Annotated in this window: 113 protein-coding genes and 2 tRNA genes (2 of these 115 only partly in view); 64 read left to right on the plus strand and 51 right to left on the minus strand. The window is 67.4% G+C overall.

Annotation, left to right across the window (positions count from 1 at the left end):
* The 8 genes from xylB to NEF64_RS01115 all read left to right on the plus strand — a co-directional run.
* A protein-coding gene (xylB, locus tag NEF64_RS01080; RefSeq protein WP_056406590.1) for a xylulokinase crosses the window boundary here: on the plus strand, positions 1–563 show its 3' portion. Its footprint begins 883 nt before the window's first position; 563 of the gene's 1,446 nt are visible here — the last part of the coding sequence; its start codon lies beyond the left edge, outside the window; the stop codon is at positions 561–563.
* Positions 564–572: 9 nt separating this feature from the next.
* Complete coding sequence (gene xylA, locus NEF64_RS01085) at positions 573–1,880, plus strand: xylose isomerase (protein ID WP_056406591.1); 1,308 nt, start codon at positions 573–575, stop codon at positions 1,878–1,880.
* Between the two features lie 377 nt (positions 1,881–2,257).
* Positions 2,258–3,526: an arsenic transporter gene (locus tag NEF64_RS01090; protein WP_056406593.1), complete on the plus strand. Its 1,269-nt coding sequence runs from the start codon at positions 2,258–2,260 to the stop codon at positions 3,524–3,526.
* 52 nt (positions 3,527–3,578) lie between these two features.
* Positions 3,579–4,859: an MFS transporter gene (locus NEF64_RS01095; protein WP_056406596.1), complete on the plus strand. Its 1,281-nt coding sequence runs from the start codon at positions 3,579–3,581 to the stop codon at positions 4,857–4,859.
* 100 nt (positions 4,860–4,959) lie between these two features.
* Complete coding sequence (gene nadB, locus NEF64_RS01100; protein ID WP_031440868.1) at positions 4,960–6,537, plus strand: L-aspartate oxidase; 1,578 nt, start codon at positions 4,960–4,962, stop codon at positions 6,535–6,537.
* A 116-nt stretch (positions 6,538–6,653) separates the two neighbouring features.
* Positions 6,654–7,763 carry a serine hydrolase gene (locus NEF64_RS01105; protein WP_200912181.1) on the plus strand — a complete coding sequence of 370 codons (1,110 nt, stop codon included), beginning with the start codon at positions 6,654–6,656 and terminating at the stop codon, positions 7,761–7,763.
* 78 nt (positions 7,764–7,841) lie between these two features.
* Positions 7,842–10,616 carry a DNA polymerase I gene (gene polA / locus NEF64_RS01110; RefSeq protein ID WP_056406598.1) on the plus strand — a complete coding sequence of 925 codons (2,775 nt, stop codon included), beginning with the start codon at positions 7,842–7,844 and terminating at the stop codon, positions 10,614–10,616.
* Between the two features lie 118 nt (positions 10,617–10,734).
* Positions 10,735–12,252 (plus strand): lipopolysaccharide biosynthesis protein, encoded by a 1,518-nt coding sequence (locus tag NEF64_RS01115; RefSeq protein WP_056406599.1) that lies wholly within the window; start codon positions 10,735–10,737, stop codon positions 12,250–12,252.
* Between the two features lie 33 nt (positions 12,253–12,285).
* On the opposite strand, the gene purH is transcribed toward NEF64_RS01115, so the two are convergent.
* The 4 genes from purH to NEF64_RS01135 all read right to left on the minus strand — a co-directional run bounded on the left by purH (position 12,286) and on the right by NEF64_RS01135 (position 17,843).
* Positions 12,286–13,848, minus strand: coding sequence for a bifunctional phosphoribosylaminoimidazolecarboxamide formyltransferase/IMP cyclohydrolase (gene purH, locus NEF64_RS01120; protein WP_031396297.1), 1,563 nt, complete (start codon positions 13,846–13,848; stop codon positions 12,286–12,288).
* A gap of 253 nt (positions 13,849–14,101) precedes the next feature.
* Positions 14,102–15,805 carry a heparinase II/III family protein gene (locus tag NEF64_RS01125; RefSeq protein ID WP_056407367.1) on the minus strand — a complete coding sequence of 568 codons (1,704 nt, stop codon included), beginning with the start codon at positions 15,803–15,805 and terminating at the stop codon, positions 14,102–14,104.
* A 29-nt stretch (positions 15,806–15,834) separates the two neighbouring features.
* Complete coding sequence (gene rpe, locus NEF64_RS01130) at positions 15,835–16,494, minus strand: ribulose-phosphate 3-epimerase (protein ID WP_031396295.1); 660 nt, start codon at positions 16,492–16,494, stop codon at positions 15,835–15,837.
* A gap of 71 nt (positions 16,495–16,565) precedes the next feature.
* A complete protein-coding gene (locus tag NEF64_RS01135; RefSeq protein ID WP_056406601.1) occupies positions 16,566–17,843 on the minus strand; it encodes an RsmB/NOP family class I SAM-dependent RNA methyltransferase in 1,278 nt (425 codons plus the stop codon).
* Positions 17,844–17,945: 102 nt separating this feature from the next.
* On the opposite strand from NEF64_RS01135, the gene NEF64_RS01140 reads away from it, so the two are divergent.
* Together NEF64_RS01140 and NEF64_RS01145 are read left to right on the plus strand one after the other, a co-directional pair.
* Positions 17,946–18,104 (plus strand): DUF1674 domain-containing protein, encoded by a 159-nt coding sequence (locus NEF64_RS01140; protein ID WP_081874308.1) that lies wholly within the window; start codon positions 17,946–17,948, stop codon positions 18,102–18,104.
* 232 nt (positions 18,105–18,336) lie between these two features.
* The gene (locus NEF64_RS01145; protein ID WP_235516389.1) at positions 18,337–20,166 is read left to right on the plus strand and encodes an AsmA family protein; all 1,830 of its coding nucleotides are present in this window, start codon (positions 18,337–18,339) and stop codon (positions 20,164–20,166) included.
* A gap of 45 nt (positions 20,167–20,211) precedes the next feature.
* Here the strand turns inward: NEF64_RS01145 and NEF64_RS01150 are convergent, their stop codons facing one another.
* Both NEF64_RS01150 and tsaD read right to left on the minus strand, forming a co-directional pair.
* Positions 20,212–21,189 carry an NAD(P)H-dependent glycerol-3-phosphate dehydrogenase gene (locus NEF64_RS01150; RefSeq protein WP_056406605.1) on the minus strand — a complete coding sequence of 326 codons (978 nt, stop codon included), beginning with the start codon at positions 21,187–21,189 and terminating at the stop codon, positions 20,212–20,214.
* Positions 21,186–22,214, minus strand: coding sequence for a tRNA (adenosine(37)-N6)-threonylcarbamoyltransferase complex transferase subunit TsaD (gene tsaD, locus NEF64_RS01155; protein WP_056406606.1), 1,029 nt, complete (start codon positions 22,212–22,214; stop codon positions 21,186–21,188). The genes NEF64_RS01150 and tsaD overlap by 4 nt, the downstream gene beginning before the upstream one ends.
* A 75-nt stretch (positions 22,215–22,289) precedes the next feature.
* Between tsaD and hemC the strand changes: the two genes are divergently transcribed.
* Together hemC and NEF64_RS01165 are read left to right on the plus strand one after the other, a co-directional pair.
* The gene (gene hemC / locus NEF64_RS01160; RefSeq protein WP_056406608.1) at positions 22,290–23,198 is read left to right on the plus strand and encodes a hydroxymethylbilane synthase; all 909 of its coding nucleotides are present in this window, start codon (positions 22,290–22,292) and stop codon (positions 23,196–23,198) included.
* The gene (locus NEF64_RS01165; RefSeq protein ID WP_056406610.1) at positions 23,195–24,841 is read left to right on the plus strand and encodes a uroporphyrinogen-III synthase; all 1,647 of its coding nucleotides are present in this window, start codon (positions 23,195–23,197) and stop codon (positions 24,839–24,841) included. The genes hemC and NEF64_RS01165 overlap by 4 nt, the downstream gene beginning before the upstream one ends.
* 50 nt (positions 24,842–24,891) lie before the next feature.
* Here NEF64_RS01165 and NEF64_RS01170 read toward each other — a convergent pair whose 3' ends face one another.
* Positions 24,892–26,403, minus strand: a complete 1,512-nt coding sequence (locus NEF64_RS01170) for a globin-coupled sensor protein (RefSeq protein ID WP_252574905.1) — start codon at positions 26,401–26,403, stop codon at positions 24,892–24,894.
* A 238-nt stretch (positions 26,404–26,641) separates the two neighbouring features.
* Positions 26,642–26,716: transfer RNA gene (locus NEF64_RS01175), tRNA-Gly, on the minus strand.
* Positions 26,717–26,879: 163 nt separating this feature from the next.
* Here NEF64_RS01175 and NEF64_RS01180 point away from each other — a divergent pair.
* The 7 genes from NEF64_RS01180 to NEF64_RS01210 all read left to right on the plus strand — a co-directional run bounded on the left by NEF64_RS01180 (position 26,880) and on the right by NEF64_RS01210 (position 34,928).
* Positions 26,880–27,677, plus strand: coding sequence for an ImuA family protein (locus tag NEF64_RS01180; RefSeq protein WP_056406614.1), 798 nt, complete (start codon positions 26,880–26,882; stop codon positions 27,675–27,677).
* Entirely contained in the window at positions 27,646–29,151 is a 1,506-nt protein-coding gene (locus tag NEF64_RS01185; protein WP_234387603.1) for a Y-family DNA polymerase, read from the plus strand. Before NEF64_RS01180 ends, NEF64_RS01185 begins: the two co-directional genes overlap by 32 nt.
* Positions 29,152–29,158: 7 nt before the next feature.
* A complete protein-coding gene (locus NEF64_RS01190; RefSeq protein WP_056406616.1) occupies positions 29,159–32,527 on the plus strand; it encodes an error-prone DNA polymerase in 3,369 nt (1,122 codons plus the stop codon).
* Between the two features lie 88 nt (positions 32,528–32,615).
* Positions 32,616–33,512, plus strand: a complete 897-nt coding sequence (locus NEF64_RS01195) for a tetratricopeptide repeat protein (RefSeq protein ID WP_252574907.1) — start codon at positions 32,616–32,618, stop codon at positions 33,510–33,512.
* Positions 33,509–34,111: an LON peptidase substrate-binding domain-containing protein gene (locus NEF64_RS01200; RefSeq protein ID WP_031395355.1), complete on the plus strand. Its 603-nt coding sequence runs from the start codon at positions 33,509–33,511 to the stop codon at positions 34,109–34,111. The genes NEF64_RS01195 and NEF64_RS01200 overlap by 4 nt, the downstream gene beginning before the upstream one ends.
* Positions 34,108–34,296, plus strand: coding sequence for a Trm112 family protein (locus NEF64_RS01205; RefSeq protein ID WP_056406620.1), 189 nt, complete (start codon positions 34,108–34,110; stop codon positions 34,294–34,296). Before NEF64_RS01200 ends, NEF64_RS01205 begins: the two co-directional genes overlap by 4 nt.
* Positions 34,296–34,928, plus strand: coding sequence for a DUF2238 domain-containing protein (locus NEF64_RS01210; protein WP_056406621.1), 633 nt, complete (start codon positions 34,296–34,298; stop codon positions 34,926–34,928). Before NEF64_RS01205 ends, NEF64_RS01210 begins: the two co-directional genes overlap by 1 nt.
* On the opposite strand, the gene NEF64_RS01215 is transcribed toward NEF64_RS01210, so the two are convergent.
* On the minus strand, positions 34,910–36,124 hold the full coding sequence (locus NEF64_RS01215) for a UbiH/UbiF/VisC/COQ6 family ubiquinone biosynthesis hydroxylase (RefSeq protein WP_031440888.1): 1,215 nt from the start codon (positions 36,122–36,124) through the stop codon (positions 34,910–34,912). The two genes, NEF64_RS01210 and NEF64_RS01215, sit on opposite strands and share 19 nt — an antisense overlap.
* Positions 36,125–36,267: 143 nt before the next feature.
* Between NEF64_RS01215 and NEF64_RS01220 the strand changes: the two genes are divergently transcribed.
* From NEF64_RS01220 to NEF64_RS01240, 5 genes are all read left to right on the plus strand, one after another.
* Complete coding sequence (locus tag NEF64_RS01220) at positions 36,268–38,583, plus strand: DNA translocase FtsK (protein WP_056406624.1); 2,316 nt, start codon at positions 36,268–36,270, stop codon at positions 38,581–38,583.
* A 209-nt stretch (positions 38,584–38,792) separates the two neighbouring features.
* Positions 38,793–39,413 carry a LolA family protein gene (locus NEF64_RS01225; protein WP_031395416.1) on the plus strand — a complete coding sequence of 207 codons (621 nt, stop codon included), beginning with the start codon at positions 38,793–38,795 and terminating at the stop codon, positions 39,411–39,413.
* Positions 39,414–39,674: 261 nt separating this feature from the next.
* Positions 39,675–40,457 (plus strand): exodeoxyribonuclease III, encoded by a 783-nt coding sequence (locus tag NEF64_RS01230; protein ID WP_056406626.1) that lies wholly within the window; start codon positions 39,675–39,677, stop codon positions 40,455–40,457.
* On the plus strand, positions 40,454–41,509 hold the full coding sequence (gene ribA / locus NEF64_RS01235; protein WP_056406628.1) for a GTP cyclohydrolase II: 1,056 nt from the start codon (positions 40,454–40,456) through the stop codon (positions 41,507–41,509). Before NEF64_RS01230 ends, ribA begins: the two co-directional genes overlap by 4 nt.
* Positions 41,506–42,018: a YdcF family protein gene (locus tag NEF64_RS01240; protein WP_051916637.1), complete on the plus strand. Its 513-nt coding sequence runs from the start codon at positions 41,506–41,508 to the stop codon at positions 42,016–42,018. The genes ribA and NEF64_RS01240 overlap by 4 nt, the downstream gene beginning before the upstream one ends.
* Here NEF64_RS01240 and NEF64_RS01245 read toward each other — a convergent pair.
* Entirely contained in the window at positions 42,015–42,698 is a 684-nt protein-coding gene (locus NEF64_RS01245; RefSeq protein WP_252574543.1) for an HAD family hydrolase, read from the minus strand. The genes NEF64_RS01240 and NEF64_RS01245 overlap by 4 nt on opposite strands.
* On the minus strand, positions 42,695–43,393 hold the full coding sequence (locus tag NEF64_RS01250; RefSeq protein ID WP_235516390.1) for a YggS family pyridoxal phosphate-dependent enzyme: 699 nt from the start codon (positions 43,391–43,393) through the stop codon (positions 42,695–42,697). The genes NEF64_RS01245 and NEF64_RS01250 overlap by 4 nt, the downstream gene beginning before the upstream one ends.
* 22 nt (positions 43,394–43,415) lie before the next feature.
* On the opposite strand from NEF64_RS01250, the gene NEF64_RS01255 reads away from it, so the two are divergent.
* Entirely contained in the window at positions 43,416–43,928 is a 513-nt protein-coding gene (locus tag NEF64_RS01255; RefSeq protein ID WP_056406629.1) for a thiamine phosphate synthase, read from the plus strand.
* Positions 43,929–43,971: 43 nt separating this feature from the next.
* Here the strand turns inward: NEF64_RS01255 and NEF64_RS01260 are convergent, their stop codons facing one another.
* Positions 43,972–44,682 carry a hypothetical protein gene (locus NEF64_RS01260; RefSeq protein ID WP_234387526.1) on the minus strand — a complete coding sequence of 237 codons (711 nt, stop codon included), beginning with the start codon at positions 44,680–44,682 and terminating at the stop codon, positions 43,972–43,974.
* Positions 44,683–44,929: 247 nt separating this feature from the next.
* Here NEF64_RS01260 and NEF64_RS01265 point away from each other — a divergent pair, with 247 nt between their 5' ends.
* From NEF64_RS01265 to holA, 4 genes are read left to right on the plus strand one after another with little or no spacing between them, the layout of a single operon-like run.
* Complete coding sequence (locus tag NEF64_RS01265) at positions 44,930–45,361, plus strand: DUF3576 domain-containing protein (protein WP_031396163.1); 432 nt, start codon at positions 44,930–44,932, stop codon at positions 45,359–45,361.
* A 10-nt stretch (positions 45,362–45,371) separates the two neighbouring features.
* Positions 45,372–47,885 (plus strand): leucine--tRNA ligase, encoded by a 2,514-nt coding sequence (gene leuS / locus NEF64_RS01270; RefSeq protein WP_056406631.1) that lies wholly within the window; start codon positions 45,372–45,374, stop codon positions 47,883–47,885.
* Positions 47,882–48,400 carry an LPS assembly lipoprotein LptE gene (gene lptE / locus NEF64_RS01275; protein ID WP_056406634.1) on the plus strand — a complete coding sequence of 173 codons (519 nt, stop codon included), beginning with the start codon at positions 47,882–47,884 and terminating at the stop codon, positions 48,398–48,400. Before leuS ends, lptE begins: the two co-directional genes overlap by 4 nt.
* Positions 48,397–49,416 (plus strand): DNA polymerase III subunit delta, encoded by a 1,020-nt coding sequence (gene holA / locus NEF64_RS01280; RefSeq protein ID WP_252574545.1) that lies wholly within the window; start codon positions 48,397–48,399, stop codon positions 49,414–49,416. Before lptE ends, holA begins: the two co-directional genes overlap by 4 nt.
* A 71-nt stretch (positions 49,417–49,487) precedes the next feature.
* Here the strand turns inward: holA and NEF64_RS01285 are convergent, their stop codons facing one another.
* From NEF64_RS01285 to NEF64_RS01310, 6 genes are read right to left on the minus strand one after another with little or no spacing between them, the layout of a single operon-like run.
* On the minus strand, positions 49,488–50,399 hold the full coding sequence (locus NEF64_RS01285; protein WP_056406636.1) for a ParB/RepB/Spo0J family partition protein: 912 nt from the start codon (positions 50,397–50,399) through the stop codon (positions 49,488–49,490).
* Positions 50,400–50,409: 10 nt separating this feature from the next.
* Complete coding sequence (locus NEF64_RS01290; protein WP_031396158.1) at positions 50,410–51,192, minus strand: ParA family protein; 783 nt, start codon at positions 51,190–51,192, stop codon at positions 50,410–50,412.
* Positions 51,189–51,809 (minus strand): 16S rRNA (guanine(527)-N(7))-methyltransferase RsmG, encoded by a 621-nt coding sequence (locus tag NEF64_RS01295; protein WP_056406638.1) that lies wholly within the window; start codon positions 51,807–51,809, stop codon positions 51,189–51,191. Before NEF64_RS01295 ends, NEF64_RS01290 begins: the two co-directional genes overlap by 4 nt.
* Positions 51,806–53,641, minus strand: a complete 1,836-nt coding sequence (gene mnmG / locus NEF64_RS01300; RefSeq protein WP_252574547.1) for a tRNA uridine-5-carboxymethylaminomethyl(34) synthesis enzyme MnmG — start codon at positions 53,639–53,641, stop codon at positions 51,806–51,808. Before mnmG ends, NEF64_RS01295 begins: the two co-directional genes overlap by 4 nt.
* 54 nt (positions 53,642–53,695) lie before the next feature.
* Positions 53,696–54,976, minus strand: a complete 1,281-nt coding sequence (mnmE, locus tag NEF64_RS01305; RefSeq protein WP_056406643.1) for a tRNA uridine-5-carboxymethylaminomethyl(34) synthesis GTPase MnmE — start codon at positions 54,974–54,976, stop codon at positions 53,696–53,698.
* Positions 54,977–54,984: 8 nt separating this feature from the next.
* The gene (locus NEF64_RS01310; RefSeq protein WP_031440901.1) at positions 54,985–55,239 is read right to left on the minus strand and encodes a DUF6489 family protein; all 255 of its coding nucleotides are present in this window, start codon (positions 55,237–55,239) and stop codon (positions 54,985–54,987) included.
* Between the two features lie 56 nt (positions 55,240–55,295).
* Here NEF64_RS01310 and NEF64_RS01315 point away from each other — a divergent pair, with 56 nt between their 5' ends.
* Positions 55,296–55,769, plus strand: a complete 474-nt coding sequence (locus NEF64_RS01315) for a methylated-DNA--[protein]-cysteine S-methyltransferase (protein WP_056406645.1) — start codon at positions 55,296–55,298, stop codon at positions 55,767–55,769.
* Positions 55,766–56,467 (plus strand): dienelactone hydrolase family protein, encoded by a 702-nt coding sequence (locus tag NEF64_RS01320; protein ID WP_056406646.1) that lies wholly within the window; start codon positions 55,766–55,768, stop codon positions 56,465–56,467. Before NEF64_RS01315 ends, NEF64_RS01320 begins: the two co-directional genes overlap by 4 nt.
* 236 nt (positions 56,468–56,703) lie before the next feature.
* Here the strand turns inward: NEF64_RS01320 and NEF64_RS01325 are convergent, their stop codons facing one another.
* From NEF64_RS01325 to hemE, 4 genes are all read right to left on the minus strand, one after another.
* Entirely contained in the window at positions 56,704–57,423 is a 720-nt protein-coding gene (locus NEF64_RS01325) for a TerC family protein (RefSeq protein ID WP_037528574.1), read from the minus strand.
* 237 nt (positions 57,424–57,660) lie between these two features.
* Entirely contained in the window at positions 57,661–58,917 is a 1,257-nt protein-coding gene (gene rho, locus NEF64_RS01330) for a transcription termination factor Rho (protein ID WP_031395107.1), read from the minus strand.
* 294 nt (positions 58,918–59,211) lie between these two features.
* Positions 59,212–59,673, minus strand: a complete 462-nt coding sequence (locus tag NEF64_RS01335) for a CopD family protein (protein ID WP_031440904.1) — start codon at positions 59,671–59,673, stop codon at positions 59,212–59,214.
* A complete protein-coding gene (hemE, locus tag NEF64_RS01340; protein WP_051916478.1) occupies positions 59,670–60,698 on the minus strand; it encodes a uroporphyrinogen decarboxylase in 1,029 nt (342 codons plus the stop codon). The genes NEF64_RS01335 and hemE overlap by 4 nt, the downstream gene beginning before the upstream one ends.
* Positions 60,699–61,047: 349 nt before the next feature.
* Between hemE and NEF64_RS01345 the strand changes: the two genes are divergently transcribed.
* From NEF64_RS01345 to NEF64_RS01395, 11 genes are all read left to right on the plus strand, one after another.
* On the plus strand, positions 61,048–61,863 hold the full coding sequence (locus NEF64_RS01345; RefSeq protein WP_031395104.1) for a pyruvate, water dikinase regulatory protein: 816 nt from the start codon (positions 61,048–61,050) through the stop codon (positions 61,861–61,863).
* Complete coding sequence (locus NEF64_RS01350) at positions 61,860–62,453, plus strand: Maf family protein (protein WP_082446876.1); 594 nt, start codon at positions 61,860–61,862, stop codon at positions 62,451–62,453. The genes NEF64_RS01345 and NEF64_RS01350 overlap by 4 nt, the downstream gene beginning before the upstream one ends.
* 119 nt (positions 62,454–62,572) lie before the next feature.
* The gene (locus NEF64_RS01355; protein ID WP_031395102.1) at positions 62,573–63,388 is read left to right on the plus strand and encodes a shikimate dehydrogenase family protein; all 816 of its coding nucleotides are present in this window, start codon (positions 62,573–62,575) and stop codon (positions 63,386–63,388) included.
* Positions 63,385–63,972: a dephospho-CoA kinase gene (gene coaE, locus NEF64_RS01360; RefSeq protein ID WP_031395101.1), complete on the plus strand. Its 588-nt coding sequence runs from the start codon at positions 63,385–63,387 to the stop codon at positions 63,970–63,972. The genes NEF64_RS01355 and coaE overlap by 4 nt, the downstream gene beginning before the upstream one ends.
* 7 nt (positions 63,973–63,979) lie before the next feature.
* Entirely contained in the window at positions 63,980–64,672 is a 693-nt protein-coding gene (gene dnaQ, locus NEF64_RS01365) for a DNA polymerase III subunit epsilon (protein WP_031395100.1), read from the plus strand.
* Positions 64,673–64,721: 49 nt separating this feature from the next.
* Positions 64,722–65,318: a ribosome hibernation-promoting factor, HPF/YfiA family gene (gene hpf, locus NEF64_RS01370; protein WP_031395099.1), complete on the plus strand. Its 597-nt coding sequence runs from the start codon at positions 64,722–64,724 to the stop codon at positions 65,316–65,318.
* 102 nt (positions 65,319–65,420) lie between these two features.
* Positions 65,421–65,888, plus strand: a complete 468-nt coding sequence (locus NEF64_RS01375; protein WP_031395098.1) for a PTS sugar transporter subunit IIA — start codon at positions 65,421–65,423, stop codon at positions 65,886–65,888.
* Positions 65,878–66,357 (plus strand): PaaI family thioesterase, encoded by a 480-nt coding sequence (locus NEF64_RS01380; protein ID WP_031395097.1) that lies wholly within the window; start codon positions 65,878–65,880, stop codon positions 66,355–66,357. The genes NEF64_RS01375 and NEF64_RS01380 overlap by 11 nt, the downstream gene beginning before the upstream one ends.
* A gap of 10 nt (positions 66,358–66,367) precedes the next feature.
* A complete protein-coding gene (locus NEF64_RS01385; protein WP_056406650.1) occupies positions 66,368–66,694 on the plus strand; it encodes a DUF1491 family protein in 327 nt (108 codons plus the stop codon).
* A 189-nt stretch (positions 66,695–66,883) separates the two neighbouring features.
* The gene (locus tag NEF64_RS01390; RefSeq protein WP_235516391.1) at positions 66,884–67,507 is read left to right on the plus strand and encodes a cell wall hydrolase; all 624 of its coding nucleotides are present in this window, start codon (positions 66,884–66,886) and stop codon (positions 67,505–67,507) included.
* A gap of 116 nt (positions 67,508–67,623) precedes the next feature.
* Positions 67,624–68,121, plus strand: coding sequence for an MmcB family DNA repair protein (locus tag NEF64_RS01395; RefSeq protein WP_056407374.1), 498 nt, complete (start codon positions 67,624–67,626; stop codon positions 68,119–68,121).
* Between the two features lie 60 nt (positions 68,122–68,181).
* Here NEF64_RS01395 and NEF64_RS01400 read toward each other — a convergent pair whose 3' ends face one another.
* The gene (locus NEF64_RS01400) at positions 68,182–68,838 is read right to left on the minus strand and encodes an ankyrin repeat domain-containing protein (RefSeq protein ID WP_235516392.1); all 657 of its coding nucleotides are present in this window, start codon (positions 68,836–68,838) and stop codon (positions 68,182–68,184) included.
* Positions 68,839–68,912: 74 nt separating this feature from the next.
* Here NEF64_RS01400 and NEF64_RS01405 point away from each other — a divergent pair, with 74 nt between their 5' ends.
* Genes NEF64_RS01405 through NEF64_RS01415 form a run of 3 tightly spaced genes read left to right on the plus strand, consistent with a single transcriptional unit; the run spans position 68,913 to position 70,622 of the window.
* Complete coding sequence (locus tag NEF64_RS01405) at positions 68,913–69,512, plus strand: SCO family protein (protein WP_056406654.1); 600 nt, start codon at positions 68,913–68,915, stop codon at positions 69,510–69,512.
* On the plus strand, positions 69,509–69,943 hold the full coding sequence (locus tag NEF64_RS01410) for a YcgN family cysteine cluster protein (RefSeq protein ID WP_031395091.1): 435 nt from the start codon (positions 69,509–69,511) through the stop codon (positions 69,941–69,943). Before NEF64_RS01405 ends, NEF64_RS01410 begins: the two co-directional genes overlap by 4 nt.
* 4 nt (positions 69,944–69,947) lie before the next feature.
* Positions 69,948–70,622, plus strand: coding sequence for a M48 family metallopeptidase (locus NEF64_RS01415; protein ID WP_056406656.1), 675 nt, complete (start codon positions 69,948–69,950; stop codon positions 70,620–70,622).
* Here NEF64_RS01415 and NEF64_RS01420 read toward each other — a convergent pair.
* The 5 genes from NEF64_RS01420 to NEF64_RS01440 all read right to left on the minus strand — a co-directional run bounded on the left by NEF64_RS01420 (position 70,598) and on the right by NEF64_RS01440 (position 76,043).
* The gene (locus NEF64_RS01420) at positions 70,598–72,757 is read right to left on the minus strand and encodes a transglycosylase domain-containing protein (protein ID WP_082446877.1); all 2,160 of its coding nucleotides are present in this window, start codon (positions 72,755–72,757) and stop codon (positions 70,598–70,600) included. The genes NEF64_RS01415 and NEF64_RS01420 overlap by 25 nt on opposite strands.
* A gap of 119 nt (positions 72,758–72,876) precedes the next feature.
* The gene (locus NEF64_RS01425; protein ID WP_156360388.1) at positions 72,877–73,953 is read right to left on the minus strand and encodes an NAD(P)/FAD-dependent oxidoreductase; all 1,077 of its coding nucleotides are present in this window, start codon (positions 73,951–73,953) and stop codon (positions 72,877–72,879) included.
* A gap of 5 nt (positions 73,954–73,958) precedes the next feature.
* Positions 73,959–74,657, minus strand: a complete 699-nt coding sequence (locus NEF64_RS01430; protein ID WP_056406659.1) for a methyltransferase domain-containing protein — start codon at positions 74,655–74,657, stop codon at positions 73,959–73,961.
* Entirely contained in the window at positions 74,651–75,781 is a 1,131-nt protein-coding gene (locus NEF64_RS01435; RefSeq protein WP_235516393.1) for a type III polyketide synthase, read from the minus strand. The genes NEF64_RS01430 and NEF64_RS01435 overlap by 7 nt, the downstream gene beginning before the upstream one ends.
* Positions 75,782–75,881: 100 nt before the next feature.
* Positions 75,882–76,043, minus strand: coding sequence for a hypothetical protein (locus NEF64_RS01440; RefSeq protein ID WP_156360361.1), 162 nt, complete (start codon positions 76,041–76,043; stop codon positions 75,882–75,884).
* 325 nt (positions 76,044–76,368) lie between these two features.
* On the opposite strand from NEF64_RS01440, the gene NEF64_RS01445 reads away from it, so the two are divergent.
* Both NEF64_RS01445 and NEF64_RS01450 read left to right on the plus strand, forming a co-directional pair.
* Positions 76,369–76,836: a hypothetical protein gene (locus tag NEF64_RS01445; protein ID WP_031395526.1), complete on the plus strand. Its 468-nt coding sequence runs from the start codon at positions 76,369–76,371 to the stop codon at positions 76,834–76,836.
* Between the two features lie 212 nt (positions 76,837–77,048).
* The gene (locus tag NEF64_RS01450; RefSeq protein ID WP_162235395.1) at positions 77,049–77,756 is read left to right on the plus strand and encodes a PilZ domain-containing protein; all 708 of its coding nucleotides are present in this window, start codon (positions 77,049–77,051) and stop codon (positions 77,754–77,756) included.
* Here NEF64_RS01450 and NEF64_RS01455 read toward each other — a convergent pair.
* From NEF64_RS01455 to NEF64_RS01465, 3 genes are all read right to left on the minus strand, one after another.
* Positions 77,753–77,908: a hypothetical protein gene (locus NEF64_RS01455; RefSeq protein WP_166746558.1), complete on the minus strand. Its 156-nt coding sequence runs from the start codon at positions 77,906–77,908 to the stop codon at positions 77,753–77,755. The two genes, NEF64_RS01450 and NEF64_RS01455, sit on opposite strands and share 4 nt — an antisense overlap.
* Positions 77,909–78,000: 92 nt before the next feature.
* Positions 78,001–78,087: transfer RNA gene (locus NEF64_RS01460), tRNA-Leu, on the minus strand.
* A gap of 162 nt (positions 78,088–78,249) precedes the next feature.
* Positions 78,250–79,236, minus strand: coding sequence for an MJ0042-type zinc finger domain-containing protein (locus NEF64_RS01465; RefSeq protein WP_056406663.1), 987 nt, complete (start codon positions 79,234–79,236; stop codon positions 78,250–78,252).
* Between the two features lie 198 nt (positions 79,237–79,434).
* On the opposite strand from NEF64_RS01465, the gene ftsE reads away from it, so the two are divergent.
* From ftsE to NEF64_RS01485, 4 genes are read left to right on the plus strand one after another with little or no spacing between them, the layout of a single operon-like run.
* The gene (ftsE, locus tag NEF64_RS01470; protein WP_056406665.1) at positions 79,435–80,145 is read left to right on the plus strand and encodes a cell division ATP-binding protein FtsE; all 711 of its coding nucleotides are present in this window, start codon (positions 79,435–79,437) and stop codon (positions 80,143–80,145) included.
* Entirely contained in the window at positions 80,142–81,020 is an 879-nt protein-coding gene (locus tag NEF64_RS01475; protein ID WP_082446879.1) for a cell division protein FtsX, read from the plus strand. The genes ftsE and NEF64_RS01475 overlap by 4 nt, the downstream gene beginning before the upstream one ends.
* A complete protein-coding gene (locus NEF64_RS01480; RefSeq protein WP_056406669.1) occupies positions 81,017–81,553 on the plus strand; it encodes a YdcF family protein in 537 nt (178 codons plus the stop codon). Before NEF64_RS01475 ends, NEF64_RS01480 begins: the two co-directional genes overlap by 4 nt.
* Complete coding sequence (locus tag NEF64_RS01485; protein WP_056406671.1) at positions 81,550–82,236, plus strand: lysophospholipid acyltransferase family protein; 687 nt, start codon at positions 81,550–81,552, stop codon at positions 82,234–82,236. The genes NEF64_RS01480 and NEF64_RS01485 overlap by 4 nt, the downstream gene beginning before the upstream one ends.
* A gap of 25 nt (positions 82,237–82,261) precedes the next feature.
* Here NEF64_RS01485 and NEF64_RS01490 read toward each other — a convergent pair whose 3' ends face one another.
* Both NEF64_RS01490 and hisC read right to left on the minus strand, forming a co-directional pair.
* Complete coding sequence (locus tag NEF64_RS01490) at positions 82,262–83,170, minus strand: prephenate/arogenate dehydrogenase family protein (RefSeq protein WP_031393673.1); 909 nt, start codon at positions 83,168–83,170, stop codon at positions 82,262–82,264.
* Positions 83,170–84,267, minus strand: coding sequence for a histidinol-phosphate transaminase (hisC, locus tag NEF64_RS01495; protein ID WP_056407381.1), 1,098 nt, complete (start codon positions 84,265–84,267; stop codon positions 83,170–83,172). Before hisC ends, NEF64_RS01490 begins: the two co-directional genes overlap by 1 nt.
* A 73-nt stretch (positions 84,268–84,340) precedes the next feature.
* Here hisC and metX point away from each other — a divergent pair, with 73 nt between their 5' ends.
* The 3 genes from metX to NEF64_RS01510 all read left to right on the plus strand — a co-directional run bounded on the left by metX (position 84,341) and on the right by NEF64_RS01510 (position 86,603).
* Entirely contained in the window at positions 84,341–85,480 is a 1,140-nt protein-coding gene (gene metX, locus NEF64_RS01500; protein ID WP_031393675.1) for a homoserine O-acetyltransferase MetX, read from the plus strand.
* The gene (metW, locus tag NEF64_RS01505; RefSeq protein ID WP_056406672.1) at positions 85,477–86,097 is read left to right on the plus strand and encodes a methionine biosynthesis protein MetW; all 621 of its coding nucleotides are present in this window, start codon (positions 85,477–85,479) and stop codon (positions 86,095–86,097) included. Before metX ends, metW begins: the two co-directional genes overlap by 4 nt.
* A gap of 110 nt (positions 86,098–86,207) precedes the next feature.
* Positions 86,208–86,603, plus strand: coding sequence for a response regulator (locus NEF64_RS01510; RefSeq protein ID WP_031439515.1), 396 nt, complete (start codon positions 86,208–86,210; stop codon positions 86,601–86,603).
* Between the two features lie 16 nt (positions 86,604–86,619).
* Here NEF64_RS01510 and NEF64_RS01515 read toward each other — a convergent pair whose 3' ends face one another.
* The 6 genes from NEF64_RS01515 to NEF64_RS01540 all read right to left on the minus strand — a co-directional run bounded on the left by NEF64_RS01515 (position 86,620) and on the right by NEF64_RS01540 (position 92,651).
* Positions 86,620–88,167: a sensor histidine kinase gene (locus NEF64_RS01515; protein WP_252574549.1), complete on the minus strand. Its 1,548-nt coding sequence runs from the start codon at positions 88,165–88,167 to the stop codon at positions 86,620–86,622.
* 5 nt (positions 88,168–88,172) lie between these two features.
* Positions 88,173–88,757 (minus strand): single-stranded DNA-binding protein, encoded by a 585-nt coding sequence (ssb, locus tag NEF64_RS01520; RefSeq protein WP_056406676.1) that lies wholly within the window; start codon positions 88,755–88,757, stop codon positions 88,173–88,175.
* Between the two features lie 8 nt (positions 88,758–88,765).
* Positions 88,766–90,628, minus strand: a complete 1,863-nt coding sequence (gene feoB, locus NEF64_RS01525; RefSeq protein ID WP_031394932.1) for a ferrous iron transporter B — start codon at positions 90,626–90,628, stop codon at positions 88,766–88,768.
* A gap of 13 nt (positions 90,629–90,641) precedes the next feature.
* Positions 90,642–90,917 carry a FeoA family protein gene (locus tag NEF64_RS01530; RefSeq protein WP_031394931.1) on the minus strand — a complete coding sequence of 92 codons (276 nt, stop codon included), beginning with the start codon at positions 90,915–90,917 and terminating at the stop codon, positions 90,642–90,644.
* A 106-nt stretch (positions 90,918–91,023) separates the two neighbouring features.
* Positions 91,024–91,677, minus strand: coding sequence for a COQ9 family protein (locus NEF64_RS01535; protein WP_056406680.1), 654 nt, complete (start codon positions 91,675–91,677; stop codon positions 91,024–91,026).
* Positions 91,674–92,651, minus strand: a complete 978-nt coding sequence (locus NEF64_RS01540) for a DMT family transporter (protein WP_082446880.1) — start codon at positions 92,649–92,651, stop codon at positions 91,674–91,676. The genes NEF64_RS01535 and NEF64_RS01540 overlap by 4 nt, the downstream gene beginning before the upstream one ends.
* 50 nt (positions 92,652–92,701) lie before the next feature.
* Between NEF64_RS01540 and NEF64_RS01545 the strand changes: the two genes are divergently transcribed.
* On the plus strand, positions 92,702–93,790 hold the full coding sequence (locus NEF64_RS01545) for an alkene reductase (RefSeq protein ID WP_056406682.1): 1,089 nt from the start codon (positions 92,702–92,704) through the stop codon (positions 93,788–93,790).
* 90 nt (positions 93,791–93,880) lie between these two features.
* The gene (locus NEF64_RS01550) at positions 93,881–94,417 is read left to right on the plus strand and encodes a hypothetical protein (protein WP_234387490.1); all 537 of its coding nucleotides are present in this window, start codon (positions 93,881–93,883) and stop codon (positions 94,415–94,417) included.
* A gap of 50 nt (positions 94,418–94,467) precedes the next feature.
* Here the strand turns inward: NEF64_RS01550 and ribH are convergent, their stop codons facing one another.
* From ribH to gltX, 7 genes are all read right to left on the minus strand, one after another.
* Positions 94,468–94,890: a 6,7-dimethyl-8-ribityllumazine synthase gene (ribH, locus tag NEF64_RS01555; RefSeq protein WP_031440486.1), complete on the minus strand. Its 423-nt coding sequence runs from the start codon at positions 94,888–94,890 to the stop codon at positions 94,468–94,470.
* Positions 94,890–96,053, minus strand: a complete 1,164-nt coding sequence (gene ribB, locus NEF64_RS01560) for a 3,4-dihydroxy-2-butanone-4-phosphate synthase (protein WP_031440487.1) — start codon at positions 96,051–96,053, stop codon at positions 94,890–94,892. The genes ribH and ribB overlap by 1 nt, the downstream gene beginning before the upstream one ends.
* The gene (locus NEF64_RS01565) at positions 96,043–96,684 is read right to left on the minus strand and encodes a riboflavin synthase (protein WP_031394605.1); all 642 of its coding nucleotides are present in this window, start codon (positions 96,682–96,684) and stop codon (positions 96,043–96,045) included. The genes ribB and NEF64_RS01565 overlap by 11 nt, the downstream gene beginning before the upstream one ends.
* Positions 96,684–97,661 (minus strand): bifunctional diaminohydroxyphosphoribosylaminopyrimidine deaminase/5-amino-6-(5-phosphoribosylamino)uracil reductase RibD, encoded by a 978-nt coding sequence (gene ribD / locus NEF64_RS01570; RefSeq protein ID WP_156360362.1) that lies wholly within the window; start codon positions 97,659–97,661, stop codon positions 96,684–96,686. The genes NEF64_RS01565 and ribD overlap by 1 nt, the downstream gene beginning before the upstream one ends.
* Before the next feature lie 2 nt (positions 97,662–97,663).
* Positions 97,664–98,011, minus strand: a complete 348-nt coding sequence (locus NEF64_RS01575; RefSeq protein WP_031396092.1) for a hypothetical protein — start codon at positions 98,009–98,011, stop codon at positions 97,664–97,666.
* Between the two features lie 102 nt (positions 98,012–98,113).
* Positions 98,114–98,779: an energy transducer TonB gene (locus tag NEF64_RS01580; RefSeq protein ID WP_056406685.1), complete on the minus strand. Its 666-nt coding sequence runs from the start codon at positions 98,777–98,779 to the stop codon at positions 98,114–98,116.
* A gap of 160 nt (positions 98,780–98,939) precedes the next feature.
* Positions 98,940–100,283 carry a glutamate--tRNA ligase gene (gltX, locus tag NEF64_RS01585; RefSeq protein ID WP_056406687.1) on the minus strand — a complete coding sequence of 448 codons (1,344 nt, stop codon included), beginning with the start codon at positions 100,281–100,283 and terminating at the stop codon, positions 98,940–98,942.
* Positions 100,284–100,389: 106 nt separating this feature from the next.
* Here gltX and NEF64_RS01590 point away from each other — a divergent pair, with 106 nt between their 5' ends.
* Positions 100,390–101,328, plus strand: a complete 939-nt coding sequence (locus tag NEF64_RS01590) for a ribose-phosphate pyrophosphokinase (protein ID WP_056406689.1) — start codon at positions 100,390–100,392, stop codon at positions 101,326–101,328.
* A 34-nt stretch (positions 101,329–101,362) separates the two neighbouring features.
* Here the strand turns inward: NEF64_RS01590 and NEF64_RS01595 are convergent, their stop codons facing one another.
* The gene (locus tag NEF64_RS01595) at positions 101,363–101,704 is read right to left on the minus strand and encodes a PilZ domain-containing protein (protein ID WP_042466950.1); all 342 of its coding nucleotides are present in this window, start codon (positions 101,702–101,704) and stop codon (positions 101,363–101,365) included.
* 230 nt (positions 101,705–101,934) lie between these two features.
* Here NEF64_RS01595 and sucC point away from each other — a divergent pair, with 230 nt between their 5' ends.
* From sucC to NEF64_RS01620, 5 genes are all read left to right on the plus strand, one after another.
* A complete protein-coding gene (gene sucC, locus NEF64_RS01600) occupies positions 101,935–103,137 on the plus strand; it encodes an ADP-forming succinate--CoA ligase subunit beta (protein ID WP_031393438.1) in 1,203 nt (400 codons plus the stop codon).
* A gap of 231 nt (positions 103,138–103,368) precedes the next feature.
* Positions 103,369–104,115, plus strand: coding sequence for an electron transfer flavoprotein subunit beta/FixA family protein (locus NEF64_RS01605; protein ID WP_031393439.1), 747 nt, complete (start codon positions 103,369–103,371; stop codon positions 104,113–104,115).
* The gene (locus NEF64_RS01610) at positions 104,112–105,041 is read left to right on the plus strand and encodes an electron transfer flavoprotein subunit alpha/FixB family protein (RefSeq protein WP_031393440.1); all 930 of its coding nucleotides are present in this window, start codon (positions 104,112–104,114) and stop codon (positions 105,039–105,041) included. Before NEF64_RS01605 ends, NEF64_RS01610 begins: the two co-directional genes overlap by 4 nt.
* A gap of 166 nt (positions 105,042–105,207) precedes the next feature.
* On the plus strand, positions 105,208–105,963 hold the full coding sequence (locus NEF64_RS01615) for an energy transducer TonB (RefSeq protein ID WP_056406691.1): 756 nt from the start codon (positions 105,208–105,210) through the stop codon (positions 105,961–105,963).
* Positions 105,964–106,005: 42 nt separating this feature from the next.
* On the plus strand, positions 106,006–107,244 hold the full coding sequence (locus NEF64_RS01620) for a dipeptidase (RefSeq protein ID WP_252574551.1): 1,239 nt from the start codon (positions 106,006–106,008) through the stop codon (positions 107,242–107,244).
* Between the two features lie 3 nt (positions 107,245–107,247).
* On the opposite strand, the gene NEF64_RS01625 is transcribed toward NEF64_RS01620, so the two are convergent.
* The 4 genes from NEF64_RS01625 to NEF64_RS01640 are packed head-to-tail and all read right to left on the minus strand — an operon-like array spanning position 107,248 to position 111,664.
* Positions 107,248–108,522: an MFS transporter gene (locus NEF64_RS01625; protein WP_056407386.1), complete on the minus strand. Its 1,275-nt coding sequence runs from the start codon at positions 108,520–108,522 to the stop codon at positions 107,248–107,250.
* Positions 108,494–109,498, minus strand: coding sequence for a histone deacetylase family protein (locus tag NEF64_RS01630; RefSeq protein WP_031396394.1), 1,005 nt, complete (start codon positions 109,496–109,498; stop codon positions 108,494–108,496). Before NEF64_RS01630 ends, NEF64_RS01625 begins: the two co-directional genes overlap by 29 nt.
* A gap of 24 nt (positions 109,499–109,522) precedes the next feature.
* Positions 109,523–111,097, minus strand: coding sequence for a lysine--tRNA ligase (locus NEF64_RS01635; protein WP_056406695.1), 1,575 nt, complete (start codon positions 111,095–111,097; stop codon positions 109,523–109,525).
* A 57-nt stretch (positions 111,098–111,154) separates the two neighbouring features.
* Positions 111,155–111,664 carry an outer membrane protein assembly factor BamE gene (locus NEF64_RS01640; RefSeq protein WP_031396395.1) on the minus strand — a complete coding sequence of 170 codons (510 nt, stop codon included), beginning with the start codon at positions 111,662–111,664 and terminating at the stop codon, positions 111,155–111,157.
* Between the two features lie 129 nt (positions 111,665–111,793).
* Here NEF64_RS01640 and NEF64_RS01645 point away from each other — a divergent pair, with 129 nt between their 5' ends.
* Entirely contained in the window at positions 111,794–112,300 is a 507-nt protein-coding gene (locus NEF64_RS01645) for a ubiquinol-cytochrome C chaperone family protein (RefSeq protein ID WP_056406698.1), read from the plus strand.
* Positions 112,297–112,542: the start of a YceD family protein gene (locus NEF64_RS01650; protein WP_252574553.1), read on the plus strand. It continues 279 nt past the right edge of the window; only the first 246 of its 525 coding nucleotides appear in the window; the start codon lies at positions 112,297–112,299; its stop codon lies off the right edge, out of view. The genes NEF64_RS01645 and NEF64_RS01650 overlap by 4 nt, the downstream gene beginning before the upstream one ends.

The raw sequence follows: 112,542 nt of genomic DNA on the forward strand, positions 1-112,542 counted from the left end.
CGTGCATCGACTGGGTGGCGAGGATCACCGGCGCGACCGGCCCGGCCGACTTGTTCGCACGGGCGGAAGCCGCCGGTCCCGCCAGCGGCCCCGAGATCTTCCTCCCCTATCTGTCGGGCGAGCGTACGCCGCACAATGATGCCGAGGTTCGCGGCGCGTTCCTCCGGCTCGACAACGACACCGATGCCGGCCGTCTGTCGCAGGCGGTGCTCGAGGGCGTCGCCTTCGCGCTCGCCGACGGGCTCGACGTGCTGCGTGCGGCGGGGACGACGGTCGAACGCCTCGCGGTCATCGGCGGCGGCGCGCGCTCGCGCTACTGGGGCGCGGTGCTCGCCGCGGCGATGGAGGTCGAACTCGTCTATCTCCAGGGCGGCGAGGTCGGCCCCGCGCTTGGTGCCGCACGGCTCGCGCAGCTCGGTGTCGATGGCGGCGATCCCGCGACCGTCTGCGTCGCACCGCCCGTGTCGCACCGCATCGCCCCCGACCCCGCACTCGTCGCCGCGCTCGCCGAGAAAAAGGCGGCGTTCCGCCAGGCCTATCCCCGTATCACCCCCAAGTCATAGGAATCCCCGATGTCCGACTTCTTCGCCGATATCCCCCAGATCAAATATGAGGGCCCCGACAGCAGCAACGAGCTCGCCTATCGCTATTACGACAAGAGCAAGGTCGTGCTCGGCAAGACGATGGAGGAGCATCTGCGCTTCGCCGCGTGCTTCTGGCACACCTTCTGCTGGCCGGGGTCGGACGTGTTCGGCGGGGGCACGTTCAACCGCCCCTGGCATGCCGGCGCCAACGACTCGGCCGCCGCGGCGCACAAGCGCGAGGTCGCGTTCGACTTCTTCAAGAAGCTCGACGTGCCCTATTACTGCTTCCACGACGTCGACGTCATGGCGGATGCCGCCAACGTGACCGAGCATCGCCGCTTTTTCGCCGAAGCCGTCGACCATCTGGAACAGCTCCAGGCCGCGTCGGGCCGCAAGCTGCTCTGGGGCACCGCCAACGCGTTCAGCCATCCGCGCTATGCGGCCGGCGCGTCGACCAACCCCGATCCCGAAGTCTATGCCTTTGCCGCGCTGCAGGTCCGCGACGCGCTCGAGGCGACGCATCGCCTCGGCGGCCAGAACTATGTGCTGTGGGGCGGTCGCGAAGGCTATGAGACGCTGCTCAACACCGACATGAAGCGCGAACTCGACAATTTCGGCCGCTTCCTGAGCCTCGTCGTCGAGCACAAGCACAAGATCGGCTTCACCGGCACGATCCTGATCGAACCCAAGCCGCACGAGCCGACCAAGCACCAGTACGACTTCGACACCGCGACGGTGTACGGGTTCCTCAAGCGCTACGGGCTCGAGAACGAGGTGCGCGTCAACATCGAGGCGAACCACGCCACGCTGTCGGGGCATACCTTCGAACACGAGATCGCGACTGCCAACGCGCTCGGCATCTTCGGGTCGATCGATGCCAATCGCGGCGATCCGCAGAATGGCTGGGATACCGACCAGTTCCCCAATTCGGTCGAGGAACTGACGCTGGCGATGGTCGAGATCCTGCGCGGCGGCGGCTTCACCACCGGCGGCTTCAACTTCGACGCCAAGGTCCGGCGCCAGAGCATGGACGCGGCCGACCTGTTCTACGGCCATGTCGGCGGCATCGACGTCGTCGCGAAGGGCCTACTCGCCGCTGCCGCGATCATCGAGGATGGTCGGGTCGATGCGATCAAGGCCAAGCGCTATGCCGGCTGGGACGGTGATTTCGGCAGCACGATCGGCGGGCTCGATCTGGCCGGTATCGCCGATCTCGCGGTCGAGCGCGACATCGATCCGAAGCCGGTTTCCGGCCAGCAGGAGCGCCTCGAAAACCTGATCAACCGCTTCCTCTGATCGACCCGCGACGCCGGGGCCACGTCCTGACGGACGGGCCCCGGCCTTGCCGCTCGCTGCCCAGCCGCTGCAATCAAGCTGCTGGGAACAGGCGATAAACCCGTCGATCCGGGTCCGATTGCCACATGAACGATTTGTCACGATCGCGGCGGGGCCCTTTGCCCCTGCTGCTGTGTTGTCGCGCCTGACACCAGTTGTCCGCAAGTCATGTCAGGGGCCGGATCGATGCATAACATTACTATTAGGGCAACAACACTTCCCGATCACGCCGCCTAGTCTGAAAAGACCATGGCGAGGACCAGGATGATGACCGGCTATGCTGGTCATCGTGGCGATTATGACTGCCGTGTCGCACCGGATCGGTGCCGCGTCGGAAAATGCGACGGACGCTGCGCGTGACACCTTGGATTGGCCTGACCTGGGCAATTTGCGCGGCGGCGACGGCCGGGGTGATCGCGCGCCCGTTCCGCCTGCCCGAAGCGGTGTGGGCGGTCGCCGGCGCGGTCGCGCTGCTCGCGCTGGGTCTGTTGCCACTCGCTGCCGGGCTGACCGCGGTCGGCAAGGGCATGGACGTCTATCTCTTCCTGATCGGCATGATGCTGCTCAGCGAGACCGCGCGCCAGCAGGGCCTGTTCGACTGGATCGCCGCGACCGCCGCGCGCGGTGCACAGGGGTCGCCCGTCCGCCTGTTCGCGCTCGTCTACGTCACCGGGATCGTCACCACGACCTTCCTGTCGAACGACGCCACCGCGGTCGTGCTCACGCCCGCCGTCTATGCCGCCGCGCGCAAGGCGAAGGCGGATCCGTTGCCGCTGCTGTTCGCCTGCGCACTCATCGCCAACGCGGCAAGCTTCGTGCTGCCCATCTCCAATCCGGCGAACCTCGTGCTCTATGGCGGCACGATGCCCCCGCTCGGCCAGTGGTTCGCCTCGTTCGCGCTGCCATCGGTGGCGGCGATCGTCGTGACCTATGGCGCGCTCCGCTGGACCGAGCGTGCGCGGCTCGTCGGGCAGTGCGAGACGGAGATCGCGCGCACGCCGCTGACCCTCGGCGGCAAGGCGGCGCTGGCAGGGATCGTCGTCACCGCGGTCGTGCTATTGCTGGCCTCGGCATTCGACGTGCAACTGGGGTTGCCGACCTGCATCGCGGGGGTCGCGACGACGCTCGCCATCTGCCTGCTGGTCCGCATGTCACCCCTCGTGGTCGTGCGCGACGTGTCGTGGAGCGTGCTGCCGCTCGTCGCCGGGCTGTTCGTGCTGGTCGAGGCGCTCGATCATAGCGGCGTCATCGGCCACGTCGCTGCGTGGTTGCGAGCAGAGGCCGCCGATCCGGCGCGTGCAGCCCTGACCGCGGGGACCCTGCTCGCCTTCGGGTCGAACCTGGTCAACAATCTTCCCGCCGCGCTGATCGCGAGCACCGCGGTCGCACAGGCGCAGCCACCACGCGTCGTCGTCGATGCGCTGCTGATCGGCGTCGATCTCGGCCCCAACCTCTCGATCACCGGGTCGCTTGCGACGATCCTGTGGCTCCAGGCAATCCGCCGCGAAGGCCTTGATGTCGGGTTCCTGCGCTTCCTGAAGGTCGGCGCGGTAACGATGATTCCCGCGCTCGCCGCCGCGCTCGGCACGCGCCTGCTGATCGGCTGACCCTCGACGCTCCTCTCTGCCGCCCCCTCTTTTCCAGGACCAAGGACCGACCATGGCGACCCTCTCCGCTTCCCTGCCCTCCCGCCACCCCCCCGGCGGCAAGGCCCCGCACCGTCATGCGCCGGCGGGACGTACGCTCGACGCGCTGAACTTCTTCCTCGCCGACGTGCGCGACGGGCTCGGGCCCTATCTCGCCATCTATCTGGTCGCGGTCCGCGGTCCCGCGCATGGCTGGAACGAGGCGACGGTCGGGCTGGTCCTGACGATCGCCGGGATCGTCGGCCTGATCGCGCAGACGCCCGCCGGCAGCCTGATCGACAAGAGCCGCAACAAGCCGCGGATCGTCATGGTGGCAGCGTTGCTGGTAACTTTGGCCAGCGTATCGCTGCCGTTCGTCACGGGCTTCACGGTGGTGACCATCACCCAGTCGGTCGCCGCCGTCGCCGGCGCGATCTTCGCCCCCGCAATCTCGGCGATCACGCTCGGTCTGGTCGGGCCAAAGATGTTCGCCAAGCGGGTCGGCCGTAACGAGGCGTTCAACCATGCCGGTAATGCGGTGTCCGCCGGGCTCGCGGGCGTACTCGCCTGGACGTTCGGACCGGTCGTGGTCTTCTGGCTGATGGGCGCGCTGACCGTCGCCAGCATCGTCACCGCGACGCGGCTCCACAACGACGATATCGACAATGCCGTCGCGCGTGGCCTCGACTGCGAGCCCGATGCGGACTGCGACGAGCCAAGCGGCTGGAAGACGCTGATCGATAACCGCCCGCTGATGACCTTTGCGGTGATAGCGTTCCTCTTCCATCTGGCGAATGCCGCGATGCTGACCTCGGTCAGCCAGCTACTCGCGCGCACCGTCGGCAAGGATCAGGCGACGTCGCTGACCGCCGCGTGCATCGTCGCGGCACAGCTCGTGATGGTGCCCGTCGCGATCTTCGTCGGCCGGCATGCCGAACGGCTCGGCACCAAACCGCTGTTCCTCGTCGCCTTCGGGTTCCTCGCCGCACGCGGCGCGCTCTACACGCTGTCCGACGATCCCTATTGGCTGGTCGGCGTGCAGGCACTGGACGGCGTCGGCGCGGGCATTTTCGGCGCGCTGTTCCCCGTCGTGATCGCCGACCTGACCGAGGGGAGCGGCCGGTTCAACGTCAGCCAGGGCGCGGTCGCGACGACGCAGGGGCTTGGCGCAGCGCTGTCGGCGACGCTGGCGGGATCGATCATTGTCTGGGCAGGCTACAGCGCGAACTTCCTAACGCTCGCGGCGATCGCGGGGGCCGGGTTCCTGCTCTACATGATCGCGATGCCGGAGACGAAGAAGGGCGGCCAAGTGTAAGTCGGGAAATCGATCCGAACACCCCCTGTCCTGTGGTCCCGCTTTCGTGCAACAGCAGGACCCCACATCACCCTGTCCCCTGCCCCGGATCCCGAGCCGCATGACCAGCGACATTCTCATCATCGGCTCCGGCGCGGCCGGGCTGACCGCCGCGCTCACCCTCGCCGACCGTTTCACCGTCACCGTGCTCGCCAAGGGGGCTCTGAACGAAGGGTCGACCGCCTGGGCACAGGGCGGGATCGCGGCGGTGCTCGAACCCGGCGACACGTTCGAGAATCATGTCGAGGACACGATGGTCGCCGGCGCCGGGCTGAACGACCGCGGGATCGTCGAGATGGTGGTCGAGGGCGCGCCAGCCGCGATCGAACGGCTCACGCATCTCGGCGTGCCGTTCGAGACCGAGGGGAACGCGCTGCACCTGACGCGCGAGGGCGGCCACAGCCATCGGCGGATCGTCCATGTCGCCGACGCGACCGGCTGGGCGGTGCAGGAGGCGCTGCAAAGGGCCGCCGAGGCGCATCCCAACATCACGCTGGTCCCCGACCAGGTCGCGATCGACCTTGCCACCGGGCGGCACGAGATGCGCTATTCGGGCGCAGGCCGGGTTTGGGGCGTCTATGCGGTCGACCGCGGCACCGGTCGCGTCGCGCTCTATACGGCGCGCGCGACGATCCTCGCGACCGGGGGTGCGGGCCGCACCTATCTGTTCTCGACCGCGCCACGCGGCGCGACGGGCGACGGCATCGCGATGGCCTGGCGCGCGGGCGCGCGCGTGTCGAACATGGAGATGATGCAGTTCCACCCGACCTGCCTCTACAATCTGGAGGTCAAGAACTTCCTGATCACCGAGGCGGTGCGCGGCGAAGGCGGGCGGCTGATCAACCCGACCACCGGCAAGCGTTTCATGACCTATTATGATCCCGTCCGGATGGAGCTGGCGCCGCGCGATATCGTCGCGCGCGCGATCGACGCCGAGATCAAGCGCTACGGGCTCGATTACGTTCATCTCGACATCAGCCACATGCCCGCCGACTTCATCCGGCATCATTTTCCGAACATTCACGAAAAGCTGCTGACCGTCGGTATCGACATGACGACGCAGCCGATCCCCGTCGTCCCCGCCCAGCATTACACCTGTGGCGGGATCGTCGTCGACGAGCATGGCAAGACCGACCTTCCCGGGCTCTATGCGGCGGGCGAGTGCACCGAATCGGGGTTGCACGGCGCGAACCGGCTGGCGTCGAACTCATTGCTCGAATGCTTCGTGTTCGGCGAGGCCGCGGCGGACAGCATCGCCGCCGATTGGGACAGCCTGCCCCCGCCGCCGCCGATCCGTCCCTGGGATGAGAGCCGCGTCACCGATTCCGACGAGGAAGTGGTCATCAAGCAGACCTGGACCGAGATCCGCCGCTTCATGTGGAATTATGTCGGCATCGTCCGCACCACCAAAAGGCTCGAACGCGCACAGCACCGGATCGCGATGCTGAACGAGGAGGTCGCCGAATATTACCAGCATTTCCGCGTCACGCCCGACCTGATCGAACTGCGCAACCTGCTTCAGACCGCCGAACTGATCGTCCGCTCGGCGCTACATCGTCACGAAAGCCGTGGCCTGCACTACACGCTCGATTATCCGCAGATGTTGCCGGAGGCGGTCGACACGGTCCTGACGCCCTGACGTTCCGCGTCCCGGCGCATCGGACGTGCAGTTCGTCGCAGCCGGCCGCGCGGGGCGTATCGCGGCGATCCGGACCGTATCAGGATCATAGCGCTATCGCAGGATATCCGACACCCATGGCATTTGGCAGGTTCGCGCGTCTTTTCGTGACCGGCGGCATCGCGCTCGCGCTGACCGGCTGTGGCTCGACGTCACGCCCCGGGGCGACCGGCGCCGCGCCGCAGGGCGATGGAACCGCCAGCGTATCGATCCCGGTCCCATTGCCCACCGCACGCGCCACCCGTGCCGCGCCCGCTCCGCTGGTCACCGCGATCGACGCCTTGCACCATGATTTTGCGGGCAAGGCGGGGATCGCGATCCGCGCGGTGGACGAGGGCTGGACGGTCGAGGCCGGCGGGCGCCAGCGCCTCCCGCAGCAATCGGTCAGCAAGCTCTGGGTCGCGATCACGCTGCTCGACCTGCGCGATCAGGGCAAGGCGAAGCTCGAGGATCCGGTCGTCGTCCGCGCGGAGGATCTGACGCTGTTCCATCAGCCGATCGCGATGCTCGTCACCGGCGACGGCTATCACACCACCGTAGGCGAACTGCTCAGGCGCGCGCTGACGCATAGCGACAATACTGCGAACGACCGGCTGCTGAGCTATGTCGGCGGCCCGCGCGCGGTGCGCGGCATGATCCTGCGCAAACAGCTCGGCGAGATCCGCTTCGGTCCGGGCGAGCGGCTGTTGCAAAGCGGGACGGCGGGGCTTGTCTGGCAACCCGCCTATGCGCTCGGCAACGCGTTTGCGGTCGCGCGCGCGCGGCTCGATCCGCAGATCCGCGCCGCCGCACTCGACGCCTATGTCGCCAATCCGCCCGATGGCGCCGCGCCGATCGCGATCGCGGACGCGCTCGCCCGGCTCGCGCGGGGCGAATTGCTCAGCGCCAGCTCGACCCAAGTGCTGCTCGACACGATGGGCGCGTCGGTCACCGGCCGCGCGCGGTTGCGCGCCGCGCTGCCCGCGGGGTGGCGGATCGCGCACAAGACGGGCACCGGCCAGGATCTCGGTCCCCGCAACGCCGGCTTCAACGATGTCGGGCTCCTGACAGCGCCCGACGGCAAGCGCTATGCGATCGCGGTGATGATCGGCGACACGCTGCGACCGATCCGCGAACGCCAGATGCTGATCCAGGCGGTCGCCGCCGCGGTCGCCGCGCATGCCGGTGGCGCCCGCCCGTCAGTCTGAGATTTTCCTCACACCTGATACCCAACAACCACGCTTCGCCCATTGGTCCGCGCGCGCGCATCCGCTAGACCGCGCGCGATGCCCCATCTCTATCTCGTCGACGGCTCCGGCTATATCTTCCGCGCCTATCACCGGCTGCCGCCGCTTACCAACAAGCATGGCGAGCCGGTCGGCGCGGTGTACGGCTATACCACGATGCTGTGGAAGCTCGCGGACGAGGTCCACGCGGCCGACGGCCCGACGCACATGGCGGTCATTCTCGACAAGTCGTCGAAGACGTTCCGCAACGATCTCTACGACAAGTACAAGGCACAGCGTCCGCCCCCGCCCGAGGATCTCGTCCCCCAGTTCCCGATGATCCGCGACGCGACGCGCGCCTTCTCGCTGCCGTGCATCGAGACCGAGGGGCTCGAGGCCGACGACATCATCGCCTGTTATTCGAAGGCGGCGCTGGCGCAGGGCTGGTCGGTCACGATCGTCTCGTCGGACAAGGACCTGATGCAGCTGATCGAGCCCGGGCTCGACATGTATGACACGATGAACAACCGCCGGCTGGGCGCGGAGCATGTCGCGGAAAAGTTCCACGGCGTCACGCCGGCGCAGCTCGGCGACGTGCTCGCGCTGATGGGCGACAGTGTCGACAACGTGCCGGGCGTTCCCGGCGTCGGCCCGAAGACCGCCGCAAAGCTGATCCTCGAACATGGCGATCTCGAATCGGTGCTTGCCGCCGCCGAGGGCATGAAGAAGGGCAAGCTGCGCGACAATCTGATCGAGCATGCCGAGATGGCGCGGCTGTCCAAGGTGCTCGTCACGCTCCGATGCGACGTCGCGCTGCCCGAGCCGCTCGAGGATCTCGAACTCAAGGGCATCCCCGACGCCCCCTTGCGCGCGTTCCTCGATCATCACGGCTTCAGGTCGCTGATCGCCAAATTGTCGGCCGTCGCCGAAGCCCCGGTCGCCGAGTCGACCGTGGTCGCGGACATGGACGCGGACGAGCCGTGCAAGCATGACGATTACGAGACCGTCGTCGACGAGGCGGCGCTCGACCGCTGGATCACCCTGGCGAAACACCAGGGCTGGATCGCGATCGACACCGAGACGACCGGGATCGACGCGACGCGCGCCGACCTGGTCGGGATCAGCCTGGCGCTGCATCCGAACCTCGCCTGCTACGTACCTATCGCGCATGGCGGCACCGATTTGCTCGCGGAAAACCCGGTCCAGATCGACCGCGCGATCGTGCTGGCGAAGATGAAGCCGCTGCTGGAGGATCCGAGCATCCTGAAGATCGGCCATAATCTCAAATACGACATGATCGTGCTGGCCCGCGCCTATGCCACCACCGGCGGCGTGACGATCGCGCCGTTCGACGACACGATCCTGATGAGCTTCGACCTAGACGCCGGGCTTCACGGCCACGGCATGGACGAGCTCGCCGCGACGCACCTTTCGCACACCTGTATCGCGTTCAAGGACGTGGTCGGCACCGGCAAGTCGCAGCGTAGCTTCAACGAAATCGACCTCAAGGCCGCGACCCATTACGCCGCAGAGGACGCGGACGTGACGCTGCGCCTGTGGCGGCGGTTCAAGCGCCGCCTGCCCGCCGAGGGTTCGACGCGCGTCTACGAGATGGTCGACCGCCCGCTCGTCCCCGTCATCGCGCAGATGGAGATGCACGGGATCAAGGTCGACGCCGCGAAGCTGTCGAAGCTGTCGACCGAGTTCGCCGCACAGATGGCGAGCCTCGAGACCGAGATTCACGCGCTCGCCGGCGCGCCGTTCACGATCGGCAGCCCCAAGCAACTCGGCGACGTGCTGTTCGAGAAGATGGGCATCAAAGGCGGCCGCAAGGGCAAGTCCGGGGTCTATTCGACCGACGTCACCGAACTCGAACGCATCGCCGCCGACAAGGATTCGCCCGGCGCGGTGATCGCGCGCAAGGTGCTTGACTGGCGCCAGCTGTCGAAACTGAAATCGACCTATACCGACGCGTTGCAGGCGCAGATCAACCCCGCGACGGGTCGCGTCCACACCTCCTACTCGCTGACCGGCGCACAGACCGGGCGGCTGTCGTCGACCGATCCCAACCTGCAGAACATCCCGATCCGCACCGAGATCGGCCGCCAGATCCGTGACGCGTTCGTGGCGGAGCCCGGCAACGTGATCCTCGCCGCCGACTACTCGCAGATCGAACTGCGACTGGCCGCGCACATGGCGAACGTCCCCGCGCTGAAGCAGGCGTTCGCGAACAGCGACGACATCCACAGCCTGACTGCGCAGGAGCTGTTCGGCGAGGTCAACCGCGACACGCGCGGTCGCGCCAAGACGATCAACTTCGCGATCCTCTACGGCATTTCGCGCTGGGGGCTCGCCGGCCGGCTCGACGTGTCCGCGGACGAAGCGCAGGCAATGATCGACCGCTATTTCGATCGCTTCCCCGGCATCTCCAGCTACATCGTCGACACCACCGAAAGCGTCCGCGCGACCGGGTTCACGACGACGCTGTTCGGCCGCAAGACGCATTTCCCGCGGATCCGCTCGAAGATCCAGCACGAACGCCAGGGCGCCGAGCGTGCCGCGATCAACGCGCCGATCCAGGGGACGAGCGCCGACATCATCAAGCGCGCGATGGTCCGGATGGGGCCGGCGCTGCTCGAAGCCGGGCTGCCGAACGTGCGCATGCTGCTTCAGGTCCACGACGAACTCGTGTTCGAACTGCCCGAAGGCGATGTCGAGGCGGCCAAGCCCGTCATCGAACGTGTGATGGCGTCCGCGGCCGAGCCGGCGGTGACGCTCGACGTGCCGCTAGGGATCGAGATCGGCACCGGCCTGAGCTGGGGCGCAGCGCATTGATCGCGCAGGGCGGCAGCCGGCCACGCCCGGCTGACTCGCACAAGCGCGGCCGGCGGAGCGTTCGCTCCGACCGACGACGCGGCTTTGCCGTGGCGCGGCGCACCAACGGCGCCCGCCCGTGACCGAATCGACCAAGGATATCGACACGCTCGCCAAGGGCGGTCGGACCAACATTGCGGGCTTCGTCCTCCGCCTCGCCGCGCGCATCCCGTTCCTGTTCATCGCGGGCCGCATTTACGGCCCGGACCTGGTCGGCCGGTTCGCGATCGCGGTCGTGGTGGTCGAACTCGCTGCGCTGCTGGCGACGCTCGGCCTCAAGCGCGGTCTCGCGCAGGCGCTGAGCAGCACCGAGCGGCCGCACGCCTATGTCGTGTGGGATGCGATGGCGGTGGCGTTCGTCGCGTCGCTGATCGCGAGCGCGGTACTCTTCACCTTCCCCGAGATCATGTACCCCAATACAGCGATCACCGGGCTCGACCGATTCCTGCCGCTGATCATCGTCGCGGTCGCCTGGTCCGACGTCAGCCTGGCGGCACTCGCCTATCGGCTGAACGTCAAGGCCGCGGTCACCGCACGCGCGGTGGTCGAGCCATGGACGATCTCGATCGCCGCCTGGGCCTTCTCCTATTTCACGATCCGCGACGGGCTCGTGCTGAGCTATGTCGCGTCGATGACTGCGGCGCTCATCGCCAGCCTCGTGCCGTTCGTGCGCAGCTACGGGCTGCCGCGCGGCTGGTCGCCGCATCTGCGCCCGCTCTATGCGCTCGCCCGCGCCAATGTGCCACTGGCGGGCGCGGACATCCTCGAATGGGGCAGCCGCAACGTCGACCGCTTCATCCTCGGCGTGATGTTCGAGCCCAAGGTCGTCGGCATCTATTACATGGCGCAACAGGTCGCGAGCCTGCCGCAGAAGCTCAAGACGAGCTTCGACCCGATCCTCGGCCCCGTCATCACGCAGAGCCTCGCGATCAACGACCGCGCGGCGATCGCCAACCAGGTCCGCCAGGTCGCGTTCTGGATCATGGCGGCACAGGGTGGCCTCGCGCTGATGGGCTCGATTCCCGGCGAGGCGGTGATGGGCGTGGTCGGGCCGCAATTCGTCGCTGGCACCGCCGCGCTCGCCTTCCTGCTGACCGCCGAATTCCTCGCCTCGAGCGGCGCGGTCAGCGAATCCGCGCTCGTCTATATCGCGCGGCACCGCAATCTGATGATCTCGGCGGTGATGCTCGCCTTCCAGATCGGCCTCAGCTTCACGCTGATCTTCGCGATCCGCCGCCTCGGCTATCCGGTCAATTATCAGGCTGCGGGACCCGCGATCGCGCTCATGATCTCGGTCGCGCTGACCTCGGTGATCAAGTCGCGGCTGCTCGGAAGCCTGCTCGGCGCGAGCGTCTCGCCGTGGCGCTGGCCGCTGGTCTGGGCCGCGCTTGCGGCGATCGTCGTGGGCGCGGGCTTTACCGCGCTGCCCAAGCGGCTCGAATGGGTCGAACTCGCGGTCGGCGAGCCGGCGATCGCCGCGACCTATCTCTTCATCCTGTGGAAATGGGCGTTCGGGCCCGCCGACCGCGCCCTGTTCGCCAAGACCCCCGAGCCCAGCGAAGCGACGCTGCCGCGGAGCGGGTCCCCGGTCCGCTGATCCGGCCCCCCGAAGCCGGGGGGCCGCCGGCGATCAATGGCGGAAGTGGCGCATCCCGGTAAACACCATCGCCAGCCCCGCCTCGTCCGCCGCCGCGATCACGTCGGCGTCGCGGATTGATCCGCCCGGCTGGATCACCGCGGTCGCGCCTGCCTCAACCGCCGCGAGCAGCCCGTCGGCAAACGGGAAGAACGCGTCGGAGGCAACCGCCGCGCCGATCGTCCGCGGCGTCGCCCAGGCCGCCTTGTCCGCCGCATCCTTGGCCTTCCACGCAGCGATGCGCGCGGATTCGAGGCGGTTCATCTGCCCCGCGCCGATGCCCGCGGTGCTGCCGTCCTTGGCATAGACGATCGCGTTCGACTTGGTGTGCTTGGCGACGGTCCACGCGAAGCGGCAGTCGGCGAGCTCCTGCGCCGTGGGCTGGCGCTTCGTCACCACCTGCAACTCGCCAGGCGTGCCGTTGTCGCGCCCCTGGACGAGCCAGCCACCCGCGATCGACTTGGCGGTGAGCCCTGCGCGCGCCGCATCGGGCAGGTCGCCGGTCAGAAGCAGACGCAGATTCTTCTTCGCGGCGAACAGTGCGATCGCCTCCTCATCGGCATCGGGTGCGACGACGACTTCGGTGAAGATGCCGGTGATCGCGCGCGCGGTCTCGACATCGAGACGGCGGTTGACCGCGATGATCCCGCCGAACGCCGACACGGTGTCGCAGGCGAACGCCGCGGCATAGGCCTCCTCGAGCGTCGCGGCGGTCGCGACGCCGCACGGATTGGCGTGCTTGACGATGACGACCGAGGGGGCGGCATCACGGAACTCGGCGACGAGCTCGAGCGCGGCGTCCGCGTCGTTCAAATTGTTGTAGCTCAGCGCCTTGCCCTGCACCTGACGCGCCTGGCCGATGCCGAGGACGCCATCGGTCGCGGTGTAGAAGGCCGCCGACTGGTGCGGGTTCTCGCCGTAGCGGAGCGCATCGCCGCGCTTGAGCGTGATCGGCAACGTGGCCGGAAACTGCTCGCCCTGATCGACCGTGCCGAACCAGGTCGCGATCGCCGAGTCATAGGCGGCGGTGGTCGCGAACGCCTTGGCGGCGAGGCGCTTGCGGTCGTCGAGCGTCGTGCTGCCGCCCGCGACCAGCGCATAGTCTGCGGGATCGGTGACGATCGCGACATAGGCATGGTTCTTGGCGGCCGAGCGCACCATGCTGGGGCCACCTATGTCGATATTCTCGATCACCGTGTCGCGGTCCGCGCCCTTGGCGACGGTCGCCTCGAACGGGTAGAGATTGACGATCACGAGGTCGATCGCGACGATCTGGTGCTCTTCCATCGACGCGGCATGCCCCGCATCGTCGCGCACCGCGAGGAGGCCACCGTGCACCATCGGGTGCAGCGTCTTCACGCGGCCATCCATCATCTCGGGAAAGCCGGTCAGCTCCGACACGTCGCGCACCGTCAGCCCTGCCGCACGCAGCGCGGTGGCGGTACCGCCGGTCGACACCAGCTCGACACCGTGGCTCGCAAGCGCGGTGCCGAGATCGACGATCCCGGTCTTGTCGGAGACGGACAGGAGTGCGCGCTTTATCGGGATGCTGGTCATGACAGGTCTTTCGTGATCCGGGTTTCGCCGTGCGGCGGGCCTTAGCGTCGGTTGACGTTGGGGAACAGGGGGCGGGTCGCGCGCAGATGTCGCCGTCTCGCGTCACGCCACGAATATAGCACCTCCCCGGCGGAGGCCGGGGTCCAGTTGGGGAACGTCGCCAACCTAAGACGACGCTTCGTCATCGCCACCTTTCCAACTGGACCCCGGCCTCCGTCGGGGAGGGTGATTGTAAACGCTCTCGGTTTGGCGCTCAGGCCTTTTTCAGTGCCCAGCTCACGCTCGCGCCACCCGCCGCGGCCTCGCCGGTGATCATCAGTTGCTGCGTCGCGACCGGGCGGCCGTCCGCGTCGATCCAGACGCTGTCCTCGACCACCAGCGCGCCGCCGCGGCAGCGGAACTGCCAGATCGCGCCGCCCGGCAGGCGGAGTATCGCGCCCAGACCGTCCGCGGTCGGCGACACCTGTACCCCCGCGCCCAGATGGAAGCGGATCGCGAACAGCGAGAGGCCCAGGCGCCGCTTGCTGCCCTTGGGCAACAGCGCGTCTTCGCCCCGTAATTCACGGCCGTCACCGGTCAGCATCAGCTGACGGCGGTGCACAAAGCCCCAGCGCCGGACATAGCCATCATGGCTCGCTTCGATCCGGCTCGCTGCCTCCGATTCCTGCCGGCTCAGCTCGACTTCGGCGACACCGCGGCCGAGCGTCCCGTCGGCATGGATCGCAGTCGAGTTGCTGTCGGCGATCGTCAGCGTCGAATGCGCCGCGGTCGACCGCAAGCCCTCGACCATGGCCGGCGGCAATTGCGCGATCCCCGCCCGCGCGCCGCCGCAATTGACGACGAGCCGCGCCGGGCCATCGGAGAATTCGAACGCGAGCGTCGAAGCGCACCCGCCTTCGACCAGGCGTGCGACGGGTGGCGGCGCGGCGTCGACGATCAGCACCGAGGAGGCCGCCGCCAGCCGCTGATAGCCCCAGTCGCGCGCCTGGCGGAGCGGCCGGGTCCGGACGCCGCTCGCCTCGATCACGGCGGCGACCTGGGTCTCGCTGGCGGGGCCCCCGCCCTGCCAGCTCGACAGCCCAAGATCGCCATGCGTCACGCCGAGCAGCGCCGCGACCATCCTGGTGAGCGTCGTCGCGACGGGTTCGGGCAAGACCAGGTTGCGCGCCAGATAGCTGTCCTGGAGCAGCGTCAGAAGCTGGATCGAATCGAGCAGCATCGCCGGGCTGCGCGAGACCGAACCGCCATCGTCGAACAACCCGGTGCCGAGCGCGCGCAGCAGCCCGGCCTCACCGAACGCACGGCGCGGGTCACCGCCCGGGATCAGCAGCCCGGCGGCAACCACGCCGCACCATGCCGCGATCCGCGGTGCGCCTGCGGGCACCTTGTCCGCGCTGCGATCGAGGTGCAGCGCGCCCCGCGCGAGCGCGTTCAGCACCTTCGAGCGGTAAACGAGGTCAGACGACGACAGGATCAGCGGCGCATGCGCGGTCCAGAACAGGATCCGCCTGCCCCAGAGGTCCGGCCGCCACGCGATCCCGCCCGGCGCGTCGGCATAGGCGGTCAGCCACAGCCCCATCAGATATTCGGCGATCGGTGCCCCGCGTGCGCGGGTTGCGACGGTCGACAGGTCGCGCAGCCAGGCAAAGCTGTGAAAATAGTCGGCAAAGGGACCGGGCAGCGGCTTTGCCAGATCGAGCGTCTCGATATCGCGCGCCTCGCCGCGGAACGACAGCAGGCCCTCGAGCAGCATCGTGCCCCGCGGGATGTCGCCGAGCACCGGATCCTCGGGGACTGCGATCAGCTTGAGCGGATAGCGTCCCTTGAGCCGCAAGGCATGGAGCGGCGTACGCCAGGTCAGGCGGTGAAAGCGCTCCGCCAGCCGGTCGGCGAGCGACAGCCCGTTGTCGCCGCCGAGCCGGATCAGGCGACGTCCTTCGTCGATACCGTCGAGCATTGGATCGGTCACGGGATCGGGCTGGTCGGTCAATCGCCCCTCAATGCCGCGATGTTGGCGGCATACTGTGCCGGCCCCCCGCGAAACACCGACGTCCCCGCGACCAGCGCGTCCGCACCCGCATCGATGCAGCGCTTCGCCCATTCGGCGTCGACACCGCCATCGACCTCGAGATCGATCATGCGGCCACTCTTCTCGATCATCGTCCGGATCGCGGTGATCTTCTTGAGCTGGCTGGGGATGAAGCTCTGCCCGCCAAACCCGGGATTGACGCTCATCACCAGCACGAGGTCGACCATGTCGAGCAGGTAATCGAGCATCTTCGCCGGCGTACCGGGGCAGATCACGACGCCCGCGCGCTTGCCGAGCGACTTGATGTGCTGGAGCGAGCGGTGGATGTGTGGGCTGGCCTCGTAATGCACGGTGATGCAGTCGGCGCCGGCCTCCGCGAACGCATCGAGATATGCGTCGACGGGGGCGATCATCAGATGGACGTCGAACGGCTTGGCGGTGACGCCGCGCACCGACTTCATGACCGCGGGGCCGAACGAGATGTTGGGCACGAAATGCCCGTCCATGACGTCGATATGGATCCAGTCGGCGCCGGCCGCATCGATGGCGCGGACCTCCTCACCCAGTTTGGCGAAGTCGGCGGACAGGATCGAGGGGGCGATGCGGACGGGTTGCATGAATGTGTCCTAGCGGGGGATTCACGTGGTGCGAAGGCCTTCAATCCTCCCCCAAAGCGGGGGAGGAATGATCAGGCGCGCTTCAGACGGGTGATGAAGAAGCCATCGCAACCGCCTTGTTCGGCGAGCATGCCCGGCAGCGTGCGGACGGTGCCGGTGTCGGTCGGCGTGATCCCGGCGGGGAGCTCGGCCTGGTCGACCGGCACGATCGAATAGTCGCTGCGCGCAGACAGGAACGCGTCGAGCTGCGCCTCGCCTTCCGCCGGTTCGAGCGAACAGGTGGCGTAGACGAGCGTGCCGCCGGGCTTCACCCAGTCGGCCGCGCGCGCGAAGATCCGCGCCTGCAGCGCGGCGGTCTCGGCGATGATCGAGGGGCGAACGCGGTGGAGCACGTCGGGGTGGCGACGGAAGATGCCGGTCGCGCTGCACGGCGCGTCGATCAGGATCGCGTCGGCGGGCTCGGCGGGCGCCCATTCGAGAAGGTCGGCGTTCACCACCTCGGCCTTCAGATGCGTGCGATAGAGATTCTCGCGCAGACGTTTGATCCGGCTCTGCGAATTGTCGACCGAGGTGACGGTCCAGCCCGCCGAAGCAAGCTGCAGCGTCTTGCCGCCGGGCGCCGCGCACAGATCGAGGACATGGCCCCCCCCCTTGCCCAGCAAGCGCGCGGGCAGTGAGGCGGCGATGTCCTGCACCCACCAGGCGCCGTCGCCAAAGCCCTCCATGTCGGGGACCGAGGCGTGATCGCCCAGCCGCAGATGCCCGGGCATGAAGCTCTCGCCGCCAAGCTTCTCGCGCCAGCCTTCGGTCTCGGCGGGGTCGGCGATCGTCAGGTCGAGCGGCGGCGGTGCGGCGATCGCACGGCCCGCATCGTCGACCATCTCCTCGCCCCATGCCGCTTCCCAGCGCAGCTCGACCGGAGCGGGCAGCGTCGGCACCTCGGGCAGCAGCATGTTGGCGCGGAACAGCGTCCCGAACACGCCGTGGACAAGCTTGCGCGGACCGCCATCGACCAGCGGCAGCACGGTCGAGATCGCGGCGTGCGACGGCGTGCCCAGGATCAGCACCTGGACGAGCGCGATCCGCAGCGCCATCCGCGCCTTCGCATCGTCGGGCAGATTGGTCTTGGTGACCGAATCGATCATCGCGTCGAGATCGGGGAGCCGGCGCAGCGTCTCGGCGGCGATCGCATGCGCAAGCCCGCGATCGGGTCCGTGGATCGCGCGGGTCGCGGCGGGCAGCGCGGATTCGAGCGATTCCCCGCGACGCAGCACCGCGTCGAGCAGGCGCAGCGCGGCGCGGCGGGTGGGGACGCCAAGCGGCTCGGGGGCGTGGGTATAGTCGGGCATGAGAAGGTCCTTCGCGTTCGGGTGCCGCGCGCTGCATTGGCAAGTCGCACGGCGCGCCCCATGTGGCGGTTACGACGCCAACACGCAATCCGGAGAGCCATGATGGGCCAGCGCCCCGACCATGTGAAGCCACCCGCCTATCTGTCGAAGGATACACCGGTGCCACAGCCCGAGCCGATCGTGCCCGACAAGGACCCCGAACCGCGCGACCCGACGCGCTATGGCGACTGGGAACTGAAGGGCATGGCGATCGACTTCTGATACCGTTGTCACTCGCTGTCCGTCATCCTGACGAAAGTCAGGATCCAGGATCACGAACGGTGACCCAGTTGGCTCTGGATCCTGACTTTCGTCAGGATGACGGGATAGAGTGAGGATGACGGGGTAGGTCCGGTCGACGGGGTAAATCTGCGGCAGCGGTCCTGACGCAGGCGGAACGTATTTCACGGCGGCGCGTCGCGGTAGGATGAGGGGATTCTTCGCAAAACGCTGGGTGAAAATCACCGGCATCGTCGTCGCTGGCGTGCTCGTGCTAGGGTTGATCGTGCTCGCCGCCTTCCCCTGGGGCTCGCTCAAGGGGGTGATCCAGCGACAGCTCACCGCGCGGTTCGGCCGGCCGGTGACGATCGGCGGGATCGAGCGCGTCGATACATTCGGGTTCAACCCTACGATCCGCATCACCGACGTCCGTATTCCGCAGGCGGAATGGGCCGGAACGGGCGATTTCGTCCGGCTGCGCGAGGCCGAAGCCACCTTTTCCGGGCTCGCACTGCTGAAAGGTGCGTTCGGGCCGCGCGACGTGAAGGCGCGCGGGCTGCGGCTCGTGCTGGTCCGCGACAGGAACGGCCGGACCAACTGGGAACGACCGGGCAAGCCGAAGGGCGGCGGGAGCTCCACCGACCTTGACGGACTGACGATCAGCGACAGCGTGATCGCCTATCGCGACGACAAGCAGGACCGGTTCGTCACCGCACGCTTTACCGCCGATCCGGTGCGCGGCATCCGCGCGGCCGGCAACGGCACGATCCGCGGTGCGGCGGTGCGGATTGCCGTGGCGGGGCCTTCGGTCGAGCGGTTCCGGGGCAAGCCCTGGCCGTTCACCGCGTCGATCGACGGCGACGCGCTCTCGATCACCGCGAAGGGCCGGATGGACCACCCGCTCGACACCGACGCGATGGAGCTCGACGTCACCGCGCGCGCGACCGACCTCAAGCTGATCGACGCGGTGATCGAGGCGGGGCTGTTCCGCACGCAGCCGGTGTCGTTCTCCGCGCATGTCCGCCACGACCAGCCGAAATGGACCGTCACCCAGCTGAAGGGCGTGGTCGGACGGTCCGATTTCACCGGGCATGTCAGCGTCGACAAGCAGGATGGCCGGACCAAGGTCGACGGCGCGATCGTGTCGCGACGGTTTGATTTTGGCGATCTGGCGTCGGACGAGGGGAAGGCGAAGGGGGCCGCGCTCGAACGCGCGATCGGCCCACGGCTCGTGCCCAATACGCGGATCGATATCGGCAAGATCGACACGACCGACGCGCGGATGGCGTTCCGGATCAAGCGAATCGTGAGCGCCAAGGGCGCGTCACCGATCCTGTCCGCCAGGGGCGTGCTGGCGATCGACCACCAGCTGCTGACGCTCAGCGACCTCGACGCGCGATTGCCGCATGGTCGGGTCGAGGGGAAGCTGACGGTCGACCAGCGCGGCGACCGCAAGGTGCCGATGGTCAATATCAACCTGCGGCTGCGGGGCAGCAGCGTGCAGGATCTCGCGGGCGGCGGCGGCGAGTTCAGCGGCAATGTCAGCGCGCGCGCACGACTGAGGGGGCCCGGCACGACGATCCGCGCGGCGGTCGGCAATGCGAACGGCACGATCGGTTTCGTCGCGCGTGACGGGCAATTGCCGCAGGGAATCGCGGCGGCTTTGGGGTTCGATGCGGCGCGCGCGCTGCTGGCGAAGGATGGCGAGCGCGCGGGGCTGCGCTGCGTCGTGCTGAAACTCGATGTGACGCGCGGCCATGGTCGGATCGATCCGATGATCGTCGACACGACCGCCAGCCTGTTGCGCGGTCAGGGGAGCGTGGTGTTTCCCGGCGAGACGCTGAACATCCGGCTGACGGGCACGCCGAAACAGCATGCGCTGCTGCGGGTGCCGGGCTCGGCCTATATGACCGGCACGATCGAGCGGCCCGCGGTGACGATCCCGCCCGAGGTGAAGTCGGTCGGCAACATCTTCAAGGCGATCGGCCGCGCGATCACGGGAAAACAGGGCCCGACTGCGCGCGATGCGGATTGCTCGGGGCTCGCGGCGCGCGTGCTGCGCTAGACTGATCCTCCCCCGCCAGGGGGAGGATGAAGCAATCGCCTCCTGTCAGCCCGCCTCGTCCTTGAGCGGCCGCGCGAGCAGGTCGCCGATCACGTCGCGGACCGGGGCGCCTTCGAGCAGGCGGCACACCGCCTCGGTGATCGGCATGTCGACGCCCGCGTCACGCGCGGCCTCGCGCAGCACGGGGGCGGTGAATGCGCCTTCCGCGACCGTGCGGCGATCAGCCAGCAACGCCGCGGCGGCCTCGCCGCGCCCCAGCCCGACGCCAAGCGAGAAATTGCGCGAACTCGTCGAGGAACAGGTAAGCACTAGGTCGCCAAGCCCCGACAGCCCGGCGAGTGTCTCCGCACGGGCGCCGCGCGCGAGCCCGAACCGCGTCATCTCGGCAAAACCGCGCGCGATCAGCGCCGCACGCGCATTCTGGCCGAGCCCGGCGCCCTCGACCACGCCGCAGCCGATCGCGAGCACGTTCTTCACCGCCCCGCCGATCTCCGCGCCCGCGACGTCGGTCGACGCATAGGTCCGGAAATGCCGCGCCGCGAGTCGGGTCGCGAGTGCCTCGCCAAGCGCCTCGTCCTCGCAGGCGAGCGTCACCGCGGTCGGCAGCCCCGCCGCCACCTCATGCGCGAAGGTCGGCCCCGACAGCACCGCGATCGGCGCGTCGGGATGTACCGCGCGCGCGACCTCGCCGACCAGCCGCTTGCTCCCCGCCTCGATCCCCTTCGCGCACAGCACCAGCGGGATGCCGCCGACCGGCGCGGCGGCGAGCACGCTGCCGACATGCTGCGCCGGCGCGACGACGAGGATCGCGTCCATGTCTGCCAGCGCGCCGAGATCGCCGGTCGCGCGGATCGTCGGCGACAGCGCGACGCCGGCGAGAAACAGCGCGTTCGCATGAGTCGCGTTGATCGAGTCGACGACGGCCGGCTCGCGCGCCCACAGGATGACGTCACGACCTTCATGCGCGGCGACCTGTGCCAGCGCGGTGCCCCAGGCGCCGCCCCCGATGACGCCGATCCTCATGCCTTCACCCCTGCGCCGCGCACCGCCTCGGCGTCCGGATCGAGCGGCCAGCGCGGGCGGGCCGCGGTGTCGAGCGGGTCGGTCAGTCCGGCGGCGTACCGCTCCGCCCCGGCCCAGGCGATCATCGCCGCATTGTCCGTGCACAGCCAGAGCGGCGGCGCGACGAACCGCAGGCCGCGGGCCGCGGCAAGCGTCTGCAGTGCGCCGCGGACCGCGCCGTTCGCCGCGACCCCGCCCGCGACGACCAGCGCGGTGGGTGTGACCCTCAGACCGTTCAGCGCCCTGGTCGTGCGGTCGATCAGGCAATCGACCACCGCGGCCTGGAACGACGCAGCGATATCCTCCGGCGGATAGTCCCCGACGACCCGCGCGACCGCACTTTTGAGACCGGCAAAGGAGAAATGCGGTTCGGCCGAACCCTTGAGCGGGCGCGGCAGCGGCACGGCCTTTGGATTGCCAAGCGCGGCGGCCCGCTCGACCGCGGGGCCACCGGGAAAGCCGAGGCCGAGAATCTTGGCGGTCTTGTCAAACGCCTCGCCGGCGGCATCGTCGATCGTCGTCGCGAGCCGGCGATAGGCGCCGACCCCTTCGACCAGCAGCAACTGGCAATGCCCGCCCGACACCAGCAGCAGGAGATAGGGGAAGGCGAGATCGGGATCGGACAGCCGCGGCGACAGCGCATGGCCTTCCAGATGATTGACCGCGATCAACGGCTTGCCCGCGGCGTGCGCGAGCGCCTTGCCGGTGACGAGCCCGACCATGACCCCGCCGATCAGCCCCGGTCCGGCCGTCGCGGCGATCGCATCGACATCGGCCAGCTTGAGCCCCGCATCGGCCAGGGCCGCGACGATCAGCGGCTCGAGCGCCTCGACATGCGCGCGTGCCGCGATCTCCGGCACAACCCCGCCGAACGGCGCATGCGCCGCCTCCTGCCCGAGCAACCGGTGCGCCAGCACCTGTCGATCGGCGGTGACGAGCGCGGCGGCGGTTTCGTCGCAGGAGGATTCGATACCCAGAATGATCATCCCATATCCCTATCGCGCCGGACAAGGCTTGTCCTCACGCTTGTCGAACGCGCCGCGTTTCTGCATGCAGGCGTCATGACTAGTTTTCGGCTCGGCACGCGCGGCTCGCCCCTCGCCCTCGCGCAGGCAGGCATGGTGCGCGACGCCTTGTGCGCCGCGCATGGCTGGTCCCCGGATCGGATCGAGACGGTCGTGATCCGCACCACGGGCGACCGTGTGCAGGATCGCGCGCTCGCCGAGATCGGCGGCAAGGCGCTGTGGACGAAGGAGCTCGATCGCGCGCTGCACGACGGCGAGATCGACTGCGCCGTGCATTCGATGAAGGATGTCGAGACGATCCGCCCGCAGACCCTGCAGATCGCCGCGATGCTGCCGCGCGCGGACGTGCGCGACCGTCTGATCGGCGCGGAAACGCTTGCCGATTTGCGCCAGGGCGCGGTCGTCGGCACCAGCTCGCCGCGGCGACGCGCGCAGATGCTGCGATCGCGCCCCGATCTCGACATCGTCCTGATCCGCGGCAACGTCGATACGCGGCTCGCGCGGGTCGCAGCCGGGGACATGGATGCGACGCTGCTTGCCGCCGCCGGGCTCGATCGCCTTGGACGCACGGCGATCGGTCATGCCATCCCCACCGACATCATGCTGCCCGCACCCGCCCAGGGTGCGGTCGGGATCGAGACGCTGGTCGGCAAGCCGGCCCATGCGATCGTCGCGGCGATCGATCACGCCGATACCAGCCTGTGCGTCCGGACCGAACGCGCGCTGCTCGCGCGGCTGGGGGCGGATTGCCATTCGCCGGTCGCGGCGCTCGCCTCGCTTGCCGGCGAGACGCTGACGCTGCGCGGCGAACTGATCGCCGAGGACGGGTCGTGCGACGTCGCCGGCGCGATCGAAGGCGGGATCGACGAAGATCTTGGTACCGCGCTCGCGCTCGATCTGCTGACCCGCGCCCCCGCCAGCGTCCGGCGCCTGTTCGCGGCATGACCCGCATCGTCGTGCTGCGCCCCGAACCGGGCAATGCCGACACATGCGCCAAGCTTCGCGGTCTGGGGCTCGAGCCTCTGGCGATGCCGGTGTTCACGGTCGTCCCCGTCGCCTGGACGCCGCCTGACGTGGGCACGTTCGATGCCGTTCTGCTGACCAGCGCGAACGCGGTTCGCCATGGCGCCCTGCCCGACACACTCAAGGCGCTGCCGGTGATCGCGATCGGCGACGCCACCGCCGCCGCCGCCCGACGTGCAGGCTTCAATGTCGCGGTGACCGGCACCGGCAACGTCGATGCCGCGATCGACGCAGCGCGGGCATCCGGGTTCGACTGCCTGTTCCACCCGGCGGGCCGCGACCGCAGACCGACCGGCCCGGACGTCGTTGCGTGCACCGTCTATGCGAGTGAGGCGCTGCGGATCGGCGATAGCGTGTTGCCGCCGCACGAAGAGCTGCTCGTGCTGATCCATTCGCCCCGCGCAGCGCATGCGTTCGCCGAGCATGTCGCGCAGGCCGGCGTCGACCGGTCGCGCATCACGATCGCCGCGATCAGCCGCGCTGCGGCCGACGCCGCGGGCAGCGGCTGGGCCGCGCTGGTCGTGGCGGAGACTCCCACCGACGATGCGCTTGTCACGATCGCTGCAAAGCGCGCGATTGACCCTGACGCGCGTCGCGGGGATAAGCGCGTCATGAGCGACCACGTGCCGATCGAGCGTCCCCGGGCACGCGGCCCCCGCCTGGGTGTTATCATCATATTCATCGGACTGGCTTTTATCGCCGGGTCGGTAGCGATGGGCTATGCGCTGAAAACGATGCCATGGTTTGGTCAGCGCACCGGTCTGACGGCCGCTGGATCGACCACGGCCGCGGCGGCATCGGGCAATCCCGATTTCACCCCCGCGCAACCGCTCAACGCAAATGGCGAACAGCCGCGGGTCGACACCGCAATGCTGGCAACGCGCGAGGCGACGCTGGCCGGCCAGCTCACCGCGCTCGAGGCCCGGACCGCGGCCGTGTCGAGCGACGCGATGGCAGCCGGGGGTCAGGCGACCCGCGCGGAAGGCCTGATGGTCGCGTTCGCCGCGCGTCGGGCGATCGATCGTGGGGTCGGACTGGGCTATATCGAGGAGCAGCTGCGGCTGCGCTTCGGGCGCGCCCAGCCGCGCGCCACGGCCGCGGTGATCCAGGCCGCGCACCAGCCGGTCACGATCGAGGATCTGCGCCAGGGGCTCGATACGATCGCGCCGCAGATCACCAGCACCAACGGGACCACCAATGACAGCTGGCTGCAGACCGTGCGGCGCGAATTCAGCAACCTGATCGTGCTGCGCGAGGAAAGCATGGCCTCGCCCATGCCGGCCGACCGCCTTGCACGGGCGCGTCGTCTGCTCGAGGCCGGCCAGGTCGAGGCGGCCCGCGCCGAGGTCGAGCGCCTGCCCGGCGCGACGCAGGCGAGCAACTGGATGGACGCCGCCCGCCGTTACATCGTCGCGCGCAAGGCGCTGGATATCCTCGAGAACACGGCACTGATGGGCCAGGCAGGCCAGCCCCAGCCCAGCCCGATCGTGGTCACCACCCCGGTGCTGCCACCGGTCGCGACATCGACGCAGACCGAGGCGCCGGTCGCCATACCCGCCCCCTGACACCCCGCCGGGTCGACCGGCCGAGGCCTGTCGCTGGGCGCTTTCGGGCGTTAGAAGGAGTTCCAGTCGTCCTCGTGGCGAACCATCGCCGGGATTGCGGCTGGCGGCAACGGCTTGACCGGCGACGTATAGCTTTCGGGCTGGCCATAATCCTGTTTCGCAGGTGCGACCGGCGGTCTGGCAGCGCGGGAGTCGCTGGTGCGGAACCGTCGGGCCTGGTCGGCCAGCGTGCCCACCTCGGCGGCTAGGTTGCGCGCCGCCGCCGACGTTTCCTCCACCATCGCGGCATTTTGCTGCGTCGTCTGGTCCATCGTCCCGATCGTCGCGGAAATCTCGGTAATCGCGACCGACTGGGCCTGATTGTCCCGTGCCATGGTGGCGAGCAGGGCGTGAACCTGAGCCACGTCGTCCGATATCGCCGCGAGCGCGCCATCGACCTTCGTCACCGCATCGACCGCGGTGACGATGTCGGTCTGCGTCACCGTCAGCTGGTCGCGCGCGCGCTTGGCCTCTTCCTCCGCACGCATCGCGAGCGCGGATACCAGATCGGCCACGACCGCGAATCCGCGACCCGCATCGCCGGCCCTTCCCGCCTCGACCGCGGCGTTCATCGCCAGCACGCGCGTCTGGAAGGCGATCTTGTCCAGCCTCTCGATCACGCTGTCGATACCCTTGGCGCTGTCCGATACGCGGCCCATCGCCTGCACCGCCAGATCCGCCACCGTGCGACCGCCCCCGACCGTCGCGATCGCCTGATCGGCACGTTCGACGGTCTGGCCGGCCGCGGTCACGGAAGCGCGAAGCCGGCCATCCATCTGGGTCACCGACGCGGCGGTCTCCTCGAGCGACGCGGCATTGCTTTCGGTCCGGCGGGCAAGATCCTCCGACGCCTGCGCGATCTCGTTGGATCCGGTGCGGATCGCGGTGGCGCTTTCGGACACCGCGCCGATCAGCGTGCGCAACTGATTGAGCGCGTCGTTATAGCTGTCCTCGAGCGGTGCGAAGCTGGCCGGGAGCCCCGTCAGCGTCGTCGACAGATCCCCGGCGGCAAGTGCGTTCAGCGCCTTGCCCATGGTCGTGATCGCCGCGTTGCGTTCGACCTGGGCTTCCTCGAAATACACCGACAGCGACAATTCCATGTCGAGCAGCGCCGCCTTGACGATCGCGATGCTGGCATCGGTCGCGCTCGGCGTGCGGAGCCCCTTCACCAGCCGCCGCCAGGGACTGTAGTGGCGGCCGATCCCCTTAAGCAGATTTTCGAGAACGAGCGCATAGGCGCCGACATACCATCGCGGCTCGAGCCCGATCCGCGCGTGAACGGTCCCGATCCGCCGTACGCTGTCATAGAAGCTCGCGTCGAACTGGCCTCGCGCGATGTTCATCCAGTGCTTGGCCTGTGCCGACTTGGCCGAAGTCATGTGGCCGGCATCGCGGAAGAAGGGCGAGGTTTCGGGCTGATTGCGGACCCGGTCGTAGAATTTGTCGAGCGCGCCGCCAATCAGCGATTCGATCAAGGGCCGGACGGCGGCGACGGTCGCCTGCTGATCGGCTCCCATTTCCATGAATGCGAGACGCGACGAAACTTGATCAACGGACACGGACGGCTCCGAATATAGCGGTAGATGACCAATTTATAGCAACGCAGCGCCGCTATCGGTCAGGTCCGCCTCTACAAATCGTCATCGTCCGGCATACATAGATCAAGCATGCCGTACGCACGGCGTGACAGCATCTGATGGTCTGATGAGGAGACTTGGAATCACCCGATCGGCGAAAGCCGCTGCCGTTCGAGGCAGCGACTGGAGCGGGCGAAGGGATTCGAACCCTCGACCCCAACCTTGGCAAGGTTGTGCTCTACCCCTGAGCTACGCCCGCTCTGGCGCCTGTGCCGCCGGTCAGTAACGACACGGTGGCGGGGTGAGGCGCGCTATTAGCCCGGGGTTTCGGATCCGGCAAGCGCCTTCTTTGCAAAATTTGCAGCGACCATCGTGAAGATTGTCCTTGGCGACTCCCCCAATAGAACATTACAAGAACAACTGTGAACGACTCGACCGCCCTGATCGCCCGCCTCAAGCGGATTGCGACGACCGGCCTGCCATCGCAGCGCGATGGCCGGGCGGTCGAGGCCTGGATGACCGAAGGCATGGCCAAGGCTCAGCTGCACGAGATCTTCGCGTCGGTCGACGATTCGGCAAGCGCCGCGGGTTTCGCGGTCGCCACGACTCTCGCCGCGCGAGCGGTGCCGCTATTGTGGCTGCGCACCGAGGCGAGCGAGCGCCAGGGCGGGCGACTCCATGCGAGCGGTCTGGTGGAAATGGGGCTCGACGTCTCGTCGCTGGTGCTCGCGCTGGTCGATGACGAGGCCAGCCTGTTGCGCACCGCCGCGGATGCCGCACGGTGCCAGGGGCTGGGAACACTGGTCATCGAATCCTGGGGTCGGGCGGCGAGCATCGACCTGACGGCCACGCGTCGGCTGATGCTGGCCGCCGAAACCTCGGGCGTGACCATCCTCAGCCTCAGGATCGATGCGGCCCCCGTGCCCAGCGCCGCCGCGACGCGTTGGCAGGTGACATCGTGCCGGTCGCAACCGCTGGACGCGGACGCCCCGGGCAAGCCGGCCTTCGATATCGAATTGCTGCGTCGACGCGGAGGCCAGGCCGGCCTGCGCTGGCGCGTGGAGTGGAATCGTGACGCGTATGACTTCGAACAAGCCCTCGCCCAACCCGACATTGAAACCGGCATCGATACCGCGCCGCTATCTGGCGCTGGTATTCCCATGGTTGCCGATCGAGCGGCTGCGGACGATGCGCCCCCATCTGTTCGTCGGACGGGCTGAGGCACCGATCGCGTTCGTCGAGACGGTTGCGGGCGGGGTACGGCTCAAGTCGCTCGACCGCGAAGCGCTTCGCGCCGGGCTCGAACCCGGGCTGACGCTTGCCGATGCGCGGGCGCGCGTGCCCGGACTCGAAACCTATCAGCATGATCCGCATGCCGATCACGAATGGCTCGAGCGGCTGGCGGACGGATGTCAGCGCTATACCCCGTCCGTCGCGCTCGATGCCCCTGACGGGTTGATCCTCGACATCGCGGGCTGCGTCCATGAATTCGAGGGAGAGCGCCGGCTTGCCGCCGATCTCGAGGAACGGCTGGCCCGCCGCGGCCTGCTGGTGCGGCATGCCTTTGGCGACACGCCGGATACCGCGCGGGCGCTTGCGCGGTTCGCAGGGGCCCCTGCCCCCGACGAACGCCGCGCGGTGAAGCGCCTGCCGGTCGCAGCACTCGGCCTCGACGACGATGCGACGACCGCCTTGTCGCGCGCCGGGTTGAAGACCGTGGGCGACGTGATGGCACGCCCGCTCAGCGTGATCGCGGCGCGATTCGGCGAAGACGCCGCGATGATGATCCGCAGGCTCGACGGATCGGTGAAAGGGCCGATCGTGCCGCGTCAGACGGTCGCGAGAATCGGCGTCGAACGTCGCTTTGCCGAACCGATCGCGCGGACCGACTATGCGCTGGAGATCCTGTCCGAGCTTGCGACCGAGGCCGGGATCCAGCTCGCCGAACGCCATGAGGGTGGCAGGCGGTGGGAGGCACGGCTGTTTCGCGCCGACGGGCTTGTCCAGCGGTTGCGGATCGAGACGGGCCAGCCGACGCGCGACGTCGCCGTGCTGATGCGGCTGTTCCGCGAACGGATCGACAGCCTCGCCGATCCGCTCGACCCAGGCTTCGGCTATGACCTGATCCGCCTCGACATCGCGCTCGCCGAACGGCTGGATGCGACGCAGCTGAAACTGGAGGGCGGGCAGAAGGGAGACGGCCAGGACCGGGATGGGCAGAACCGGAACGTGGCGCAACTCGTCGACCAGCTCGGCACGCGGCTCGGTCGGGCACGGGTAAGGCGGTTCGCGGCGCGCAACAGCCATATTCCCGAACAGGCCGAACTGATGCTGCCGGCGGCGGACGCCGCCGCGGTCAGTGCACGCCCGGCGCCGTGGGCCGCGCCTGAATCGGGCGAACCACCGCTGCGCCCGATCTATCTGTTCGATCCGCCGCACCCGATCGAATCGATGATGGCCGAGGTTCCGGACGGTCCGCCGCACAGGTTCCGCTGGCGCCGTACCGTCCACGACGTCGCGCACAGCGAAGGCCCCGAACGCATCGCAGGCGAATGGTGGCGGCGTCAGGACATTCCGACGCGCGATTACTACCGGGTCGAGGATCGCCGCGGCCGCCGCTTCTGGATCTTTCGGCACGGCCTGTATTCGGAGGTCGAGACACCGCGCTGGTATCTCCACGGCGTCTTCGCATGACCGCGCCGTGACCGTCTTTGCCGAACTCGTCGCGGCGACCAATTTCTCGTTCCTCGACGGCGCGAGCGATGCCGGAACCATGGTCGGTCGCGCGGTCGAGCTGGGCCTTGGCGGCATCGGCATCGCCGATCGCAATACCGTCGCCGGCGTGGTCCGCGCGCACCAGGCGTTGAAGAAGGCCAAAGACGGACTGCTGGGGATGATGCTGCCGCCGATCGACTTCCGGCTGATCGTCGGGGCGCGGCTGGTGTTCGAGGACGGGACCCCCGACATCGTCGCCTATCCTTCGACCCGGCGTGGCTGGGGGCGCCTGACCCGTTTGCTCACCGTCGGCAACCGTCGCGCTGAAAAAGGCGGCTGCATCCTCGGGCTCGGCGACCTGATCGCGCATCATGTCGACATGATGCTGGTGGTGATGCCCGAGAGCAGCTCGCGTGGCGCAACGGCCGTCTCGCCGCTGCCCGACGGTGACACGCTGCCCGAACGCCGAGATCGCGACCTGTCGAGCGTCCTCCACGCGGTGAAGCGGCTGGGGGCGGACTGTGTCTGGCTCGGCGTGACGATGCCGCGCGGCGGACGCGATCGGCGGCGGCTGGCACGGCTGGCGGGGCTCGCCGACGCCGCGGGCATACCCGTGCTCGCGACCACCGATGCGCTCTATGCCTATCCCGACGATCGCGACCTGCACGACATCGTCACCTGCATCCGCGAGGGCACCAGCATCCACAAGGCCGGTCGCCTGCTCGCCGCCAATGGCGAACGCCATCTGAAGGACACGGACGAGATGGCGCGGCTGTTCCGCGATCGTCCCGATGCGGTGGGGCAAAGCACCCGCCTGATGGCGCGGATCGCGTTCTCGCTCGACGACCTGCGCTACGAATATCCGCATGAGCCTGTCCCGCCGGGATGGGAGGCGCAGGACTGGCTCGAACATCTCGTCTGGCAGACCGCGCTCGAACGCTATGACGACCGCGTACCCGACAGGATGCTGGCGCTGCTCCATGAGGAGTTCACGCTGATCCGCGAGAAGAACTATGCCTATTACTTCCTGACCGTCTCCGACATCGTCCGGTTTGCGCGCAGCTGCGACCCGCCAATCCTGTGTCAGGGCCGCGGTTCGGCGGCCAATTCCGTGGTCTGCTATCTGCTCGGCGTCACCTCGGTCGATCCGATGAAATACGACCTGCTCTTCTCGCGCTTCGTGTCCAGCGAACGCGACGAGCCCCCCGATATCGACGTCGATTTCGAGCACGAACGGCGCGAGGAGGTGATGCAGTATATCTATCGCCGCTATGGTCGCGACCGCGCGGCGATCGCCGCGACTGTCATCCATTATCGCCCCAAGAGCACGGTGCGCGAGGTCGGCAAGGCGCTGGGCCTGACCGAAGACGTGACGCAGAAACTGACGAGCACGGTCTGGGGCAGTTTTTCGAGCCGGTTCGACGAACGCCGCTTCACTGAAACCGGGTTCGATCCCGACAATCCGGAGATCGCGCGGCTTCGCGAGATGGTCGACCGGCTGCTCGAATTTCCGCGGCATCTGTCGCAGCATGTCGGCGGGTTCGTGCTGACGCAGGGACGGCTCGACGAAATGGTGCCGATCCACAACGGCGCGATGGCGGACCGCACCTTCATCGAATGGGACAAGGACGATATCGACGCGCTGGGGCTGATGAAGGTCGATATCCTCGCGCTCGGCATGCTGACCTGCATCCGCAAAAGCTTCGACCTGATGCGCGAGCATGGCCACGGCGATCACCTGCTCGACACGATTGCGGTGGCCGAGGACGATCGCGTCTATGACATGCTGTGCAGGGGCGACAGCATCGGCGTGTTCCAGGTCGAAAGCCGCGCGCAGATCAACATGCTGCCGCGGCTGCGTCCGCGCAAACTCTATGATCTGGTCGTGCAGGTGGCGATCGTCCGCCCCGGACCGATCGAGGGCGACATGGTCCATCCCTATCTCCGCCGTCGCAGCGGCAAGGAGAAGGTCGACTTCCCCTCGCCCCACCCGCGTTTCGGCCCGCCCGACGAACTCCAGCAGCTGCTCCGCTTCACCTATGGCGTTCCGCTGTTCCAGGAACAGGCGATGAAGCTGGCGATCGTCGCGGCCGGGTTCACGCCGGGCGAAGCGAACCAGTTGCGCAAGTCGATGGCGACGTTTCGAAAGGTCGGCGGCATGGATAACTTTCAGGCCAAGCTGATCGGCGGCATGGTTCGCCGTGGCTATGAGGCGGAGTTCGCCGAACGCTGTTTCAAACAGATCGAGGGGTTCGGATCCTACGGCTTTCCCGAAAGCCATGCGCTGTCCTTCGCGCGGCTGGTCTATGTCTCGTCGTGGATCAAATGCTTCCACCCCGCCGTATTCGCCTGCGCGCTGCTCAATTCGCAGCCCATGGGGTTCTATGCCCCGGCACAGCTGGTGCGCGACGCGGTCGAACACGGGGTGACCGTGCTGCCCGTCGACGTGAATGCGAGCCTGTGGGACAATGGGCTTGAAGCCGGCACCACGGCCGGGCAGGAATCGTTGCGCCTCGGCTTTAGGCAGGTCGACGGGTTCCGCGCGGAATGGGCGCACAATCTCGTCGCGGCGCGCACGCGCGCGCGCTTCACCGGGATCGAGGATCTTGCCCGCCGCGCCGACCTGCCGCAGCGCGCGATGAACCTGCTCGCCGATGCGGATGCGTTCCGCTCGCTCGCCAAGGATCGCCGCGAGGCACTGTGGGACGTCCGCCGCACCCCGCCCAGGCAGCTCGCGCTGTTCGCCGCCGCCGACGTGCCCGAGCTGGGCGTCGAACCCGATGCACAGCTTCCCGCGATGCCTTTGTCCGAACAGGTCGCTGCAGATTACCAGACGACCGGCCTGTCGCTGAAGGCGCATCCGATGGCGTTCCTGCGCGATCGCTTCGCCGCCGAGGGGATCCTGTCGAGCGCGCAGGCCTGTGCCACCAGGGATGGCCGGCGCGCCAGGGTCGCGGGCATCGTCCTCGTCCGCCAGCGCCCGGGCAAGGGCAATGCGATCTTCGTGACGATCGAGGACGAGACCGGCGTCACCAACGGGCTGATCTGGGCGCGCGATTTCGAGGCGAACCGCCGCGCGGTGATGGCCTCGCGGCTGATGGTTCTCGAAGGGGTGATCCAGCGCAGCGAGGAGGGCGTCACGCATCTGATCGCATCGAGTGTCCAGGATCGCAGCGCGATGCTCCGGTTCCTGTCCGAGGACCATGCGCTCGACGCGCCATTGTGCCGCGCGGACGAAGTGGTCCGCTCCGTCCCGACGCGCAGTCCGGATTCACGGACGTCGCTGTCGCAACCCTCGCGCGCGCAGCATCCCCGCGACGTGCGTGTCCTGCCCAAGTCGCGCGACTTCCATTGAGAGTGTCGGTAAGATGGTGGCAATCACCGCGCCGCCGCCCCAGATAGCGCAGAGTTCAATACGGGAGTGTATGTTGGCCACGCTTGGAATGTCGCCTGCCGATAAGGATGCCGTCGAGGCGTTCCGTCGCGATGTCGTCGAACCGTCGATGACGAAACTCGTGATCATCGACTTCTGGGCGGAATGGTGCGGGCCGTGCAAGGCGCTCGGGCCGACGCTCGAAAAGGTCGCTGCCGATTATGCGGACAAGGGTGTCGTGCTGGCGAAGGTCGATACCGACAAGAACCAGTTCATTGCCGCGCAATTCCAGATCAAGTCGATCCCGACCGTCTATGCGATGTACCAGGGACAACTGGTCGCCGACATGACCAGCGCGCGCACCGATTCACAGCTGCGCGTGATCCTCGATCAGTTGCTCAAGCAGCTGCCGATCGAAGCGGAGGCCAATACCGACGCCCCCGACATCGAACCGCTGATCGCGATGGGTGAGGAGGTCCTTGCCGAGGGCGACGGGGAACGCGCGCTGGGGATCTTCCGCCAGATCGCCGACATGGCCCCCGAGCACCCCGCGGTCCATGCCGGCTTCGTCCGCGCGCTCGTCCTGACCGGGCAGCTCGACGAGGCGGCCGACTGGCTTGCGAACCTGGACCCCGCGATCGCCAAGGATCCGGCGATCCACCGCGCGCAGGCCGCGCTGGCGCTGGCCCAGTCTGCCCCCCCGGTCGCCGACCTGTCGCCGCTGATCGCCGCGGTCGAGGCAGCACCAGACGACCTGGCCGCACGCTTCGCACTCGCCAACGGCCAGATGGCGGCGAACGACCGCGATGCCGCCGCGGACAGCTTCCTCGCCATCATCGCTGCGGATCGCGACTGGAACGAGAGCGCTGCGCGGACGCAGCTGCTGAAATTGTTCGAGGTGGTGGGCCTCGAGGATCCCTGGGTCTCTGGACAGCGGCGGCGCCTGTCTGCGATCCTGTTCGGATGACGACCCGGCTCTCCATCTTCCCCCTGCCCGGCGCGCTGCTGTTCCCGGGCATGCAGTTGCCGCTGCACCTGTTCGAGCCGCGCTATCGGGCGATGATCAGCGACGCGATGGCGCGCGACCGGCGGATCGGCATGATCCAGCCGCGCGGTGATGATGGAGAGCTCTACGCACTGGGCTGCGTCGGCAAGATCGCCGAGGTCGAGGCGCTCGAGGACGGCCGGTACAATGTCGTGCTGGAGGGCGTCGCGATGTTCCGCATCGTCCGCGAACTCGATGTCACCACGCCCTTCCGCCAGGTCGAGGCCGAATTGCTGCCGGTGATCGAGGATGACACGCTGTCGCTCGGCCGGCGCTCGTCGCTCGAACTCGAATCGCGTCGCTTTGCCGACGTGCAGGGCTATGCGGTCGACTGGGACGCGGTCGCGCGGCTCGACGACGAGAGCCTGGTCAACGGCATCGCGCAGATCGCCCCGTTCGATTCCGCCGCCAAGCAGGCGCTGCTAGAGGCCCCCGACATCGAAACGCGCGCCGAACTGATCATCCAGCTGATGCAGTTTTTCGGGCGACACGACGGCGACGAACAGGTGACGCTGCAATGAGCGGGCTCGATCCCTGGCTGCTCGAACGCCTCGTCTGTCCGGTGTCGCGCACGCCCCTGCGCTACGACGAGGCCGCGCAGGAACTGATCTCCGACGCCGCCGGGCTCGCCTATCCGATCCGCGACGGCGTGCCGGTGATGCTGGTCGAAGAGGCGCGGCCAATCGATGGTGTCGCAACCGCCTGATGGCGAAACCCGACCGCCGCCTCGTCATGCTGGGGGTGGCCTGGAGCATCGGGCTCGCGGCATCGGGATGGTCGCCCTTCGACCGCGCCACCTGGTGGATGGAGGTGGCGCCCGTCCTGATCGCCTTTCCGATCCTGGTGGCGCTGCGTCACCGGTTCGCCTTCACCCCTTTGGCGCTGTTTCTGATCGCGTTTCACGGCTTCGTGCTGATGCTGGGTGGCGCCTATAGCTATGCCCGCGTCCCGATCGGTTTCACGGTGCAGGACTGGCTGCACCTCGCGCGCAATCCCTATGACCGGTTCGGCCACCTGATCCAGGGGTTCGTCCCCGCGATCGTGTTGCGCGAGTTGTTGATCCGGGGTCGGCATATCGCCTCGCCACGGGTGCTGACCGTCACCGTGCTTGCCTATTGCCTCGCCATCAGCGCGTTGTACGAACTGATCGAATTCGGCGCGGCGGTTTCGCTCGGCGAGGGTGCGGACGCGTTTCTCGGGACGCAGGGCGACCCCTGGGATACGCAGTGGGACATGCTGATGTGCCTGCTCGGCGCCGCGCTCGCGATCATGTTGCTGGCCCGCCCGCACGATCGCCAGATCGCGCGGACGGGTGATGGTCAGATCGTCAGGCCCTGAAGCAGCTTGGGCAGGTCGCCGCTCTCGCCGCGCGCCTCTGCCATGAAGCGATCCTTGAGCGGCGGTAGCGCGTTGACCGCGCTGATGCCGAAGCGGCGCACCGCACTCGCGGTCTTGCCGGGCATGCCGAACAGCCGGGTCAGCGTGTCGGTCGCGGCGGCGGTCATGAACGTGTCGAGCCCGCGCCAGCGCTGGTAGCGCGCGAGTAGCGCCGCATCGCCGAGGTCGAGGCCGAGCCGTTTGCCCTCGACCAGGACTTCGGCGAGCGTCGCCACGTCGCGAAAGCCGAGATTGAGCCCCTGTCCCGCGATCGGGTGGATACCGTGCGCCGCATCACCGACCAGCGCGAGCCGCGTGTCGGTGATCCGAGCCGCGTGCTGAAAGCCAAGCGGATAGGAGGAGCGCGGCGTCAGCTTCGACAGCTCGCCGAGAAAGCCGCCCATGCGCTTGCTCGCCTCGGCGAGGAAGGCGCGGTCGCCCATCTTGAGCATCCCCGCGGCGTTCTTCGTGTCGACCGTCCACACGATCGCCGAGCGATGCCCCTCCGCATCGTCGGGCAGCGGCAGCAGCGCGAACGGGCCGCTGGCGTAGAAGATCTCGTAGGCGACATCCTCATGCGAGCGTTCGTGATGAAAGGCGGCGATGATCGCGGTGTGATCATAGGACCAGTGCGCCATCGTGATCCCGGCTGCCTCGCGCGTCGGCGACTTGCGCCCCTCGGCGACGACGACCAGCGGCGCGCGGACCACCGCGCCCGAATCGAGCGTCGCGGTCACCCCCGCAGCGCTGCGGTCGAGATCGGTCGCGCGCGTCATCATCCGCAGGTCGACATGCGCCGCCGCGCTCGCGGCATCGAACAGCGTGTGACGGAGCAGCTTGTTCTCGTACATCGTGCCCAGCGCGCCGTCGTCCGCGGCGGGGACGAAATCGAGCTTGCCCGGTTCCAGCCCGTCGCTGACGCGGATCTGGCGGATCGCGCAGCCCTGCCCCGCCAGCGTCGCGCCGACGCCGATCGCATCGAGCATCCGGTGGCTCGCGCTCGCCACCGCCGAAGCCCGGCCATCGAAGCCCGGCGCCAGCGTGACCGCGGGGTCCGCCGGATCGATCACGATCGTCGAGATGCCGTGCACGTCGAGCGCCACGGCGAGCGTCGCACCGACCAGCCCGCCACCGAGGATGAGTACATCTGTGTCCATGATGCCGCTCTATCCCGCCCGCCCGCCGCTGCCAACGACGATCCGGGGTCGCTTTAACCCGTGTTGTCGCGTGCTCGCCTTGACGTCGGACCCGCCCGGCGCGATGAAAAGTCGGATTTTCGCACATTGAAGGATTTGAGGTCATGGCCAGCCGCGCGCAGCCAGCCTTATGGCGTGAGACGGTAAAGGCGGGGGCGGTGCGCAGCGGCGCGCTGATCGCCGCGATCGCGCTGTTCGTCGCGACGTTGCTGATGGCGCTGGCGTTGGCCAGCTATCATGCCAGCGATCCGGCGCTGAACACCGCGTCGGGCGGCTATCCCGCCAACCTGATCGGGCCGCCGGGCGCGTGGTTCGCCGATATCGCGCTGTCGCTGTTCGGGCCCGCCGTCGCGCTGCTGCTGCCGGTCGGGCCGATCCTTGCGATGCGGCTGTGGCGCGACCTGCCGGTCGGACGCTGGGCACGGATGCTGCGCGGCGCGGCGCTCGGCGTCGCGCTGATGGCCAGCGCGCTCGCCTTCGTATCCGACGCTTCGGTGCTCGCACTTCCTGCAGGCTGGGGTGGCATCATCGGCCTGTCGGTCGCCAATGCGGTGCATTGGGGTCTTGGATTCCTGGGCCAGCCGGTCGCCGAACTCTGGTCGGCGCGCGCCGTCGGACTGGTCGCCGCGATCGCGGGGGCGATCGTCTGGGGCAAGAGCATCGAGATCGATTTGGGCGAGCGCAAGTGGCGCTTCCGGCGCAACCGGATCCCGGCGCTCGGCTATGATGACGGGGCCGACGGCTATGTCGGTGGGCCTGACGACGAGGACGAGCCGCTGACGCTGACGCGCAAGCCCGTCGAGCCGCGCGCGATCGCCGAACCCGATCCACGCCCCGCGCCCGTCATCGCCGACCGCCAGAACGCGCCGTCGCAGGCGAAACCCAAGGAACGCCAGCTCGACCTGCGCGACAACTACACGCTGCCGAGCGTCGACCTGCTGACGCCGTCGCCGCCGAGCCAGGGCAATGTCGTCGACAAGGCCGGGCTCGAACGCAACGCGCGGCTGCTGGAGAACGTGCTCGACGATTTCCACGTCAAGGGATCGATCATCGAGGTGCGGCCGGGCCCGGTCGTGACGATGTACGAGCTCGAGCCCGCGCCCGGCATCAAGGCGAGCCGCGTGATCGCGCTGGCCGACGACATCGCGCGCAACATGTCGGCGATCTCCGCACGCGTCGCGGTGATCCCGGGACGCAATGTGATCGGCATCGAACTGCCCAATGCACGGCGCGAGGCGGTGTCGCTCCACGAGCTCGTCGGCAGCCAGACGTTCGAGGATCAGGCCGCGCAGTTGCCGATCATCCTGGGCAAGAACATCGCGGGCGATTCGGTGATCGCCGATCTCGCGCCGATGCCGCATCTGCTGGTCGCGGGTACGACGGGGTCGGGCAAGTCGGTCGGGCTCAACAGCATGATCCTGTCGCTGCTGTACAAGCTGACGCCGAACCAGTGCCGGATGATCATGATCGATCCGAAGATGCTCGAACTGAGCATGTACGACGACATCCCGCATCTGCTGTCGCCGGTCGTGACCGATCCCGCCAAGGCGGTGCGCGCGCTGAAATGGGCGGTCGAGACGATGGAGGATCGCTATCGCCAGATGTCCTCCGTCGGCGTGCGCAGCCTCGCCGGCTTCAACGACAAGGTGCGTGGTGCCAAGGCCAAGGGGCAACCGCTGGGTCGGAAGGTGCAGACCGGCTATCACCCCGACACCGGCGCGCCGATGTACGAGGAGGAGAAGCTCGAATATGACGTGTTGCCGCAGATCGTGGTGATCGTCGACGAGCTGGCCGACCTGATGATGACCGCGGGCAAGGAGGTCGAATTCCTCATCCAGCGGCTCGCGCAGAAGGCACGCGCGGCGGGCATCCACCTGATCATGGCGACTCAGCGGCCGTCGGTCGACGTCATCACCGGCGTCATCAAGGCGAATTTGCCGACCCGGATCAGCTTCCACGTCACGTCGAAGATCGATTCGCGCACCATTCTCGGCGAACAGGGCGCCGAACAGCTGCTCGGCAAGGGCGACATGCTCTACATGCCCGGCGGCAAGGGCATCGTCCGCGTCCACGGTCCGTTCGTCAGCGACGACGAGGTCCGGCTGGTGGCGGATCACTGGCGGTCGCAGGGCCTGCCCGACTACATCTCGTCGGTGACCGAAGAGCCCGAGGACGGCTTCACGCTCGAAGGCTCGCCGACCGGCGAGGATTCGGCGGAGGACCAGCAATATCGCAACGCCATCCAGCTGGTCTGCGAATCGCAAAAGGCCTCGACCTCGTGGCTGCAGCGGCAGTTGCGGATCGGCTACAACTCGGCCGCGCGACTGATCGAGCGGATGGAAAAGGACGGCATCGTTGGCAGGCCCGATCATGTCGGACGCCGCGAGGTCCTGCGCGATACCGAAGGGCATGCGATCTGAGGGGTTGAGGGGGGCGTCCACCACACCCTGCCCGTCATCCCAGCGAGGTCTGGGATCCAGAGCCACGCAGTCCGGCGCTCGTCATCCTGGATCCTGGGTCGAGCCCAGGATGACGGAGGCTCTGGCGGCGATGACCCGATCCTCACGCATCCCAGTTCACAACCCGTTCAAGCCGGGCCCGGCATTGCCCGGCGTCCAAGGAGATTTCGATGTTCAACACCCGCCCCGCGGTGATCGCGACGATCGCCGCCCTCTCGGTCGCCGCCGTGCCGTCGCCGATCGCCGCACAGGCGACCGGCGACCTCGCCGCCGTGCAGAAGCACCTGCAATCGGTCACGACGATGACCGCCGACTTTTCGCAGGCGGATCGCAACGGCAAGGTGCTGACCGGCGTGCTGACGCTCAAGAAGCCGGGCAAGCTGCGGTTCCAGTATGAGAAGGGCGTACCGATCCTGATCGTCGCCGAGGGCGGCGCGCTGACCTTCATCGACTATTCGGTGAAGCAGGTGCAGCGCTGGCCGATCAAGAATTCGCCGCTCGGCGTGCTGCTCGACCCGAGCCGCGACATCACGCGCTATGCCAAGCTGGTGCCCGGCTATGACAACCGCGTCGTCTCGGTCGAGGCGAACGACCCCAAGCATCCCGAATATGGCCGCATCACCTTGGTCTTCGCACGCGATGCCGCCGCCCCCGGCGGGCTGATGCTGCAGGGCTGGGTCGCGCTCGACAGCCAGAACAACCGGACCACCATCCGCCTGTCCAAGCAGAAATTCGGCGGACCGGTCAGCGACAACACCTTCCGGTGGAACGACCCGCGTCGGACCCGGTGAGTCTGGTCACCTCCTGAAAATGAACGGCATTGTCGTTTCATTCATCCCGGCGACAGGTTCCTGGCGCTAGGGGCTGAGTCGCGGATGTGGGGCATTCGGGATTTTTCCCCCTGTTGCCCGGATGGTGTCCCCATTGTCTGCCTGCGTGACGAACGCTGAGTCGGCCCTCGCTCCACGCCCCCGGAGCGGGGGTCTTTTCATTGATCGGCACGCCGCCGCGCGATCCTTGTCGCCACCCCCACGCGGCGCTACATCGCACGCGTGAAAATCGTCTCCTGGAACATCAACTCGGTCCGCTTCCGGATCGCCATCGTCGAGCAGTTTCTGAAGGAAGCCGCGCCCGACATCCTGTGCCTCCAGGAAACCAAGGTCGTCGACGACGACTTCCCCTTCGAGACGTTCCGCGCGCTCGGCTATGAGCATATCGTGCTCCACGGCCAGCGGATGCATCACGGCGTCGCGATCCTGAGCAAGGTGCCGATCGTCGCCGACGACCGGTTCGACTGGCAGGCGAACAGCGAAGCCCGCCACGTCGGCGTGCGCCTGGAAAACGGCGTGCGGCTGGAGAATGTCTATATTCCCGCGGGCGGCGACGTGCCCGACCGCGACGCCAATCCGAAATTCGGCCAGAAGCTCGACTTTCTCGAGCGGATGACGCGCTGGTCGGAAACGCTGAGCGGCCCGACGATCCTGGTCGGCGATTTCAACATCGCGCCGCTCGAGGCGGACGTCTGGAGCCACAAGCAGCTGCTCGATGTCGTCAGCCATACGCCGGTCGAGGTCGAGGCGCTGGCCCGGCTCCAGGCCGCGGGAAACTGGGTCGATCTCGGCCGTCGCTTCCACCCCGCCCCCGCGCGGCTGTTCACCTGGTGGAGCTACCGCGCGAAGGACTGGGCGACGTCCGATCGCGGGCGGCGGCTCGATCACATGTGGGCGACGGGCGCGGCCGCGGACGCCGCGATCGCGCATCACGTCTTCGAGCCGTGCCGCAGTTGGCTCAAGCCCTCCGACCATATCCCGATCCTGACCGAGTTCGCCTTTTGAGCGATCGCCCCAATCCGCGCGCCGCGGCCCGCGCGGTCGATGCCCTGCGCCGCGGCTGGCCGATCGCGATCGACGGACTGACGTTGCTCGCGGTCGAGACGGCGGACGCGGACCGACTCGCGGCATTCGATCCGCCGGCGACCGGCGGGGTGCTGATCTCGTCGGGACGGGCGGTGACGCTGAAGCTCGCCAATCAGCTCGAGGCGGCCGACCCGACCGCCCCCGTCCTCGTCGATCGCGCGCCCTGGATCGACTTTCCCGCGGCGACAGCGCTTGCCGATCCGCAGTTCGACCTCGCGACGCCGCTCAAGGGTCCGTTCCGCACCCTGCCCGTCCCCCATCCCGACGCCGCCGCGGCTGCGTTGCGGCTCGCACGGATCGCGGGGCTGTTGCCCGCCTTCTTCCTGGGCAGCGGCGCGCCCGAGGCGACCGCGACCGCCGCCGATATCGATGCGCATGAGGATGCGACCCGGCTGGTCATCGCGACCCGCGCACGCTTGCCGGTCGAGGGTGCGGAGGATGCCGAGATCGTCGCCTTCCGTTCGCCAGAAAGTGCCGACGAACACATCGCCCTCCTGATCGGGCAGCCGAACGGCGATGCCCCGCTCGTCCGTCTCCACAGCGAGTGCCTGACCGGTGACGTGCTCGGCAGCCTCAAATGCGACTGCGGGCCGCAGCTCCACGCCGCGATCCATGCGATCCAGCACAGCGGCTGGGGCATATTGCTCTATCTGCGGCAGGAAGGGCGCGGCATCGGCCTGGTCAACAAGCTGCGCGCCTATGCGCTGCAGGATCAGGGGTTCGACACGGTCGATGCGAACACGCGGCTGGGCTTTGCGATCGATGCACGCGATTTCGGCGTTGCCGCGCGGATGCTGAGCCTGCTCGGCCAGAACCGGGTCCGGTTGCTCACCAACAATCCGGCCAAGGTCGCGGGGCTCGAAGCGACCGGTGTGACGGTGGCCGAGCGCGTCCCCCATGCGCTGCCCGCCAATCCGCACAATGCCCGCTATCTCGCGACCAAGCGCGACCGCACCGGGCATCAGCTTTGATCGATATACCTCCCTCGCGGCGGCTGATCGTCGTGTTCGGCGCCGCGGTCCGCGCGGATGGCAGCCCGAGCCCGACGCTCGAGCGACGGATCGCGTTCGCGGCAGCGGCGGCAGCGCGCTATACCGAGGCGGACCTGTTCTGTTCGGGCGCGATCGGCCGTCATGGTCCGTCGGAGGCGTCGGTGATGGCCGACCGGCTGGCCGAAACGGTCGATCGGTCGCGGATCCACCTCGACGAAGCCAGTCTCGATACACTGCAGAGCGTGGTCGCAGCGACGCGGTTCGCCCGCGCGGGGCAGTATGCCCAGTGCATGATCTGCACCGACGGCTATCACCAGCCGCGCATCCGCATGTTGTTCGCGATGCTGGGGATGCCCGCCAGCGCGATCCACGTCCCGCATGGCGGCAGCCGCCGCTACCAGATCAAGATGCGCGCACGCGAGGCTGCGGCGATCCCCTATGACCTGGTCGCGGGCGTCGGCGCGATCCTGCGCAGGCGGCGGGCCTAGGCCCCCTCTCGCAGGACGCGCGCCACCGCCTCGAAATCGTCGGCCAGCGCATCGACGCCGATCGCCTTCAGCCGCGCGCCGTGGTCCGGCCCGCAATGCGACCCCGCGGACAGTCCGATGACATAGCCGCCCGAGGCCACCGCGCCGTTCGCGCCGACCGGCGAATCCTCGAGGATCGCGGTCCGGCCGATATCGACGCCCAGCCGTTCGGCACCATACAGATAGAGATCAGGCGCAGGTTTGCCGTTCGTGACATGCTCGCGGCCGCTGTAGAGATGATCGCCGAACGCGTCGCGCAGGCCGATATGGTCGAGGTGCCGCGCGATCCAGCGGGTCGGGCTCGACGAGACGATCGCCTTGGGCAGATCGGCCGGCAAGGCGCGGACGAAGGCGACCGCACCCGCGATCGCATCGATACCGGCGGCCATCACGCGGTCGTCCTCCGCCTTGCGCGCCGCGTAGAACGCCTCGGGCAGCGGCCGGTCGATCCAGCGCTCGATCGCGTCGACGAACTGCGGCCCGGCAAGCCCCATGAAGTTCGCCATCGACTCCTCCGCGGTGATCGGATGCCCTGCCGCGGTCAGCCATTCGGCGATATGCCGGTTGCCGAGCGCCTCGCTGTCGATCAGCACCCCGTCGAAATCGAACAGCAGCGCGTCGAACCGGACCGCGCCGGTCATGCGCGATGCCCCCGCGCGCCGAACAGCGCGCTGCCGATCCGGACGTGCGTCGCGCCGATCGTCACCGCGGTCTCGAAGTCGTCGGACATGCCCATGCTCAGCCCCGACAGCCCGCAATCGCGCGCAAGCTTTGCCAGCAGCGCGAAATAGGGTGCGGGCTCGACATCGGCTGGGGGCAGGCACATCAGCCCCGCGACCGGAAGGTCGGCCGCGCGCGCCGCGTCGAGCAGCGCGGGCAAGTCGGCGATCGCACAGCCGCCCTTTTGCGGCTCATCACCGATATTCACCTGGAGATAGCAGTCGGGGCGCCGCCCGCTCTCACGCATCGCCTTGCCGAGCGCCGTGACCAGCGACGGACGATCGACGACATGGATGCAGTCGAACAACGCGACGGCATCCGCCGCCTTGTTCGACTGCAACTGCCCGATCAGGTGCAGGACGACGTCGGGGTACCGCGCCTTGAGCGCTGGCCATTTGTCCGCCGCTTCCTGGACGCGGTTCTCGCCGAATACCCGCTGACCCTGTTCGAGCAGGGGTTCGATCGCCGCCGCCGGATGCGTCTTCGACACCGCGATCAAGGCGATGTCCTCGGGCTTGCGACCGGCGATCTCGGCGGCCTTGGCGATCCGCGCGCGGATCTCGGCCAGGCGCTGCGCGCGGTCGGTTTCGTCGGTCATGCCGTTCGTGTCTGTCATGCGGGGCGCTATAGGCAGCAAGATGCCGCACCGAAACCCCGTCCCGCGCCTCTGGCTGATGACCGACGAGCGGATGGGCGATGCGCTATGGCGTGCGTTGCAGCGTATTCCGCCTGGATCGGGGGTCGTGATCCGCCATTACCAGACGCCCCCGGCGCAGCGTTGGGCGCTGGCACTGCGCATCCGCCGCATCGCGCAGGCGCGACGGCTGGTGGTGGTCGCGCGACCCGGATTTGCCGGGATCGATGGCGTGCATGGCGCCGGCCGCGGTGGGAGCCTGCGAACCTGGCCCGCGCATGATCGGCGCGAGGCGATGCTCGGCGCGCGAGCCGGTGCCGACGCGCTGTTCGTGTCGCCGATCTATCCGACGCGGTCGCATCCGGGGGCGCCAGCGATCGGTCCCGCGGCTGCTCTGCGGGTTGCACGCGGACTCGGACTGCCGATCATCGCACTAGGCGGCATGACGGCCGCACGGTGGCGGCGACTCAGGATGCTGGGCTTTCACGGCTGGGCCGCGATCGATGCGTGGACGTGATGGGGGCGGTTCACGGCTTATCGCCGGTCAGGCTGCGCCCGGATCAGAAGCGGAAGGCGGTCCCGAGATAGACGGCCTGGCTGTCGCGACGATCGTCCTCGAGCCGAACGAACCGCTCACGATCCGACCGATAGCGGACGCCGGCGGTCACATCGATGTTCCGCGTGAGCGAATAGGATCCGCCGAGATCGACCGAATAGCTCGGCGCATCCTCGACGAGACGCGGCGTATTGGCGAGCGGACGATCCGCCGCAGCCTTGACGCTGCCCGTGAACCGCTTGCCCGCATAGCTGACCGCCACATCGGCGGAGCTCCGGCTGCCCGGCATCCCGGCCAGATCCACGCGTGCCAGATCGCCCGACACCGCAAACCGCTTCCAGCCGACCGACATGCCCAGATTATACGCGATCGGCGCCAATCCGACGGTCGGCGCGGTGCTGGTCGCGAGACGCGTGGTATCGATACCACGGTTGGTCTGCGCGCGGACGGCGACGGTGACGGCACGATTGTCGCGACGCGTTTCGGCCGGGGTGAAGCGGAAGCTGCCGGCATCGAAGCCGCCGCGCGCGAACAGCGCCGCAAGCCGGGGGTCCGCCGCCGATGGGGTGAAGCCGCCCGTGCCGCGCACCGACAGCGCCGGGCGCTTGGCGATGCGGACCTGCTGTTCGGAGGCGCCGAACGCGGGCGCGACGAAGACCGCAGCGGCAGCAGCCACTCCGGCGAACATCCCGACCATCACGCGCTTGGCGACCAAAACAACAACTCCCTGCGAATCTTTTATAGACGAATCTTGTTACGATTCCTTCGCTGAACGGCAGCTAACACAGATCGATCCCCGTCAGCTATCCGCACCTAATGATTATCCAAAGGTGTTGCATCAGACACACAGAACAGGTCGAACGCCTCGGTTGCCGGACGAATTGCAGACGCCCACCCCATCCTTGCGGGTAGCAGGCCCGCCCTGTAGAGGCTGACGACGATCTATTGCCAGGATGATGCCGATGTTCCGCCCGCGTACCGCCCTCGTGGTTCTCGCCGCTCTGCCGCTGGTTGCGTGCGGCGGCGGCAGCGCCCGTCCCAAGGCCGATCTGGCCGCGTCGAAGATCACGACGATCGGCGTCAACAGCTATCTCTGGCGCGCGACGCTCGACACGCTGAGCTTCATGCCGCTGCTCCAGACCGACTCCAATGGCGGCGTCATCGTCACCGACTGGTACGTCAACCCGCAGACCCCGGCCGAGCGGATGAAGGTAACGGTATCGATCCTCGACCAGGACCTGCGCGCCGATGCCGTCCGCGTCGCGGCGCTGCGCGAGATCAACCGCAACGGCCAGTGGGTGTCCGCACCCGTCCAGGCGGCGACCACGCAGAAGCTCGAGGACATCATCCTGACCAAGGCCCGCGACCTGCGTCGCGCCTCGATCGCGGGCTGAGGACGACATCATGGCGTCGCGTTTCAATGCGTTGAAGGCGGACGCGGCGTGGCAGAAGGTCTGGGACGAACGCAACACGTTCGCCGCCGACGATTCTTCGACCAAGCCGCGCTCGTACGTGCTCGAGATGTTCCCCTATCCGTCGGGACGGATCCACATGGGGCATGTCCGCAACTATACGATGGGGGACGTGCTCGCGCGCTTCCGTCGGATGAAGGGCATGGAAGTGCTCCATCCGATGGGCTGGGACGCGTTCGGCATGCCCGCCGAGAACGCGGCGATGGAAAAGGGCGTGCATCCGGGCAATTGGACGCGCGCCAACATCGCGACGATGAAGGCGCAGCTGAAGCGCCTCGGCTTCGCGCTCGACTGGACGCGCGAACTGGCGACGTGCGAGCCTGACTATTACGGGCATGAGCAGGCGCTGTTCCTCGACCTGTTCGCAGCGGGGCTCGTCTACCGCAAGGAATCGGCGGTCAACTGGGATCCGGTCGACATGACCGTGCTCGCCAACGAGCAGGTGATCGACGGGCGCGGCTGGCGCTCGGGCGCGCTGGTCGAGCGGCGCAAGCTGTCGCAGTGGTTCTTGAAGATCACCGATTTCGCCGACGAACTGGTCGACGGTCTCGGCGCGCTCGAGCATTGGCCCGACAAGGTCAAGCTGATGCAGGAGAACTGGATCGGCCGCAGCCAGGGCCTGCAGTTCAAGTTCGCGCTGGCGGGCAATGCGACCGGCATCGACTCGGTTGAGGTGTTCACGACTCGTCCCGACACGATGTTCGGGTCAAGCTTCGTCGCGGTCGCCGCGGATCATCCGATCGCGCGCGCGATCGCCGAGACGAGCCCCGATGCGGCTGCGTTCATCGAACTCTGCAAGCGTGGCGGCACCACCGCGGCCGAACTCGACACGCAGGAGAAGCTGGGCTTCGACACCGGTATCCGCGCGACGCATCCGCTCGACAACAGCTGGGAGCTCCCGGTCTACATCGCGAACTTCGTGCTGATGGAATATGGTACGGGCGCGGTGTTCGGCGTGCCCGCGCACGACCAGCGCGATCTCGATTTCGCGCGCAAATACGATCTGCCCGTCAAGCGCGTCGTCTCCGAAGGCGATGACGAGGCCCCCGTGTTCGTCGGCGACACCGCCTGGACGGGTGCGGGCAATCTTGTGAACTCGCACTTCCTCGACGGGATGGACATCGAGGACGCCAAGCGGACCGTGATCGAGCGTGCCGAGGGCGAAGGCTGGGGCAAGGGCACGACCGTGTTCCGCCTGCGCGACTGGGGCGTCAGCCGCCAGCGTTACTGGGGCACGCCGATCCCGATCATCCACTGCGACGCGTGCGGTGCGGTGCCGGTGCCGAAGGAGCAGCTGCCGATCGTGCTGCCCGAGGACGTCAGCTTCGACATCCCCGGCAACCCGCTCGATCGTCATCCAACCTGGAAGCATGTCCCCTGCCCTAGCTGCGGCGGGAATGCGCGACGCGAGACCGACACGCTCGACACGTTTGTCGATTCATCGTGGTATTTCATCCGCTTCGCCAGCCAGCCGGACGCCAAGCCGTTCGACCGGACGGGCGCGGAGAAGTGGCTGCCGGTCAACCAGTATATCGGCGGCGTCGAGCATGCGATCCTGCATCTGCTCTACGCCCGCTTCTGGACGCGCGCGCTGAAGCATATCGGCATGCTCGACATCGCCGAGCCGTTCGCCGGGCTGTTCACGCAGGGCATGGTCACGCACGAAACGTACAAGTCCGCGGACGGCCGTTGGCTCGGCCCCGACGACGTGCGCGACGGCATCGAGATCGCGACGGGTGACGCGATCACCGTCGGTCGTGTCGAGAAGATGTCGAAGTCGAAGAAGAACACCGTCGATCCCGAGCCGATCGTCGACCAATATGGCGCCGACGCGGTGCGCTGGTTCGTGCTCTCCGACTCGCCGCCCGAGCGCGATCTGCCCTGGAGTGAATCGGGTATCGAAGGCGCGTGGCGGTTCGTCCAGCGTCTCTGGCGCCTGATCGAGGCCGATGGTGCCGCCAAGGCCGAGGGTGACGACATCGCCCTGCGCAAGCTCTGCCACCGGACGACAGTGGGTATCGAGAGCGATATCAATGGCTTGCAGTTCAACAAGGCGGTCGCGCGGCTCTACAGCCTGTGCAGCGCGATCGAGAAGGCACCGCAGTCCGCCGACCGCGAACAGGCGATCCGGACCTTGCTGCTGCTCGTCAGCCCGATGGTGCCGCACGTTGCCGAGGAAGCCTGGGCGACCGCCGGTAACGATGGCCTGATCGCCGACGCCGCGTGGCCCGAAGTCGATCCGGCGCTGCTAGTCGATGACGAGGTGACCATCGCGGTGCAGGTCAACGGCAAGCTGCGTGATACGCTCGTCTTCCCCAAGGGCGCGCCGAAGGATGAAGTCGAGGCGGCCGCGCTGGCCTCCGACAAGATTGTCCGCCTGCTCGAGGGCAAGCCGCCCCGGAAAGTGATCGTCGTGCCCGACCGCCTCGTGAACATCGTCGCATGACGCGGTACGCGCTTCTTGCCGGAGCCCTGCTGCTCTCGACCAGCCTGGCGGGTTGCGGGCTACATCCGCTCTATTCGGGCGGCAGCAGCGGCGCGGTTGCCGGCACGCTCGGTCAGGTCGAGATCACGCCGATCGAGGGCAAGTCCGGGTGGCTGATGGCGACCGCGCTCCGCGACCGGTTGCCGTCGAACGGGGCGCCGCCGCTGTATCGGATCGATATCCGGCTCGAGGACCAGATCAACGGCCTCGGCGTGCGTCGCGACGACAGCGTCTCGCGCGAACGTCGGATCCTGCGCGCGCGCTATCAGCTCGTCCGGATCGGCGACGGTACCGTCCTGCTCGACGCGACGGCGGGATCGGACGCGGGCATCGATGTCGTCCGGTCCGAATATGCGACGATCGCAGCCGAGAATACCGCGCTGGAACGTCTGTCGGGCATCGTCGCGGATCAGATCGTCGCGAGGATCGCGCTCTATGTGCAGCGGACCCCGCCGGCCCCCACGCCGGCCCCGTGAAGGCCAGCGCCAACCAGATCCGCGCGGCATTGGCCAGGCCCGGCCCCGATATCCGTCTCTATCTTCTCCACGGCCCTGACGAGGCCGGCGCAAGCGACCTCGCCCGCACGCTCGCCAAGGCGATGGGCCCCGATGCGGAGCGCGTCGATCTGGACGGCGCACAGCTCAAATCGGATCCCTCGCGGCTCGCCGACGAGGCGGCCGCCCTGTCGCTCTTCGCCACCGCGCGTCACGTCCGCGTCGCGTCGGCGGGCGAGGAGAGCCTCGATGCGTTCACCACGCTGTTGAACGCCGATCGCGCGGGCAACCCGGTCGTTGCGATCGCGCCCAGCGTCAAGACAAGTGCGAAGATCGTCAAGCTCGCGCTCGAATCGCCGCGTGCGATGGCGTTCGCCTGCTACGCGCCTACGGCCGCCGATGCAGAGCGGCTCGCCAGCACGATGGCGGGCGAGCAGGGCCTGCGCCCTGCCCCCGGCGTCGCGCGCCGCCTCGTCGAAACCACCGGTGGCGACCGTGCGGTCATCGCGCGCGAGATCGACAAGCTCGCGCTGTATCTCGACGCGAGCCCCGAACGACCGCATGATCTCGACCACGCTGTGCTCGATGCGATCGGCGCAGACCTCGGCGAGGCGGAGATGGGTCAGGCGATCGACGCGGCGATCGAGGGGCGTGTCGCCGATCTCGGGACCGAACTCGCGCGGCTGGAAGAAGCCGGTACCTCGCCGATCCCGTGGCTGCGGCAGCTCGTCCGCAGGCTGATCGCGCTTGCCGAGATGCGCGGCGAGATCGATCGCGGCGAAGCGGTCGATACGGTGATGAAGCGCCACCGCGTCTTCTTCCGCGACGAGGCAGAGACCGCCAAGTCGCTCCGCCGCTGGTCGCCAGTGATGCTCGCTACGGCCATCGCCCGAGTCCGCACCGCCGAACGCGCGATCATGGCCCCGGGCAATCCCGGCGGGGTCGTCGCGGATGCCGCCATCGTCGCCCTTGCCCAGGCGATCGCGCGCAGAAACTGAAGCGGGTAAATGCCTTCCCCGTCAGGCGGACTTACCGGAGGAGAGGACGCTAACCGCTCCGCCCCGGACGTTCAGATCGCCCCGCCCGTCAGCCGCTGGCACACCATGTCGAGCTGATCGAGCGTCGAATAACTCAGCGTCAGCGTGCCGCCGGTCTCACTATGCGCAACGCGCACTTGAAGCCCCAGCAGATCGGCCAGCTGCCGCTCCAGAGCCGCGATATCCGCGTCGGGGATCCGTGCCTCGTTCACCGTAGTCGCCGCAGCTCCGCCCGACCGAGTCCGGCCCGGCTTGGCATCACGCGCCAGCTTTTCGGTCTCGCGCACCGATAGGCCGCGGGCGATCACCTGGTCCGCCAGTGTCTCGACATCGGGCGAACCAAGCAGCGCGCGCGCATGGCCCATCGACAGCGATCCTTCGACCACCTGCGACTGAACCTGTGCAGGCAGTTCGAGCAGCCGCAACAAATTGGCGACATGGCTGCGCGACTTATGGACGATCTTGGCCAGCACCTCCTGTGTATGGCCATATTCGCCCGCCAGCCGCTGATAGGCCTGTGCCTCCTCGATCGCGTTGAGATCCTCGCGCTGGATGTTCTCGATCAGCGCAATTTCGAGCGTCTCGGCGTCGTCGAAGTCGCGGACGACCACCGGGACCTCATGCAGCCGCGCCCGTTGCGCCGCGCGCCAACGGCGCTCGCCCGCGACGATCTGATAATCATGGCCGTGCGGCCGAACGATGATCGGCTGGATCAAGCCGCGTGCAGCGATCGAGGCGGCAAGTTCGCTCAGCATCGCTTCGTCGAAATGTCGGCGGGGCTGGTCCGGATGCGGCGACAGCGAACTGACCGGCAGCATGCGCACGCCGCTATTGATCGGCGCATCACCGCTCGCGCTGACCGGCGCCTCGCGGGCCATCTCGCCGAGCAGCGCGTTCAGCCCGCGGCCAAGTCCCGGCCGGCCGCGCTTGGTACCTTCACTCATGCCAATACCCTCACGCGGCTGCTCGTGCCGATACCGGAAGCCGGCCGATCATCTCGCGGGCGAGCGCGATATACGCCTGCGATCCGCTGCAGCGATGGTCGTAGATCAGCGCCGGAAGTCCGTGACTGGGTGCTTCCGACAGCCGTACGTTACGCGGGATGACCGTTTCGAACACGACCTTGCCCAGCACCGCGCGGACATCCGCCGAGACCTGATCGGTCAGCCGGTTGCGGCGATCATACATTGTCAGTGCAACGCCCAGGATCGACAGGCCGGGGTTGAACCGCTGACGGATACGTTCGACCGTGCTGAGCAACTGCGACAGGCCCTCGAGCGCGAAGAATTCGCACTGGAGCGGCACGAGCAGCGCATCCGCTGCAACCATCGCATTGATCGTAAGCAGCCCGAGCGACGGCGGACAATCGATCAGCGCGATATCCCAATGCCCTGTCGAGTCCTGCATCGCACGATCGAGCCGATGCGTCCGCGCATCGAATTCTACGAGCTCGATCTCCGCCCCCGACAGATCGACCGTCGCGGGGATCACGTCGAGCCGGGGCACGCGGCTGTGCACCACGGCCTGATCGATCGTCGCTTCGCCGATGAGGACGTCATAGCTCGATTTGACGCGTTGCGCATGGCCGATGCCAAGGCCGGTCGAGGCGTTGCCCTGCGGGTCGATATCGACCAGCAGCACCCGCATTCCCGTCGCCGCCAATGCGGTCGCGAGATTGATGGCACTGGTGGTCTTGCCCACCCCACCCTTCTGATTGGCGACCGCGATGGTGATCATCGCGCGCGGACTCGATCCAGAACCACGATAGACGACTCCGGGTTCGTGACGCTTTGTTCCACGTGGAACATAAAGTGCCAAGGCTTCTGAAGCGCGGTGATCTCTGCCTCATCGAGACGCCCCCGAGGCAATAGCCACCGCGTCTCTGTTGTGGCGCAGTGCGCCGCGCCACGCAAAAGGTTTTCGAGCGAGGCGACCGCGCGCGCCGAAATGATCCGCGCCGTTGAAGTGACGGACTCGACCTTGGTCAGATGCACCCGGACCTGCTCGCCAAGCCCCAGCCGGGCAACGCAGAGCTGGAGAAAGTCCGCGCGACGCCGGCGTGGTTCGACGAGATCGACCGGCCCGTCGCGCACCAGCGCGACGACCATGCCGGGAAATCCACCACCGGTTCCGATGTCGAGCCAGCGCATCGCATCTGTCGCCGGGCCCGCGAGTGCAACCAGCTGAAGCGAGTCGACGACATGCCGCTCCCAGATCGTCGGGATCGTCGAAGGTGCGATCAGATTCTGATGCGCGGCTTCCTCGACGACCATCGCGACGAACGCCGCGACCCGTTCGGTCGCGACGGGTCCAAACCGCTCGAGAACCCAGGTCCGTGCTTCGTCTTCGGTCATGCCGGCACTCGTTTCGTATGGAGAAGCACTGCAGACAGCGCCGCGGGCGTGATGCCCCGGATGCGTGCCGCAGCAGCCAGGGACAGCGGTCGTGCCGCACTCAATCGGTCGATCATCTCGTTCGACAGACCCGGAACTCGATCATAGGCAAGATCCTGAGGTAACAGGATCGCCTCGTCCGCGCGCAACCGCGCGACCTCCTGCGCCTGTCGTTCGATATAGGGAGCGTAGCGCGCATCCTCGACGACCTCGTCGACCACCGCCGCCGGGATTCCGATCGCTGCATCCGGCGCGACATGCGCAAGCTTCACGCCCTCGAAGCGCAACCAGTCGAACGCCGTCCGCCGCGCGCCATCACGCCCCACCGCAACGCCCTGATCCGCGATCTCCGTCGCAGTGCGTTCGCCGTGCAGTGCAGATCGGAACCGGACCCGGTCCTCGCCACGCGCGCGCTGATGGGCGAGCCGCACGGTGCCGAGGCATCCCGCCGCCTCCGCGATTCCGCCAAGCCGTGTCTCGGCATTGTCCGCGCGGAGCGACAGCCGGAACTCGGCACGCGCGGTCAGCATCCGGTACGGCTCGGTAACGCCCTGCAGGACAAGGTCGTCGATCATCACGCCGATATAGCTCGACGCGCGGTCGAGGATCACCGGTGGCAGATCACAGGCATGCGCCGCGGCGTTCAGGCCAGCAACCAGCCCCTGCCCGGCCGCCTCTTCATAGCCCGTTGTCCCGTTAAGCTGGCCGGCACAGAACACGCCGTCGATCGCGGAAAGCGCCAATCGCGGATCGAGCGCGCGCGGATCGATATAATCATATTCGACGGCATAGCCCGGCATCCTCATCTCGACACGCTCGAGCCCGGGAATGCTCGCGAGCATCGCTGCCTGAACCTCGACTGGCAAGGACGTCGACAGACCATTGGGATAGATCGTTGCGTCGTCGAGCCCCTCGGGTTCAAGGAACAGCTGATGGCCGTCGCGGTCGCCGAAGCGGGAAACCTTGTCCTCGATCGATGGACAATAGCGCGGCCCCGCCGCTTCGATCGCGCCGGTGAACAGCGGCGATCGGTGGAACGCGGCGCGGATGATCGCATGCGTCTCGTCCGTCGTCCGCGTGATCGCACAGGCGATCTGCGGCAGGATACGGGCGGTCGTCATCGGCGACATCGTCCATGGCTCGGGATCGGAGGGCTGCTCGGCAAGCGCCCCCCAGTTGATCGTCCGACCGTCGAGCCGTGGTGGAGTTCCCGTCTTCAGCCGCGCCATGGGCAGCGCGCGCGCGCGGAGCTGGTCCGCCAGCGGCTTCGCCGCGCGCTCGCCGATCCGGCCCCCTTCCTCACGGTCATCGCCGCGGAAGATCCGCCCGCCCAGAAACGTTCCGGTCGCCAGGACCACCGCACGGGCCGCGACCACGGCGCCGTCGGCGAGCACGACACCCGCGACGCGATCACCGTCCAGATGCAGCGCGCTGACCTCGCCAGCGATGATCGACAAGTTTGGCGTCGCCGCCAGCTGTGTCTGGATCGCCGCCGCATAGAGCCTGCGGTCCGCCTGGATCCTCGGCCCTTGGACCGCGGACCCCTTGCTGCGATTGAGCATCCGGTGATGGATCGCTGCGGCATCAGCAGCACGACCGATCAGCCCGTCAAAGGCATCGACCTCGCGGACCATATGGCCCTTGCCCAGCCCGCCTATTGCCGGGTTGCATGACATCGCGCCGATCTGCCGCGCGTCGAACGACACCAGCGCGGTACGCGCGCCCCTCCGCGCTGCCGCGGCTGCGGCCTCGGTCCCGGCATGGCCACCGCCAACCACCACTACATCGAACATGCCATCGCCGTAGAGCGACGCAACGATCGCGTCAAAGTTGTTCCACGTGGAACATCATTTGCCGATGCAGAAGCGGCCGAACAGTGCGTCGAGCATCTCGCCGGTCGCGTCGAGACCCAGCACCGCAGCGAGCCCGGTGCGGGCTTCGCGAAGATGCTCCGCAACGATCAACGGGTCGTTGCCCGCCGCACGCAGTGTCACCGCAGCCCGCTCGCAGCGTAGGCGCTGGTCCGCCTTGAGTGCCAGATCGTCGTTGCGCGGAAGCAGAGCGGCTGCGCGATCATGGACGACAGCCCAGAGCCGATCGAGCGATGCCTGGTCGCTTTGTGAGAAGGCAATTATCCGACCGGGTGGGACGCCCCCGTCCCGTCCCGGCAGATCGGCTCGGGCGTGAACCCAGATCGCATCCTCGCGTGGCGGCGCCGTGTCAGCCAGCCACAGCAGCAGGTCCGCCGTCGCCATCGCCGTCTCCGCCCGGGCGACCCCGATCGCCTCGATCGGATCGAGCGTATCGACCAGACCCGCGGTATCGGTCAGGACATAGGCAACTCCGTTGCGCAGGACCGGGACATCGATGCGATCACGCGTCGTCCCCGAGATCGGCGATACGATCGCGGCATCGCGCTCCCCCATCAGATTGAGCAAGGTCGATTTGCCGCTGTTGGGGGGCCCGCCGATCACAACGCGAAGGCCGTCTTTCAGTCGTTCGACCGGGGGGCTCGCGACCACCATCTCGATCTCAGCCGCCAGCGCTGCGATATCAGCGCACACGGCGTCGAAGGCCGCCGCATCGCTGGTCACGTCATCCTCGTCGGCAAAGTCGAGCATCGCCTCGATCCGTGCGGACAGCATCGCGACCGCGTCCATCCAGCCGCGCACCGCCTGGCTCACGCGCCCCTCGGTCGCGGTGATCGCGGCAACACGCTGTGCCTCGGTTTCGGCCGCGAGAAGATCCGCGAGCCCTTCGGCCTGGGTCAGGTCGATCCGTCCATTACCGAGCGCGCGGCGGGTGAATTCGCCCGGCTCGGCCAGCCGTAACCCGGTCATAGCCGCGAGCGTGCGTTCGACCGCAGCGATGACCGCCCGCCCCCCGTGGCAGTGGAGCTCGACCAGATCCTCGCCCGTCGCAGTGGTCGGGCCCGGAAAGACGATCAGCAATGCGCGATCGAGCATCGTCCCGCTGGCATCACGCAGAGCACGCAAACTGGCATGCCGCGCGGCAGGGAGCGGCCCGGCGAGCGCGACCGCCGCCGCAAACGCCTCAGACCCCGATATCCGCACCACTGCGATCGCCGCGGGCGGGCGCCCGCTCGACACTGCAAAGATCGTCGTCATTCTGTTACTCAACCGCCAGTCTTGCCCGTCTGTGTCGCGCCGTCGAACATCCGTTTCCAGAACGCCATCCCCGCCTCACCCATCGGCTGCCACCCGCGCATCATTGTCTCGATCATCTCGGGCTGCATCGCCCCGTCGCCGAGCCCGGGCATCGCCTCGATCATCATCGCGACATAGCGGTCATGAATCGGCGTCAGGTCGGGCAGCCCGACCGCGCGGCGGGCCTCTTCGGGCGTGCATTCGATTTCGATGTTCATCTTCATGGACGGCCCTTTCGGTGGCGCTTGAGCCGCACGGCGGGGCACGGCATAGCGTGGCAATGTATGCGCGGGATGCCGCCTCGATCGCAACGCCTATCGGGCTGATCCGCGTGACCGGCAGCACCGGCCGGATCGACGCGATCGCGATCGACCGGGACGGTATCGTCGAGGCGACCATGAACCCGGTGATCCGCGAAGCGCTCCGCCAGCTCAATGCGTATTTCGCCGGCCGTCTCACCGTCTTCGACCTTCCGCTCGCACCATCGCTGACGCCCCGCGGCGACGCGCTGCGCCAGGCGATCGTTGCGGTCCCTTACGGCCGGACCGCCAGTTATGGCGATCTAGCACAGGCGATCGGGTCGAGCCCGCGTGCGATCGGCCAGGCCTGTGCGCGCAATCCGTTTCCGATCGTCGTCCCCTGCCACCGAATTCTCGGAGCCGGGGGCGGGCTTGGTGCGTATTCCGCAGGCCAAGGCCCGATCACAAAATCCCGGCTGCTCGATCTCGAACGGCCGCAAGGAGGATTGCTATGACCAATACCACCACCATCCCGACGCTCGCGGGCGACGGCAGCTTCACCGCCTATCGCGCGGTCCCCGCCGGCACGCCCAAGGCCGCGATCGTCGTGATCCAGGAGATCTTCGGCGTGAATGCCGGCATCCGCCGCAAGTGTGACACGCTCGCCGAGGCCGGCTATCTCGCGATCGCCCCGGACCTGTTCTGGCGGCTGGAGCCGGGCATCGAGCTCGACCCGGACGTGAAGCCCGAATTCGATCGCGCGCTCGAACTCATGGGCCAGTTCGGCCAGGACAAGGGTATCGCCGATATCGAGGCGACGATCCGCGCCGCGCGCAGCGAACTTGGTGACGGCGCCAAGGTCGGCGCGGTCGGCTATTGCCTCGGTGGCCGCCTCGCCTTCATGACCGCGGCGCGCACCGACATCGATGCGAGCGTCGGCTATTACGGCGTCGGGATCGACGGGCTGCTTGGCGAGAAGCACGCGATCGCAAACCCCGTGCTGCTCCACGTCCCCGAAGAGGATCATTTTGTCGACAAGGACGCGCAGGCGGCAATGCACGCCGGGCTCGACGATCATCCCAAGGTCACGATCTACGATTATGCGGGCGAGGATCACGGCTTCGCGACCGAGTTCGGCGAGCGCCGGTCGGATGCGTCGGCCAAGCTGGCGGACGAACGCACCGCGGCCTTCTTTGCCGAACATTTGGGCTGAGGGCTGAAAGGCACCCCTCCCCCCTCGTCATTCCCGCAAAGGCGGGAATCCATACTGGCAGGCGGTGGTGCAAGATCGCCGACCTTTGAGGATATGGATCCCACCTGCGCGAGGATGACAGTGGGGGGTCGTGTTCGAGCACACTATGCGCGGCATGACAAACGAACAAACGCCACAAAAAAGGCCTCGCCGGACGATCCCGGCGAGGCCTTTTCCTTATCCGGACACTGCCTCGATCAGCCGAGCAGCGACACGATCCCGAGCGTTTCGCCGGTACCGGTCCAGCCCTCGTAGATCATCTTCACCGCGACCACGAGGATCACCGCCAGGCCGATATAGGCGATCCAGCGATAGCGGTTGATGATCCGAGCGATGAAGTTTGCCGCCAGCCCCATCATCGCGACCGACAGCAACAGGCCGATCACGAGGATCCCCGGATGCTCGCGCGCCGCGCCCGCGACCGCGAGCACGTTGTCGAGGCTCATCGACACGTCGGCGACCGCGACCGCCCAGGCGGCGCTGGCAAAGCCCTTGGACGACTTGATCCCCGAGCGTTCGTCACCCTCGATTTCCTCGGAGCCGGCGTTCTCCGCACCCTCGCGGATTTCACGCCAGAATTTCCAGCTGACCCAGAGCAGCAGCAGGCCGCCCGCGAAGATCAGCCCGACGATCCCCATCAGCCACGTCACGATCAGCGCGAAGAAAATGCGCAGGACGAGCGCGGCGCCGATGCCGATCAGGATGACCTTCTTGCGCTGGTCAGCAGGAAGCCCCGCTGCGAGCGCGCCGACGACGATCGCATTGTCGCCGGCAAGGACGAGGTCGATCATCAGGACCGATCCGAACGCGGCCAGCGCCTTCGGGTCGCCGAGATTGGAGAAGTCGGCGACGATGTGCTGCCAGATTTCCAGCGGTGAACCGGGTCCGGTTACTCCCGATGCGGCGGTGGCCAGCATGGCGATGATACTCAAGATGTCAGCTCCCGGTGACGGGCCACCACCGACGTGCGGAGATGGCGGATTTCAATGGGTTTCATAGCAAAGCGGCACACGAAAGCCATTGCTCTCGCGTGCCGCATTTTGGGTCGGTCTTCTTGGCCGGACATGGGCGAAGCCCATGTCGTCGGTCGGGACGCTGCCCCGCCGGCCGAACCGGTGCGAGTCCTGCGCCAGCTTGGCGCAGGCCGCCCTCGGTTATTGATTCATGCTGTCGAAGAAATTCTCGTTGGTCTTCGAGTCCTTCATTTTGTCGAGCAGGAACTCCATCGCGTCGATCGTGCCCATCTGCATAAGGATACGACGCAGCACCCACATCTTGGAGAGCTTGGCCTTGTCGACCAGCAGCTCTTCCTTGCGGGTACCCGACTTGCCGACGTCGAGCGCCGGGAAGATGCGCTTGTCCGCGACCTTGCGATCGAGCACGATTTCCGAGTTGCCGGTGCCCTTGAACTCCTCGAAGATCACCTCGTCCATGCGGCTGCCCGTGTCGATCAGCGCGGTGGCGATGATCGAGAGCGAGCCGCCCTCTTCGATGTTGCGCGCGGCACCGAAGAAGCGCTTCGGGCGCTGCAGCGCGTTCGCATCGACACCACCGGTCAGTACCTTGCCCGACGACGGCACGACGGTGTTGTAGGCACGACCCAGACGCGTGATCGAATCGAGCAGGATCACCACGTCCTTCTTGTGCTCGACCAGGCGCTTGGCCTTTTCGATTACCATCTCGGCGACCTGCACGTGGCGCTGCGCGGGTTCGTCGAACGTCGAGCTGACGACCTCGCCCTTCACGCTGCGCTGCATGTCGGTGACTTCCTCGGGGCGCTCGTCGATCAGCAGGACGATCAGGAACACCTCGGGGTGATTATCGGTGATCGCCTTGGCCATGTTCTGCAACATGACCGTCTTGCCGACGCGCGGCGGGGCGACGATCAGCGTGCGCTGGCCCTTGCCCTGCGGCGACACGATGTCGATCACCCGCGCCGACTTGTCCTTGACGGTCGGGTCGGCGGGATCGAGCGTCAGCTTGCTCTCGGGGTAGAGCGGCGTGAGATTGTCGAAATTGACACGGTGGCGCACGACGTCGGGGTCATCGAAATTGACAGCCGTGAGCTTCACCAGCGAGAAATAGCGTTCGCCATCCTTCGGCCCACGGATCTCGCCCTCGACCGTGTCACCGGTACGCAGGCCGAACTTCCGCACCTGGTTCGGCGAAATGTAGATGTCGTCGGGCCCTGCGAGATAGTTCGATTCCGGCGAGCGCAGGAAGCCGAAACCATCGGGCAGCACTTCGATCGTGCCGAGCCCCATGATCTGGTCGCCATTGTCCGCCTGCACCTTCAGGATCGCGAACAACAGGTCCTGCTTGCGCAGCGTCGAGGCGCTCTCGACTCCCAGTTCCTCGGCCAGCTGGACCAGCTCGGCGGGCTTCTTCTTCTTCAGATCTTTGAGATGCATGGGGATTTCCGGATAGCGATCAACGGGAACAGGTTCGGTCTGCGGGTGCGCTAGAAAGCGGAACTGGGCGAGCCGAACAGGCAGGACCACACGACCGGGCAGGACGCCAGGAGGCCGTGCTGGGAATCGAGGTAGAATTGGGGGGGCGGTTAGTCAAGCGGGACCGCGTCCCCACTCCGTCGTCATTCCCGCGTCGGCGGGAACCCATATTGGCGAACCTGGCGGCACTATCGCCGACGTCAGAGGCTCTGGGTCCCCGCCTCCGCGGGGATGACGAGAGTTGGTGCGACGCGCTTAGAACGGCTTGACGATCACCAGCACGACAATGAGCGTCACCGCCAGCGCAGGGATCTCATTGAGCATCCGCAACTGCTTGCCCGTCAGCGTCGGCTTCCCCGCCGCGAGCTTCTTCGCATAGCCGACCGTCCAGCCATGATAGCCCGTCAGCAGGAACACCAGCAGCAGCTTGAGATGCAGCCACCCCAGCCCCGGCGCGCCGTCCGCTAGCCCGAGATTCAGCGCAAGTGCGAGCCCCAGCACCCAGACGACGATCATCGCCGGGGTCAGGATGATCTTGCGGATCTTGCCCTCGCGCTCGATCCAGCTGGCCGCCTCGGCTGCATTGCCCGCGGCCAGCGCCTCCTGATGATAGACGAGATAGCGCGGTAGCATGAACAGCCCCGCCATCCAGAAGATCACGAAGATCAGATGCGCAGCCTTCACCCAGTCATAGGCCGCCCCGAGAAAACCGCTCATGTCGTGCTCCTGACGCGGGCGATCAGTTGCTCGACATGCGCGATCGGCGTGTCGGGCAGGATACCGTGACCCAGATTGAAGACGTGCGGACGATCACCGAACGCCCCGAGAATCCGGTCGATCGCCGCATCGAGATCCGCACCGCCCGCGATCAGCGCGAGCGGATCGAGATTGCCCTGCACCGGCAGGTCGGCAGGCAGCGACGCGTGAGCCCAGACCGGATCGACCGTCTCGTCAAGCCCGATCGCATCGGCACCCGTCTCGCGCGCATAGGCGGGAAGCTTGCCCCCTGCCCCCTTCGGAAAGCCGATCACCGGCACGCCGGGGCAGCGCGCATGGAGTTCGTCGATGATCCGCGCGGTTGGCGCGATCACCCAGCGTTCGAACTGCGCGGGCGATAGCGATCCCGACCAGCTGTCGAACAGCTGAACCGCATCCACCCCCGCCTCGATCTGGCGGACGAGATACTCGACGGTGTTGTCGGCGATCGCATCGATGATCGCGCCGAAGGCTGCCGGATCGCGATAGGCGAAACGCCGCGTCTCGCCCTGATCCTTGCTGCCCTTGCCTGCCACCATATAGGTCGCAACCGTCCAGGGAGACCCCGCAAAGCCCAGGAACGTCGTCTCGGGCGGCAAGGCCTCGGCGACCCGTGCGACGGTCTCGTAGACCGGCTCCAGCCGCTCCGGCACCGACTGCAGGCGATCGAGCGCATGATCGACCAGCGCGGGTTCGAGCCGCGGCCCCTCGCCCACCCCGAAGCTCAGATCCTGCCCCAGCGCCCAGGGAATCATCAGGATGTCCGAGAACAGGATCGAGCCGTCGAAGCCGAACCGGCGGATCGGCTGCAGCGTCACCTCGGCGGCGGCCTCGGGATCGGTCGCGAGCGCGAGGAACCCGCCCTTTTCCGCTCTGAGCGCGCGATATTCGGGAAGATAGCGCCCGGCCTGGCGCATCAGCCACAGCGGCGGGGTCGCCTGACGGTCGCCGTGCAACGTCGCCAGAAGCGGCTTGAAGGTCGGCACATTGGGGGTCGGATCGGTCAGCGGAGCACCCTTCTTCTACTATAAGAAGATTCAAGAAAGAGGTTGTTGCAGTGGTTGGGCGGTTGATCACGGGACTTATGCGGTGATCCCGGAAATGCCAACAGCTTGACCTCTGCACACCCGTACAAACGCGCTGATTCGATTCAACCGTTCCCGCAACCCACAGCCTGTGGATAACTTTTCGGCCTGTGCGCGGCCCTGTGGACAAAAGGTGACTTATCCACAGCAACCGGCCCGCTTGGCGGGAGGCATGAGTTACGCTAGCCCTTATCCGCATGTTATCCACAGATTCATCCCGATGCCCCCCCGCGGCAGGGCTACGCGACCTATGATACGGCTCCATCTTCACCTGCTGTCGGACTCGACGGGCGAGACGCTGGAGAACATCGCCAAGGCGGCGCTCGCGCAATATGACGATGTCGAGACCGTCCGCCATTTCTGGCCGATGGTTCGTACCGAGGCGCATCTCGAGCGCATCCTTCAGGAGGTCGCACAGAATCCCGGGCTCGTGATCTTCACCCTGGTGAACCCCGCGACGCGGCGGATCCTCGAACAACGCTGCCTTGCGCTTGGTCTCCCCGCGGTCGCGCCACTCGATCCGGTCAACGATGCGCTGTCGGGACTGCTGGGTCAGCAGGCCAAGGCGCGGCCGGGTCGCCAGCACGTCCTCGACGCCGCCTATTTCGCGCGCGTCGACGCGATCCAGTGGACGATCGCGCATGACGACGGGATCGCGTGGGAAGAATGGGAGGAGGCCGACATCGTCCTCGCCGGCGTCTCGCGCTCGTCGAAAACGCCCACCTCGATCTACCTCGCCAATCGCGGCTACAAGACTGCCAATATCCCGATCGTCGTCGAAAGCCCGCCGCCGAAGATCCTCTACACCTTGCGGAAGCCGCTGATCGTCGGGCTGACGACGAGCGCTGACCGGCTGATCCAGGTGCGCCGCAACCGTCTGCTGTCACTGCATCAGGCACCCGACACCTCCTATGTCGAGGAAGAGGCCGTGATGCGCGAACTCGCCTTTGCGCGGCGGATGTTTGCGGACAATGGCTGGCCAGTGATCGACGTGACACGGCGGTCGATCGAGGAAACCGCGGCGGCGATCATCGCGCTGTGCAACCAGCGCCGGCCCGAGGCATGAGCCTGCTGATCCTCGCCTCGCAGAGCGCGTCGCGTCGTGCCATGCTCACCGCGGCGGGCGTCGCGTTCGATGCGACCTTTGCAGGTGTCGACGAGCATGCGGCCAAGGCGGCCCTGGTCGCGCTGTCACCGCGCGATCTTGCCGACGCGCTTGCCGAACTCAAGGCGACGAAGGTCTCGACGCGGATGCCGGGACATCTCGTCCTTGGCAGCGACTCGCTCGTCGCGCTGGAGGACGGCACGATCCTCGACAAACCGGTCGATCGCGATGACGCGGCCGCGCACCTGCGACGGATGTCGGGCACGCATCATGACCTGTGGAGCGCGGCGGTCATCGCGGAGAATGGCCGACCGGTGTGGCGCCATGTCGAGCGCGCGCGGATGCATGTCCGGCCGCTGTCCGACGCGTTTATCGAAACCTATCTCGAAGCCGAGTGGCCGGCGATCGCGGGGTGCGTCGGCTGTTACCGGATCGAGGGTCTAGGCGCGCAGCTCTTCACGAAGATCGACGGCAGCCAGTTCACCGTGCTCGGCATGCCGCTGCTCAACGTGCTCGATTTCCTCCGGACCCGCGGTGCACTGCCCGCCTAGCGCGTGTGCCTCTGACGGCGATCGGCGTTCGTCTGGCAATCCCGGTGGTATCGATTACACGCCATCGATGCGGTGGCGGCGTCGAACGCGAGCCAGCCCGGGATCTTATGGAGCTCTGAATGACCCCTCGCCCCTATGCCGAAGTGATCGGCGATCCGATCGCCCAATCGAAATCGCCACTGATCCACGGCTTCTGGCTCGACGCGCTCGGGATCGACGCCGAGTACCGGCACAAGCACGTCACCGTGGCAGAGCTTCCAGCCTATTTTGCCGCGCGAAAGAGCGATCCCGCCTGGCGGGGCTGCAATATCACCATGCCGCACAAGCTGGCGGCGCTCGATCATGTCTCGGATCCCGGCGACGTCCGGGGTTCGATCGGCGCGATCAATACCGTCTTCCGCAACTCCACCGGCGACTGCATCGGTACGAATACCGATGCTGCGGGGTTCTGGGCGCCGATCGATGATCTCGATATCGCCGGCCAGCCCGTCACCGTGATCGGTGCGGGCGGCGCAGCGCGCGCGATCCTGTTTGCGCTGTCGCGTATGGGCGTCGGTCCGGTGACGATCCTCAACCGCAATCCCCTCAAGGCGGCGGCGTTGCTGTCGACATTCGGGCTCAAGGGACAGGCGTTGCCGATCGGTCCGGCGGTCCCGCCGTCGCGGCTGCTGGTCAATGCGAGCATCCTCGGCATGGCCGGTCAGCCGCCCCTCGACCTCGATCTCGGCGCGCTCGATCCCGACTCGCTCGTCTATGACATCGTCTATTCGCCGCTCGAGACCGGACTGCTCAAGGCCGCCCGCGCGCGCGATCTCGAAACCGTCGACGGGCTCGAAATGCTCATCGGCCAGGCGGCGGTCGCGTTCGAGATTTTGTTCCACGTGGAACCTCCGCGGGACCGCGACGAGGCCTTGCGCGCGCTGCTCACCGCATGATCGTCGGGCTTACCGGATCGATCGGCATGGGCAAATCCGCGGTCGCCGCGATGTTCGCGGAGGAAGGCGTCCCCGTCTTCGACGCCGATGCGACGGTCCACAAGCTGCAGAGTATCGGCGGCCGACTCGTCGACCCGATCGGCGCCGCGTTTCCCGGCACTGTCCATGACGGTGCCGTCGACCGCGCAAGATTGGGCGCGGCGGTGTTCGGCGACGACGCCGCGATCCGCCGTCTCGAGGCGATCGTGCATCCCGCGGTCGGTGAGGAGCGTCAGGCGTTTCTCGATTCTCATGCCGGCGCACTGGTCGTGTTCGACGTGCCGCTGTTGTTCGAAACCGGCGGTGACGCGCGCGTCGACTGCATCGTCGTCGTGACCGCCGCCGCCGATGTCCAGCGGGCCCGCGTTCTCGCCCGCCCCGGCATGACCGCCGAGCGATTTGCCGCGATCCTCGCCCGCCAGACACCCGATTCCGAGAAACGCGCGCGTGCCGATCATGTCATTCGCACCGACACGAGTTTCGACGAAACTCGCGCGCAGGTTCGTGCGGTGATCGCTTGCGTGACGGGACGTGAGCGCCGATAACAGCCGGATGCGTGAGATCGTCTTCGATACCGAAACCACCGGCCTCAGCTTTTCCGGTGGCGATCGCATGGTCGAGATCGGCTGTGTCGAGATGGTCAACCGGGTCGAGACCGGGCGCACCTTCCACGCTTATTACCATCCCGAACGGGACATGCCGGTCGAGGCGTTCAACGTCCACGGACTGAGCCAGGCGTTTCTCGCCGACAAGCCGCGGTTCGGCGACGGCGTAGCGGACCTGCTCGATTTCGTCGGCGATGCGCCGATGATCGCGCATAATGCGAGCTTCGATTTCTCGTTTCTCAACGGCGAACTCGTCAAATGCGGTCGGCCGATCATTCACCTGAACCGGATGATCGATACGCTGCAGATCGCCCGCAGCCGTCATCCGGGCGCGAAGCATTCGCTTGATGCGCTGTGTTCGCGGTTCGGGATCGATAGGAGTCACCGCGTTCTCCACGGCGCGCTGCTCGACGCGCAGCTTCTGGCGCAGGTCTATGTCGAGCTGTTGGGTGGTCGCCAGATCGGTCTCGGCCTGCTCAGCGAGCGAACCGTCACCGCTGCGACTCCGGTCGTCGCACCGGCGCCTCGTGTCGTTCGGCAACCGCGCGTTTTCACGGTCAGCGAGGGAGACCTTGCGGCCCATGCCGCGTTTATGAAGGGGATCAAGGATCCGATTTGGGGGGCCGTGGCGTCCGGATGACGCCGGGCGGACGGAGCCAATAGGACCGTCCGATGAGAAGGAGACGATAATGGATATCCGGATTTCTGGTCATCAGGTCGCCACTGGCGATGCGCTCAACAGCCATGTGGAAGACCGACTCCAGGGTATCGCCGACAAGTATTTCTCGCGCGCCATTTCCGCCGAGGTCACGTTCGGCAAGGGGCCGCATGATGCCGGCTTCAAATGCGATATCGTCGCGCATGTCATGAAGGGGCTGGTGCTCAAGGGCCATGCCGATGCCTATGACGCCCGTGCCGCGTTCGACAGCGCCGCGGCCAAGATCGAAACCCAGCTTCGCCGCTATATGCGCCGCCTGAAGGATCGCCATGCCGGTGAAGCCGTGGCGATCGCGGAAAGCAACGGCTATGACAATGCAAGCTATACGCTGTTTCAGGAGCAGGTCACCGAGGACGATGCCCCCGATGCGCCCCTGATCATTGCCGAGACGCGCGTCGACATCCCCGAGGCCAGCGTATCCGACGCGGTGATGATGCTCGATCTTCGCAATACAGCCGCATTATTGTTCATGAATGCGGGTACTGGCGCGCATAACATGGTCTATCGCCGCGGTGACGGCACGATCGGCTGGGTCGAACCGCAACGTTCGGCATCCGCCGCACCCTAATAGAGCGCGCAAGCCGCAACAGCTGTTGTGACGCTGCGCTTTACGCCCCCGTGCAAACCGTTAAGGCGGGGCGTGCGGGGGCGCTTTTGAGACATGAACAGCATGAATGACTTCAGTGATATGCTGCGTCCGGACGCGGTCCTGACCGGCATGGTCGCGGCAAACAAAAAGGCCGTGCTTCACCATGTCGCCACGCTTGCTGCCGAGATTGTCGAAGGCGACGCAAAAACTATCGCAGACCGTCTGATTGCCCGCGAAAAGCTGGGTTCGACGGGATTTGGCGGTGGTGTCGCGATTCCCCATGCCAAACTCGACGGACTGACACAGGTCACGGCGGTGTTCGCGCGACTGGCGCAGCCGATCGATTTTCAGGCCGTCGACGATCTGCCTGTCGATCTCGTCTTCATGTTGCTGTCGCCGACCGATGCGGGCGCGGTTCATCTGAAGGCGCTTGCCCGGATATCGCGTCGGCTGCGCGACAAGCTGTTCTTGGACAAGCTGCGCGGTGCGGGTTCGACCGATGCGCTCTATGCGCTGTTCACCGCCGATGCGGTCCGCGATGCCGCCTGAACTGGCCTCCGCCGGCGCCGAGGCACATTTTCGTGCGCTGGAATCGCTCTACGCCTGTGCGCCGATCAACCGCTTCTTCGAATCCACGCTCGAGATTCCGGAGGCCGGTGTTGCGCGGATCCGGTTCACGATCGACGAACGTCATTATCATGCCGGCGGTGCCGCGCACGGGACGAGCTATTTCAAGATGCTCGACGATGCCGCCTTCTATGCCGCCAACAGTCTCGTCACCGATCGCTTTCTCCTGACGACCGCGTTCAACCTGTTGCTGACCCGGCCGTTAAAGGCGGGTCCGGTGATCGCCGAAGGCCGCTGGATCAGCGGGAAACGCCGCGTGTTCGTCGCCGATGCCCGGCTGATCGATGCCGAGGGGGAGGAGGCGGCGCGGGGCACGGGTACGTTCATGCGCTCGCGGATCGCCTTGGCCGGGCTTCCCGGATACCGCGTCTCGCCGCGTCCGCTGCCGTGATGGTCCTGCGATGAGCGACCGTCTTCCCAGCGGCGTCCTCGTCAGTGCGTTGCTCCGTCGGGTCAACGACGCGGGCGGTTTCGGCGCGGTGCTCGCCAAAGGGGACGCACAGGGCGGCGCAATCCTCGTGGTCGCCATCGATCGGGGCGCTCTGCCCCGCCTGCTCGAGCGCGGGATCGGCGCCGATGGGCGAACGGCACTGATCGACTCGACTCCGGCCGAAGATCTCGACGGCTATTGGCGTCGACGGCGGTCGAGCGATCCGGATCTCTGGGTGATCGAGGTGGATGTCGCAGCGGCGGAACGGTTCGCCGCTGAAACGATCCTGGCCGATTGACTCCAAAGTCCCCCCGATAGAGGGGATATTCAACATTGATTGGCGTTGTGCTGGGGCGGGTGCGATCCGGATCAGTTACGCAGTCGGGGGGATGCCTGGACGATCGGCTTGTACGATTGGTTCCGTGGTCCAACCGCATCTGAATAAGTTTGAATGACGATTTTGCAGCGGGCCGCAACGATTGCGGTCATGACCTTCTCCCTCGCCGGCCTGTTCGGCAACAGCGCGCCTAGCCAGGCGACCGGCGTCGATCGCTCGACTGCCAGCCTCACCGCACTCGCAAATCTAAACGCCCTCCCCTCTCAGAATGTTCCGCAGACCGTTCCCGCCGTGACGCCTGTCACCGCCGTCGAGCCCGCTGCACAGACCGCCGTCCAGACGTCGGCCGAAATCGAAGACGAAGAATTCGAAACGCTCGCTCAGGCCGTTGCCGCGCAGGATAGCGCCGCCGCCGACGAAGCGCTCCAGTGCCTTGCCGGCGCCATCTATTTTGAATCCAAGGGCGAGCCGCTCACCGGTCAGCTCGCTGTCGCCGAAGTCATCATCAACCGCGCCAAGTCGGGTCGTTTCCCCGCCGACGTCTGCGACGTCGTTAAGCAGCGCGGCCAGTTCAGCTTTGTCCGCGGCGGTCAGATCCCCGCGATCAACAAGGGCACGTCGTACCGCACCGCCATCGCCGTCGCGAAGGTCGCACTGGCCGATGCGTGGAACAGCCCGGCCGAGAAGGCGCTGTATTTCAACACCGCCGATCGCCGCCCTGCGGGCCGCGTGATCAAGGTCGCTTCGATCGGCAACCACGTCTTCTATCGCTGATCGACAGCCGATCCGGACAGGGTCCGGATCATGATCAGGATCCCACCTGCGTCGCCACGCTATAAACAGTCCGTGAACGCGCTTGCGTCGTTCGCGGATTGTTCTATTTCTGGCGCATGCTCGACACCCCCCCGGACTCCTGCATCGACGAACCCGGATCGCCCTTATGTGCCGCCGATGTGGCACGCGGCGTGATCCGGATGTTGTTGCGCCACGACCTGACCGCGATGGCGGAGGTTCCCCTCGACGGGGGGCGTCGCGCCGATCTGATGGCGATCGATGCCCGCGGGCAGATCGTCGTCGTCGAGATCAAGGTGTCGCGCGCGGATCTGGTGGGGGATGGCAAATGGCCCGAATATCTCGGGCATTGCGATCGCTATTTCTGGGCGGTGCCGGCCGGGTTCGACATGCGGCCGCTGCAGGGGGCAGCGTTTCTGCCCGAACGTACCGGGATCATCGTCGCCGATCGCTATGACGCCGCGATCGTCCGCGAGGCACATACGACCCCCCTGCCCGCGCATGTCCGCAAGCGCTGCACTTTAGCCTTTGCGAGACGCGCCGCACGCCGCCTGATCGCACAGGTCGATCCCGACGCCGCCGGTCTTGCCTTCTGATCCGGCTGGCGGCTGATCCTACCGATACGTGGCAGGATCAGCCGCCCGGCGACGTGATCGTCAGAATTTCGGCCCCGCGACCGCCTTGCGGGTCTTCTTCGGCGCATCGGCCAGCAGCTTGGTCACCACGACGTTGCGACCATCCTGCTTGGCATAATCGCGCGCCGACATGCCGGCGATGATATCGGCCTGATCGGGGTCGGCGTTTTCGTTGAGCAGCACGCGGATCATGGCAACGTCGCGGCGCTGAACGGCGCGGATCAACGGAGTCTCTCCTGCCGAATTGGCAAGATTCGGATTGGCGCCGGCGGCGGTCAGGATCGGGATCATGTCGGTCTGGCCGAGCGTCACCGCGAGGAGCAGCGGCGTGTTGCCCTTACCGTCGCGCAGATTGGCGTCGGCGCCTTTCTGCAGCAGGAACCGCAGATAGGTCTCGTCGGCACGTTTGATGACGATGTGCAACGCGCCCTCGCCTGTCGAGACGTCGCGCGCATTGACGATGCTGCTGCCCGGACGCCCGAGCATTTCGAGGACCTCGTTGTTCTTCGACTCGCGCACCGCGTTCAGGAATTTATAGCCTTCCGACTGGTTCTGCGCATGCGCGGCACGCGGGGCGACCACAGTGGCGACGGGAAGCGCGATCACGGCCCCCATCAACAGGGCGCCCATGGTCTTGGCGCCCGTCGTCAGGGCGGGGCACTGGCGGATATACGACATCGATAGATCCTCGGGACGCGGGTGATGTGCGACGCTTGCGCCGCACGCGCTAACAGATCAAGGCTGGCTGTATCATGACCAATCGACGCCCCGCCCTTCTCGCTGCCCTTGCGCTTGCGGCGTGCAGCCCCTCTGCGCCCGATACGAGCGCGGCGCCCGCGACGCCGCCGCTTGCCGGGGCGCGGATCGGCGGGCCGTTCACGCTCGTCGATCAGGACGGTCAACAGGTCAGCGACCGGCGGTTCGCGGGCAAATACCGGATCATGTATTTCGGCTACACCTTCTGTCCCGATGTCTGTCCGACCGACATGCAGACGATCGGTGGCGCGATGAAACTGCTCGAGGCCAGCGACCCGGCGCTTGCGGCGCGGATCGTGCCGATCTTCGTGACCGTCGATCCGACGCGCGACACCCCTGCGGTCGTCAAGCAGTTCGTCACCGCCTTTCATCCGCGCTTCGTCGGGCTCACCGGCAGTCCCGCGGCGATCGAGACCGTGAAGAAGGAATTCGCGATCTTCTCGGCCAAGGGAGATGCCGCGCCCGGTGGTGGTTACCTCGTAAATCACTCGCGTCAGGCCTATCTGATGGATCCGGACGGCAAGCCTCTCGCGCTGCTGCCACAGGATAAGGGACCACAGGCCTTGGCCGACGACATCAAGCGCTGGGCCCGATGAGCGCCAGATTCTGGGAAGACACGCCGATCGAGAAGCTTGACCGCGGCCAGTGGGAAGCCCTGTGCGACGGTTGCGGCAAATGCTGCATTCACAAGCTCGAGGACGAGGATACCGGCGAGCTCGTCGCGACCAATGTGTCGTGCCGGCTGCTCGACCGGCGCAGCGGGCAGTGTTCGGACTATCGCCACCGCCACGCCTATGTCGCCGAATGCGTGCGCCTCACGACGTCGAACGTCCGCGACATCGACTGGCTGCCCTCGACCTGCGCCTATCGCCTGCGTGCGGCGGGGGAGCAGCTTCCCGAGTGGCATTATCTCGTCTGCGGCGATCGCGAGGCGGTCCACCGCGCCAAACAGTCGGTCCGCGGCTGGACGATCAGCGAGGACGAGGCCGGCGAACTCGAATATCACGTGATCGACCGCGAACTCTGACCCGGTGATCGACGGCCTCGAGATCATCCGGCATCCGCGCGCGCGCCGGGCACGGTTGTCGATCGATCCCGCCAGCGGCCGCGCCCGGCTCGTCCTGCCCAAGCGGGCGGCCTTGAAGCAGGCACTGGCCTGGGCGGAGGAGAAGGCGGACTGGATCGCCGAGCAGCGCGCGCGTCTGCCGCCGCCGCAGCCTTTCGTTCCCGGCGCGGTCGTGATGGTCGCCGATGAGCCGGTGACGATCCACTGGACCCCCGGCAGCCGGCGCACAGTGGTCCGTGAGGGGGCGATCCTGTCGCTGTCCGGTCCCGTCGAGACGATTCCCCGCCGTGTGGAGGCATGGCTCAAGCATACCGCGCTGGGCCTGCTGGACCAGGAAACCGCCGAATATGCCGCCAAGGCGGGGGTGAGCGTCACGCAGGTCGCGATCGGTGATGCCAGGGGCCGCTGGGGCAGCTGCGCGTCGAGCGGGGTGATCCGCTACAGCTGGCGGCTGATCCTCGCCCCCGGCTTCGTACGGCGGGCAACGGTGGCGCACGAGGTCGCCCACCGCGTCCACATGAACCACGCGCCCGCCTTCCACGCGCTCGTCGCCGATCTCTATGGTGAGGATCCGACCCCGGCGCGCGTCTGGCTACGCACGCATGGCGCGGCGCTTCACTGGGTCGGTCGATCGTCCTGAAAGCGATCGCGCGAACTCTCGCGTGACCAGTCCCGCTGGGGCGCGCGCGGCTGCGGCGCGACGGGATCGCGCCGTGGTGCGTCCCGGCCCGTCACGCGGTCAATCCAGTCCTGGTTCAACTGCTGCTGCGGCACCTGCGGGGCCTGGTCGGACGGGTCCGCATCGGGGCGCGGTATCGGCTCGCCCGCCGGGGCATCGCTCGGCATATCCGGAACACCGCCAGGCTCGATCGGATTGCCGTTCTCGTCGACCATCATCTGGCCGTTGTCGGGCTGGCCGAAATAGCTCTCCTCATCGGGTTCGAGCTGCCATTCGGGCAGGGTCACCTGCGTCTCGAACTGCTCGATCGGGCGATTGGCCGTTGCAGGCTTCATGAACGCCGCCCAGGCGCGCGCCGGTGCCGTACCGCCGTGCAGGCCAGAGATCGGCCTGGCATCGTCGCGACCCATCCACACGCCGGTGGTGATGCCGCTGGAGAAGCCGAGAAACCAGCCGTCCTTCGACGCGCTGGTCGTGCCCGTCTTGCCCGCCACCGGGCGGCCGATCTGCGCCGCGCGGCCGGTGCCGGTGTTGACCGCGGTCTGCAACAGGTCGGTCATCTCGGCGGCGACATAGGGGGCGACGAGGACGTGGCTGCGATCGACCTCATGCGTGTAGATCGTCTGGCCGTTCGCGGTCACGCGGGTGATGCCATAGGGGGTCACCGCGACGCCCTTGCTCGCGACGCTGGCAAAGGCACGCGTCATGTCGATCACGCGGACCTCCGACGTGCCAAGCACCATCGAGGGATGCGTGTTGACCGTCGTCGTGATCCCGAATCGCCGCGCCATGTCCGCGACCGTCGTGAAGCCAACCTCCTGCCCCAGCTTGGCCGCGACGGTGTTGAGCGAATAGGCAAAGGCCGTGCGCAGGCTGACGGCGCCGGAATTGCGCCGCGAATCGTTGCGCGGGCTCCATCCGTCGATCGTCACGGGTTCGTCGACGATCGAATCCTCCGGCTTGTGCCCGGCCTCGAGCGCGGCGAGATACACGAACAGCTTGAACGCCGAACCCGGCTGGCGGACCGCCTGCGTCGCGCGGTTGTAGATCGACGAGACATAGTCCTTGCCGCCGACCATCGCCTTGACCGCGCCGTCGCGGTCGAGCGACACCAGCGCGCCTTGCGCACCCGCGGGGGCATTCGCCCGGATCGCGGCATCGGCATCGCGCTGCATCGACAGGTCGAGCGTCGTCCACACCTCGAGCGGCGCCTCGGTCTCGTCGATCAGCGTGTCGAGCTGCGGCAACGCCCAGTCGGTGAAGTAGCGCACGCTGTTCTGCTTCGGCTCGGGCGCCAGTTTGAGCCCCTGCACATCGGCGTCGGCCGCCTCGCCTGCGCTGATGACGCCGGTTTCCGCCATCGTCTTCAGCACGACGCCCGCACGGCCCATCGCTGCCTCGGCATCCGCGGTCGGCGAATAGTTGGACGGTGCCTTGACGAGCCCGGCGATCACCGCCGCTTCGGCCAGCGACAGGCGGTCCGCCCCGTGGCCGAAGAACTTGCGCGACGCGGCGTCGATCCCGTACGCGCCGCCGCCATAATAGACCTTGTTGAGGTAGAGTTCGAGGATCTGGTCCTTGCTGAACTTGCGCTCGAGCGCGAACGCCAGGATCCATTCGCGGAACTTGCGCCCGAACTTCTTCTGGTTGTTCAGGAAGACGTTGCGCGCCAGCTGCTGCGTGATCGTCGACCCGCCCTGGGTCCAGTGTCCGCGATCGAACCGCACCTTGACCGAGCGTGCGATTCCGACCGGATCGACGCCAAGATGCGAGCGAAAGCGCCGATCCTCGACCGCGACCGTCGCGTCGCGCATCACCGCGGGGATCTGGCCATAGGGCAGCCATTCGCCGAAACTCGGCCCCATCGACACGATCACGCTGCCATCGGCGGCATGCACCCGGATCATCTGGCCGTTGGGCGAGGATTTGAGGCTTTCGAAGCTCGGCAGCTGCGCGCGGGCGATGTAGATCGCGATCACCAGCGCGCCGAGCGCGAGGATGGCAATACCGGCAAGAACCTTCAGGAGGAGGACAAACCGGCGGCGCCATGAGGAGCGAGGCCGAGAGGGGCGGGAAGCGGGACGCGCGCGAGCCATGAAGGGTCGACGAAATACGCCTTAACCGCGGCGCCGACAAGCGGTTCGCGTGTAAGCCCGCGGCACGCGCACTCCGCCCGGCGTTTCGTCGACAGTATTCATCGCCGCGCTACGGCCCGTCACGCGCCGATTCGCGTCGCCTGCGCGAGCATCCGGATCAGTACGGGATGCGCGAAGGGGATCAGGTGGGCGGCACCGCGGCTTTCGGCCACCCGGCGCACCGCGCCCGCCACCCCGATCGGCCGCGCGAGCGTCCGCGCCAGCTGCTGTTGCCATGCCGCGGCACCCCCTGCCCCGTCAGTGCGATAGGCGCGCGCCGCGGCGAGTCCGCTGGCCAGCGCGATGCCCATGCCCTCGCCGGCCAGTGACGGGATCACCCCCGCCTGGTCGCCCAGCCGGTACTGCCCCGCCTGCCCCGTCGTCTGGCGCCAGCCATAGGGGACGTTGGCGATCGCATCGATCGTCGCATCCGGCGCGATCGCGGCGACCCATTCGCCGAGCGCCGGTATCGCGCGGCCAAGCTCTGCGAGCAGATCCGCCGGCGTTCCCGCCTCCTGCAATCGCGAGCGATGTACCGCCATGCACAGATTCGCGCTGCCATCCTCCTGCATCGCAAGCCCGGCATAGCCCCGGTCGAAGAGATACAGGTCGATCTGCCCCGCCAACGCGCGTGCCATCGCTGGCGGGGGCACGATGCGGACGCGTATCCCCAGCGTCGGATCGGCGCCGCGGGCGCTTGCCGGCCGCGCGGTCCCGCGGACATCCGACTTGCCGTTCGCCAGGAACAGCGCTGGTGCGGCGATCACCGCGCCATCGGCGGTCCGCACCTGGCCGTCTTCGATCGCCCGGACGGTTACCCCGCGTTCGACCGCTGCGCCCTGCGCCACCGCGGCGGCGAGCAGAACGGTATCGAGCCGCCGTCGCGACACCGATAGTGCAGGCCTTGGCAACGCGGCATGCGCGACGCGGCTACCGGCGAAGATCCGGACGGTCGTCGTTCGCGCCGGGTTGAGCTGATCTGGATCGATTCCTAGTCGCGCCAGCGTGTCGAGCGTCCGCCAGCTGAGGAACCCGCCGCACAAGGCGTCGCCCGTCTCGCGGCTACGCTCGATCAACAGATGCGGCAGGCCCGCGCGTGCAAGCTCGATCGCGACCGCCGCCCCTGCCGGCCCCCCGCCGACGATCAGCGCGCGCATCGCGGTCACCGCAGCCGTTCGACGCACAGCCGGAACGGGAACGCCCGGAACACGCGTGCACCGCGGATCCCCGCCTCGTCGAGAATCGCCGGCCATTCGTCGGGCCGGTACGACCGCGCGATCGACAGCGTCCCGTCGTGACGCACGATCGGATGCCAGCGCGCGAGCCGGGCGAGTATCGGAAATCCCCGATGTGCAAACCCGTGGCGATGCAGATCGTTGATCAGCCAGCACCGCGCATGCGTGTCCATGAACCGCAGGAAGGCGATCAGTTGGGCATGGCTCATATGGTGCGCGACCAGGCTGCTGACGATCGCGTCCCAGCGGGGTTCGGCGCCCGTCTGACCGGCGAGATCGGCGTAATCCCCCGTGACATAGCGGATCGTCGATCCCGCGTCCGTATGCATGCGCGCGGCCTGTTCGCTGCGCGGGTTGAGATCGACCCCGACCAGTTCGGTCTTCACACCGCGCCTGCGGGCCCAGCGTTCGATCGTCCGCAGCATGTCGCCATCGCCGAACCCGACATCGAGCAGCCTCAGCCGCGTCCGGCCCGCGATGACTCGCTTCAGAAAGGCAAGCGTCGGACGCGCCGCCATCGTCACGACATTGACCTTCGCGAGATCGGCGACCACCGCGGCATAGGTTTCTGGCGCCAGGTCGTCGGCGTCCATCAGTTCCTCGGCCTGCGCCCGCGTCGTCAGCATCGCGGCGCGCTCCGGAAGCCGATACCCTCGGCCGCCAGACCCGGGCCGAACGCCAGCGCGACGCCGCGCGCGATGTCCGGCCCCGCGAGCAACCGCTGGAGCACGAACATCAGCGTCGCCGACGACATGTTGCCGTTCGCGGACAGCACCGCGCGCGACGCGTCGAGCGCATCCGCCGGGAGCGCCAGGGCATGCTCGACCGCATCGAGGATCGATCGCCCGCCGGCATGGACCGCCCATCCGTCGACCGTATCCGCGGGGCGTCCGCCGCTCGCGGCGGCACGGAAGGCGGGATCGGCGAGCGCCTGCGCGATCCGCCCCGGCACTTCTCCGGACAGGTGCATCGCAAAGCCCTGGTCGGTGATGTCCCAGCGGATCAACGCCTCGCTGTCGGGCAATGCGGTGGCGAACGGCGCTTCGAGCTCGAATCCGCTCGGATCGCTGGTCACCAGCGCCGCGGCGGCACCGTCGCCGAACTGGAGCATCGCCAGCAGCGGCTCGATCTCGGACACCGCCTGCAGGTGCAGCGTGGACAATTCGACGGTGACGACCAGGACGCGTGCCCCGGGCTCTGACCGGACGATATGCCGCGCGCTGCGGAGCGCGACGACCGCGGCATAGCATCCCATGAACCCGATCAGCAGCCGCTCGACCGTCGCGGGCAGCGCGAGCTTGCGGGCGATGATCTGGTCGATGCCGGGCGCGACGAACCCGGTGCAGCTCGCCACCACCAGATGCGTTATCGTGCCGAGCGCGATCGTTTCCTGAAGCGCGGCAATCGCCTTGAGGGCAAGACCGGGTGCGGCGTCGGCATAGATGGCCATCCGCTCCGCGGTGCCGGGATGCGGATCGATCGCGTAAAAGCCGCCCGGGTCGACCGGAGACCCGGCATGCAGCCGCTGCGTGTCGCCGCTGTCGACGCCGTCCGCAACCGCGATGGCCTTGGTCGGCGGCAGCACCGACCAGCGGTGCGCGATACCCGATCGACCCGCCATCCGATCGAACAGCCTGGCCGAACGGGCATCGACCCGGTCGCGTGCCCAGCGGATAAACGCCTCGTGAATGTCATGGCCGGGGACCGCAGTCCCGATCGCGTTCAGATAGGCAGGCAGGGGAGCGGGCACGACATCCTTTCGCACGGTTGATACGGCCAACGCGTGACGTCCGGACATCGGCCCGACATGCGGCTATAACAAGCCCTTGGCATGCGGAACCGCGCGGGCTTCAGTCCTGATCGATCGGGTCGAGATGGTCGTGCCCGACCAGGTACTTCTCTTCGACCATCGCCATGCTGACACCGACATAGGCTGCAATTGCGTGATCGCCCGCCTGTTCGAGCGCGCGGCAGGCTTCCTGCAGAAGCTCATAGGTGCGTGCAGCATTCATCGCGTATCTCCGAGGAGGGCGTCCGAGCCGGAGGATCATGCCGGACGCGGGCAAAAGCGATCAAACCTTAAATTGGTTTCACATTGGTACAAAATTCCACCTGTTGCAGCCCAAAAACCCACACGGGGCAAGCCACCAATCACAACCAAACTGAACAGATTTCAACCCGTTTTGCATATCTTAAGAAAGTTCCGAGACTATCGCGTGTATCTAAAAGAATAGAGCGGTAAAACAGATAGCTGAATGATGTTGACCATTATGCCGGCGTGCCGCCATATTTGGGTCATTATGGGCTTAAGACCCTGTGGGCGACCGGGAGCATGTGGTGAAAGACGAATCCGTTGCCGACTTGATCAAGGATCTGGGATCGAGGCTGGCCGCCGTCAGCGAGGAGTTCACGGCGCGGGCATCGCGGGTCGTCGACCAGCGGGCCGAGGATGCGACGAGCCCGATCAGCGAGGAAATGCTCGTCGCCCGGGCCAAGGAGATTCTGGCGCATCGTAAACTGCGCCGTCGCTTCCTGCCGGGCGAATTGTTCCACGAGCCGGCCTGGGACATGCTCGTCGCGCTGTTCGTTTCGCACCGCGATCACCGGCCGACCAACGTCAAGGCGCTGGTCGCGATGGCGGATGCACCGGTCACCACGTCGCAACGCTGGATCGAGCACCTCCACAAGCTGAAGCTGATCGACCGCGTCAACGACCCGACCGATCGGCGTCGCATCGAAATCTCGCTGAGCGCAGCCGGCTATGACGCGGTCGCCGGCTACCTCACCGCGATTGCCCGACGCTGACCGGCATTCAGCACGGTATTACAGTAATTTCGGTTTTGTAGTAATTAGTTAAGCCGCGCCTAGCACGGTTCGCCGACACCGTTCGGGGATATCAAATGTGCGGCAAGGCAGACCAGGCTCAGGCACCAGATGGCGCTATCGCGCACCGACAGGGCGGTGCGTGCTGATGGCGCGTCGCGCCTCCCGATCGCATGGCGGCGGGGAGACGGCGCGTGCTCTCCGGGCCTGACGAGGAAGACGCAACCGGCGGTGACGGCGGGAGCGGAGCAGATCTGCGCCAGCCCGCGGACCGCGACCGGCGTGCCGGTCGACGCCATGCGACCGTCCTGCTGATCGGCCGGGTCATGCATGCCGACCGCGGCTCGATCTGTCTCGTCCATGACATTTCGACCGTCGGTCTGAAGGCGCGCTTCACCACGCTGCCAGCGCTTGGTGAGACGCTCGAGATCAAGGTGCGGGGCATGCCGTTGCTTCGCGCCACCGTCCGCTGGGTCGACGGGTTTCGCGCAGGGGTCGATTTCGACGAGCCGCATGTGATCGACCCCGTCTTCGCGACGCGCGACGCCGCCGGGATGATCGCCCGATCGCCACGATTCGTGGTTTCGGCACCAGTCAGGCTGAATGTCGAGGGGTACTGGTATGCTGCAAGGCTGGTCGACATCTCGACCGGCGGCGCGAAACTCGAGGTCGCGGCGTCACTCTGCGGGCATTTTTCACAGGGGCAGGCGGCCCAGCTCGTCGTCGATCCCGGCGGACTCGCGATTTTTGCGGCAATCTGCTGGCGGCGTGGCAACCGATTCGGGCTTCGCTTCGTTGCGCCGCTATCGCTCGTGACTTTGTCCCGGGTGCTGGAGTCAAACCCCGATTGTCAGGTCCCCATCCCCCCTCCCAGGGGCCTGGCAACGACGACCGGCGACTAAACCTCGTCGGTCGTCAACTTCACCTTGTTGGGAAGCTTCTTGCCCTTGGTGCGGCGCGACGGGAGCTGCACGGGGTGTTTCTTCTTCCACTGCGCGAACGTCATCGGGCCATCGGGCGTTTCGATGATCTGGTCGTCGATCGAATCGGCCATCGCCGTTCTCCGCTTTGACAGGATCCCGCAGGACAGACCGTCATGTCCCCCATGGGGGTGGTTCTGATCCGGGTCGGTAGAAACGAGGAAAGTGGTGCGGCCGAGAAGACTCGAACTTCCACGGGCTTTCGCCCACAACGACCTCAACGTTGCGCGTCTACCAGTTCCGCCACGGCCGCACGTGAAACACTGACCGGACAAGCCGGCTAGCTGGTAGGCCGGTGCCACTAGCAAGGCTTTTGCGATCCCGCAACGCCCTTTCGCCATCGAATGCGCGCCGCTGCGAGAAAATTATGTCGCAGGGCCCTATGCCGCCACCGCGTCGGGGCGGCGGAACCGGATCAGGAGGCGTTTTCGCCGGCAAAGCTCAGTTCGAGCCGTTTCGAATTCGACGGCACGTCGAGCTTGGCGGAGTTGAAATCGATCGCCGCGCCGGGTGTCAGCGTCCGCTTTTGCGGGGTGATCGTCCAGCTATACACGATACGCCCCTGCGCGTCGCGCAGCTCGGCGCGGATGTCGGGCACACGCTGCGTCGAATCGGAGGGATTGGTGACCTGGCCGCTGACCGCGAACAGCTCGGATCCGTTGTCCAGTTCGCGGCGCTCGATCGGATTGTCGCGCAGTCGCAGCGGTGTCTCGTCCGCGCCCGTCACCAGTCCCAGCTGCGTCGCAAGGCCAGGCGCGCCGACATAGAGGATCGCAGCGACGCCCAGCAGCATCAGAAGCCCGGCCGCCACCGCACCGATCGTCCACAACCGGGTGGTGTTGCGCCGTGCGCGAAACGGCGGGGCATGTGCGAATGCATCATAGGAATCGGCGTCGCTCCGGCTGCCCGCATAGGAGGACGGAGCGGCGCTGTCGGTGGTCGCGGCCGGCACGGTCGTCGCAACCGCCGGCAGCTCGGCCTGCTCATCCGCGACATTCGACGTGGCGGCCGGCGCGGCGGCAGGCTGGGCAGCCAATGGCGCAAAGGGTCGGATGATCGGCGGCGGCAGATCGTCGGCGGTCTGCGCAGCCGAAGGCGGCGAAGACATCGGAACCCCGGACGGGGTGGGCGAGGACGGATTGGGCCACGCCGGATTGGGCCAGACCGGGGGCGCGGCGGGCTCGGCATCGAACGCCGCGCCGAACGGCGGTGGGGGCGCGAAGCCCAGCGGGGCCGCGGGCATTGCCTCCGCAGGGGCCGGCGCGTCGGGCGCCGTGATGTCCGTCGCGGCCTGGAACCAGCTGTGGCGGCAATTGGCACAGCGCACGGTCCGACCTTCGGTGCCGATCGCGCTGTCGGGGACCAGATAGCGTGTGCTGCACTCGGGGCATTGGAGGATCATCGGGCACGATTCACTGCGGGCCGCGGGACGGGGCCGTTCGCGGTCAAACTAAGCACGTGGCCCCCGCTCGTGGCAAGCATCATGCGCCCGGATGCTGTCTGCCGCGCTGCAGATGGCCGCCAGCTTGAAGCCGCGCGCGCTTTCATGCGAAAGCGAGGCTCACGGCACAGGCGAACTCGGGCGGGCGCGACCAATTTCATGGCGAATATCGTGCAGTTCGAAAATGTTGGCTTGCGCTACGACACCGGCGCGGAAACGCTGTCCGACATCTCGTTCACGCTGCGCAGCGGCGCCTTCTACTTTCTGACCGGCGCGAGCGGCGCGGGCAAGACGTCGCTGCTCCGGCTGCTCTATCTCGCGCAGCGGCCGAGCCGCGGGGTGATCCGGCTGTTCGGCGAGGATGCCGTGCTGCTCCCGCGTGACCGGATGCCGGGGTTCCGCCGCCGCATCGGCGTGGTGTTCCAGGATTTCCGGCTCGTCCCGCATCTGTCGACCTGGGACAATATTGCTCTGCCGTTGCGCGTCGCGGGGATGCCCGAGGCGGATCTGCGCCAACCGGTCGAGGAGATGCTCGCCTGGGTCGGCCTGACCGAACGCGCCGAGGCGCGACCGGCAACCCTGTCGGGCGGTGAGCAGCAACGCGTTGCGATCGCGCGCGCGGTGATCGCCCGGCCCGAGATGCTGGTCGCGGACGAGCCGACCGGCAATGTCGATCCCGACATGGCCGAGCGGCTGCTGCATTTGTTCGAATCGCTCAACAAGCTCGGTACGACGGTGGTGGTCGCGACGCATGATCTGCACCTTCTCAACCGGATTCCGACCGCGCAGATGATGCGGCTCGATCACGGCCGGTTGCTCGATCCGACCGGGTCGTTGCAGTACCCCCCATCGCCCCGGGCCGAGCCATGAGCCGCGCATCCGAACGTCGCGTGCTCGACGAGGCCGGCGGCGTCCGTGCCATGACCTGGGTCATGGCGATCATGCTGTTCCTCACCATGCTTGCCGCCGCGCTGGGGCTGGGGACCGCGGGTGCCGCCCGCGCGCTCGATCGTCAGCTGGCGGGGCGGCTGACGGTCCAGATCATCGACGGCGACCCGGTCCGGCGCGACGCCAGTGCCGCCCGCGTCCTCGCGACGCTGCGGACGCTGCCGGAGGTGACCCGCGTCGCCGCGGTCGATCGCGCCGAGCTGACGCGGCTGTTGCGACCCTGGCTCGGCAGCGACGGCGCCGATCCGGGGCTGCCCGTGCCGGCGATGATCGACGTCGATCTGGGCGGCCAGGACGATGCCGCGGTCGCAGCGGTCGCGCGCGCGGTTCGCGGCGTTGCGCCGACCGCGCGCGTCGACCGGCACGAAACCTGGATGTCACCCGTCAGCGGGGTGATGCGCTCGCTGACGCTGCTCGCGCTCGGTATTGTCCTGCTGATGGCTGGCGCGACCGCAGCGGTGGTCGTGCTGGCGGCGCGCGCGGGACTTGAAACGCACCGCGCGACGATCGAGGTCATGCACATGCTGGGATCGACCGATCTGCAGGTCGCGCGTCTCTTCCAGCGTCGGGTGGCGATCGACGCCGCGATCGGCGGCGTGGCCGGTGCCGGCGTCGCGATCGCCGTCATTTTGCTGATCATGACCCGGTTGCAGGGGCTGGGCTCCGAACTGCTCGACGGGGGGCGGTTGTCCTCGACCGACTGGGCCACGCTGGGCGCGATGCCGATCGGCTTCATCGTGCTGGCGATGGTCGCCGCGCGCGCGACGATCGTGCGCGCGATGAGGACGACCCTGTGATCGTCCGCCTTATGGGTGTCGGTGTGCTCGTCTGGGCGCTGGGGTTCGCCGCGTTCATGCTGCTCCTGCCGCCACCGCTCAACGGCTCGACCACCGATGCGATCGTCGTGCCAACCGGCGGGGCAGGGCGGATCGATCGCGGTCTGGCGCTACTGCGCGACCGCCAGGCGAAACGGATGCTGGTGACCGGAGTGGCGCCGGGCGTCCGCCCGATCGACCTCGCGCTCGAATATCGCACCTCGCCCAGCGTGTTCGCCTGTTGCGTCGATCTCGGCGCGGATGCGGTGGATACGCGGTCGAATGCCGAGGAAACCGCGCGCTGGGTCAAGACGCACGACTATCGTACCGTGCGTCTCGTCACCTCGGACTGGCATGTCCCGCGCGCCAAGATGGAGCTTGCCGCAGTGCTCGGGCCGAGGGTGCTGGTGCTCGGCGATGGCGTCCCCGGCACGCCGCGGCTCGGGACGCTGGTCAACGAATATAACAAGTTGATCCTGCGACGGATCGCATTGTGGATAGGATTTGGCGCATGATCGCCTGGTTGCGAACGATCGTCTTCATGATCGTCTTTTACAGTATCTCGGCGCCGATCGTGCTGACCGTGCCGATCAGCGCGCTGTTCGGGTCGCGCGCGGTGATCGTCCATTCGACGGTGTGGACGCGGTTCCACCGCTGGGCGACGCGCTGGATCCTCGGAATCCGGATCCGGATCGAGGGGACGCGGCCCGACGGCGCGGCCTTCTACGCCTGCAAGCACCAGGCGATGTTCGAGACACTCGAGCTCCAGGCGCTGCTCGACGGGCCGGCGATCGTCCTGAAGCGCGAACTGGCGGACATCCCCGCCTGGGGATGGGCGGCGCGGCGCTATGGTGCGATCGTCGTCGACCGCGACGCGTCTGCCAAGGCGCTGCGCAACATGATGCGCGAGGCGATCGCGGCCAAGGCGACCGGGCGCTCGGTCCTGATCTTCCCCGAAGGCACCCGGGTCGCGCCGGGCGAGCATCCCCCGCTCAAGCCGGGTTTCGCCGGGCTGTACCGCGCGCTCGGCATGCCGACGGTCCCGATCGCCTGCGACAGCGGCACCGTCTGGCCGCGCAAGGGGCCCAAGCGCGCGGGCGTCATCACCTTCCGCTTCGGCGAGGTCGTCCCCGCCGGTCTCAAGCGCGAAGAGGCCGAGGCGCGCGTCCATGCGGCGATGAACGCGCTCGACGGCTGACGCCGCTGGTGCCGCTCAAACGGGGTCAGTCGTGCGCGCGGCCGAAATCGGCGGCGTCGTCGTCCTGACCCTGTTCGACGATCGACCGGCGCACCGCGCGGGTGCGCGTGAACAGGTCGAACAGCTCGTCGCCCTTGCCCCAGCGGATGGCGCGTTGCAGCGCGCTCAGATCCTCCGAAAAGCGTTGCAGCATGTCGAGCACCGCCTCGCGGTTGGTCAGGAACACGTCGCGCCACATCGTCGGATCCGAGGCCGCGATACGCGTGAAGTCGCGAAAGCCGCCCGCCGAATATTTGATCACCTCGGACTGGGTGACCTCTTCCAGATCGCTCGCGGTGCCGACGATCGTGTAGGCGATCAGATGGGGCAGATGGCTGGTGATCGCGAGCACCCGGTCATGATGATCCGGGGCCATGAACTCGATCTGCGCGCCCAGCCGCCGCCAGAATTCGGCGACCCGCTCGACCGCAGCCGGATCGGCGCCCTCGGGGGGCGTGACGATGCACCAGCGATGGTTGAACAATGTCGCGAACCCAGCTTCGGGCCCGCTGCGCTCGGTCCCTGCGACCGGATGCGCGGGGATCACGGTCGCACCCGGCAGCGCCTCCGCCAGCACGCGCGCAACCTCGGTCTTGCTGCTGCCGACATCGCTGACGATCGCCTCGGCGGGCAGGTCCGCGGCAAACTCCGCCGCGACCGCCGCCATCGCGCCGACGGGGACGCACAGGATTACCAGATCGGCGTCGATCACCGCACTGCCCGCGGTGTCGGCGATGTCGTGGCACAACTCTAGCCGGTCCGCGGTCGCACGCACCGCGGGATCGGCGTCATAGCCGGTGAGCCGCACCGTCGGCATCGCCTGCAGCACGCCGCGCGCGATCGACGATCCGATCAGCCCCAGTCCCAGAATCGTGACGCGTGCGAACGGCAGCATCAGCCCCGCTCGACCAGCGCGCGCAACGCGGCGATCACGCCGCGCGTCTCATCCTCGGTGCCGATCGTGATGCGCAGCGCGTTGGGAAGGCCCTGTCCGGGCAGCCAGCGGACGATATACCCCGCCTCCATCAGCCCGTGATAGGCCGCGTCGGCGGTCAGCTGACCTTCGAACAGGACCAGCACGAAATTCGCCTTGGACGGCACGCAGCGAAGCCCTGCATTGCCCATCTGCGCGACCTGCTCGACGAACCAGCCGCGCCAGCGGTCGTTGTGCGCGCGAGTCGCATCGACGAAGCCGGTATCGGCCAGCGCCGCGACGGCCGCCGCCTGGCCCGCCGTCGTGACGTTGAAGGGCGCGCGGATGCGGTGCATCGCATCGATGATCGGCGCACAGGCATAGCCCCAGCCGATCCGCTCGGCGGCAAGGCCGTGGATCTTGGAGAAAGTCCGCGTGACGAGCACGTTGGCCTCGGTCATCGCCAGCGCGAGGCCCGCATCATCCTCCTCGGGGCTGAGATATTCGGCATAGGCCTGGTCGAGCACCAGCAGCACCGAGCGCGGCAGGCCGGCGTGCAGCCGGGCGATCTCGGCGCGCGGCGTGAACGTGCCGGTCGGGTTGTTCGGGTTGGCGACGAACACGACGCGGGTCCGTTCGGTGACCGCGGCGAGGATCGCGTCGACATCGGTCGCATAGTCGCGGTCGTCGACGACGACCGGCTCCGCGCCGACGCGCCGCGTCGCGATTTCGTACACCGCAAAGCCGTAGCGGACATAGATGATCTCGTCGCCGGGGCCCGCATAGGCGCCCGCGACCAGATGCAGGATCTCGTCCGACCCGGTGCCATAGATCACGCGCGCCGGATCCAGGTCGTAATGCGCCGCCAGTGCCTCGCGCAGCGCGGTCGCGCTGGCGTCGGGATAGCGTTCGAGCGTGTGATCCGCGCCGTCGAACGCGGCCTTGGCCGCCGGGCTCGTCCCAAGCGGGTTCTCGTTCGACGACAGCTTGATCACCGTGCGGCCATCATCGGTCGTCGAGCGACCGGGCGTGTACGGCGCGATCCCCAGGATCCAGGGCTTCGGCGTGGGTGCGGGCATGATGTTTGTCATGGCCGCGGGGCATAGCGGTCGGTGTGGCGCAGTGGCAAATGGTTGTGGTAGCGGACGCGTCATGCTCGACACGATTGATCCCGACCGGACGACCGACGCGCGCTTCGGCCTGGCGCGTCGCGTGACCTTGCCGGGACCGTTGCGGCTCGATGGCGGCGTCCTGCTGTCGCCGGTCGACATTGCCTATGAAACCTATGGCACGCTGAACGCCGACGCCTCGAACGCGGTCCTGATCTGTCATGCGCTGACCGGTGATCAGCATGTCGCCTCGACGCATCCCCGGACCGGCAAGCCCGGCTGGTGGACGCGGATGGTCGGTGAGGGGCGACCGATCGATCCCGCGCGGCATTTCATCGTCTGCGCCAATGTGCTCGGCAGCTGCATGGGCTCGTCGGGACCGGCGACGATCAACCCCGCGACCGGGCGCGCCTGGGCGATGGGATTTCCGGTCATCACGATCCGCGACATGGTTCGCGCGCAGGCGATGCTGCTCGATCATCTCGGCGTCGACGTGCTGCAGGCGGTGGTCGGCGGATCGATGGGCGGGATGCAGGCGCTGAGTTGGCCCGCGACCTTCCCCGACCGGGTCCGCGCCTGTGTCGTGATCGCATCGACCGCGCGACACACCGCGCAGAACATCGCCTTTCACGAGGTTGGCCGCCAGGCGGTGATGGCCGATCCGAACTGGCGCGGCGGCGATTATCACGATGAGTCCGCGCCGACCGCGGGGCTCGCGGTAGCGCGGATGGCAGCGCACATCACCTATTTGTCGGAAGCCGGGCTGACCGAGAAATTCGGGCGACGGCTGCAGGCGCGCGATGCCAAGTCGTTCGGCTTCGACGCCGATTTCCAGGTCGAGAGCTATCTGCGGCATCAGGGGCTCGCCTTCACGGACCGGTTCGACGCCAATTCCTATCTCTATATCACCCGCGCGATGGATTATTTCGATCTCGCGGAGGAGCATGGCGGGCTGCTCGCCAACGCCTTCCGCGCGACCAGGGCGCGCTTCTGCCTCGTCAGCTTCGACACCGACTGGCTCTATCCGACCGCGGAATCGCGCAGCATCGTCCAGGCGCTCAATGCCGCAGGTGCGCCGGTCAGCTTCGTCGAACTCAGCAGCCCGTACGGACACGACGCGTTTCTGCTCGAGGCGCCCGAGCTCAACCGCGTCGTCGACGGATTTCTGAGGGCAGGGGCATGAGCACCCCGACGCCGCAGGAGACGCTGCGCGCCGACCTGGGGATCATCGCGCATCACGTGGCCCGTGGGTCGCGCGTGCTCGACGTCGGATGCGGCGACGGCGCGCTGATGGCGGCGCTTCGCGACGAGCGCGGTGTCGATGCGCGCGGGCTGGAGATCGATCCGGGCAACGTTGCGGCCGCGGTAGGCCGCGGCCTGTCGGTGATCCAGGGCGACGCCGATGTCGACCTGCAGGGCTATCCCGATGCCAGCTTCGACTATGCGATCCTCAGCCAGACGTTGCAGACCGCGCGCGCGCCCGATCTGGTGCTCGACCATCTGCTGCGGATCGGTCGGCGCGCCTTTGTCAGCTTTCCCAACTTCGCGCATTGGCGTGTGCGGCTGTCGCTGCTGTGGGGCGGGCGGATGCCGGTCACGCGGCAATTGCCCGAAAGCTGGTACGACACCCCCAACATCCATCACGTCACGATCGACGACTTCCGGGCGTTCCTCCGGCAGCGCGGCGTGATCGTCGAGGGTGCCTGGTTCCTGTCGGGCGACAAGCAGACGACGTCGGCCGCCGCCAACCTGCTCGCCGAGCACGCCGTATTCCTGTTGCGGGGCGAACCGGGGGCATGACCCGGGCGCTCCCCCGGTAACACAGGTTATTTGTTTCAATTCGCTACACGTTCTTGATTCAAATCAATAAACCGAAGGAACGGATAGCCCGGCCAACGGTTGCCACGACAATGACCAAGACCGCCATGATCGTTGAAGATGAAATCTTCGTCGCGCTTGATCTCGAAAGGATCCTGATCGACGCCGGATATCACGTCGTGGCGATTGCGGCGGACCGGGAGACCGCGCTCATCGCCGCGGCCGGATGCGATTTCGCCTTTGTCGACGTCAATCTGCGCGACGGTCCGACCGGCCCGTCGATTGCGGAGACGATTGCACGCGATCACGGCGTGAAGGTCGTCTTCGTCACCGCCAATCCCAGCCAGATCGGCGACGCCGATTGCCTCGGCTATATCCGCAAGCCGTTCAACGATGCCGCGATCCTCGCCGCGGCCGAACTGGCGACCACGGGTCAGGCGCTACGCGGCGGTAGCGAACTGATCCAGATCCGACGGCGCGGGAACTGACGGGGAGACCGCGCGGTCAGCGGCAGAAGGAGGGGAGGGGGACCCCGATCTCGACGCACAGCCCCTCGGGACGCCAATCGCGCCGCACCGTCCCGCCCAACTGGCGAACCGCACTCATTTCGATCAGCTGACTGCCAAAACCCTTATGGCTCGTCAGGTGTGCGATCGGCGGACCACCCTGCTCGCGCCAGGTCAAGCGCACCACGCCCGTGGCGCCATCCTCGTCATGCCCGATCGTCAGCGCAACATGCCCATTGACGGTCGACAGCGCGCCGTATTTCGTCGCGTTCGTCGCGAGCTCGTGGAACAGCAGGGCGAGCGGGGTCGCGGAACGATCGTCGATCCGCACATCGTCGCCGATCACGACCAGACGATCCGTCCCGTCTTGCCGATAGGGTTCGAACAGATCGCCCAGCAGGCCCTTCAGACTGTCCTGCGGGGCTTCCGGACGCGACTGGGTGCTGTGCGGGCGCACAAAGTCGTGCGCACGGCCCAGCGCGGTGATCCGGTGGCGCAGGTCAGTCGCGATCCCGGCGAATTCGGGTTTGCCGCGCGCGGAAAAGGCGATGAGTCCGGCGATGACGGCGAAGATGTTCTTGATCCGGTGGCTCAGCTCCTGGCTGATCACCTCGCGCTCTTCATAGGCGAGCTTCTGCTCGTGGATGTCGGTGCAGGTCCCGAACCAGCGCGTGATGGCGCCCTGGTCGTCGCGCACGGGCAGCGCGCGGCCCAGCACCCAGCGATAGGTGCCGTCCCGGTGCCGCAGCCGATATTCGATCGTATAGGGCTCGCCGCTGGCGAGCGAATGGCGCCAGATCGTCCAGGCGCGGTCCTGGTCCTCGGGGTGGAACACGTCGTTCCAGCCCTCGCCGTCGGTCGTGCCGGGCGTCGTGCCGGTAAACTCGTACCAGCGCGCATTGTAATAATCATGGAAGCCGTCGGGCAGCGTCGACCAGACCATCTGCGGCATCGTGTCGGCCAGCGTCCGGAACCGCAGATCGCTCGCCTCGAGCGTACGCCGCGCCCGCGCCTCGGCAAAGGCCTGTTCGCGCGCGGTCCGGCGATCGTCGAGCCGCCCCATCGCCGCCTTAGCCAGCAGCGTCAGCCCGTCACGCTGGAACGGCGTAAGCCCCGCCCGCGACGTCGTCGCCAGCACGCACAGCGCGCCGAGCGGCACGCCTTCGCTCGATACCAGAGGCGCCCCCGCGTAGAAGCGGACATGCGGAGCACCGGTGACGAGCGCGTTGTCCACGAACCGCGGATCGGCCTGCGCGTCGGGCACTTCCATCACGTCGTGATGGTGCATCGCATGCGCACAGAAGGACTGGCTCCGCGGCGTCTGGTCGAGATCGGTGCCGCTGCGTGAGAGGAACCGCTGATATTCCTCCTCGACCAGGCTCAGCAGCGCGATCGGCGCATCGCACAACCGGGCTGCGAACGACACGATGTCGTCCAGCTCACCCTGCATGCGCGCGCCCGCGACATCGTAGGACGAGATGACGCGTGATCGCGCCGCCTCGTCGAACACGCTCGGCGCTACTGGAGTCGAAACGGGTGGCGTCACGACGCTTAGAACGGCACGTCGTCGTCGAGATCGTCCGAGAACCCGCCGGTCTGGCCAAAGCTGCCGCCGCGCGCGCCGCCGCCACTGCCGCCACCCGACGGCGCCGAGCGGCCACCGCCGCCGCCGTAACCGCCGCCGCCCGACGAGCCGCCGCCAAAGTCGTTGCCGCCGCCGGCCCAGTCGTCGCCGCCGCCGCGGCTACCACCGCCACCGCCTGCGCCGCCGCCCTGGCCGCCATTCGGGCCGTCAAGCATCGTCAGCACGCTGTTGAAGCCCTGCAGCACGATCTCGGTCGAATACTTGTCCTGGCCCTGCGCGTCCTGCCATTTGCGGGTCTGGAGCGCGCCCTCGATATAGACCTTCGAGCCCTTGCGCAGATACTTTTCCGCGACGTTGGCGAGGCCTTCGTTGAAGATGGCGACCGAATGCCATTCGGTCTTTTCCTTGCGCTCGCCCGACATCTTGTCCTTCCAGGACTCGGACGTCGCGATGCGCAGGTTGACGACCTTGCCGCCGTTCTGGAACTGCTTGCTTTCGGGATCGCGGCCGAGATTGCCGACGATGATGACCTTGTTGACGCTGCCTGCCATGATGCCCCTCAGAGGCCGGCGAACACCGCCAGCCAATATGTGATTCCGGCCATGATGTAGGCGGCGGCGAACAAATAGCCAACCATGAACGCCGGCCATTTCCACCCGTTCGTCTCGCGACGCGTGACGGCGATCGTCGAGATGCACTGCGGCGCGAACACGAACCACATCAGGAAGGCGAGCGCGGTCGGCAGGGTCCAGCGGCCGCGCAGATTCTCGACCATCGCCTTGCCGCCCTGGTTGCTGTCGGGATCGTCGATCGCATAGACCGTGCCGATCGCCGCGACGGCAACCTCGCGCGCGGCCATCGCCGGGATCAGCGCGAGCACGATGTCGCGGTTGAAGCCGATCGGCGCGAACACCGGGGCGATGCCGTTGGCGATCCGTCCCGCCGCCGAATAATCGACCGGCGATACCTTGCTGCCCTCGGGCGGCTTGGGGAAGCTCAGCATCACCCAGAGGATGACGGTGGAGATCAGGATGATGCCACCCGCGCGCTTCAGGAAGATCTGCGCGCGGCTCCACAGGCCGATGCCGACGTCGCGCCACTGCGGCCACTGATATTTCGGCATCTCCATCATGAAGCCCGACGACACGCCCTTGGTGACCGTCCGGCGCAGCACCAGCGCGGCGACGAACGCCCCGACGATCCCCATCACGTAGAGCCCGAGCATCACCAGACCCTGAAGGCCGACGAACGGCAGCACCTGGGTGTTGGGAATGAATGCGCCGATGATCAGCGTGTAGACCGGCAGCCGCGCGGAGCAGGTCATCAGTGGCGCGATCAGGATCGTCGTCAGCCGGTCCTTTTCGTCGTCGATCGTCCGCGTCGCCATGATCCCGGGGATCGCGCAGGCAAAGCTCGACAGCAGCGGAATGAACGCGCGCCCCGACAGCCCGACGCTCGCCATCACGCGGTCCATCAGGAACGCCGCGCGGACCATGTAGCCGCTCGCCTCGAGCACGAGGATGAAGAGGAACAGGATCAAGATCTGCGGCAGGAACACGATCACAGCGCCGACGCCCTTGATCACCCCGTCGACCAGCAGCGACCGGAGCAGCGAATCGGGAAGCTCCGACGTGATGAACGCCTGCAGCGCCGTGAAGCCGCCGTCGATCAGGTCCATGAACGGCTGCGCCCAGCTGAACACCGCCTGGAACATCAGGAACATGATCGCCAGCAGCAGGACCGGCCCGGCGATGGGATGCAGCGCGACCCCGTCGAGCATGTGCGTCCAGCGCCGTACCGGCGTCTCGGACAGCGTTGCGGCCGTCGCGATGTCGCGCGCGCGCCGTTGCAGCGTGACGATGTCGTCCTGCACGCTGCCATCCGACTTGCGCAGCCGGATCGGACCGTTGACGACAGTCTGCGTCAGGATCGCACGCAGCGCGTCGAGCCCGCGTTTGCGGACCGCGACGGTCGGGATCACCGGTACGCCGAGTTCGCGCGAAAGCACCGCCGCGTCGAGTTTCAACCCGTCGCGTTCGGCAAGGTCGACCATGTTGAGCGCCACCACGACGGGCAGGCCAAGCGCGATCAACTGGAGCGTGAAGCGCAGGTGATTGTCGAGATTGGCGGCATCGACGACCACGACCAGCGCATCGGGCAGGCGTTCGCCGTCCTGCGTGCCGGTGACGACGTCGCGCGTGACGCGCTCATCGGGGGAGGAGGGCTCGAGGCTGTAGGCGCCGGGCAGGTCGACCAGCTCGACCGGGCGGCCGTCGTCGAGCGTCAGCCGTCCGGCCTTGCGCTCGACCGTCACGCCTGGATAATTGCCGACCTTCTGCCGCGCACCTGTCAGCGCATTGAACAGCGCGCTCTTGCCGGCATTGGGATTGCCGACCAGCGCGACCAGCGGTGCTGCGTTCATAACGTCAGGCTGATTATTCTGCGGCGGCTGGCGTGGGTGATACGCGAATCGCACCTGCGACCGCACGCCGCAATGCAACGGTCATCCGGCCGATCCGGCAGGCGATCGGACCCTGGCCCAGCGTCGCGCGGTGAAGAACTTCGACATCGACACCCTCGTCAAAGCCGAGTTCGCGCAGCCGGCGTGCCTCCGGGCCTGCCAGTCTGGCCCAGTCGATCGCAGCGACGATGCCATGCTGCTTGCGGGGCAGCGTTTCAAGACTGACGGAACGATCGGGGCGAGTGTCCATGATGCGACTGATTATCAGTAACGGATCGCCAAGGGAAGCCCCGGCACACGCGCTTGACGCAGATTGCGCGCATTCCATCGCCGCGTGACGATGCGCCGCAACGGGCTCATGCCACCGGATAGCGCAACCGCCCGACGAACCGCGACAGGCTGAAGCCATGCTCTGTCCGCTTGAGAAAGCCTGACTTTGCGGTTTCGAACCGCATGATGCCGTCGATCCGCCGGCTGAGGAACGCGCGCGTCTCGGCAAACCCCTCGCTGTCGTCGTCGAGGAAGACGGTGACCGTCGCGGCATAGACGCCGAGCAGGATCGTCCGCTTGGTATAATGATTGTAATCGGTCGCGACGTCGCCCGCGGCCCGCCAGATCGTGTCGACCGTCCGCCACCCGAGCCGCCCCGCCTTTGTCAAATTCTGCGGCAGGGCGAGGATCGCCAGCGCACGGCGCAGCGATTCGCGGTCGGCGGCGGTCGCCTGCAGCCGGGCCTCGATCAGCGCGGCGATCCGGGCGCGGATCTTCATCGCCGACAGCCGTTCGGGCGGCAGGCTTGCGAGCATCGCGACGTCGATATCGGCGAACCAGGCGTCGATCATGTCGACCGGCCCCTGTTCGAAGGCCAGCGCGGCGACGTCGCGGTCGATCCCCGCCGCGTCCGCCGCCATGTCGCGCGCCGCGTCGCTCCACCCGTCGAACGCCGCATTGGCGGCGATGCCGGGGGCGAGCAGCGAACGGATTTCGTCGAGCGTGAGGTCTTGGGTCATACCGTCTCCTGCCGTCCAAGATCAGGCGTGTCGAGCGCCTCTTCAATAGGGGGGCGATCCGCCGGCGTCCGGCGGACCAGCACCAGCGCGATCGCCACCATCACCACGCCGGCCAGATCGGGCAGGCCGAGCCGCTCGCCATAGACCAGCCAGCCGACCGTCCCTGCGACGACCGGCTGGATCAACAGCGCGATGCCGATCACCAGCGGTGAAAACCGCCCGAGCGCATAGATCATCAATCCCTGGCCGAGCACCTGGCTGCACAGCGCGAGCCCAATCAGCGGCCCCCATTGCGTCGGCACGATCCGCTCGCCCATCGCCAGCGCGAAGACCAGCAACGGCACGATCCCCGCCAATGTCGACAGCACCAGCGCGGACAAGGGGGCGAGCGTCGTCCGCGCGCGCGCCATCAGGATGAAATACACCGTGTAGAGCAGCCCTGCGAGGATGCAGAGCAGGTCGCCCGCCAGATTCTTTGCGTCGAGCTGATAGGAGCGCCCGAGCAGCAGCGCCGCGCCTGCCGCGGCGAGCATCAGCGCCCAGCCCTGTGTCCGCGTCGGCCAAGTCCGCGCGACGAGGAACCCGTAGATCGGGAACATCAGCGTCGCCGCATTGCCGAACAGCGTCGCATTGGCGAGCGTGGTGCGCAGGATGCCGAGATGCCAGCTGCCGAGATCCGCGGCGAAGCACACGCCGCCCGCGATCAGCCCGATCCAGACGCCGCGCCCGAGCCGCGTCGGTCGCGCGCCCTGTTGCGCGGCCAGCAGGACGAGAAACGGCACCGCCAGCGTCAGCCGCCAGAAACCCGCCGCGACCGGTCCGACCTCGGTCGCACGAACGAACCACGGCCCGAATGCGAGCGCGACATTGGCGATCAGCAGCGCGCCGAACGCGAGCGTGCCGGGGGCACCGGTCGTCGTCGCCGTCGGCGTTTCGGGCACGCTAGATATTCTTTGCGGGGCGGGGCGATGCATGCCGCGCTGTAGCGTCCTATCTTGCCCCCGTCAGGCATTAAGGAGCCCCCATGCCAAGCCTTTTCGATCCCATCACGCTCGGCGCCGTCGAAGCGCCCAACCGCATCCTCATGGCGCCGCTCACCCGCGGGCGTTCGGACAAGGACGCCGTCCCGTCCGACCTCATGATCGACTATTACACGCAGCGCGCGAGCGCCGGCCTGATCATCTCGGAAGCCACCGGCATCAGCCGCGAAGGCCTGGGCTGGCCATTCGCGCCGGGTCTGTGGACCGATGCGCAGGTTGCCGCGTGGAAGCCCGTCACCGCAGCCGTGCACGCCGCCGGCGGCCGCATCATCGCGCAGCTCTGGCACATGGGCCGCCAGGTCCATTCGTCGGTGATCGGCGGCCAGCCCGTTTCGTCGTCCGCAACCAAGACCGAAGGCCAGGCGCACACGTTCGAGGGCAAGAAGGATTTCGAGGTCGCGCGTCCGCTCGAGCTGAACGAAATCCCGCGACTGCTGAACGACTATGAGCTCGCGACGAAGAACGCGCTCGAGGCCGGGTTCGACGGCGTCCAGATTCACGCCGCGAACGGCTATCTGATCGACCAGTTCCTGCGCGACAACGCAAACAGCCGCACCGATGACTATGGCGGCAGCATCGAGAACCGCATCCGCCTGCTTCGCGAAGTCACCGAGCGCGTGATCTCGGTCGCCGGCGCCGATCGTACCAGCGTCCGTCTCTCGCCCAACGGCGATTCGCAGGGCGTCGACGACAGCAATCCCGAGCCGCTGTTCACCGCCGCCGCGAAAGCGCTGTCCGATCTCGGCATCGCCTTCCTCGAGCTGCGCGAGCCCGGCCCCGATGGCACCTTCGGCAAGACCGACGTGCCGAAGCTCAGCCCGGCGATCCGCAAGGTCTTCAAGGGCGTGCTGGTCGTGAACTCGGATTACGACACGCTCGAAAAGGCGCAGGCCGAGCTCGACAAGGGCGATGCCGATGCGATCAGCTTCGGCCGGACGTTCATCGCGAACCCCGATCTGCCCGAGCGTCTGCGCACCGGCGCACCGCTGGCGCAGGATAACCCGAAGACCTGGTACAGCCAGGGCCCCGAGGGATATATCGACTATCCGGCGCTGGAAACCGTGCCCGCCTAAGCCGACCGCCTGATTGTCACCGGTGACGCCATCGCATAGCAGCGCGGCTTTCGCGTCGTGCGCGGCGCACCGGTGACGACAGGACATGACATGACCGACGGCTGGGGCCCGCCGAAATCGCCCCCCAAATCCAGCCTCGCATCGGCCTGGCCGCTGAACGATCGCGGCCCCGGCCCGTTGCTGCCCGGCACCGCGGACCGCGCTGCCCGCCGCGCTGAAGAGCGTGCCCGCGAGCGGGAACAGCGCGCGCAGGACCGCCTCGCCGCGACTGATCAGCGCGCCGAAGCGCGCGCCGCGCAACGCGATGCGCTCTCGCAGGACCGGGAACGTGCGCGCGAAGCCCGTCGGGTCGAGGAAGCGCAGCGGATCCGCGCGCGCCTCGACGCGCCGCCCGCCAATGACGAGGAAGCGCTCAAGATCGCCAAGCGCCGCCGCTCGGGCGCGCGTGCGCGCAGCGGCGAGGAGACGAAGACCGAACGCGACACGCGCGGCTATACGACGATCGTCGACCCCGCCCGCATCCGCACGCTCGCCGCCCGCGGCGCGTCGATCGCCGCGCTGGCCGCCGCGTTCGGAATCACGGCCGAAGAGGTCGAGGCCGCCCTGCGCGACACTCCCGAGGAATGATCAGGGCGATCGTGGGTGGATGAGGGCGGACGTTCGAACGCCCACGCATCCTACGCGACGAAGCGGTCCTTCAGTGCCAGCATCGCCAGCGCCGCCTTGGCCGCGCCGCCGCCCTTGTCGCCCTCGGTCGGGCGCGCACGCGTGAGCGCCTGCGCCTCGTTCTCGGTGGTCAGGATGCCGTTGCCGATCGGCAGGCCGTCCATCGTCAGCGCCATGATCCCGCGCGCGCTCTCGCCCGCGACGATCTCGAAATGATAGGTCTCGCCGCGGATCACGACACCCAGCGCGACATAGCCGTCATAGGTCTCGCTCTCGGCCGCCAGCGCGATCGCACCGGGGACCTCGAGCGCGCCGGGGACGGTGATCGTCTCGTGGCTGTGGCCCGCGGCCTCGATCGCCGCGCGCGCGCCCTCGATCAGCAGGTCGTTCAGATGGTCGTAGAACCGCGCTTCGACGATCAGGATATGCGCCATCAGTTGGGAGCCTTTTCGGTGTCGAGGGGAGCGATCGGGCGTTCGCCGACGATCGACAGGCCATAGCCGTCGAGCCCGACCAGCGTGTGGTGCGTGTTGGTGATCAGCACCATGTCATGGACGCCGAGCTCGGTCAGGATCATCGCGCCGACGCCGTAGTCGCGCAGCTCTTCCATGTCCGGGGTGATCTCCGCGCCCGCCTTCTTCAGCACGGCGGAGGTGAACGCGTTGCCGCGCGGCCGGTTGATGACGACGATCACGCCCGCGCCCTCGTCGGCGATCATCTGCATCGACCGCGCGAGGATCCGGCCGCGATCGCCCGATTCGCCGAAGATGTCAGCGAAGGGCGACAGCGCATGCATGCGGACGAGCGTCGGCTTTGCCGGGTCGATTCGGCCCTTGACCAGCGCGACCTGCTCGGTGCCCGTCGCCTTGTTCCAGAAGGTCAGCGCGGTCCAGTCGCCGCCCCATTCGGACGTGAACCTGGCCTCGGCGCGCTTCTCGACCAGATGATCGTAGCGGCGGCGATACGCGATCAGGTCGCGGATCGTGCCGATCTTGATATTATGGAACTGCGCGAAGGTGACGAGGTCGTCCATCCGCGCCATCGTCCCGTCCTCGTTCATGATCTCGCAGATCACGCCCGAGGGGTTGAGCCCGGCCAGCCGCGCGACGTCGACCGCCGCCTCGGTATGGCCGGCGCGGATCAGCACGCCGCCGTCGCGCGCGACCAGCGGGAAGACATGGCCGGGGGTGACAATGTCCGCCTTCTGCTTGGTCGCATCGATCGCCACCGCGATGGTGCGGGCGCGGTCCGCCGCCGAGATGCCCGTCGTCACGCCTTCGAGCGCCTCGATCGACACGGTGAACGCGGTCTCGTGCCTTGTGCCGTTGTTGCGGCTCATCAGCTCGAGTCCGAGCTCTTCGGTCCGCGTCTTGGTCAGCGCGAGACAGATCAGCCCGCGACCGAACTTCGCCATGAAGTTGATCTTCTCGGGCGTCGCCATCTGCGCGGGGATGACCAGGTCGCCCTCGTTCTCGCGGTCCTCGTCATCGACCAGGATGAACATCCGGCCGTTGCGCGCCTCGTCGATGATCTCTTCGGGGCTCGACAGATATCCATGCTTCAGGCGCCCGAGTTCGGCGCTGCGTTCAGCCGGCATTGACACGGTAATGCTCCATCCGTTGGAGATAGCGGGCAAGGACGTCGATCTCGATATTGACCGTCCGGTCCGTCTCGATCGTCCCGAGCGTGGTGACGCCCCAGGTATGCGGGATGATGTTCAGCCCGAACTCGACCGCGCGTTGCCCGTCGGGGCCGTCGACGTCGCGGACGGTGTTGACGGTCAGCGACACGCCGTCGATCGTGACCGATCCCTTGGCGGCGATGAACGGCGCGATGTCTGCGCCGGCGCGGACGGTGACGCGGTGCGATCCGCCCTCCTCGACCACCGACACCACCGTCCCGAGTCCGTCGACATGGCCGGTGACGATATGCCCGCCCAGTTCCTCGCCGAGCTTCATCGCGCGTTCGAGGTTTAGCGGACGACCTTGCGTCCACTGGTCGCGCGCGGTGCGGCTGATCGTTTCGCCCGACACGTCGACCGCGAACCAGTGCGGTCCGTCGCCGCCCGCGGACTTGTCGACCACGGTCAGGCAGACGCCCGAACACGCGATCGACGCGCCCAGGTCGATCGTGGCGGGATCATAGGCGGTCGCGATGACCACGCGCGTGTCGCCCTGCTGCGCCACGCTGGTGATTGTGCCGATGTCGGTGACGATTCCGGTAAACATTATCCCTCGTTTCGCTCGCGCTCGTAGACCTCGACTCGGTCGCTGCCAAGTTGCCGTGACTCGACGATCGACCAGCGGCCATGCGCGCTGGAAAGATCGCCGAGACCAATATCGCCAATGGAATGCCGGCCGTTCCCGATCAGGATCGGCGCGCGGTACAGCAGCAGCCGGTCGACCAGATCCGCGGCAAGGAACGCCGACGCTACGGCCGCGCCGCCCTCGACCAGCAGATGGTCGCCGGGCAGGGCCGCAATATCCTGCGGATCGGCGATGACGTGCCACCCCGCGTCCGCATCGGGCGCCGTCCGCGACAGCAGTACGCGGCGCGGTGCCCGCGATTCGAGCCCGGCCAGCCGCACGTCGAGTCGCGGCGCATCCGCCTCGAACGTCCCGCGCCCGACCAAAATCGACTCGTGCCGGCTCCGTTCGAGATGCGCATGCGCGCGCGCCTGTGGCCCGGTGATCCAGCGGCTCGACCCGTCCGCCATCGCGATACATCCGTCGAGCGAGGTCGCGAGCTTCAGTGTAACATGCGGCCGGCCGCGAGCGAGTCGTGTAAGGAACCCCGCCATCGACCGCCGTGCCTCGGCGGCGCGCACGCCCGTCTCGACGCGGATCCCGGCGTCGCGCAACCGCGCGAACCCGCGCCCTGCGGTTCGCGGATCGGGATCTTCCAGCGCCGCGACGACCCGCGCCACGCCCGCCGCGATCAGCAGGTCGCTGCACGCCGGCCCGCGCGGTGAGTCATGCGCGCAGGGCTCGAGCGTCACATAGGCCGTGGCTCCCCGCGCCTTCGCGCCCGCCTGCGCCAGTGCCATCGCCTCGGCATGCGGCCGACCGCCTGCTTGCGTCCAGCCGCGCCCGACGATGCGTCCGTCCGCGACGATCACGCAGCCTACACAAGGGTTGAGGGCCGTTCGCCCGCGTCCCCGCGCGGCCAGCGCCAGCGCTGCCCCGACAAACCGGCCGGATTCGATGGTCAGATCCCCAGCGCCTTCAGCTTGTCGTCCATCCGCTTGAACGACGCGCGGGTTTCCTCCTCGCGCTTCTTCTGCTCAGCCAGGCGCGCGGCCTTGATCGGCGCGTCGATCTTCTGCTGGGCGACGATCTGCGCATCGGTGCGATCCGCGGGCCATTGCTCGACATAGACGATGTTCGGCCGATATTCGCGCTCGGCATAGCTGTCCTTCGAGAAGGCGTAGATCAGGAAGCCCGTGACGAGCATCGCCAGCGCGAGAAAGCCGAGCTCGTACGGCTGCCGGCCCCGGAGGAACAGGCGGAGGTCGCGATAGGCGCGGACCGGCGAGAAACGACTGAAAGAGCCCATCGCGCAAAGATAGGCATGCAGGCCCCCCAAGGCCAGTACCTTGGGCGACGACCCGGGGGCCCGACCTGTATGCCCATCCTGCGGCGGGTCGTCGCCCGCGGCTCAGTTTTCCAGCACGAACGACAGGTTCATCGTCTTCCACGCCTCAACCGCGACTCCGTCGCGCGTCGCCGGCCTGAACCGCCACTTCGTCAGCGCCCGGTCCAGCGTCGCGCGATAAAAGGCGTCGCTGGTGGCGGTGACCCGCTCGACCTGTTTCACGCGCCCGTCCGCGCCGATCAGCACGCGCAGGACGACTCGCCCCTCGCGCCCGGCCCGGCGTTCTTCGGACGGATAGCCCGGCTGGAAATCCGCAGCATAGCGCGGGTCGATGCCCGGCTGGACGAACAGGGGCGACGGCTTGGGCGGATCGACCGTCACGCTGCCTGTGCCCGTGCCGACGACGTCGATCGGCGGGGTGAAGGGCAGGGGGTCGGGCACGACCTCGAACCCTTCGGTGGCCGGCGTCGGCACCTGCCGGACCGGTGCATCGGGCCGCGGCGCTGGGCGCGGCTGCTGGCGGACCAGCGGCTCGACCGGCGGCACCGGCGTGGGCGGCGGCGGGGTGTGCGGGATATAGATTGTGAGCGGCGGGTCGGGCGGCGTGAACGGCGCCAGTTCCGGCGCCGCAAAGAACAACGCACCGATCACCACGCCGTTGATCGCCAGCGCGACGCCCAGGCTTCCGGGATTCAATCCGCCCGTCCGGCTCATTCTGTCCGCGTACATCCGTCCGTCTCCTTCGCATCTCCTCGAGGATGGCGGCGCGATCGATACCGCCACGTGAAATGGTACATCATTACATATGCGGCGCAAGCGCGATCGGAACCGTTTTGCACGCCGTCGGATGAGGGGCGGTCAGCGGGGTTTCAGCCCGCTCGTTCAAGCCTCAGCCGGCGCGTGCCGCCGCGAGGCGCGCCAGTGCCCGCTCGCGCCCGATCAGCGGCAGCAGCGCCGCCATGTCGGGCCCGTGATCGCGCCCGGTCAGCGCGCGGCGCAGCGGCAGGAACAGCGCCTTACCCTTGCGCCCGGTCTCCGCCTTCAGTTGGCTCGTCAGGGCGTGCCAGGGGTCACTTGCCCAGTCGATCGCCGCGGCAGCGACCAGCGCCTGGTCGAGATACGCCGCATCCTCGTCCCCGCCGACGGGCTCGACCGCGACCGGCCCCTCGATCACCTGCCACCAGTCGGCGGCATCGGCGAGCGTCACCAGGTTCGGACGTACCGCCTCCCATGCAGCCTCGCCCATCCCCGCGGGCAGGCGGTCGGCGACGTCGGCAAAGGGCAGCGCATGCAGGATCCGCGCATTCACCTGCGCCAGCTCGCCCTCGTCGAACCGCGCCGGCGCGCGGCCGAACCGGGCGAAGTCGAACGTCGCGATCAGCGGCGCGGCGTCGGCGATCGGCTCGACCGGATCGCTCGTCCCGATCCGCGCGAGCAGCGCGCGCACCGCCTGCGGCTCGATCCCTACCTCGCGGAAATGATCCGCGCCGAGCGAGCCCAGCCGCTTCGACAATTTCCCTTCTGCGCCGGTCAGCAGCGCCTCGTGCGCAAACTGCGGTGCGGGCGCGCCGAGTGCTGCGAACATCTGCAGCTGCAGCGCGGTGTTCGACACATGATCCTCGCCGCGCACGACATGAGTCACGCCCATATCGGCATCGTCGATCGCCGACGGCAGCATGTACAGCCACGACCCGTCCGCGCGCCGGATCACCGGGTCGCTCATCGTCCGCGCCTCGAAATGCTGTTCGCCGCGGATCAGGTCGGTCCAGGCGATCGGCGTGTCGTGATCGAGCTTGAATCGCCAGTGCGGCGCCACCCCGTCGCGCTCGAACACCGCGCGCTGCGCGTCGGTGAGCGCCAGTGCCGCGCGATCATAGATCGGCGGCAGCCCGCGCCCTGCCTGAATCTTGCGCTTCAGGTCGAGCTCCTGCGCGCTCTCATACGCCGGATAGATATGCCCGCTCTCGACCAGCGCCTCGAACCGCGCCTCGTACAGCGCGAACCGCGCCGACTGGCGTTCCTCGCCATCGGGCGTCATCCCCAGCCAGTCGAGATCGCTACGGATCGCGTCGACGAACCGTTCCTCGCTGCGCGCCGCATCGGTGTCGTCGATCCGCAGCAGGAAGCGTCCGCCCTGCGCACGCGCGAACATCCAGTTGTGGAGCGCCGTGCGGATGTTGCCGACGTGCAGCCGGCCGGTGGGCGAGGGGGCGAAACGGGTTATGACGGTCATGCCCTGCGCTGTACGAAGCGGCGCGCGCCCCGGCAAACCCCTTCGCCCCTTTCCCCATTGAAACACCGGGACTAAGGGGCGTGCGACTGGGCGTGGAGCGATTTTGATGAAACTGATGACCGGCAATTCCAACCTGCCTCTGGCGCAGGAGATCGCCGCCTATCTCGAAATCCCGCTGACCGATGTCAGCGTCCGCCGCTTCGCCGACGAGGAAGTGTTCGTCGAGATCAACGAGAATGTCCGCGGCGAGGACGTGTTCGTGATCCAGTCGACCGGCTATCCGGCGAACGACAACCTCATGGAATTGCTCATCATGATCGACGCGCTGAAGCGCGCGTCGGCACGCCGCATCACCGCGGTCATCCCCTATATGGGCTATGCCCGCCAGGACCGGAAACCCGGCCCGCGCACGCCGATCTCGGCCAAGCTCGTCGCCAACCTCATCACCGTCGCGGGCGCCAACCGCGTCCTCTCGGTCGATCTCCATGCCGGGCAGATCCAGGGCTTCTTCGATATCCCGACCGACAATCTCTATGCGGCGCCGGTCATGTCCGCGGATATCCTTGCGCGGTTCAAGGGCAAGAACCTGATGGTCGTCTCCCCCGATGTCGGCGGCGTGGTGCGTGCGCGCGTGCTCGCCAAGCGGCTCAACAACGCGCCGCTCGCGATCGTCGACAAGCGTCGCGAGCGCGCAGGCGAATCGGAGGTGATGAACATCATCGGCGAGGTCGAGGGCCGCTTCTGCATCCTGGTCGACGACATCGTCGATTCGGCGGGTACGCTGTGCAATGCGGCGGCCGCGCTGATGGAGGCGGGCGCCGAGGGCGTCGTCGCCTATGTCACGCACGGCGTACTGTCGGGCGGCGCGGTCGCGCGGGTCGAGGGCTCCGAGCTGCGCGAGCTCGTCATCACCGATTCGATCGGCAATCATGACGTGATCAAGGGTGCGCATGGCAAGATCCGCCACCTGCAGATCGCACCGCTGCTCGGCGAGGCGATCAAGCGGATCGCGGATGAAACGAGCGTCTCGAGCCTGTTCGACTGACGCGCCGCTGTCGGATCGTGGTGCGGTCGCCGGGTTACCGCTGCGACAGCGCCACGATGTGATCGAACACCGCAGGGTGTAGCGGCTTGGCGAAGGCGCAGCCATATTTGAACTTGTCGCGCCATGCGACCACCGCCTCGAGCGCGGCGAGGCCGGGCAAGGTCAGCCACACGACCGTCCCCGGCCAGAGCGTGAAGCTCGTCTCGGCCCGGAACCCCGACAGCGACAGGTCGGTCACTTCGATCTCGAACCGCGTCTGGCCGCGGTCGCGCAGATGCGCGCGCATCCTGACGGATTTGCGCAACGCCCGGCGCAACTCTCCACCGGGCTCTTCACCGGTCCGAGTCTCAGGCGAGTCGTAGGCGGGGTCTGTCATGGTTCAACTCTGGCACGGAAAGGGTTACTTTTCCGCAAATGTTTGTGATCCGGCAGGCGTTTCGATCTGCCGCGGCGCAGATCCCTAAAATGGCCAAAATTCAGCGATCCACTCGCCCTATTGCGAACAAGACGCAAGTGCAAATGCCTTAAGGGTGGATTTGCAGCGCGCCCTGTGCTTTACGCGCTGGCAATTCCCGAGTTTCCTAAAAATTGCGTGGAGCCTTCCCGATGAACATCCATGAATACCAGGCCAAGGAACTGCTGGCCAAGTTCGGCGTCCCCGTCCCCGCCGGTTTCGCGGCGCTGACCGTCGAGGAGGCCGTCGAGGCCTCGAAGAAGCTCCCCGGACCGCTCTATGTCGTCAAGGCGCAGATCCACGCCGGCGGCCGCGGCAAGGGCAAGTTCGTCGAGCTCGGCCCCGACGCCAAGGGCGGTGTCCGCCTCGCCAAGACCGAGGACGAGGTTCGTGCCGCTGCGACCGACATGCTCGGCAACACGCTCGTCACGATCCAGACGGGTGACGCGGGCAAGCAGGTCAACCGCCTGTACGTCACCGACGGCGTGGATATCGACAAGGAATTCTACCTCGCGCTGACGCTCAACCGCACCACCGGCCGGGTGATGATGGTGGCCTCGACCGAAGGCGGCATGGACATCGAAGCGGTCGCGCACGACACGCCCGAGAAGATCCAGTCGATCGACATCGACCAAGCGACCGGCTTCATGCCGCATCACGGCCGCGCCGTTGCCGCTGCACTCCAGCTGACCGGCGATCTCGCCAAGCAGGCCGCAAGCACCGCGTCGAAGCTGTATGACGCGTTCATGGGCACCGATGCCGAGCAGATCGAGATCAACCCGCTCGCAGTCACCAACGACGGCAAGCTGATGGTGCTTGACGCAAAGGTCGCGTTCGACGGCAACGCGCTGTTCCGCCACAAGGACCTGCTCCAGCTGCGCGACGAGACCGAGGAAGATCCCGCCGAGCTCGAGGCGTCGAAGTACGACCTCGCCTATATCAAGCTCGACGGCGACATCGGCTGCATGGTCAACGGCGCCGGCCTCGCCATGGCGACGATGGACATCATCAAGCTCAACGGCATGTTCCCGGCGAACTTCCTCGACGTCGGCGGCGGCGCCAACAAGGAGAAGGTGACGGCCGCGTTCAAGATCATCCTTGCGGATCCGAACGTGAAGGGCATTCTCGTCAACATTTTCGGTGGCATCATGAAGTGCGACATCATCGCCGACGGCATCGTCGCGGCGGCGAAGGAAGTGAACCTGTCGGTCCCGCTCGTCGTCCGCCTCGAGGGCACGAATGTCGAGAAGGGCAAGGAGATCCTCGCGAACTCCGGCCTGGCAATCGTCCCCGCGAACGACCTTGGCGATGCCGCCAAGAAGATCGTCGCAGAGGTGCAGAAGGTCGCGGCGTAACCGCTGTCGGCCTCGCATACTGACTTCGCGAAAAACGGGGCTCGGACGGAAACGTCCGGGCCCTTTTTCGTTGGTATCGCAGCCGGTCCGACGGGGCGGTCGTCGTGACGCTACGGTATCCGATGTTTCCGTACCGCACTTGCGAAAACGACGCGAAACCGCCATCTGTCGCACCAACGCAGCCGGTAACCGGCGGGCGAAACGAACATATTCAGCTTGGAAGGAATCCTGATGAAGGTGCTGGTGCCGGTCAAGCGTGTGCTTGACTACAACGTGAAGCCTCGCGTGAAGGCGGACGGAACGGGCGTCGATCTGGCGAACGTCAAGATGAGCATGAACCCGTTCGACGAGATCGCGGTCGAGGAAGCGATCCGCCTGAAGGACAAGGGCGTGACCGAGATCGTCGTCGTGTCGATCGGCGAGCAGAAATCGCAGGAAACGCTGCGCACCGCGCTCGCCATGGGCGCCGACCGCGCGATCCTCGTCCTCAGCGAGACCAAGGTCGAGCCATTGGGCGTCGCCAAGATCCTCGCCAAGATCGTCGAGGAAGAACAGCCCGACCTCGTCATCCTCGGCAAGCAGGCGATCGACGACGACAACAACCAGACCGGGCAGATGCTCGCCGGCCTCCTGAACTGGGGCCAGGGCACGTTCGCGTCGAAGGTCGAGATCGCTGACGGCTCGGTCCATGTGACGCGCGAAGTCGATGGCGGTGCGGAGACGGACACGCTCAAGTTGCCCGCGATCATCACCACCGATCTTCGCCTCAACGAGCCGCGCTATGCGTCGCTGCCGAACATCATGAAGGCCAAGTCGAAGCCGATGGCGACCAAGGCGCCGGCCGACTTCGGTGTCGACGTGACGCCGCGGCTGACCACGCTGAAGGTCGTCGAGCCCGCCAAGCGCTCGGCGGGGATCAAGGTCGCTGACGTCGACGAGCTCGTCGGCAAACTCAAGACGATGGGAGTCGCAAAGTGAAGACGCTCGTTTGGGTCGAACATGACGGTCAGGTCGTCAAGGACGCCACGCTCTCCGCGGTCACTGCCGCGAGCAAGCTCGGCGAAGTCCATCTGCTGGTCGCAGGGCAGGGGGTCGACGCCGTTGCGGCCGCCGCCGCGAAGATCGCCGGCGTCGGCAAAGTGCATGTCGCCGATGACGCGGCGTTCGCGCACGCGCTCGCCGAAAACGTTGCGCCGCTGATCGTCGAGCTGATGGGCCATCACGACGCGTTCGTCGCGCCGTCCACCACGCACGGCAAGAACATCGCGCCGCGCGTCGCAGCCCTGCTCGACGTCATGCAGATCAGCGACATCCTCTCGGTCGAGAGCGACGACACGTTCACGCGCCCGATCTATGCGGGCAACGCGATCGCCACCGTCCAGTCGTCGGACGCGAAGAAGGTCATTACCGTCCGCGGCACCGCGTTCGAGAAGGCCGCCACCGAAGGCGGCTCGGGCGAGATCGAGGCTGTCGCCTCGACCGGCGACAAGGGTCTGTCGACCTTTGCCGGCGCGGAGATCGCGAAGAACGAGCGTCCCGAACTGACCAGTGCGAAGATCATCGTTTCGGGCGGCCGTGCGCTGGCGTCGAGCGACCAGTTCCACGCGCTGATCGATCCGCTCGCGGACAAGCTGGGCGCGGGCGTCGGTGCAAGCCGCGCCGCGGTCGATGCGGGCTATGCCCCGAACGACTATCAGGTCGGCCAGACGGGCAAGATCGTCGCCCCCGAAGTCTATGTTGCAGTCGGCATCTCGGGCGCGATCCAGCATCTCGCGGGCATGAAGGATTCGAAGACGATCATCGCGATCAACAAGGACGAGGACGCGCCGATCTTCCAGGTTGCGGACATCGGCCTGGTCGGCGACCTGTTCAAGATCGTCCCCGAACTGACGGAAAAGCTCTGACCCCGCAATGCCTCCCCCGCCAGGGGGAGGTGGCAGGCATAGCCTGACGGAGGGGGAGGATAGACGGACCCATATTGCCCGTCCTCCTCCCCCACCCACCAAACCCCCGGACAGCGCCGCGGCCCGAACGCTTGCCGCCCCGCGCCATCCTCCCCAGATATCAGTCATGTACGGCGTCCAACCCCATCCGCGCGACCGGATCCTGTCCGCCGCCGGCGCCGCTGCTCTGTGTGCAGCATTGGGCTATGCGTTGATCCTTGGCCTCGGCGTCAGCCTCCCGTCGGCGATCCCCGACGCGCTCAAGACCTTCGCGGTCGGCCCGCCGCCCCCGCCGCCGCCACTCGAAAAAGTCGTGCCCCGCCCGGCGAAGAGCCACCGCCCCGAAGGCGCCGCATCACCCGCCAATCTCCGGTCGAAGGCGACCGAACTCGTCGCCCCGATCCCGATCGTTCCACCCGTCATCCCGCCGCCGATCGTCGCTGCGCTCAAGCCCGGCGTCGGCAGTGCGGCGACGACCGGCGCCGCGCCGGTCCCGGGGCCCGGCACCGGCGCGGGCGGTGAGGGCGACGGTACCGGCAGCGGCCGCTATGGCGACGGCGACGGCGATGGCGGCGACGAGAGCCCGCCGCGGCTGTTGAAGGGGCGGTTCAGGAACAGGGACTTCCCCAATGCGGAGGCGATCATCGGCGCGGGCGGCGTGGTCGGTGTCCGCTACACCGTCGAGACGAACGGCCGCGTCACCGGGTGCAGCATCACGCGCTCGAGCGGCAATGCGGTGCTCGACGCGACGACCTGCCGGCTGATCGAACTGCGCTATCGCTATCGCCCCTGGCTCGACGCCGCGGGGCGCCCGGTCCGCTCGACCGTCGTCCACAATCAGGAATGGGTCAACGAACTCAGCCCCCCCGAGGACGACGACTGATCCTCTTGCCGCTGTGCGACGCGGCGGGCACGATGCTGCGGCATGATCACCGCCCTGCTCCTGATCGCCGCGCAGGCAAGCGCGGCGCCCGTCGCCCCCGCCCCCCGCATAGCCGCGCGTGTTGACCGGGTGCTCAGTAAAACCCCGGTCATCGACGGCCATAACGACCTCGCCTGGGAAATCCGCGACGTGCACGGCGCAAAGGTCGAATCGCTCGATCTCGCTGCGGACACACGCCCGCTCCAGACGGACATTCCCCGCCTGCGCAAGGGCCGCGTCGGCGCGCAATTCTGGTCGGTGTGGATCCCCGCAGATATGACCGGCCCGCGCGCGGTCGAGATGACACTCGAACAGATCGATATCGTCCGCCGATTCGTCGCCGCGAACCCCGCCGCGCTCGAACGCGCGACCAGCGCCGCCGATATCCGTCGGATCGAGAAGGCGGGGCGGATCGCGTCGCTGATCGGGGTCGAGGGCGGGCACCAGATCGATGGCCGCCTTTCCGTGCTGCGCCAGTACCGCGCGCTCGGCGTCGGTTACATGACGCTGACGCACGGCAAGAGCCTGAACTGGGCGGACAGTTCGACCGATGCGCCGCGCGCGAACGGGCTCACCGATTTCGGCCGCGCGGTCGTCGCCGAGATGAACCGGATCGGCATGATCGTCGATGTCAGCCACGTCTCCGACGCGACGATGCGCGCGGTCCTCGCCGCGGCCAGGGCACCAGTGATGGCCTCGCACTCGAGCGCCCGCGCGCTGACCGACGCACCGCGCGACATTCCTGACGACCTGCTCGCCGCGATCGGCGCGAACGGCGGGATCGTCATGGTCAATTTCTACCCCGCCTTCGTCTCGACCGCGTGGCGGACCTGGGATGCCGACCGGACCGCCTTCGCCAAGACTGCAGGCGTGCCCGCGAACGTCTATGGCGCGCGTTCGCCTGCGCCGCTCGTCGCCTGGGACCGGGACCATCCCGAACCGCGTGTCACCGCCGCGACCGTTGCGGATCATGTCGAGCATATCGCGCGGGTGGCTGGCCGGGATCATGTCGGCCTCGGCGGCGATTATGACGGCATCAACGGCACCGGGCCGCAGGGGATGACGGGCGTCGACGGCTATCCGCTGCTGTTCGCCGAACTCGCACGGCGTGGCTGGAGCGATGCTGACATGGCCAGGCTCGCCGGCGGCAACATGCTCCGCGTCATGGACACCGTCGATGCAATCGCGCGGTCGCTGTCCGCGCTGCCGCCGGGCGACGCGATCGATATCGCGTCGCGCTGAGACTCAGGGCACCGGCATCCGCGGTGCCGCCACCGGCTCGACCCGCAATGGTGGCACTGCGCGGAGCCTCAGCCCGATTGCCAGCGCCGCACCGCCGACGACCAGGCAAAAGCCCGTCACGCCGGGCCAGCCGGCATGCGTCCACGCGAACCCGCCCGCCGAGCCCAGCACGCTCGACCCCATATAATAGAAGAACAGGTAGAACGCCGCCGCCTGCCCGCGCGCGCCACCGCCCGCGACGCTCTGCGCCCGCCGCCCGACCCACGCGCTCGCGATCGAATGCGCGCCGAAAAAGCCGATCGTCACCACCGCGATGCCGGCGATCACCAGCGCCAGCGGCTGCATCGCGGTCAGCGCGACGCCCACGATCAGCACCACCACTGGGACCCAGAAGATCGTCCGCCGCCCCAGCCGCCCGGCGAGCGTCCCGAACCGCGCCGAGCTGATCGACCCCAGCACATAGAGCAGGAACACCGCGCCGACCGCCGACTGGCTAAGCCCGTAAGGCGGCCCCATCAGCCGGAATCCTGCATAATTGTAGACGGTGACGAACACCCCCATCAGCAGGAACGCCTCGAGATACAGCAAAGGCATCGCCCGGTCGGTGAACAGCGCACGCGCATCGCGGACCAGCGCCGCCGGGCGGCCCGCGCTGGGATGGAAGTTGCGCGACGGCGGGGCGAGCCGGCGAAACGCTTCGGCCATCGCCAGCCCCGCGACCCCGACCGCGGCGATCGCGAATCTCCACCCGCCAAAATCGGCGACGAGGCTCGCGACCAGCCGCCCGCCCATCCCGCCGATCGCGCTGCCCGCGATATACAGCCCCATCGCCCCCCCGACCGAGGCCGAATCGACCTCCTCGGCGACATAGGCCATCGCCACCGCCGGCACCCCCGCCAGCGCCAGCCCGGTGAGGAACCGCAGCACCAGCAACCCGCTCCACCCCGGCACCAAGGCGGTCGCCAGCGTCAGTGCACCCGCCGCAAACATCGCCGCGATCATCAGCGGCCGCCGCCCGAGCCGGTCGGACACGGCCCCTGCAAACAAGATCCCGATTGCGAGCGGCCCGGTTGCCAGCGAGACTGCGAGCGACGCGGCCTCGGCGCTCAGCCCGAACTGCGCGGCGAGCGACGGCAGCAGCGGCTGCACCGAATAGAGCAGCGAGAAGGTCGAGAACCCCGCGAACAGCATCGCCATCGTCAGCCCGCGATAGGCCGGCGTCCCGGCGGCGATCCCCGTTCCCGAAATGTCAGAATCCCCGCAAGAAGCTGTCGACATTGCGGCCGAGCGCATCGACCGCATAGCCGCCCTCCATCACGATCGCGGTCGGCCAGCCGCGCGCCGCGATATCGCGCGCGAGCACCGCATAATCGGGCGTGGTCAGCGCGAAGTGCGAGATCGGATCCCCCTCCCACGTATCCGCGCCGAAGCTGACGACGAGCAGCCCGGGATTGAACGTCGCGATCGCGTCGAGCGCGGTCGTCTGCGCCGTGCGAAACGCGTCGATCGCCGTGCCGTGGGGAAGGGGCAGGTTGAGCGTAGCGCCCAGACCCTCGCCGTCCCCCGTCTCGTCGGCATGCCCCCAGAAGAACGGATAGTCGGTCCGGGGATCGGCATGCACCGAGGCGTAGAACACATCGCCGCGGTCGTAGAAGATGTCCTGCGTGCCGTTGCCGTGATGATAGTCGATGTCGAGGATCGCGACGCGTGCGACACCCGCGTCGCGCGCCGCCTGTGCCGCGATCGCCGCGGTGTTGAGATGGCAATAGCCGCCGCAATAATCCGCACCCGCATGATGGCCGGGCGGCCGGCACAGCGCGAACGCCGCGCGGTCGCCCTCCAGCACCGCGTGCGTCGCGGCCAGCGCGGACTGCGCGCTGCCATAGGAGGCGGCCCAGCTGTCGGGCGTAATCGGCGTCGTCGCGTCGAAGCTGTGCGCGCCGATCAGCGCGTCGATCCGCGTCAGGTCGAGCGGCCGCCGCCCGCGGATCGGAAATGCATAGGGAATCGCATCCCCCGTTCGCCCCGCCTCGCGCCACAACCGCGCCGCGTCCTTCAGGAATGCGACATAGGCCGGCGAATGCACCGCGAGGATCGCCGTCTCGCCGCGATCTGCCGGTGTCTCGACCGGACCTAGCGCGGCCAGGATCGCATCGACCCGCGCCGGCATCTCCGCATAGGTCGTGAAGCCGCCATTGTGCAGCTCCTGCGTCGGCGCATGCGCCCGCTGCCGATCGTCGAAGAACATGCGCATCGGTCTGTTACCTTGTCAGAGATGTCAGGCAGCGGGGCGGGCGAGCGCCTCCGCGATCAGCTTGCGCGAATTGTCGATCCCGTACAGCGCGATGAAACTGCCCATCCGCGGCCCCTGTTCGGAGCCGAGCAGCGTCTCGTATAGCGCCTTGAACCAATCGCGCAGGGTCTCGAACCCGCCGGTCTTGCCGATCTCGTAGACGATGTTCTGCACATCCTCAGCGCTCGCATCGGCGGGCAGCGCGGCAAGTTCGGCATCGAGCCGCTCGAGCGCCGCGATCTCTACGCCTTCGGGTGCACGCCGCTTGAGCGTCGGCGCGACAAAATCGCGGCCGTACGCCAGCGCATGGTCGATCAGCTTGTCGAGCTCGGGATAGCTCTCCGCCGACGCATCGGGGACATAGTTCGCCAGATAGCCCCAGACCTGCGCCTTGCTCGCATCGCCCATCACGCCGACGAGGTTGAGCAGCAGCCCGAACGTCACCGGCAGCTCGCCCTCGGGCAGCTTGCCGTCATGGATATGGTGGATCGGATTGCCGAGCTTCTGCTTCAGATCCTGGCCGGCATAATTGCCGCGGAACTGCCAATATTCGTCCACCGCGCGCGGGATCACGCCCATGTGCAACGACTTGGCCTTTTTCGGCTCGCGATAGGCGTAGAACGCGAGGCTCTCCTGCGGGCCATAGGTCAGCCACTGGTCGAGGCTGAGGCCATTGCCCTTGGACTTCGAGATCTTCTCGCCATTCTCGTCGAGGAACATCTCGTAGTTGAAGCCCTCGGGCGGGCGGCCGCCGAGCACGCGCGCGATCTTCGACGACTGGGTCACCGAATCGATCAGGTCCTTGCCCGCCATCTCGTAATCGACGCCGAGCGCGACCCAGCGCATCGCCCAGTCGACCTTCCACTGCAGCTTGGCCTTGCCGCCGAGCACGCTCTGCTCGATCCGCTGCCCCTCATCCTCGAACGCGATCAGCCCGGCCTCGGCATCGATCACCTCGATCGGCACCTGCAACACGATGCCGCTGGTCGGCGAGATCGGCAGCACCGGCGAATAGGTCGCGCGGCGCTCGGCGCGGAGCGTCGGCAGCATCACGTCCTGGATGCCCTGGAAATGCCGCAGCACGCCCTTCAACGCCTCGTCGAAACGCCCGCTCGTGTAATAGTCGGTCGACGACGCGAACTCGTAATCGAAGCCGTAGCGATCGAGGAATTCGCGCAGAATCGCGTTGTTATGCGCGGCAAAGCTCGAATGCGTGCCGAACGGATCGGGGATCTGGGTCAGCGGCTTGCCGAGATGCTCGCGCAGCATGTCGCCATTGGGGACGTTGTCGGGCACCTTGCGCAAGCCGTCCATGTCGTCCGAAAACGCGATCAGCCGGGTCGGCGTGTCGCTCAGCGCGTGGAACGCGTTGCGCACCATCGTCGTGCGCAGCACTTCATTGAACGTGCCGATATGCGGCAGGCCCGACGGGCCATAGCCGGTCTCGAACAGGATCGGCGCGCCCTGCTTGCCCTGCGGATAGCGCTTGAGGAGTTTGCGCGCCTCCTCATACGGCCAGGCTTTGGATTCCAGGGCGGCGGTGCGGAGCTCGTCGGTCATGCCCCGCGCCCTAGCGCGAAGGTACGAGTCTGCAAAGTCCGCGCCGGCCCGGTACCGTTACGGCCGCGTGCGGCCCGTACCCGTATTGGCGCCACCGCCGCCGCCCGTGCCGGGGGCACCGACCGAGCCGATATTGCCGAACAGGTCCTGGAAGAAGCCGCGCTGGCGACCCAGCGTCGGCGTCGTCTTGCCATCCGGGCTGATCGAGGCGACCTGATCGAGCCCGCCGCGACGGATCGCGGTGACGGTGCCCTGCTGGTCGAAGCTGATCTGCAGCGTGATCTGCGCGTTCGGACGCGGGTTGCGGAACGCCAGGTTGCGGCTGTCGCGCGCCAGATAATACCAGTCACCCTGGTCGAACTGTCCCGCGAGCGTCGGCTTGCCGAGCGTCTGGAGCACCGACTGACGGTTGTCGACGCCGGGCTGGACCGAGTTGACGAGGTCGACATCGACCACATAGCCCTGGTGCGAGCGAAGCTGCGTGCAGCCTGCGCTCGTCAGGCCGACGAGCGCGAGCGCCGCGACGCTGGCCGTACGGCGTGTCAGGCGGAATGAAAGGACGCTCATATACTCTCCCGGGGCGGGGTCACGCGATACTGGCGGCAGCACGATTGCATCGGCCGCGGATCGCCTCGATATGCGAGGTTGCGCAGGCAAACAAGCCGCCGCGCATTGGCGACGGGAAGGCGACAGGATTTGGGCTGGTTCGGCAGGCTATTGGGCGAGAAGCACGACGAGGCGCTGCCACTTTATACCGCGGTCGTGCAGCGCGCGCGCGCGGAGCATTGGTATCGCGACGGGCAGGTGCCCGATACGGTCGACGGCCGCTTCGATATGATCGCCGCGGTGCTCGCGCTCGTCATGCTGCGGATGGAATCGGAGCCGTCGGGCGGCGAGCCCGCCGCGCGACTCGCGGAACGCTTCGTCGACGACATGGACGGGCAGCTGCGCGAGCTCGGAATCGGCGACATCATCGTCGGCAAGCATATCGGCCGGATGATGAGCATGCTCGGCGGGCGGCTTGGTGCCTATCGCGACGGGCTCGCGGCCGGTGATCTCGACGGACCGCTGGTCCGCAACCTCTATCGCGGTGATCCGCCCGCGCCCCCCGCGCTCGCGCATGTCCGCACGGTGCTCACCGACTTCCACGCCGCGCTCGCGGGCGTCCCGCTATCAACCCTACTCGCCGGAGAGCTGCCATGACCCCCGAATTCAGCCGTCCCGAGCTACTCGACACGATCGGCGAGCGCGATCGCAGTGTGACCTTCGCCGCAACGCCCGAGGAACGCCGCAAGCTTGCCGCGCGGTTTGCGATCCTGTCCGTTGACCTGCTCGAGGCGCACTTCACGATCCGACGCGATACGAGCGGGATCGTCGCCAACGGGCGTGTGACGGCAAAGGTGGTGCAGGCCTGTTCGGTGACCGACGAACCGCTCACCGCGACG

This window comes from Sphingomonas aerolata, from assembly GCF_023935825.1.
Taxonomy (GTDB): Bacteria; Pseudomonadota; Alphaproteobacteria; order Sphingomonadales; family Sphingomonadaceae; genus Sphingomonas; species Sphingomonas aerolata.

Coding starts and splice junctions, on each gene's coding strand:
- xylA (WP_056406591.1), top strand. CDS start 573: ATGTCCGACTTCTTCGCCGATATCCCCCAGATCAAATATGAGGGCCCC.
- NEF64_RS01090 (WP_056406593.1), top strand. CDS start 2,258: ATGCGACGGACGCTGCGCGTGACACCTTGGATTGGCCTGACCTGGGCA.
- NEF64_RS01095 (WP_056406596.1), top strand. CDS start 3,579: ATGGCGACCCTCTCCGCTTCCCTGCCCTCCCGCCACCCCCCCGGCGGC.
- nadB (WP_031440868.1), top strand. CDS start 4,960: ATGACCAGCGACATTCTCATCATCGGCTCCGGCGCGGCCGGGCTGACC.
- NEF64_RS01105 (WP_200912181.1), top strand. CDS start 6,654: ATGGCATTTGGCAGGTTCGCGCGTCTTTTCGTGACCGGCGGCATCGCG.
- polA (WP_056406598.1), top strand. CDS start 7,842: ATGCCCCATCTCTATCTCGTCGACGGCTCCGGCTATATCTTCCGCGCC.
- purH (WP_031396297.1), bottom strand. CDS start 13,848: ATGACCAGCATCCCGATAAAGCGCGCACTCCTGTCCGTCTCCGACAAG.
- NEF64_RS01125 (WP_056407367.1), bottom strand. CDS start 15,805: ATGCTCGACGGTATCGACGAAGGACGTCGCCTGATCCGGCTCGGCGGC.
- rpe (WP_031396295.1), bottom strand. CDS start 16,494: ATGCAACCCGTCCGCATCGCCCCCTCGATCCTGTCCGCCGACTTCGCC.
- NEF64_RS01135 (WP_056406601.1), bottom strand. CDS start 17,843: ATGCCCGACTATACCCACGCCCCCGAGCCGCTTGGCGTCCCCACCCGC.
- NEF64_RS01140 (WP_081874308.1), top strand. CDS start 17,946: ATGGGCCAGCGCCCCGACCATGTGAAGCCACCCGCCTATCTGTCGAAG.
- NEF64_RS01150 (WP_056406605.1), bottom strand. CDS start 21,189: ATGAGGATCGGCGTCATCGGGGGCGGCGCCTGGGGCACCGCGCTGGCA.
- tsaD (WP_056406606.1), bottom strand. CDS start 22,214: ATGATCATTCTGGGTATCGAATCCTCCTGCGACGAAACCGCCGCCGCG.
- hemC (WP_056406608.1), top strand. CDS start 22,290: ATGACTAGTTTTCGGCTCGGCACGCGCGGCTCGCCCCTCGCCCTCGCG.
- NEF64_RS01165 (WP_056406610.1), top strand. CDS start 23,195: ATGACCCGCATCGTCGTGCTGCGCCCCGAACCGGGCAATGCCGACACA.
- NEF64_RS01170 (WP_252574905.1), bottom strand. CDS start 26,403: ATGGAAATGGGAGCCGATCAGCAGGCGACCGTCGCCGCCGTCCGGCCC.
- NEF64_RS01185 (WP_234387603.1), top strand. CDS start 27,646: ATGCGCCCCCATCTGTTCGTCGGACGGGCTGAGGCACCGATCGCGTTC.
- NEF64_RS01195 (WP_252574907.1), top strand. CDS start 32,616: ATGTCGCCTGCCGATAAGGATGCCGTCGAGGCGTTCCGTCGCGATGTC.
- NEF64_RS01200 (WP_031395355.1), top strand. CDS start 33,509: ATGACGACCCGGCTCTCCATCTTCCCCCTGCCCGGCGCGCTGCTGTTC.
- NEF64_RS01205 (WP_056406620.1), top strand. CDS start 34,108: ATGAGCGGGCTCGATCCCTGGCTGCTCGAACGCCTCGTCTGTCCGGTG.
- NEF64_RS01210 (WP_056406621.1), top strand. CDS start 34,296: ATGGCGAAACCCGACCGCCGCCTCGTCATGCTGGGGGTGGCCTGGAGC.
- NEF64_RS01215 (WP_031440888.1), bottom strand. CDS start 36,124: ATGGACACAGATGTACTCATCCTCGGTGGCGGGCTGGTCGGTGCGACG.
- NEF64_RS01220 (WP_056406624.1), top strand. CDS start 36,268: ATGGCCAGCCGCGCGCAGCCAGCCTTATGGCGTGAGACGGTAAAGGCG.
- NEF64_RS01225 (WP_031395416.1), top strand. CDS start 38,793: ATGTTCAACACCCGCCCCGCGGTGATCGCGACGATCGCCGCCCTCTCG.
- NEF64_RS01245 (WP_252574543.1), bottom strand. CDS start 42,698: ATGACCGGCGCGGTCCGGTTCGACGCGCTGCTGTTCGATTTCGACGGG.
- NEF64_RS01250 (WP_235516390.1), bottom strand. CDS start 43,393: ATGACAGACACGAACGGCATGACCGACGAAACCGACCGCGCGCAGCGC.
- NEF64_RS01255 (WP_056406629.1), top strand. CDS start 43,416: ATGCCGCACCGAAACCCCGTCCCGCGCCTCTGGCTGATGACCGACGAG.
- NEF64_RS01265 (WP_031396163.1), top strand. CDS start 44,930: ATGTTCCGCCCGCGTACCGCCCTCGTGGTTCTCGCCGCTCTGCCGCTG.
- leuS (WP_056406631.1), top strand. CDS start 45,372: ATGGCGTCGCGTTTCAATGCGTTGAAGGCGGACGCGGCGTGGCAGAAG.
- lptE (WP_056406634.1), top strand. CDS start 47,882: ATGACGCGGTACGCGCTTCTTGCCGGAGCCCTGCTGCTCTCGACCAGC.
- NEF64_RS01285 (WP_056406636.1), bottom strand. CDS start 50,399: ATGAGTGAAGGTACCAAGCGCGGCCGGCCGGGACTTGGCCGCGGGCTG.
- NEF64_RS01290 (WP_031396158.1), bottom strand. CDS start 51,192: ATGATCACCATCGCGGTCGCCAATCAGAAGGGTGGGGTGGGCAAGACC.
- NEF64_RS01295 (WP_056406638.1), bottom strand. CDS start 51,809: ATGACCGAAGACGAAGCACGGACCTGGGTTCTCGAGCGGTTTGGACCC.
- mnmG (WP_252574547.1), bottom strand. CDS start 53,641: ATGTTCGATGTAGTGGTGGTTGGCGGTGGCCATGCCGGGACCGAGGCC.
- mnmE (WP_056406643.1), bottom strand. CDS start 54,976: ATGACGACGATCTTTGCAGTGTCGAGCGGGCGCCCGCCCGCGGCGATC.
- NEF64_RS01310 (WP_031440901.1), bottom strand. CDS start 55,239: ATGAAGATGAACATCGAAATCGAATGCACGCCCGAAGAGGCCCGCCGC.
- NEF64_RS01315 (WP_056406645.1), top strand. CDS start 55,296: ATGTATGCGCGGGATGCCGCCTCGATCGCAACGCCTATCGGGCTGATC.
- NEF64_RS01320 (WP_056406646.1), top strand. CDS start 55,766: ATGACCAATACCACCACCATCCCGACGCTCGCGGGCGACGGCAGCTTC.
- NEF64_RS01325 (WP_037528574.1), bottom strand. CDS start 57,423: ATGCTGGCCACCGCCGCATCGGGAGTAACCGGACCCGGTTCACCGCTG.
- rho (WP_031395107.1), bottom strand. CDS start 58,917: ATGCATCTCAAAGATCTGAAGAAGAAGAAGCCCGCCGAGCTGGTCCAG.
- NEF64_RS01335 (WP_031440904.1), bottom strand. CDS start 59,673: ATGAGCGGTTTTCTCGGGGCGGCCTATGACTGGGTGAAGGCTGCGCAT.
- NEF64_RS01345 (WP_031395104.1), top strand. CDS start 61,048: ATGATACGGCTCCATCTTCACCTGCTGTCGGACTCGACGGGCGAGACG.
- NEF64_RS01350 (WP_082446876.1), top strand. CDS start 61,860: ATGAGCCTGCTGATCCTCGCCTCGCAGAGCGCGTCGCGTCGTGCCATG.
- NEF64_RS01355 (WP_031395102.1), top strand. CDS start 62,573: ATGACCCCTCGCCCCTATGCCGAAGTGATCGGCGATCCGATCGCCCAA.
- coaE (WP_031395101.1), top strand. CDS start 63,385: ATGATCGTCGGGCTTACCGGATCGATCGGCATGGGCAAATCCGCGGTC.
- dnaQ (WP_031395100.1), top strand. CDS start 63,980: ATGCGTGAGATCGTCTTCGATACCGAAACCACCGGCCTCAGCTTTTCC.
- hpf (WP_031395099.1), top strand. CDS start 64,722: ATGGATATCCGGATTTCTGGTCATCAGGTCGCCACTGGCGATGCGCTC.
- NEF64_RS01375 (WP_031395098.1), top strand. CDS start 65,421: ATGAATGACTTCAGTGATATGCTGCGTCCGGACGCGGTCCTGACCGGC.
- NEF64_RS01380 (WP_031395097.1), top strand. CDS start 65,878: ATGCCGCCTGAACTGGCCTCCGCCGGCGCCGAGGCACATTTTCGTGCG.
- NEF64_RS01385 (WP_056406650.1), top strand. CDS start 66,368: ATGAGCGACCGTCTTCCCAGCGGCGTCCTCGTCAGTGCGTTGCTCCGT.
- NEF64_RS01390 (WP_235516391.1), top strand. CDS start 66,884: ATGACCTTCTCCCTCGCCGGCCTGTTCGGCAACAGCGCGCCTAGCCAG.
- NEF64_RS01395 (WP_056407374.1), top strand. CDS start 67,624: ATGCTCGACACCCCCCCGGACTCCTGCATCGACGAACCCGGATCGCCC.
- NEF64_RS01400 (WP_235516392.1), bottom strand. CDS start 68,838: ATGTCGTATATCCGCCAGTGCCCCGCCCTGACGACGGGCGCCAAGACC.
- NEF64_RS01405 (WP_056406654.1), top strand. CDS start 68,913: ATGACCAATCGACGCCCCGCCCTTCTCGCTGCCCTTGCGCTTGCGGCG.
- NEF64_RS01410 (WP_031395091.1), top strand. CDS start 69,509: ATGAGCGCCAGATTCTGGGAAGACACGCCGATCGAGAAGCTTGACCGC.
- NEF64_RS01420 (WP_082446877.1), bottom strand. CDS start 72,757: ATGGCTCGCGCGCGTCCCGCTTCCCGCCCCTCTCGGCCTCGCTCCTCA.
- NEF64_RS01425 (WP_156360388.1), bottom strand. CDS start 73,953: ATGCGCGCGCTGATCGTCGGCGGGGGGCCGGCAGGGGCGGCGGTCGCG.
- NEF64_RS01430 (WP_056406659.1), bottom strand. CDS start 74,657: ATGCTGACGACGCGGGCGCAGGCCGAGGAACTGATGGACGCCGACGAC.
- NEF64_RS01440 (WP_156360361.1), bottom strand. CDS start 76,043: ATGAATGCTGCACGCACCTATGAGCTTCTGCAGGAAGCCTGCCGCGCG.
- NEF64_RS01455 (WP_166746558.1), bottom strand. CDS start 77,908: ATGGCCGATTCGATCGACGACCAGATCATCGAAACGCCCGATGGCCCG.
- NEF64_RS01465 (WP_056406663.1), bottom strand. CDS start 79,236: ATGATCCTCCAATGCCCCGAGTGCAGCACACGCTATCTGGTCCCCGAC.
- ftsE (WP_056406665.1), top strand. CDS start 79,435: ATGGCGAATATCGTGCAGTTCGAAAATGTTGGCTTGCGCTACGACACC.
- NEF64_RS01475 (WP_082446879.1), top strand. CDS start 80,142: ATGAGCCGCGCATCCGAACGTCGCGTGCTCGACGAGGCCGGCGGCGTC.
- NEF64_RS01485 (WP_056406671.1), top strand. CDS start 81,550: ATGATCGCCTGGTTGCGAACGATCGTCTTCATGATCGTCTTTTACAGT.
- NEF64_RS01490 (WP_031393673.1), bottom strand. CDS start 83,170: ATGCTGCCGTTCGCACGCGTCACGATTCTGGGACTGGGGCTGATCGGA.
- hisC (WP_056407381.1), bottom strand. CDS start 84,267: ATGCCCGCACCCACGCCGAAGCCCTGGATCCTGGGGATCGCGCCGTAC.
- metX (WP_031393675.1), top strand. CDS start 84,341: ATGCTCGACACGATTGATCCCGACCGGACGACCGACGCGCGCTTCGGC.
- metW (WP_056406672.1), top strand. CDS start 85,477: ATGAGCACCCCGACGCCGCAGGAGACGCTGCGCGCCGACCTGGGGATC.
- NEF64_RS01510 (WP_031439515.1), top strand. CDS start 86,208: ATGACCAAGACCGCCATGATCGTTGAAGATGAAATCTTCGTCGCGCTT.
- ssb (WP_056406676.1), bottom strand. CDS start 88,757: ATGGCAGGCAGCGTCAACAAGGTCATCATCGTCGGCAATCTCGGCCGC.
- feoB (WP_031394932.1), bottom strand. CDS start 90,628: ATGAACGCAGCACCGCTGGTCGCGCTGGTCGGCAATCCCAATGCCGGC.
- NEF64_RS01530 (WP_031394931.1), bottom strand. CDS start 90,917: ATGGACACTCGCCCCGATCGTTCCGTCAGTCTTGAAACGCTGCCCCGC.
- NEF64_RS01535 (WP_056406680.1), bottom strand. CDS start 91,677: ATGACCCAAGACCTCACGCTCGACGAAATCCGTTCGCTGCTCGCCCCC.
- NEF64_RS01540 (WP_082446880.1), bottom strand. CDS start 92,651: ATGCATCGCCCCGCCCCGCAAAGAATATCTAGCGTGCCCGAAACGCCG.
- NEF64_RS01545 (WP_056406682.1), top strand. CDS start 92,702: ATGCCAAGCCTTTTCGATCCCATCACGCTCGGCGCCGTCGAAGCGCCC.
- NEF64_RS01550 (WP_234387490.1), top strand. CDS start 93,881: ATGACCGACGGCTGGGGCCCGCCGAAATCGCCCCCCAAATCCAGCCTC.
- ribH (WP_031440486.1), bottom strand. CDS start 94,890: ATGGCGCATATCCTGATCGTCGAAGCGCGGTTCTACGACCATCTGAAC.
- ribB (WP_031440487.1), bottom strand. CDS start 96,053: ATGCCGGCTGAACGCAGCGCCGAACTCGGGCGCCTGAAGCATGGATAT.
- NEF64_RS01565 (WP_031394605.1), bottom strand. CDS start 96,684: ATGTTTACCGGAATCGTCACCGACATCGGCACAATCACCAGCGTGGCG.
- NEF64_RS01575 (WP_031396092.1), bottom strand. CDS start 98,011: ATGGGCTCTTTCAGTCGTTTCTCGCCGGTCCGCGCCTATCGCGACCTC.
- NEF64_RS01580 (WP_056406685.1), bottom strand. CDS start 98,779: ATGTACGCGGACAGAATGAGCCGGACGGGCGGATTGAATCCCGGAAGC.
- gltX (WP_056406687.1), bottom strand. CDS start 100,283: ATGACCGTCATAACCCGTTTCGCCCCCTCGCCCACCGGCCGGCTGCAC.
- NEF64_RS01590 (WP_056406689.1), top strand. CDS start 100,390: ATGAAACTGATGACCGGCAATTCCAACCTGCCTCTGGCGCAGGAGATC.
- NEF64_RS01595 (WP_042466950.1), bottom strand. CDS start 101,704: ATGACAGACCCCGCCTACGACTCGCCTGAGACTCGGACCGGTGAAGAG.
- sucC (WP_031393438.1), top strand. CDS start 101,935: ATGAACATCCATGAATACCAGGCCAAGGAACTGCTGGCCAAGTTCGGC.
- NEF64_RS01605 (WP_031393439.1), top strand. CDS start 103,369: ATGAAGGTGCTGGTGCCGGTCAAGCGTGTGCTTGACTACAACGTGAAG.
- NEF64_RS01615 (WP_056406691.1), top strand. CDS start 105,208: ATGTACGGCGTCCAACCCCATCCGCGCGACCGGATCCTGTCCGCCGCC.
- NEF64_RS01620 (WP_252574551.1), top strand. CDS start 106,006: ATGATCACCGCCCTGCTCCTGATCGCCGCGCAGGCAAGCGCGGCGCCC.
- NEF64_RS01625 (WP_056407386.1), bottom strand. CDS start 108,522: ATGTCGACAGCTTCTTGCGGGGATTCTGACATTTCGGGAACGGGGATC.
- NEF64_RS01630 (WP_031396394.1), bottom strand. CDS start 109,498: ATGCGCATGTTCTTCGACGATCGGCAGCGGGCGCATGCGCCGACGCAG.
- NEF64_RS01635 (WP_056406695.1), bottom strand. CDS start 111,097: ATGACCGACGAGCTCCGCACCGCCGCCCTGGAATCCAAAGCCTGGCCG.
- NEF64_RS01640 (WP_031396395.1), bottom strand. CDS start 111,664: ATGAGCGTCCTTTCATTCCGCCTGACACGCCGTACGGCCAGCGTCGCG.